The sequence below is a fragment of the Nonomuraea typhae genome (genome assembly GCF_009760925.1).
GTDB classification, from domain to species: Bacteria; Actinomycetota; Actinomycetes; order Streptosporangiales; family Streptosporangiaceae; genus Nonomuraea; species Nonomuraea typhae.
This window is the reverse complement of record NZ_VRLV01000006.1, coordinates 112,523-225,585: the sequence shown is the minus strand read 5'-3', so window position 1 is coordinate 225,585 and position 113,063 is coordinate 112,523. Positions and strand designations below refer to the sequence as shown.

At 70.5% G+C, this 113,063-nt stretch carries 105 protein-coding genes, 1 tRNA gene and 1 pseudogene (2 of these 107 running past the window's edge); 61 read left to right on the top strand and 46 right to left on the bottom strand.

The annotated features are described in order from the left end of the window. Both glp and galU read right to left on the bottom strand, forming a co-directional pair. On the bottom strand, window positions 1–101 hold the 5' portion of the coding sequence (gene glp, locus FVE25_RS23825; protein WP_157249259.1) for a molybdotransferase-like divisome protein Glp. 1,087 nt of this gene lie to the left of the window's left edge; only the first 101 of its 1,188 coding nucleotides appear in the window; it begins with the start codon at window positions 99–101; the stop codon falls past the left edge of the window. Next, entirely contained in the window at window positions 88–990 is a 903-nt protein-coding gene (gene galU, locus FVE25_RS23820) for a UTP--glucose-1-phosphate uridylyltransferase GalU (RefSeq protein ID WP_157249258.1), read from the bottom strand. The genes glp and galU overlap by 14 nt, the downstream gene beginning before the upstream one ends. A gap of 33 nt (window positions 991–1,023) precedes the next feature. On the opposite strand from galU, the gene FVE25_RS23815 reads away from it, so the two are divergent. From FVE25_RS23815 to FVE25_RS23805, 3 genes are all read left to right on the top strand, one after another. Then, entirely contained in the window at window positions 1,024–1,584 is a 561-nt protein-coding gene (locus FVE25_RS23815) for a 5-formyltetrahydrofolate cyclo-ligase (protein WP_157249635.1), read from the top strand. A gap of 22 nt (window positions 1,585–1,606) precedes the next feature. Further along, window positions 1,607–3,109 (top strand): potassium/proton antiporter, encoded by a 1,503-nt coding sequence (locus FVE25_RS23810; RefSeq protein ID WP_157249257.1) that lies wholly within the window; start codon window positions 1,607–1,609, stop codon window positions 3,107–3,109. A 68-nt stretch (window positions 3,110–3,177) separates the two neighbouring features. Next, window positions 3,178–3,471: an FmdB family zinc ribbon protein gene (locus FVE25_RS23805; RefSeq protein WP_157249256.1), complete on the top strand. Its 294-nt coding sequence runs from the start codon at window positions 3,178–3,180 to the stop codon at window positions 3,469–3,471. Window position 3,472: 1 nt separating this feature from the next. On the opposite strand, the gene FVE25_RS23800 is transcribed toward FVE25_RS23805, so the two are convergent. Further along, a complete protein-coding gene (locus tag FVE25_RS23800; RefSeq protein WP_157249255.1) occupies window positions 3,473–5,440 on the bottom strand; it encodes an MFS transporter in 1,968 nt (655 codons plus the stop codon). Window positions 5,441–5,569: 129 nt separating this feature from the next. Here FVE25_RS23800 and FVE25_RS23795 point away from each other — a divergent pair, with 129 nt between their 5' ends. From FVE25_RS23795 to mscL, 3 genes are read left to right on the top strand one after another with little or no spacing between them, the layout of a single operon-like run. Next, on the top strand, window positions 5,570–6,370 hold the full coding sequence (locus FVE25_RS23795) for an S-methyl-5'-thioadenosine phosphorylase (protein WP_157249254.1): 801 nt from the start codon (window positions 5,570–5,572) through the stop codon (window positions 6,368–6,370). Further along, the gene (locus FVE25_RS23790) at window positions 6,367–6,909 is read left to right on the top strand and encodes an SAF domain-containing protein (RefSeq protein WP_157249253.1); all 543 of its coding nucleotides are present in this window, start codon (window positions 6,367–6,369) and stop codon (window positions 6,907–6,909) included. The genes FVE25_RS23795 and FVE25_RS23790 overlap by 4 nt, the downstream gene beginning before the upstream one ends. Before the next feature lie 23 nt (window positions 6,910–6,932). Next, window positions 6,933–7,331: a large conductance mechanosensitive channel protein MscL gene (gene mscL, locus FVE25_RS23785; RefSeq protein ID WP_157249252.1), complete on the top strand. Its 399-nt coding sequence runs from the start codon at window positions 6,933–6,935 to the stop codon at window positions 7,329–7,331. Here the strand turns inward: mscL and FVE25_RS23780 are convergent. Continuing rightward, the gene (locus FVE25_RS23780; protein WP_157249251.1) at window positions 7,328–8,365 is read right to left on the bottom strand and encodes a M15 family metallopeptidase; all 1,038 of its coding nucleotides are present in this window, start codon (window positions 8,363–8,365) and stop codon (window positions 7,328–7,330) included. The genes mscL and FVE25_RS23780 overlap by 4 nt on opposite strands. A gap of 281 nt (window positions 8,366–8,646) precedes the next feature. Further along, a complete protein-coding gene (locus tag FVE25_RS23775) occupies window positions 8,647–9,063 on the bottom strand; it encodes a hypothetical protein (RefSeq protein WP_157249250.1) in 417 nt (138 codons plus the stop codon). A gap of 152 nt (window positions 9,064–9,215) precedes the next feature. Between FVE25_RS23775 and FVE25_RS23770 the strand changes: the two genes are divergently transcribed. Continuing rightward, window positions 9,216–9,288, top strand: a tRNA-Arg gene (locus tag FVE25_RS23770). Window positions 9,289–9,766: 478 nt separating this feature from the next. Next, window positions 9,767–10,186, top strand: coding sequence for a restriction system modified-DNA reader domain-containing protein (locus FVE25_RS23765; RefSeq protein WP_157249249.1), 420 nt, complete (start codon window positions 9,767–9,769; stop codon window positions 10,184–10,186). Window positions 10,187–10,633: 447 nt separating this feature from the next. Here FVE25_RS23765 and FVE25_RS23760 read toward each other — a convergent pair whose 3' ends face one another. Beyond that, window positions 10,634–11,407, bottom strand: a complete 774-nt coding sequence (locus FVE25_RS23760; protein ID WP_157249248.1) for a transposase family protein — start codon at window positions 11,405–11,407, stop codon at window positions 10,634–10,636. 232 nt (window positions 11,408–11,639) lie between these two features. Continuing rightward, window positions 11,640–11,996, bottom strand: a complete 357-nt coding sequence (locus FVE25_RS23755; protein ID WP_157249247.1) for a hypothetical protein — start codon at window positions 11,994–11,996, stop codon at window positions 11,640–11,642. 390 nt (window positions 11,997–12,386) lie between these two features. On the opposite strand from FVE25_RS23755, the gene FVE25_RS23750 reads away from it, so the two are divergent. Continuing rightward, a complete protein-coding gene (locus tag FVE25_RS23750) occupies window positions 12,387–14,288 on the top strand; it encodes a hypothetical protein (RefSeq protein ID WP_157249246.1) in 1,902 nt (633 codons plus the stop codon). Here the strand turns inward: FVE25_RS23750 and FVE25_RS23745 are convergent. From FVE25_RS23745 to FVE25_RS23725, 5 genes are all read right to left on the bottom strand, one after another. Further along, on the bottom strand, window positions 14,262–15,941 hold the full coding sequence (locus FVE25_RS23745) for a hypothetical protein (protein WP_157249245.1): 1,680 nt from the start codon (window positions 15,939–15,941) through the stop codon (window positions 14,262–14,264). The genes FVE25_RS23750 and FVE25_RS23745 overlap by 27 nt on opposite strands. A gap of 107 nt (window positions 15,942–16,048) precedes the next feature. Continuing rightward, window positions 16,049–16,264: a hypothetical protein gene (locus tag FVE25_RS23740; protein WP_157249244.1), complete on the bottom strand. Its 216-nt coding sequence runs from the start codon at window positions 16,262–16,264 to the stop codon at window positions 16,049–16,051. A 25-nt stretch (window positions 16,265–16,289) separates the two neighbouring features. Further along, window positions 16,290–17,114 (bottom strand): hypothetical protein, encoded by an 825-nt coding sequence (locus FVE25_RS23735; RefSeq protein ID WP_157249243.1) that lies wholly within the window; start codon window positions 17,112–17,114, stop codon window positions 16,290–16,292. A 16-nt stretch (window positions 17,115–17,130) separates the two neighbouring features. Then, window positions 17,131–17,535, bottom strand: a complete 405-nt coding sequence (locus tag FVE25_RS23730; RefSeq protein WP_157249242.1) for an RDD family protein — start codon at window positions 17,533–17,535, stop codon at window positions 17,131–17,133. Window positions 17,536–17,565: 30 nt separating this feature from the next. Then, window positions 17,566–18,513, bottom strand: a complete 948-nt coding sequence (locus FVE25_RS23725; RefSeq protein ID WP_157249241.1) for a hypothetical protein — start codon at window positions 18,511–18,513, stop codon at window positions 17,566–17,568. Between the two features lie 451 nt (window positions 18,514–18,964). Between FVE25_RS23725 and FVE25_RS23720 the strand changes: the two genes are divergently transcribed. The 3 genes from FVE25_RS23720 (at window position 18,965) to FVE25_RS23710 (ending at window position 20,159) form a co-directional block, all read left to right on the top strand. Continuing rightward, window positions 18,965–19,264 (top strand): nucleoside triphosphate pyrophosphohydrolase, encoded by a 300-nt coding sequence (locus tag FVE25_RS23720; RefSeq protein WP_157249240.1) that lies wholly within the window; start codon window positions 18,965–18,967, stop codon window positions 19,262–19,264. 16 nt (window positions 19,265–19,280) lie between these two features. Further along, window positions 19,281–19,568 (top strand): hypothetical protein, encoded by a 288-nt coding sequence (locus FVE25_RS23715; RefSeq protein ID WP_157249239.1) that lies wholly within the window; start codon window positions 19,281–19,283, stop codon window positions 19,566–19,568. Window positions 19,569–19,637: 69 nt separating this feature from the next. Then, window positions 19,638–20,159 carry a DinB family protein gene (locus FVE25_RS23710; RefSeq protein ID WP_157249238.1) on the top strand — a complete coding sequence of 174 codons (522 nt, stop codon included), beginning with the start codon at window positions 19,638–19,640 and terminating at the stop codon, window positions 20,157–20,159. A gap of 18 nt (window positions 20,160–20,177) precedes the next feature. Here the strand turns inward: FVE25_RS23710 and FVE25_RS23705 are convergent, their stop codons facing one another. Further along, window positions 20,178–20,903, bottom strand: a complete 726-nt coding sequence (locus tag FVE25_RS23705; protein ID WP_157249237.1) for a TetR/AcrR family transcriptional regulator — start codon at window positions 20,901–20,903, stop codon at window positions 20,178–20,180. 50 nt (window positions 20,904–20,953) lie between these two features. Here FVE25_RS23705 and FVE25_RS23700 point away from each other — a divergent pair, with 50 nt between their 5' ends. Together FVE25_RS23700 and FVE25_RS23695 are read left to right on the top strand one after the other, a co-directional pair. After that, the gene (locus FVE25_RS23700) at window positions 20,954–21,895 is read left to right on the top strand and encodes an ATP-binding cassette domain-containing protein (RefSeq protein ID WP_157249236.1); all 942 of its coding nucleotides are present in this window, start codon (window positions 20,954–20,956) and stop codon (window positions 21,893–21,895) included. Continuing rightward, window positions 21,892–22,710 (top strand): ABC transporter permease, encoded by an 819-nt coding sequence (locus FVE25_RS23695; RefSeq protein WP_246267343.1) that lies wholly within the window; start codon window positions 21,892–21,894, stop codon window positions 22,708–22,710. Before FVE25_RS23700 ends, FVE25_RS23695 begins: the two co-directional genes overlap by 4 nt. Here FVE25_RS23695 and FVE25_RS23690 read toward each other — a convergent pair. Both FVE25_RS23690 and FVE25_RS23685 read right to left on the bottom strand, forming a co-directional pair. Then, entirely contained in the window at window positions 22,705–23,421 is a 717-nt protein-coding gene (locus FVE25_RS23690) for a class I SAM-dependent methyltransferase (protein ID WP_157249235.1), read from the bottom strand. The genes FVE25_RS23695 and FVE25_RS23690 overlap by 6 nt on opposite strands. Before the next feature lie 69 nt (window positions 23,422–23,490). Further along, window positions 23,491–24,060, bottom strand: coding sequence for a nucleotidyltransferase domain-containing protein (locus tag FVE25_RS23685; protein ID WP_157249234.1), 570 nt, complete (start codon window positions 24,058–24,060; stop codon window positions 23,491–23,493). 160 nt (window positions 24,061–24,220) lie between these two features. On the opposite strand from FVE25_RS23685, the gene FVE25_RS23680 reads away from it, so the two are divergent. After that, window positions 24,221–24,910, top strand: coding sequence for an NUDIX hydrolase (locus FVE25_RS23680; protein WP_246267340.1), 690 nt, complete (start codon window positions 24,221–24,223; stop codon window positions 24,908–24,910). A gap of 71 nt (window positions 24,911–24,981) precedes the next feature. Here FVE25_RS23680 and FVE25_RS23675 read toward each other — a convergent pair whose 3' ends face one another. Continuing rightward, window positions 24,982–25,509 (bottom strand): hypothetical protein, encoded by a 528-nt coding sequence (locus FVE25_RS23675; protein WP_157249233.1) that lies wholly within the window; start codon window positions 25,507–25,509, stop codon window positions 24,982–24,984. 63 nt (window positions 25,510–25,572) lie between these two features. Beyond that, window positions 25,573–28,176, bottom strand: coding sequence for an ATP-binding protein (locus FVE25_RS23670; RefSeq protein WP_157249232.1), 2,604 nt, complete (start codon window positions 28,174–28,176; stop codon window positions 25,573–25,575). 304 nt (window positions 28,177–28,480) lie between these two features. Between FVE25_RS23670 and FVE25_RS23665 the strand changes: the two genes are divergently transcribed. From FVE25_RS23665 to FVE25_RS23650, 4 genes are all read left to right on the top strand, one after another. Then, window positions 28,481–28,942, top strand: a complete 462-nt coding sequence (locus FVE25_RS23665) for a hypothetical protein (protein WP_157249231.1) — start codon at window positions 28,481–28,483, stop codon at window positions 28,940–28,942. A gap of 76 nt (window positions 28,943–29,018) precedes the next feature. Next, the gene (locus FVE25_RS23660) at window positions 29,019–29,870 is read left to right on the top strand and encodes a S8 family peptidase (RefSeq protein ID WP_157249230.1); all 852 of its coding nucleotides are present in this window, start codon (window positions 29,019–29,021) and stop codon (window positions 29,868–29,870) included. An 11-nt stretch (window positions 29,871–29,881) separates the two neighbouring features. Then, on the top strand, window positions 29,882–30,100 hold the full coding sequence (locus tag FVE25_RS23655; RefSeq protein WP_157249229.1) for a hypothetical protein: 219 nt from the start codon (window positions 29,882–29,884) through the stop codon (window positions 30,098–30,100). A 45-nt stretch (window positions 30,101–30,145) separates the two neighbouring features. Then, window positions 30,146–31,045, top strand: coding sequence for a cyanobactin maturation protease PatG family protein (locus FVE25_RS23650; RefSeq protein ID WP_219825619.1), 900 nt, complete (start codon window positions 30,146–30,148; stop codon window positions 31,043–31,045). 824 nt (window positions 31,046–31,869) lie between these two features. Here the strand turns inward: FVE25_RS23650 and FVE25_RS23645 are convergent. Further along, window positions 31,870–33,111 carry an MFS transporter gene (locus tag FVE25_RS23645; protein ID WP_281367879.1) on the bottom strand — a complete coding sequence of 414 codons (1,242 nt, stop codon included), beginning with the start codon at window positions 33,109–33,111 and terminating at the stop codon, window positions 31,870–31,872. Window positions 33,112–33,210: 99 nt separating this feature from the next. On the opposite strand from FVE25_RS23645, the gene FVE25_RS23640 reads away from it, so the two are divergent. Then, window positions 33,211–34,311 (top strand): epoxide hydrolase family protein, encoded by a 1,101-nt coding sequence (locus FVE25_RS23640; protein WP_157249227.1) that lies wholly within the window; start codon window positions 33,211–33,213, stop codon window positions 34,309–34,311. Here FVE25_RS23640 and FVE25_RS23635 read toward each other — a convergent pair. After that, window positions 34,308–36,104 carry an APC family permease gene (locus FVE25_RS23635; RefSeq protein ID WP_181019687.1) on the bottom strand — a complete coding sequence of 599 codons (1,797 nt, stop codon included), beginning with the start codon at window positions 36,102–36,104 and terminating at the stop codon, window positions 34,308–34,310. The genes FVE25_RS23640 and FVE25_RS23635 overlap by 4 nt on opposite strands. Window positions 36,105–36,358: 254 nt before the next feature. On the opposite strand from FVE25_RS23635, the gene FVE25_RS23630 reads away from it, so the two are divergent. Both FVE25_RS23630 and lysA read left to right on the top strand, forming a co-directional pair. Further along, window positions 36,359–36,619: an SAV_915 family protein gene (locus tag FVE25_RS23630; RefSeq protein WP_157249225.1), complete on the top strand. Its 261-nt coding sequence runs from the start codon at window positions 36,359–36,361 to the stop codon at window positions 36,617–36,619. Further along, on the top strand, window positions 36,619–37,950 hold the full coding sequence (lysA, locus tag FVE25_RS23625; protein ID WP_157249224.1) for a diaminopimelate decarboxylase: 1,332 nt from the start codon (window positions 36,619–36,621) through the stop codon (window positions 37,948–37,950). The genes FVE25_RS23630 and lysA overlap by 1 nt, the downstream gene beginning before the upstream one ends. 400 nt (window positions 37,951–38,350) lie before the next feature. Here lysA and FVE25_RS23620 read toward each other — a convergent pair whose 3' ends face one another. From FVE25_RS23620 to kdpF, 6 genes are read right to left on the bottom strand one after another with little or no spacing between them, the layout of a single operon-like run. After that, on the bottom strand, window positions 38,351–39,019 hold the full coding sequence (locus tag FVE25_RS23620) for a response regulator (RefSeq protein ID WP_157249223.1): 669 nt from the start codon (window positions 39,017–39,019) through the stop codon (window positions 38,351–38,353). Beyond that, a complete protein-coding gene (locus FVE25_RS23615) occupies window positions 39,016–41,553 on the bottom strand; it encodes a sensor histidine kinase (RefSeq protein WP_157249222.1) in 2,538 nt (845 codons plus the stop codon). The genes FVE25_RS23620 and FVE25_RS23615 overlap by 4 nt, the downstream gene beginning before the upstream one ends. A 3-nt stretch (window positions 41,554–41,556) precedes the next feature. After that, window positions 41,557–42,426: a potassium-transporting ATPase subunit C gene (locus tag FVE25_RS23610; protein WP_157249221.1), complete on the bottom strand. Its 870-nt coding sequence runs from the start codon at window positions 42,424–42,426 to the stop codon at window positions 41,557–41,559. Next, entirely contained in the window at window positions 42,427–44,466 is a 2,040-nt protein-coding gene (kdpB, locus tag FVE25_RS23605) for a potassium-transporting ATPase subunit KdpB (protein WP_157249220.1), read from the bottom strand. It abuts the gene before it with no gap. Further along, on the bottom strand, window positions 44,463–46,109 hold the full coding sequence (kdpA, locus tag FVE25_RS23600) for a potassium-transporting ATPase subunit KdpA (RefSeq protein ID WP_157249219.1): 1,647 nt from the start codon (window positions 46,107–46,109) through the stop codon (window positions 44,463–44,465). The genes kdpB and kdpA overlap by 4 nt, the downstream gene beginning before the upstream one ends. Then, window positions 46,110–46,199: a K(+)-transporting ATPase subunit F gene (gene kdpF, locus FVE25_RS23595; RefSeq protein ID WP_157249218.1), complete on the bottom strand. Its 90-nt coding sequence runs from the start codon at window positions 46,197–46,199 to the stop codon at window positions 46,110–46,112. A gap of 255 nt (window positions 46,200–46,454) precedes the next feature. Here kdpF and FVE25_RS23590 point away from each other — a divergent pair, with 255 nt between their 5' ends. Then, a complete protein-coding gene (locus FVE25_RS23590) occupies window positions 46,455–47,036 on the top strand; it encodes a class I SAM-dependent methyltransferase (protein WP_157249217.1) in 582 nt (193 codons plus the stop codon). A gap of 69 nt (window positions 47,037–47,105) precedes the next feature. Continuing rightward, window positions 47,106–48,623 carry a Na+/H+ antiporter gene (locus FVE25_RS23585; RefSeq protein WP_157249216.1) on the top strand — a complete coding sequence of 506 codons (1,518 nt, stop codon included), beginning with the start codon at window positions 47,106–47,108 and terminating at the stop codon, window positions 48,621–48,623. 98 nt (window positions 48,624–48,721) lie between these two features. On the opposite strand, the gene FVE25_RS23580 is transcribed toward FVE25_RS23585, so the two are convergent. After that, window positions 48,722–49,642 (bottom strand): slipin family protein, encoded by a 921-nt coding sequence (locus tag FVE25_RS23580; protein WP_157249215.1) that lies wholly within the window; start codon window positions 49,640–49,642, stop codon window positions 48,722–48,724. Between the two features lie 107 nt (window positions 49,643–49,749). Here FVE25_RS23580 and FVE25_RS23575 point away from each other — a divergent pair, with 107 nt between their 5' ends. Continuing rightward, window positions 49,750–50,676 carry an endonuclease/exonuclease/phosphatase family protein gene (locus FVE25_RS23575; protein ID WP_157249214.1) on the top strand — a complete coding sequence of 309 codons (927 nt, stop codon included), beginning with the start codon at window positions 49,750–49,752 and terminating at the stop codon, window positions 50,674–50,676. Here the strand turns inward: FVE25_RS23575 and FVE25_RS23570 are convergent. Continuing rightward, window positions 50,640–51,554: a GNAT family N-acetyltransferase gene (locus FVE25_RS23570; protein ID WP_157249213.1), complete on the bottom strand. Its 915-nt coding sequence runs from the start codon at window positions 51,552–51,554 to the stop codon at window positions 50,640–50,642. The two genes, FVE25_RS23575 and FVE25_RS23570, sit on opposite strands and share 37 nt — an antisense overlap. A 43-nt stretch (window positions 51,555–51,597) precedes the next feature. Between FVE25_RS23570 and FVE25_RS23565 the strand changes: the two genes are divergently transcribed. From FVE25_RS23565 to FVE25_RS23550, 4 genes are all read left to right on the top strand, one after another. Continuing rightward, window positions 51,598–52,752, top strand: a complete 1,155-nt coding sequence (locus FVE25_RS23565; RefSeq protein WP_157249212.1) for a DUF4437 domain-containing protein — start codon at window positions 51,598–51,600, stop codon at window positions 52,750–52,752. Between the two features lie 9 nt (window positions 52,753–52,761). Next, a complete protein-coding gene (locus FVE25_RS23560; protein WP_157249211.1) occupies window positions 52,762–53,376 on the top strand; it encodes a bifunctional 4-hydroxy-2-oxoglutarate aldolase/2-dehydro-3-deoxy-phosphogluconate aldolase in 615 nt (204 codons plus the stop codon). After that, entirely contained in the window at window positions 53,373–54,137 is a 765-nt protein-coding gene (locus FVE25_RS23555; RefSeq protein WP_157249210.1) for an SDR family oxidoreductase, read from the top strand. The genes FVE25_RS23560 and FVE25_RS23555 overlap by 4 nt, the downstream gene beginning before the upstream one ends. 256 nt (window positions 54,138–54,393) lie before the next feature. After that, the gene (locus FVE25_RS23550) at window positions 54,394–55,911 is read left to right on the top strand and encodes a M28 family metallopeptidase (RefSeq protein WP_157249209.1); all 1,518 of its coding nucleotides are present in this window, start codon (window positions 54,394–54,396) and stop codon (window positions 55,909–55,911) included. Between the two features lies 1 nt (window position 55,912). Here FVE25_RS23550 and FVE25_RS23545 read toward each other — a convergent pair whose 3' ends face one another. Beyond that, on the bottom strand, window positions 55,913–56,689 hold the full coding sequence (locus tag FVE25_RS23545; protein WP_157249208.1) for an alpha/beta fold hydrolase: 777 nt from the start codon (window positions 56,687–56,689) through the stop codon (window positions 55,913–55,915). A gap of 57 nt (window positions 56,690–56,746) precedes the next feature. Here FVE25_RS23545 and FVE25_RS23540 point away from each other — a divergent pair, with 57 nt between their 5' ends. The 3 genes from FVE25_RS23540 to FVE25_RS23530 all read left to right on the top strand — a co-directional run bounded on the left by FVE25_RS23540 (window position 56,747) and on the right by FVE25_RS23530 (window position 58,185). Next, the gene (locus FVE25_RS23540) at window positions 56,747–57,181 is read left to right on the top strand and encodes a MarR family winged helix-turn-helix transcriptional regulator (RefSeq protein WP_157249207.1); all 435 of its coding nucleotides are present in this window, start codon (window positions 56,747–56,749) and stop codon (window positions 57,179–57,181) included. A gap of 135 nt (window positions 57,182–57,316) precedes the next feature. Continuing rightward, window positions 57,317–57,889 carry a hypothetical protein gene (locus FVE25_RS23535; RefSeq protein WP_157249206.1) on the top strand — a complete coding sequence of 191 codons (573 nt, stop codon included), beginning with the start codon at window positions 57,317–57,319 and terminating at the stop codon, window positions 57,887–57,889. A gap of 86 nt (window positions 57,890–57,975) precedes the next feature. Next, window positions 57,976–58,185, top strand: a complete 210-nt coding sequence (locus FVE25_RS23530) for a hypothetical protein (protein WP_157249205.1) — start codon at window positions 57,976–57,978, stop codon at window positions 58,183–58,185. Here FVE25_RS23530 and FVE25_RS23525 read toward each other — a convergent pair. Then, complete coding sequence (locus FVE25_RS23525; protein WP_219825618.1) at window positions 58,178–58,768, bottom strand: TetR/AcrR family transcriptional regulator; 591 nt, start codon at window positions 58,766–58,768, stop codon at window positions 58,178–58,180. The two genes, FVE25_RS23530 and FVE25_RS23525, sit on opposite strands and share 8 nt — an antisense overlap. Window positions 58,769–58,833: 65 nt before the next feature. On the opposite strand from FVE25_RS23525, the gene FVE25_RS23520 reads away from it, so the two are divergent. Genes FVE25_RS23520 through FVE25_RS53930 form a run of 3 tightly spaced genes read left to right on the top strand, consistent with a single transcriptional unit; the run spans window position 58,834 to window position 64,111 of the window. Continuing rightward, entirely contained in the window at window positions 58,834–60,090 is a 1,257-nt protein-coding gene (locus FVE25_RS23520) for an FAD-dependent oxidoreductase (protein ID WP_219825617.1), read from the top strand. Window positions 60,091–60,139: 49 nt separating this feature from the next. Next, complete coding sequence (locus tag FVE25_RS23515; protein WP_157249203.1) at window positions 60,140–61,267, top strand: amidohydrolase family protein; 1,128 nt, start codon at window positions 60,140–60,142, stop codon at window positions 61,265–61,267. A 27-nt stretch (window positions 61,268–61,294) separates the two neighbouring features. Then, complete coding sequence (locus FVE25_RS53930) at window positions 61,295–64,111, top strand: ATP-binding protein (RefSeq protein ID WP_181019686.1); 2,817 nt, start codon at window positions 61,295–61,297, stop codon at window positions 64,109–64,111. Here FVE25_RS53930 and FVE25_RS23505 read toward each other — a convergent pair. Further along, on the bottom strand, window positions 64,036–65,322 hold the full coding sequence (locus FVE25_RS23505) for an FAD-dependent monooxygenase (protein WP_157249202.1): 1,287 nt from the start codon (window positions 65,320–65,322) through the stop codon (window positions 64,036–64,038). The genes FVE25_RS53930 and FVE25_RS23505 overlap by 76 nt on opposite strands. Window positions 65,323–65,421: 99 nt before the next feature. Between FVE25_RS23505 and FVE25_RS23500 the strand changes: the two genes are divergently transcribed. From FVE25_RS23500 to FVE25_RS23485, 4 genes are all read left to right on the top strand, one after another. Next, complete coding sequence (locus tag FVE25_RS23500) at window positions 65,422–66,588, top strand: low temperature requirement protein A (protein WP_219825616.1); 1,167 nt, start codon at window positions 65,422–65,424, stop codon at window positions 66,586–66,588. A 541-nt stretch (window positions 66,589–67,129) separates the two neighbouring features. After that, the gene (locus FVE25_RS55330) at window positions 67,130–67,378 is read left to right on the top strand and encodes a hypothetical protein (RefSeq protein ID WP_246267339.1); all 249 of its coding nucleotides are present in this window, start codon (window positions 67,130–67,132) and stop codon (window positions 67,376–67,378) included. 49 nt (window positions 67,379–67,427) lie between these two features. Further along, on the top strand, window positions 67,428–67,901 hold the full coding sequence (locus FVE25_RS23490) for a MarR family transcriptional regulator (protein WP_219825615.1): 474 nt from the start codon (window positions 67,428–67,430) through the stop codon (window positions 67,899–67,901). Between the two features lie 37 nt (window positions 67,902–67,938). Continuing rightward, window positions 67,939–68,970 carry a fatty acid desaturase family protein gene (locus FVE25_RS23485; RefSeq protein ID WP_157249201.1) on the top strand — a complete coding sequence of 344 codons (1,032 nt, stop codon included), beginning with the start codon at window positions 67,939–67,941 and terminating at the stop codon, window positions 68,968–68,970. On the opposite strand, the gene FVE25_RS23480 is transcribed toward FVE25_RS23485, so the two are convergent. Further along, entirely contained in the window at window positions 68,967–69,191 is a 225-nt protein-coding gene (locus FVE25_RS23480) for a hypothetical protein (RefSeq protein WP_157249200.1), read from the bottom strand. The genes FVE25_RS23485 and FVE25_RS23480 overlap by 4 nt on opposite strands. Window positions 69,192–69,237: 46 nt before the next feature. On the opposite strand from FVE25_RS23480, the gene FVE25_RS23475 reads away from it, so the two are divergent. The 5 genes from FVE25_RS23475 (at window position 69,238) to FVE25_RS23455 (ending at window position 73,581) form a co-directional block, all read left to right on the top strand. Beyond that, a complete protein-coding gene (locus FVE25_RS23475; protein WP_157249199.1) occupies window positions 69,238–70,419 on the top strand; it encodes a sensor histidine kinase in 1,182 nt (393 codons plus the stop codon). Beyond that, complete coding sequence (locus FVE25_RS23470) at window positions 70,416–71,084, top strand: response regulator (protein ID WP_157249198.1); 669 nt, start codon at window positions 70,416–70,418, stop codon at window positions 71,082–71,084. Before FVE25_RS23475 ends, FVE25_RS23470 begins: the two co-directional genes overlap by 4 nt. Window positions 71,085–71,182: 98 nt before the next feature. Next, window positions 71,183–72,439 carry a cytochrome ubiquinol oxidase subunit I gene (locus FVE25_RS23465; RefSeq protein ID WP_157249197.1) on the top strand — a complete coding sequence of 419 codons (1,257 nt, stop codon included), beginning with the start codon at window positions 71,183–71,185 and terminating at the stop codon, window positions 72,437–72,439. A 14-nt stretch (window positions 72,440–72,453) separates the two neighbouring features. Next, window positions 72,454–73,188 (top strand): cytochrome d ubiquinol oxidase subunit II, encoded by a 735-nt coding sequence (locus tag FVE25_RS23460; protein WP_157249196.1) that lies wholly within the window; start codon window positions 72,454–72,456, stop codon window positions 73,186–73,188. A 3-nt stretch (window positions 73,189–73,191) separates the two neighbouring features. After that, window positions 73,192–73,581 (top strand): VOC family protein, encoded by a 390-nt coding sequence (locus FVE25_RS23455; protein ID WP_157249195.1) that lies wholly within the window; start codon window positions 73,192–73,194, stop codon window positions 73,579–73,581. Between the two features lie 48 nt (window positions 73,582–73,629). Here FVE25_RS23455 and FVE25_RS23450 read toward each other — a convergent pair whose 3' ends face one another. Together FVE25_RS23450 and FVE25_RS23445 are read right to left on the bottom strand one after the other, a co-directional pair. Beyond that, on the bottom strand, window positions 73,630–74,130 hold the full coding sequence (locus tag FVE25_RS23450; RefSeq protein ID WP_157249194.1) for a hypothetical protein: 501 nt from the start codon (window positions 74,128–74,130) through the stop codon (window positions 73,630–73,632). Window positions 74,131–74,327: 197 nt separating this feature from the next. After that, a complete protein-coding gene (locus FVE25_RS23445) occupies window positions 74,328–75,053 on the bottom strand; it encodes an SDR family NAD(P)-dependent oxidoreductase (RefSeq protein WP_246267337.1) in 726 nt (241 codons plus the stop codon). A 68-nt stretch (window positions 75,054–75,121) separates the two neighbouring features. Between FVE25_RS23445 and FVE25_RS23440 the strand changes: the two genes are divergently transcribed. The 3 genes from FVE25_RS23440 to secD all read left to right on the top strand — a co-directional run bounded on the left by FVE25_RS23440 (window position 75,122) and on the right by secD (window position 78,390). Further along, on the top strand, window positions 75,122–75,727 hold the full coding sequence (locus tag FVE25_RS23440; protein WP_157249192.1) for a TetR/AcrR family transcriptional regulator: 606 nt from the start codon (window positions 75,122–75,124) through the stop codon (window positions 75,725–75,727). A 5-nt stretch (window positions 75,728–75,732) separates the two neighbouring features. After that, the gene (locus tag FVE25_RS23435) at window positions 75,733–76,074 is read left to right on the top strand and encodes a hypothetical protein (protein ID WP_157249191.1); all 342 of its coding nucleotides are present in this window, start codon (window positions 75,733–75,735) and stop codon (window positions 76,072–76,074) included. A 63-nt stretch (window positions 76,075–76,137) separates the two neighbouring features. Then, window positions 76,138–78,390 carry a protein translocase subunit SecD gene (gene secD / locus FVE25_RS23430; protein WP_157249190.1) on the top strand — a complete coding sequence of 751 codons (2,253 nt, stop codon included), beginning with the start codon at window positions 76,138–76,140 and terminating at the stop codon, window positions 78,388–78,390. Here secD and FVE25_RS23425 read toward each other — a convergent pair. After that, window positions 78,387–79,532, bottom strand: coding sequence for a PucR family transcriptional regulator (locus tag FVE25_RS23425; protein WP_157249189.1), 1,146 nt, complete (start codon window positions 79,530–79,532; stop codon window positions 78,387–78,389). The genes secD and FVE25_RS23425 overlap by 4 nt on opposite strands. Window positions 79,533–79,592: 60 nt before the next feature. Here FVE25_RS23425 and FVE25_RS23420 point away from each other — a divergent pair, with 60 nt between their 5' ends. Together FVE25_RS23420 and FVE25_RS23415 are read left to right on the top strand one after the other, a co-directional pair. Continuing rightward, window positions 79,593–80,933 (top strand): MFS transporter, encoded by a 1,341-nt coding sequence (locus FVE25_RS23420; protein WP_157249188.1) that lies wholly within the window; start codon window positions 79,593–79,595, stop codon window positions 80,931–80,933. Then, window positions 80,914–83,139: an alpha-L-rhamnosidase-related protein gene (locus FVE25_RS23415; RefSeq protein WP_157249187.1), complete on the top strand. Its 2,226-nt coding sequence runs from the start codon at window positions 80,914–80,916 to the stop codon at window positions 83,137–83,139. The genes FVE25_RS23420 and FVE25_RS23415 overlap by 20 nt, the downstream gene beginning before the upstream one ends. A gap of 39 nt (window positions 83,140–83,178) precedes the next feature. Here the strand turns inward: FVE25_RS23415 and FVE25_RS23410 are convergent, their stop codons facing one another. Together FVE25_RS23410 and FVE25_RS23405 are read right to left on the bottom strand one after the other, a co-directional pair. Next, window positions 83,179–83,949, bottom strand: coding sequence for a tyrosine-protein phosphatase (locus FVE25_RS23410; protein ID WP_157249186.1), 771 nt, complete (start codon window positions 83,947–83,949; stop codon window positions 83,179–83,181). A gap of 63 nt (window positions 83,950–84,012) precedes the next feature. After that, window positions 84,013–84,348, bottom strand: a pseudogene (locus tag FVE25_RS23405) (aldo/keto reductase); the annotation flags it as partial. A 115-nt stretch (window positions 84,349–84,463) separates the two neighbouring features. Between FVE25_RS23405 and FVE25_RS23400 the strand changes: the two are divergent. The 3 genes from FVE25_RS23400 to FVE25_RS23390 all read left to right on the top strand — a co-directional run bounded on the left by FVE25_RS23400 (window position 84,464) and on the right by FVE25_RS23390 (window position 86,786). Further along, a complete protein-coding gene (locus FVE25_RS23400; RefSeq protein WP_157249185.1) occupies window positions 84,464–85,324 on the top strand; it encodes a LysR family transcriptional regulator in 861 nt (286 codons plus the stop codon). A 38-nt stretch (window positions 85,325–85,362) separates the two neighbouring features. Next, window positions 85,363–85,563 (top strand): EF-hand domain-containing protein, encoded by a 201-nt coding sequence (locus FVE25_RS23395; RefSeq protein ID WP_157249184.1) that lies wholly within the window; start codon window positions 85,363–85,365, stop codon window positions 85,561–85,563. 62 nt (window positions 85,564–85,625) lie between these two features. After that, on the top strand, window positions 85,626–86,786 hold the full coding sequence (locus FVE25_RS23390) for a PucR-like N-terminal domain-containing protein (RefSeq protein ID WP_157249183.1): 1,161 nt from the start codon (window positions 85,626–85,628) through the stop codon (window positions 86,784–86,786). Here the strand turns inward: FVE25_RS23390 and ccrA are convergent. Both ccrA and FVE25_RS23380 read right to left on the bottom strand, forming a co-directional pair. Beyond that, entirely contained in the window at window positions 86,758–88,077 is a 1,320-nt protein-coding gene (gene ccrA / locus FVE25_RS23385; protein WP_157249182.1) for a crotonyl-CoA carboxylase/reductase, read from the bottom strand. The two genes, FVE25_RS23390 and ccrA, sit on opposite strands and share 29 nt — an antisense overlap. Further along, the gene (locus FVE25_RS23380; RefSeq protein WP_157249181.1) at window positions 88,074–93,656 is read right to left on the bottom strand and encodes a type I polyketide synthase; all 5,583 of its coding nucleotides are present in this window, start codon (window positions 93,654–93,656) and stop codon (window positions 88,074–88,076) included. Before FVE25_RS23380 ends, ccrA begins: the two co-directional genes overlap by 4 nt. Window positions 93,657–93,879: 223 nt before the next feature. On the opposite strand from FVE25_RS23380, the gene FVE25_RS23375 reads away from it, so the two are divergent. Next, window positions 93,880–95,019, top strand: coding sequence for an alpha/beta hydrolase (locus FVE25_RS23375; RefSeq protein ID WP_157249180.1), 1,140 nt, complete (start codon window positions 93,880–93,882; stop codon window positions 95,017–95,019). A gap of 70 nt (window positions 95,020–95,089) precedes the next feature. Here the strand turns inward: FVE25_RS23375 and FVE25_RS23370 are convergent, their stop codons facing one another. The 6 genes from FVE25_RS23370 to FVE25_RS23345 all read right to left on the bottom strand — a co-directional run bounded on the left by FVE25_RS23370 (window position 95,090) and on the right by FVE25_RS23345 (window position 103,884). Continuing rightward, window positions 95,090–95,887: a hypothetical protein gene (locus FVE25_RS23370; protein ID WP_246267335.1), complete on the bottom strand. Its 798-nt coding sequence runs from the start codon at window positions 95,885–95,887 to the stop codon at window positions 95,090–95,092. 213 nt (window positions 95,888–96,100) lie between these two features. Beyond that, window positions 96,101–97,387: a hypothetical protein gene (locus FVE25_RS23365; protein ID WP_157249178.1), complete on the bottom strand. Its 1,287-nt coding sequence runs from the start codon at window positions 97,385–97,387 to the stop codon at window positions 96,101–96,103. 51 nt (window positions 97,388–97,438) lie between these two features. Continuing rightward, window positions 97,439–98,644, bottom strand: coding sequence for a glycosyltransferase (locus FVE25_RS23360; RefSeq protein ID WP_157249177.1), 1,206 nt, complete (start codon window positions 98,642–98,644; stop codon window positions 97,439–97,441). After that, window positions 98,641–99,957: an MFS transporter gene (locus tag FVE25_RS23355; protein ID WP_246267334.1), complete on the bottom strand. Its 1,317-nt coding sequence runs from the start codon at window positions 99,955–99,957 to the stop codon at window positions 98,641–98,643. Before FVE25_RS23355 ends, FVE25_RS23360 begins: the two co-directional genes overlap by 4 nt. After that, window positions 99,954–102,269 carry an MMPL family transporter gene (locus FVE25_RS23350; RefSeq protein WP_157249175.1) on the bottom strand — a complete coding sequence of 772 codons (2,316 nt, stop codon included), beginning with the start codon at window positions 102,267–102,269 and terminating at the stop codon, window positions 99,954–99,956. Before FVE25_RS23350 ends, FVE25_RS23355 begins: the two co-directional genes overlap by 4 nt. Further along, window positions 102,262–103,884, bottom strand: a complete 1,623-nt coding sequence (locus FVE25_RS23345) for a fatty acyl-AMP ligase (protein WP_343046154.1) — start codon at window positions 103,882–103,884, stop codon at window positions 102,262–102,264. Before FVE25_RS23345 ends, FVE25_RS23350 begins: the two co-directional genes overlap by 8 nt. A gap of 117 nt (window positions 103,885–104,001) precedes the next feature. Between FVE25_RS23345 and FVE25_RS23340 the strand changes: the two genes are divergently transcribed. Next, window positions 104,002–105,240, top strand: a complete 1,239-nt coding sequence (locus tag FVE25_RS23340) for an MFS transporter (RefSeq protein ID WP_425489497.1) — start codon at window positions 104,002–104,004, stop codon at window positions 105,238–105,240. 497 nt (window positions 105,241–105,737) lie between these two features. Here FVE25_RS23340 and FVE25_RS23335 read toward each other — a convergent pair whose 3' ends face one another. Beyond that, window positions 105,738–106,844: an NAD(P)/FAD-dependent oxidoreductase gene (locus FVE25_RS23335; RefSeq protein ID WP_157249173.1), complete on the bottom strand. Its 1,107-nt coding sequence runs from the start codon at window positions 106,842–106,844 to the stop codon at window positions 105,738–105,740. A gap of 41 nt (window positions 106,845–106,885) precedes the next feature. Continuing rightward, window positions 106,886–107,404, bottom strand: a complete 519-nt coding sequence (locus FVE25_RS23330) for a hypothetical protein (protein WP_157249172.1) — start codon at window positions 107,402–107,404, stop codon at window positions 106,886–106,888. Window positions 107,405–107,604: 200 nt separating this feature from the next. Between FVE25_RS23330 and FVE25_RS23325 the strand changes: the two genes are divergently transcribed. The 7 genes from FVE25_RS23325 to FVE25_RS23295 all read left to right on the top strand — a co-directional run. Then, window positions 107,605–108,234, top strand: a complete 630-nt coding sequence (locus tag FVE25_RS23325; RefSeq protein WP_157249171.1) for an IclR family transcriptional regulator — start codon at window positions 107,605–107,607, stop codon at window positions 108,232–108,234. Between the two features lie 83 nt (window positions 108,235–108,317). Further along, complete coding sequence (locus FVE25_RS23320) at window positions 108,318–109,478, top strand: homogentisate 1,2-dioxygenase (RefSeq protein ID WP_157249170.1); 1,161 nt, start codon at window positions 108,318–108,320, stop codon at window positions 109,476–109,478. Next, window positions 109,475–110,203, top strand: a complete 729-nt coding sequence (locus FVE25_RS23315; protein WP_181019685.1) for a hypothetical protein — start codon at window positions 109,475–109,477, stop codon at window positions 110,201–110,203. Before FVE25_RS23320 ends, FVE25_RS23315 begins: the two co-directional genes overlap by 4 nt. Further along, on the top strand, window positions 110,200–111,297 hold the full coding sequence (gene fahA, locus FVE25_RS23310) for a fumarylacetoacetase (RefSeq protein WP_157249169.1): 1,098 nt from the start codon (window positions 110,200–110,202) through the stop codon (window positions 111,295–111,297). The genes FVE25_RS23315 and fahA overlap by 4 nt, the downstream gene beginning before the upstream one ends. 71 nt (window positions 111,298–111,368) lie before the next feature. Continuing rightward, entirely contained in the window at window positions 111,369–112,562 is a 1,194-nt protein-coding gene (locus FVE25_RS23305) for a L,D-transpeptidase (RefSeq protein ID WP_157249168.1), read from the top strand. A 53-nt stretch (window positions 112,563–112,615) separates the two neighbouring features. Further along, window positions 112,616–113,047, top strand: coding sequence for an NfeD family protein (locus tag FVE25_RS23300; protein ID WP_157249167.1), 432 nt, complete (start codon window positions 112,616–112,618; stop codon window positions 113,045–113,047). A 4-nt stretch (window positions 113,048–113,051) separates the two neighbouring features. Further along, window positions 113,052–113,063, top strand: the start of a protein-coding gene (locus FVE25_RS23295) for an SPFH domain-containing protein (protein WP_157249166.1). The gene runs 1,062 nt beyond the window's last position; 12 of the gene's 1,074 nt are visible here — the first part of the coding sequence; it begins with the start codon at window positions 113,052–113,054; its stop codon lies off the right edge, out of view.

Sequence of the window (113,063 nt, the reverse complement as noted above, 5' to 3'; positions counted from 1 at the left end):
GCCAGCGTGGTGCCCAGCGACCGCTCGAGCTCGAGCTCGAGCGGCGCCAGGGTGCGTACCGTGGCCAGGATCTCGGCCAGGTGCGCGTCAACCGATTTCACGGAGGAACTCCCGCAACCACGGAACGAACTCTGGGGCAAGATCGGGGCGGTCCGCGGCGAACTTGACCACCGTGCGCAGATAGTCGAGTTTGTCACCGGTGTCGTAGCGGCGCCCGCGGAACAGCACCCCGTGCACCGGCCCGCCCTCCGCCGTGGAGCGGCCGGCCAGCGTGCGGAGCGCGTCGGTCAGCTGGATCTCGCCGCCGCGGCCGGGCGGGGTGTTCTCCAGCACCTCGAAGACGGCCGGGTCGATGACGTATCGCCCGATGATGGCCCAGTTGGAGGGCGCCTCGGCGACCGGCGGCTTCTCCACCAGGTCGGTCACCCGGACCACGTCGTCCTCGTCGGTGGCCTGGATGGTGGCCACGCCGTACAGGGAGACCTGCTCCTCGGGGACCTCCATGAGCGCGATCACGCTGCCGCCGTAGGCGCCGCGGACCTCGATCATGCGCTTGAGCAGCTCGTCGCGGTAGTCGATGAGGTCGTCGCCGAGCAGGCAGGCGAACGGGTGGTCGCCGACGTGCTGCTTGGCGCAGAGCACCGCGTGGCCGAGGCCCTTCGGCTCGCCCTGCCGTACGTAGTGCAGGGTCGCCAGCGAGGCCGGCTCGCGGACCTGGGACAACCGATGCTCGTCGCCCTTGGCTTCGAGCACCTCCTCCAGCTCGAACGCGCGGTCGAAGTGGTCCTCGATCGACCGTTTGTTCTTGCCCGTGACCATGAGGACGTCGAGCAGCCCGGCGGAGGCGGCCTCCTCGACGACATACTGGATCGCGGGCTTGTCGACGATGGGCAACATCTCCTTGGGTGTCGCCTTGGTCGCCGGGAGGAACCGGGTGCCCAGACCCGCGGCGGGCACGACGGCTTTCGTCACAGGGTCGAAGTCAGCCATGAGTAGACCCTAGTGGAGGTACCTGTGGACAAGATGAAGCTGCGCCGCACTCTGATCCGGGCGCGCACGTCCCTTTCTCCCGAGCAACGCCGGGCAAACGCGACAAGCATTCGGGAAACCCTCCTTGATCAGCCGTGGGTGCAGATGGCCGGGCTGGTGGCGTGCTACTGGTCTACCGGTTCCGAGCCCGAGACGCATGGCCTTGTCTTCGCTCTGTGGAAACACGGCGCCACAGTGATCTTGCCTGTGCACAAAGCCGACGACGACCTGGACTGGGCGGTTTACGACGGACCGGATACCCTCACACCCGGACGTTCTGGGATCATGGAGCCCATAGACACCAAACGCGGCGTGGACGCGATCCGCACCGCCGCGCTGGTGATCGTTCCCGCGCTCGCCGTGGACGCCAGGACCGGCGTACGGCTGGGCCGCGGCGGCGGTTCCTACGACCGCGCCCTGGCCAGGGTGGGACCGAACGTCCCCATCGTGGCCCTGCTGCACGACGGCGAGCTGATCGACGGCGTACCCGCCGAAGCCCACGACCAGCGCGTCCGTTATGCAGTGACTCCTGCGGGACTCACTAGGCTTATGTGACTACAAACAGGGAGGGGGCCAGATGACCGTTGAGTTCTGGCTCCTTCTCGGTGGCGCCGTCTTCATCGCCGCCATCGCCTCCGTCCGCATCGCCCACCGCAGCGGCCTGCCGAGCCTTCTGCTCTTCCTCGGCCTCGGCCTGGTGCTGGGCGAGGGCGGCATCGGCATCCAGTTCGAGGACCCGATGCTGGCCAAGCACATCGGGCTCACCGCGCTGGCCGTCATCCTGGCCGAAGGCGGCCTGACCACGAACTGGAACCACGTTCGCCGGGCCGTACCCCTCGCGCTCATCCTGGCCACGGTCGGCGTGGCCGTCAGCATCATCGTGGTCGCGCTGGCCGTCACCGGGCTGCTCGGCATCGACTGGCGCACCGCGCTCATCGTGGGCGCGGTGCTGGCCTCGACCGACGCGGCTGCCGTCTTCTCCGTTCTGCGCCGATTGCCGCTGCCGTCGCGCCTCGGGGGCATCCTGGAGGCCGAGTCCGGGTTCAACGACGCGCCCACGGTCATCGCGGTGGTGCTGCTCAGCCAGTTCAGCAAGCCGGTGCCCGGTATCGGGGAGTTCATCCTGCAGACCGGCATCGAACTGCTCATCGGCGCCGCCGTCGCCCTGGCCGTCGGCCCCATCGGGGCGTTCGCGCTGCGCCACGTGGCCCTGGCCGCCTCCGGTCTCTATCCGCTCGCGGTGCTGTCGCTGGCCTTCCTGGCGTACGGCGGGGCCGTACAACTGCATGGTTCCGGCTTCCTGGCCGTCTACATGACGGCGTTGATCCTGGGCAACGCGCAACTGCCGCACCGGGCGGCGACCAGGGGGTTCGCCGAAGGGGCCGCCTGGCTGGCGCAGATCCTGCTGTTCGTCATGCTCGGGATGCTGGCCAGCCCCAACGAGCTGCCGGCGGCGATCGTGCCCGGCCTCATCGCGGGCACCGTCCTGGTGCTCCTGGCCAGGCCCGTCTCGGTCATGGTCTCGGCGGCGCTGGCCTGGGCGGCGCGGCTGGGCCGTACAGGATGGCGGGAGCAGGCGTTCCTGTCGTGGGCGGGGTTGCGCGGCGCGGTGCCGATCGTGCTGGCCACGATCCCCTGGGCGGCCTCGCCGGACTCCAAGGGCATCTTCAACATGGTCTTCGTCGTGGTGATCGTGTTCACCGTGGTCCAGGGGCCGACGCTGCCGTTCGTGGCGCGGGTGCTGGGCGTCGGGGCGCCGGGCGAGGTGCACGACCTTCAGGTGGAGTCGGCGCCTTTGGAGGAGCTCAACGCCGACCTTCTGCAGGTCAAGGTGCCTCCCGGCTCCCAGTTGCACGGTGTGGAGATCTTCGAGCTGCGGTTGCCGGCCGGGGCGGCGATCACGCTCGTCGTGCGTGAGGGCCGCTCGTTCGTGCCCGCCGGCACCACGAGGGTCCGGGCCGAGGACCAGCTGCTGGTCGTGACCACCGCGAGCTGCCGCGAGGAGGTCGAGCGCCGCCTGCGCGCGGTCAGCCGCCGGGGCAAGCTGGCCGGTTGGTACGGCGAGCGGGGTCTGGAATGAAAGTTTGCCCCCATCGGTTACCATTAGCAGTCGCCACGGTCGAGTGCCAATCGCAAGAGGAGGAACGCGTGCCCACCTACCAGTACGTCTGCAACGACTGCGGGCAGCCTCTCGAAGTCGTTCAGAAGTTCTCCGATGACGCTCTGACCGTCTGCCCCACCTGCGAGGGCAGCCTGCGGAAGATCTTCTCGGCCGCTGCCATCGTGTTCAAGGGGTCGGGCTTCTACAAGACGGACAACCGGTCGTCGTCCACGTCCGCCACCACGACCTCCTCCACCGAGAAGAGCTCCACCTCTTCCGAGAAGTCGTCTTCCACCTCTTCCGAGAAGAGCGCCGCCGCTCCCGCGGCAGCTTCCAGCTGAATCACGCCGGCCGGTCGGCGTCCGCGCCGAGCAGCTCGGGCGCGATCCGCTCACACAGCTGCCGCAACTGCGGACTCGGCCCCCAGTCGGCGACCAAGCTCTCCAAACCGGCCCTGGCCTGCTCCAGCAGGCGCTCCGCGGCTTGATCGCCCGTCTCGGTCAGCCGCAGGGAGTCGCCGTCGGGCGAGCGCGTGACCAGACCGCGCTCGGTCAGCCTGTCCACGTACGGCCGGCCTTCCCGCCTGGTGACGTTCGCCCGTTCTGCCAGGTCTGCCGCCTTGACCCAGCCCTCGCCGCCCAGCCTGGCGATGACCCAGACGCTCTGGGGAGGGAGGCCGTCCAGGCCGGTCAGCCAGGCCAGCCGTACGTAGTAGTCCTTGCGCAGGTCGGCGTCGGCCAGCCGGACCAGGCCCCTTTCCACCTCCGCGAGCGAGGAGCGCTCGGCGGAGGTCGCGCCCATGCCCTCGCCCAGGTCCACGGCCTTGGTGGTCTCGCGCAGGCGGTGTTCCGGGATGAACCAGGACAGCAGGAACGCCACGAACAGGATGGGCGTGCCGACCAGGAAGACGTGGGCGATGGCGTCGGCGTAGACGTGCAGGAACTCCTGGGCCAGGGGGGCGGGGAGCTTCTGGATCAGGGTGGGATCCTTCTGGACGTCTGCCGGGTTGACGCCGGGTGGGAGCTTGGTCGTGGCGATTAGTGCGGATATATCAGCATTGAGGCTGGTGGTGAAGACCGAGCCGAGTACGGCGACGCCGAATGAGCCGCCGATCGAGCGGAAGAACGTGGCGCCGGAGGTGGCCACGCCCAGGTCGTCGAAGTCGACGGCGTTCTGCACCACGATGACCAGGACCTGCATGGTCAGGCCCAGGCCGATGCCCAGGACGAGCAGGTCGACGCTCATGGCCAGGGTGCTGCTGGTTTCGGTCAGGCCGGAGAGCATGAGCATGCCGATGGTGGCGATGAAGGTGCCAGCGATCGGGAAATATCGGTACTTGCCGGTGCGGGAGATGATTTGTCCGCTGATGATGGACATTGTCAGCATGCCGAGCATCATCGGGAGCAGGTGCACTCCGGACAGCGTCGCGCTTACGCCGTGAACCGTCTGGAGGTAGAGGGGCAGGTATGTCAGGGCGCCGAACATGCCGAAACCCACCACGAAGCCGACGAGGGACGACATCGTGTAGGCGCGGAGCTTGAAGAGCTTGAGGGGCATGATGGGCTCGGCCGCCCGCTTTTCCGCGAAATATGCGGCGATGAGGAGGGCGAGGGCTGCGGCGGCTAGTCCCGAAATTTCGGGACTCAGCCACTCGTAGGTGGTTCCGCCCCAGGTCGCGATGAGGACCAGGCAGCTCGTGGCGCCGCCGATCAGCACCACACCCGCGTAATCGATCTTGTGCTTGGTCTTGGTGGCATGGCCGGGCAGCACGGCGGCGATCACGAACAACGCCACGGCGCCGATCGGCAAGTTGATATAGAAGACCCAGTGCCAGGACAGGTGGTCGACGAACAGGCCGCCGAGCAGGGGCCCGACGATGCTGGAGACGGCGAAGACCGCGCCGAAGAACCCCTGGTACCTGCCGCGCTCCCGGGCCGGCACCACGTCGCCCACGATCGCCTGGGCCAGCACCATCAGCCCGCCGCCGCCCAGCCCCTGCAGGGAACGGAACAGGATGAGCTGCATCATGTTCTGACTGAGCCCGCACAGCGCGGATCCGATGAGAAAGATGATGATCGCGCCGAGGAACAGCCCCTTGCGGCCGTACTGATCACCCAGCTTGCCCCACAGAGGCGTGGAAACCGTGCTGGCCAGCATGTAACCCGTGACCACCCACGACAGCTGCTCCAGGCCGCCGAGGTCGCTCACGATCGTCGGCAGGGCCGTGGAGACGATCGTCTGGTCGAGCGCCGCCAGCAGCATGCCGAGCATGAGCGCGACGATGATGAATCCCAGGCCCTTGTGCCGCATACCCGAGATCGTACTGTGCGTAGTCGTTTGACCACCTTCCGGAGTGGCGCTATCCACAGCCGCACCGTTGTCCACAGAACCGCGCTCTGCCTCATCCGCACCCCGATCTCTCCCGCTAATGTCTGCGGCATGCGTGCAGACATCGGCGTCATCGGCGGTTCAGGCTTCTACTCCCTGCTCGACGATGCGGAGGAGGTCTCCCTCACCACGCCCTACGGCCCACCCAGCGACGTCGTCACGGTCGGCCGCATCGGCGAGCGTTCCGTGGCGTTCATCCCGAGACATGGACGCGACCATCGCTTCCCGCCCCACCGCATCCCCTACCGCGCCAACCTGTGGGCGCTGCGCTCGCTGGGCGTCCGCCAGGTCCTGGCCCCCAGCGCCGTGGGCTCCCTGCGCACCGAGCACGGCCCCGGCACGATCGTGATCCCCGACCAGATCGTCGACCGCACCTCCGGCCGCGTGCAGACGTACTACGACGCGGGCGGCGCCGTCCACGTGTCCTTCGCCGACCCCTACTGCCCGTCCGGCCGCGCGGTCGCCGTGACCGCCGCCCGCGCCACCGAGTGGAACGTCGTGGACGGCGGCACCCTCGTCGTCATCGAAGGCCCGCGCTTCTCCTCCCGGGCCGAGTCGCGGTGGTTCGCCGGCAACGGCTGGACGATCGTCGGCATGACCGGCTTCCCCGAATCCATCCTCGCCCGCGAACTCGCCCTCTGCTACACGACCCTGTCCCTGGTCACCGACCTCGACGCGGGCGTGGAGGCCGGCGAGGGCGTCACCCACGACGAGGTCATGGCCTTCTTCGCGCAAAACGTCGTCCGCATGCGCACCCTGGTCGCCGACACCGTGCAGGCCCTGCCCGAGGAGCGCACCTGCGCCTGCGGCTCCGTCCTCGACGGCATCAAGCTCCCCTTCGACCTGCCGTGAAGCGCCGCCTGCTGGCCGCGGTCCTGGCCGCGGTCGCCACCTTGACCGCCCTGCTCGCACTGCGCCCGCCGGCAGGCACCGAGATCCTGGTCGCCGCGCGAGACCTGTCCCCCGGCACGCTGCGCCCCGGCGACCTGCGTCCGGCCCGGGTCAACGCACCACCCGACGGCGCCCTGCGCGCCCACCCCGCGGGCGCCGTCCTGGCCGTCCCGATGCGCCGCGGCGAGCCCCTGACCGACGTACGCCTCCTCCATCCGGTACGGCTACCGCCCGGCCTGGTCGCCACGCCGGTGCGCATCGCCGACCCCGATGCCGCCGCGCTGATCGCACCCGGCTCCTCGATCGGCGTCCTGGCGGCCTGGGAGGGCCAGTCGGCCCAGTTGGTGGCCGACGACGTGAAGGTGCTGTCCATCCCCAGAGCCACAACCGACCACGGCGCCCTCGTCGTCCTGGCCACGACCCCCACGCAGGCCGGCCAGCTGGCCGCCGCCCAGACAGGCGGGCGGCTCAGCATCATCCTGAAACCTGACTCTGCGTGATCTTTCGATTACGATCTCTCGGCATGAGTGGATTCAAGAAGTTCCTGCTGCAAGGGAACGTGATCGACCTGGCCATCGCGGTGGTCATCGGCGCCGCCTTCACCGCCATCGTCAACTCGTTCGTGGCCGACCTGCTGACGCCGCTGATCTCCGCCTTCGGCGGCCTGCCCGACTTCTCCTCGCTGAAGTTCACCATCGGCCGCTCCAGCTTCAACTACGGCAACTTCGTCAACGCGCTGGTCTCGTTCCTGATGGTCGCCGGGGTGGTGTACTTCCTGATCGTCCGGCCCTACACGTCCTACAAGGACCGCAGGGCCGCGGCCGAGGAGGCGACCCACCGAGCCTGCCCCGAATGCCTCACGGAGATCCCGAAGGCCGCGAAGCGCTGCCCCGCCTGCACCTCGGAGCTGACCTCCGTCTAGATCAGCGGGTCGATCTTCGGGTCGTACTCCCAATGCCAGGGTTCAAACGGGCTGCTGTACGCCCAGTCCGGGTGAAACCACCCATACCGCTTGCCGTTTTTCTCAAGCCAGTTGAACTCGGCCGAGCGGAACCTCTCCACCCCTCCACACAAGTCCACGGCCAGCCCGAACCCATGATTGCTCCGCCCCGGCACCGCCGCGAACCCCGGCCGCCGGTAGTAAACGGACTGCTGCTCGGCCAGGCTCCGATAAGCGTCGGTCACGCACATCTGCCGCCCGAACTGCTTGCGGAACGCCTCGTTGAGGCTGACGAACGCGATGGCCGCATCGGCCCGCAGCAGATGCCCCTTCTGCTGCAGCGGGCAGAGGAACGTCCGCGGAATGAGCCCATTGGGATAGTCGGTGGCCGTGGTGATCCGCAGCGGGTTGCACGCCAGCGCAGCCCGCCCGACCTTGTCAATCTTGATGCCCATCTTCACGAGCGCCGTGGTCAGCGACTTCACGATCTTGTCCGACCGCGCCCGCAACGTCTCGATCTCGGCCGCCATCTGCGCCTCGGCCAGCAGGTTCCCCGCCCTGAGCTCCTGGGCGTCGGCCGCCAGCCGCTCGGTCTCCTGATAGAGCCGGCTGGTCTGCTCCACGGCCATCTGCCGAACCGCGACGATCTGGCTGGCATCACTCATCGCCCGAAGCGTCCCGACCCCGGCCTCCCCCGACAAGAACGGCACGATCCCGTCCCCGCCGATGGGCTGCTGATAAAAGAGCTCGGCCAGCCGCGAGACCGGCTCCCGCATCTCACCAAGCTGCCGCTCCGCCGCCTCAAGCGCCCGCAGCTTCGCCTTGAGCTCCTTCTCCGCCTTGACGAAGCCCGTCCGCCGCTGCTCCAGCACCTTGGTGGCGTCCTCAAGCTCCTTGGCCGACTTCTCAGCCTCCTGCCGAAGCTCGGTGAGATTGGTCGGATCCTTAACCTGCCCCACAACGACAGGAGGAGCCGCGACCTCCGCCCGTACCGGGGGTGCGAACAGTGAAGTCATCGCCACGACGACCGCGATCAGACCCGCTGATCGAGGAGATGGCACGTTCGACCCCTCCGTTTGCACACTCGTTACCTAGGTCAGGCACGCACGTTACTACAGCCCCCTGAGTGCCCGGACCCAACTCCGGAGAGCGGCTATATCCCGTTTGCGGGTTTTAACCCACATCCCCGCCACGCTCCCCACAGTTCACTAGGCGTCCACCACGCCCTCAACCGCTTTGACCCAAAGTTGGACGCGCCGCCCGCCGTACCTGGTGTGCAGTTATCCCTTTCCTCCGCTCAGGCAGGCCCCCGCTCGTGCTCCCGGCACAACTCCCACAGCCAGGTCTCCTCCCACTCCCCCGGACACGCCGCCTCCGCCACCCGCCGCACCGGCGGCCGCGCCTCCCGCCGAACCACCACCTCAGGCTCCCGCACCACCGGTTTGGCCGCCTTGGCAACGACCTCCGGCGCCCTGACCCGCCGCGCAGGCACGTTCCCCTCATAGGTAAGGTCAGCCCGAGCCGGCGCCGGCACATAAACCGGCTCAAACGCCAGCCCCGCCGCCTCCGCCTCCACAGAAGCACCCCCCGGCACCACCTCCGCAGCCTCGTACCCCGTCCGCTCCCCCACCAGCAGCCCCCCGGCCAGGATCGCCGGCGCCAGCATCGCCACCACCAGAACGGTGGGCCTTTGTTTACGTCCCCTGTTCGTCACGCGGGAGACGCTATCCACGCACCATGATCGACCAGGCGATCGCTTGCGATCCCTTTACTCCACCCCGTCCCACCCCTGACCCACCGGCCGGGCAACTCACCCGCGGGGCTGTGGCCCATGCGGTCCCAGACTTCGCTAGGCTTGTCGCGTCCGCCTCCGTAGCTCAGGGGATAGAGCACCGCTCTCCTAAAGCGGGTGCCGCAGGTTCGAATCCTGCCGGGGGCACTCTTCCGATCAGGCATTTCGGCCTCTGACCTGCGGTTTTCCTGCCGCAGGTCTTTTGCTTTCCAGACACCAGATAGGTCGCCAAGCGCACCCATGTGCAGCCATAGGACCTTGATCACGGGATATCATCGGGATGATCTTGACCGCGTTTTCCCATGTCGACACCCTTATGGGCCTTCAGCGCACATGCGGAGATGCCGCCGCTAGCCAGATCACACCGATTTGCTCATGAACCCCGTTGGCGAACCAATCGGGCCACCGGGCCTACCCCACCAGGCCGGTCATCTTGCTGCGCCGCCCGCATCAATCGTCGATGTGTGTGCCGCGACCCTCTGAGAACACTTACGAGGCATCAGCTACTCACAGTATTCAGCCCAGCACCTCCGTTCCAACATTGCATTGCAGCCCATTGCCTCCAAAACTGTAAAACTGATACATTTCAAGTCTCCAAGTTTGCCAGCTGAAACAGGAGGCGGCATTGCCGAAGATCGACATCGACAACGAGGTCTACAAGGCCCTCCAGGACGAAGCCGAGCCCTTCGTGGAGACAACTCCCAACGACGTGCTTCGGCGCATCCTGCTGGGCGTCCGCAGCAAGAACGTCGACAAGATCGACATGGACCCTGATGAGAACCGTCCCGGAGTGCTGCGACGCCTTATTGATCAAGACCTTCTCGCGGCCGGGGACAGGCTCGTATGGAACCGCCCGCGGATCGGCGAGACTCACTACGCGATCGTGCTTGCGGGCGGCTGCATCCGCATTAGTACGGGCGAGGTGTTCACGAAGCCCTCTCCGGCCTGCAAGAGCCTCATCGGCCAAGAGACCGACGGCTGGTCGGCGTGGCATCGCGAAAGCGACAATCGCTCCCTAAAGGATCTTCGTAGCGATCTGAGGTAATTCCCTCGACGAGACAGCGTCATCGACAGATGCGATGGCGATCGTGTACATCGGTACTGGTCACAGGTGCCTTTTGCAATCGGCGCGCTTAGGAAGGAACCATGGATACGCAACCCCCTGCTGGCCCAGACACCGCCCGGCCCTTGTGGCTGGCGGTCGCCGTGCTGTTCTCTCTGGTAATCGCCCTAATCGCGGGCATATTGAAGAGCCAGACTGGATCCGGACTCGCAGAATCAGCCCTAGTAAGCAGCGGCGCATTCGCCGCTGCGATGGGTCTGTGCCTGGCTGTCCTGGCGGCGGTACAGAGACCGCGATGACGACCCCGGTAGACGGCATTCGGTCCACCGGGTGGCGACGAGGTCGGAATCATGACGGGGACTACATGGCAACCCATCAATCACGCGTGGTTGTGATGACCCCGGCAACGTAGATCGACCCTTTTCATCCTCAGGCGGCCTGGGCAACGCGGTGGTTCTGAAGGACGGCGATGGCCTTGCACAGGTGGCCGGCCTTGGATGGGCTGCAGCGTAGCTTTCGAAGGATCTTCCAGCTCTTCAGCTGGGCATTCGCTCGTTCGCCGGGTCCGCGGAGCTTGGCGTGGGAGCGGTTGGCCTGCTTCTGGGACTCGGGCTTGTTCTTGCCCTTGTACGGGGTGCGGACCGGGCCCTCGGCTCCCTGAGACGCCTTGTCGGCCAGGGCAATGATCCCTGCTGTCTCCAGCGCGCGCAGGATGCCCCAGATCCGGGCGGCACTCAGATCGTGGGCCTTGCCGGGCAGCGCTCCGGAGGTCCACAGGATCGTCCCGTCCGGTGAGGCGATGACCTGCACGTTCATCCCGCGCACGCGGTGCTTGCCGGAGAAGTACGGCCGGTCGGCCTTAACTCGATCGGTGTGGATCAGCGTGCCGTCCAGCACCAGGTAGTACAGCCCGTCCCGCTTCGCCTTGCGCAGCGCCTGGCCGAGCTTGGGCGAGCGGGCTGACAGCAGCGCGACCGTCTCTTCCACATATCGCCACGCGGTCGCCGTCGACACCCTGAACCCGGCGCCGAGCTCGGTGAACGTCTCGCCCTTGCGCAGGTATACCAGCACCGGCAATGCCTGCTGCCCCGCGTTGAGCAGCCGCCAGGCCGACCCGATCGCCTTGCGGTGCCGGCGGATCACCTCGGCAACATAGTTCAGTGTTGAACGCGACAAATCAACGGCAGCACGATAGAACAGCATCCGAAGCCCCTGGTTGTGACGGATCTGGTTGTGGTGATCAATCCATCTACCAGGGGTTTCTTACGTCGTCAGGCGAACATCAAGCTCGCGATCATGCTGTGACCAGCACCTCGCCACCACGGGATGAAAAAGCTTCACTGTGCCGGATTGACCATCGAAGACGTTGATGCGGGCACTCAGGAGTCCTCATCTTGACCCAGAATGCGGCGCACTACCAGCGCTCTCAATCGTATTAGTTGAGCGTAATGGAACCGATGTGGCCTGCTTGGATGGCGTTTCCGTGAATGGTGGCGTTGCCGCCGATGATGTTGGTCGTCGAGGTGAGGTGAAGCGTCTGCCGCGTCTGGGTCGCCCATGACGACAGCTCGCCGGCGAACTCGGCGTCTTCTGCGGCCTTTTGCTGAAGGACGGTGACGACGTGCTGAGTATCGGCGGCCTCAGCACTCTCCAGTGCGGCGACCGCGTCCTCGTCACCCCCGAAGCGTCGCTTCGCGAGTGCGGTCAACGACGCCCACGCGCTCTTGCCCGCCTCGCCGGCGGCACCGGCGAGAAGTGCGGCGACAACTTCGGTGACCAAAACCGCGTCCACGCCTTTTCCTCCAGCGGTAGGGTGATTCCGATTATGAATCGTTCGCCCGGCGGGTGTGCGACCTTTTGCTCGATGGACCATAATGATCTTTCGGTGGATGGGCGTCGAGGGAGCTGTCTCGTGACGGGTCAGGCGAACGGCGAGAGCGGACACCAGACAAGAAACGACATGTCTGGGTACGTCGGGGAGTCACTGATACAAGTTGGCTCGGCGCAGCAATTTCACGTACACCTTCCCCGCGCCGACGGGGAACGAGCGACTCAGCAACTGCCTGCCGCAAGTTCCTCATTCATTAATCGGCAGACCGAAATAGGTCTCCTGGACGAGGTTCTTTCCCGGCCGCACACACAACCGCGTCCACGGCTGGTACTGATCTGGGGCGTCGGCGGCATGGGCAAGACCGCGCTGGGCGTTCATTGGGCGCATCTTGCCGCGACGCAGTTCGTGGACGGCTGCCTGTATGTCGACTTCTCCCAGGAGGCCCAGGGCGAAGCGGTCACGGTCGCCGGTGTCCTCGGCCGTCTGCTGCGCGGGCTCGGCGTGGCTCCCGAGGCGGTTCCCGCCACCTTCGGAGACCGGCTGGCGCTCTACCGCAGCAGGACTTCCAGGCGACGGCTGCTGCTCATGTTCGACAACTATCCGCGGGTGCTCGACCCCGAACTCCTTCTGCCCGCTTCCCGTGACAGCCTCGTGGCCGTGATCAGCCGTCAGCGCCTCGCGCGCGTGGTGAACGCCGGTGCGGTCGAGGTCAAGCTGGAGCCGTTCGACGACGCCGCGGGAGTGGACCTGCTGCGCGAGGTTCTCGGCAGCGCCCGGCTGGAGGGTCAGGGACAGGCCGCGCTGGAGCTGACGAGGCTGTGCGCGGGAGTCCCGCTCGCCTTGCGGGTCTCGGCCAACCGGGTGCGCCTTCGACGCTCGACGAGCGTGGCGACGGCCGCCGCGCGCCTCAGCGCCAGTGAGCGGCGGCTGGCCTTGCTCTCCGACGAGCACGAGGGACGCGCCATGTCCGAGGTGCTGGATGCCAGCTACGCAGATCTTTCCGAGGTCGCGGCGCGGGTCCTCCGCTGTATGGGGCTGGTGGAGGGGACGGAGTTCGAGCCCGGGGCGGTGGGCGCCATGGCGGGCCTGGCCGATCACGAGACCGAGGATGCCCTGGAGTCCCTCGCCGATCACGCCCTGGTGGACATCGCCGACGACGGCCGCGCGCGTGTGCACGACCTGATCCACCTGTATGCCCGCGAACAGGCCGAACGCGTGGACACCCCGCGCGAGCGCGCCCACGCGATCAGCGCGTTCATCTCCTGGTATCGCTCCGGCGCCGGCCTGGCCGACCACGCGGTCCGGCCCGACCGCCTGCGCCTGGCCGACCACACAGAACTGCTGAGCGGTACGGCGCAGCCCTTCACGACCAAAACCCAGGCGCTGGATTGGCTGGAGCGTGAACTTCCCAACCTGATGCTGGCCGTACGGCTGGCGGCCAAACACGGGCGGGATCACGACACCGTGATGTTGTGTGATGCCCTGTGGGCGTTGTTCTTGCACCGTAAGCATTACGCGGCCTGGATCGAATCGCACGACGAAGGCGTTGCCGCCGCGGTCCGGCTCGCGGACCCGCGCGCGGAGGGACGTCTGCGCTGCCAGTTGGGGCGGGCCCACCTGGAGCGTGGCGAATACGCTCTGGCCGCGGAGCAATACGCGCAGGCGGAACGGGCCGCGCAGCGGTCGGATTGGGATCGTCTGATCGCCTCGGCGGTTGAATTCACGGGGCGGTTGTATCTGGAGCAGGCCGATTACGAGCGCGCGGTCGTCACCTTCACGCGCTCGTGGGAGCTACATCACGCGCTACGCGATGCCGAGGGCAAGCCCGACGTCCGGGGCAGCGCCCTGCAACGCCATCACCTGGGACAGGCGCTGATCGGCGCCGGCCACCTGGACGCCGCCCTGCGCGAACTGGACGCTGCCCTGGACGGAATGATCCAGGCGGCAGATGAATACAACCAAGCTCGCGTGCGGATGAGCTTGGGTAAGGCATATCACCGCCTGGGGCACAATACCGAGGCGGAAAGCCAACTTCAGCGTGCGCTGCACGAGATGGAGGAATCGAAAGCGCACGCGCAGATCGCCACGATCAGAATGTCCCTTGCGGACCTGGCCATGGCGGCGGGCGACCCCGCTGCCTGCGAACATCACCTGCAGATGGCGCTGGAGGCGGCCCGCGTGACCGCGGGTCCGGAGCTTGAGCGCATCCAGAAGAGACTGGACGATCTACGGCCTGGCCCCGAAAACCCGTAGCGATATCGAGCCGGCGTGGACGTTCACCCCATCCTTGAGGCCCTCGATGGCGCCACCCGCATCCAGCCAGGCGTAGACGGCCGATCCCACCATCATGAGATCCGCCGACATCGGCTCATAGTCACAGACGGCCGAGAGACGCGAGCCCATAACCAGGCACCGCCCGGGACCGACTGGACTGATCGCCAGACGCGCGGCGGGATAATCCTGCAAAGTGCGCTCAGCCCATATGGCGGCGTCTGCGACGCCTTCCTCGCCGGGGCGCACCATGACCGCGGCGGACTCCAGGACATGCAGATCGGGCTCGGCCGTCGTGGCAGCGATATGCGCCGCCCCCTCCATCGCGACATCGGCCACCGAAAGCCGCGCCGGAAACCGCACCAGCTCGACCGTCGCCTGCCCGGAATCCGCTTCGGCGAAGACGACGGCTGACGAAGTGCCACGCGTGTTGACGACGGGACCCGGTACGGCGCTCGGCGATGCGGTGGCTGACGGCGGCGGCAGAGCCATAAGGCGATAGAACAGGCTCGTCAGCCTGTTGTAGCTCTCCATCGGATGGCCGAGCACCCGGTCGGTGATCGCGGTGATTCGCCGCGCATCATGTGCGGCGAGGATCGCCTCGAGCTGGGGTTTCACGGGCCGCTCAGGGATCAGGCCGGGCAGAATTCTGCCCAGCTCAGCAGTCGGGCAGCTTGGGTCAAGATCCTCGTGAGCGAACGCGCCGAGAGCCACGGGCCGGCCGAGGGCGGCGCCATAGACGGTCACCGAGCCGTGATCCCCGATGATGAGATCGCCGGCAATCAGCGCCGCCCGCCACCCTTCTTCGGGCGGAACAAGCATCAGCCCCGCACGCTCTGCCTTCGCCAGCCACGAACGGACTTGCCAGGGGCCATGGCCGTGCCAGACGTTGGGGTGGAGGACGGCGGCGAGTCGGTAGTCATCCATCGGGAGTTCGGCTAAGAGCTGCTCCGCGATATCCGGACGCCGGCCCAGCAGCGAACCGGGGCCCCAGGTCGAGGTCAGCACCAGCAGACGTTGGCCGGGCTGGACCCCGAACTCCTGACGGAAGAATTCCCGGCGCCGGGCGCTGACGAGCAGGCGGTCATAACACGGGTCACCGACGACCTCGGCTACCGCCAGCGCCTCGGGGCAGCTGTGCGCCAGCTGTTCACGCTGCTCTTCATGTGACAGGGCGACCGTAGCGAGATAGACGCGGCCCTGGTGAGTGAGCTGCTCCCGCCCCAACCCGAACACGGACTTTGTACTTTGTACTTTGTACTTTGTGAATTTAGTATATCCGGCACCATGCGGGAGTGCAATAAGTGGCGCATTAATTCTGTGCAGATCGCCGCCGAAACTCGCCGTGATGGCCAGGTCGAATTCAATCGAAAGTGCGTCATCCCAGGAGATGAAAGGCATTTCACGGGCACGCAGGGCGTCGGCTACCCCGGCATGGAAAGTGGATGTGGCAGGGGTGGTGAAAAGAATCTGAACACGCCGGTCGCCGGCGAGGACGGGCAGCAGGTCCAGAATTCGCGTCAGCGCCGTGACGGTGTGGACGACAATGAGTATGCGCCGCTGGATGCCGAACGTGGACCACTGGCCGGCGTCCGATCGCGCCGCAACGGGGATACGACCCACCTCATTCGCCACATCCGTATCATATCGTCGATGCAGGAGCTATATCGTCCCGGCCGCCCGTTCGCAACGTGATAGCTCGTGGCCTGCCCTGAGTGTAGCGCCCAAGGCAACTACCTGGCCTATTGTTGCTGCGCTTCGCGCTTCACCCTGGCGGTAATGGTCTCATTCTGAGCTCTGACATCATCGAGAGCGGTTCGGATGGCCGCGCGGTGCATCGCCCACTCGCCTCGGAAGCGATCACCGGCAGGTCCCGCCCAAATACTGCTTTCGCACGTGGCGTCCACCGCTTCCAGAGTCCGCTCGATGTCGTCGGCGGCTTGGGCGATGACGCGCATGTCCGCTAGCCACTCGTTCAATCGGTCAGGCATGGCCCGCCCTCGGGCTTCCGGCGGTCAGCATCCCAGTGATGTGACGTGCTAACGTCACGGCGCTCACCTGCCTGGCTGCTATTCCGCTCGGCGCGTGCGGCATGTTCACGATCACTGCCCAGATCGCGCTGTCCGTGGCATACGTCGTCATCATGGGCCCCGGTGGATCGCTCAGAAGAACCAGTTCACCAACGACGTGAGCATTGTCGATCACTGCTGCGAGCGGGCCCACGTGCTCTTGGTCCAGAACTGAGGGATCCAAGGAAATGCTTTCGCCATCCCTGTCGGCCACCCCATAGGGGTCAAGAAGCGGCTGGATGAGATCCACCGCGTCCTGCACGCTGCCGGCCAGCGTGAACAGATGCATCCCACCGGCTGTGATGCGTTCTACCAGCAACAGGCTGGCGGCGTGTATGTGCACGTAACCGAAGGCTGAGCCGGCGGCGCTCTCCTGCTTGACCGCAAGCGCACGATCCGCGGTACGGCGGAGAGTAAGGGCGAGATCGATCTCCATCCGAATATGCATGTCGATCTGAGCCTTAGGTCCGCCGTGCAGAATAGCGTCCAGTTCCTCAATATTACGGATCTCCACGGCCTCGCGAGAGACCAGTGAGCGGAGCGCGGCGGCCAATACCCATTCGCGTTGCGGAGAGTCCATAGAGGCTAGATGAGGCTTGGGGATAAACGTCTCCTCCGGATCGAGGACGGCCAACTCCTCATCAGTTAATCGGATCAGCGTCGATGTCCTGCCCTTCGCCAATGCCTTACTTATCAGGGAACGAAATTCAGCTAGTTCCACGTCCAGGCGCGTTTCCACAACCGATCAGCTCCCGTCAGTGAAGGTCTATCTTTCGGACTATCCGCAACCCTGCTATGTCAAGGTGATCCACATCACTGCCCGATAGAAACAGCACCGGGGAGATCACGATGTAGAAGAAGCCCCAGAGCCAACGGCGGATCGCCTGCCCGAAGCCGGGCTTGCCAAGGTCGGCCGTGCGGATGATCCGGAGTCCGCTAATGAGCTTGCCGATGCTTCCGCCAGCCAAGACCGACAGGATAACGTGATTACACAAGGACGCGACCAGCAGCGCGCCAACAACGGCTGCCCAATAGTTGATGGTCCGGCCGAACAATTCGCCGCCTACGATACCGGCGCCGATGGCAAGCAGGCCATCTGTCCAGATGGGCACGATGCGCCGGTTACTACTCGCCAGGGGCGGAACCTTCGTGGACGCCATGATGCCTCCGCACCTCAATGACCGGGTGGCTCACCAGAACTTGAGCTTCTCAACAACGCCTTTCGCGCCTTCCCAGGCATTGCCCGCTCCTGCCTTGATGTCGTTGCCCCAGGTGTCCCACGCCCAGCTCCCCACAAAATAGGCACCGGTCACAGCAAGCGCGGCCCATCCGACCACGGGGACCGCCGCTGCCACGGCGGCTGAGGCGCCGAGGGCGGTGGCTATCCCCGCGCCACCTAAAACCGCGACAGCGCCGCCTGCTTGAACCGCACCCATGCCCCGGTCCACCCAACCCTGAGCACCATCGTGGGTAGGCACAACAGTCTCTTTGACACCGCCGACGACGGCCAACGGCAGAGTGACACGAGCGAATAACCCGGCGCCAGGAGGATTCTTGACCAGGAGGTGCGCACCGGGGATACGCAACCGCTGCATGGCAGCGGAGACCGATTGCTGCCATTTCCACGGCTGTTTGTAAAGGTCTTGGATCTTTCGTGCCTTGAGCATCTCGGCGATCAAATCATTGAGTTTGCGACCGCCGGGAAGAGCCCCCATATAGCGCCGGATGTCGTAGACAGCGCGAGCCGCCGCGACGTTCCTGCCCTGTGCCCACCGTTTCTGCAGTTGGATCGCGGCCTCCACACCACTCATGATCGAGAACACCTTGAGTGGAGTGGTCGCAGATCTGACGTTCTCTTTGTGCTTCTCCCAGAGATCCAGGACGCCTGTCATGCTGGCGAACAACACGACACCTTCTGGGTCCTTCTCCAAGATCTCCGCACGACGCCGGATGTCTTTGGCTTGATCCCCCGCCCACGAGGCGCGCGCCGGAAAGGAAGCGAGACGGCTTGAGTCTCCGTTCCAGCGATCCAGCAGCTGCCGGATCCGCGATCCTTGCACGGCGAGCGATCCGCCCGCCACCTCAGCAGCTGCCGCGAGGTTACGAGCTTGATCTGGCTTCATCCCGACAAGACTCATTGCGTTGATCGTAGAGCCACAGCCAACGCGACGCATCAATCCGATTGACTGCGATGTGCCCGGCAGTAGATTCACGCCGTTGGTGAACGGCTGATGATCCTCGCTTCTGGCTCGTCTACCTGGAGCCTTGACCCTGCGGTGCCCTGGAGGCGTACGAGCAGCGAGGGATACCTGTGCCGATTTGATATATCAGTCCACATCTTGCTGATCGCGGGAGTAACGCGATCGACAAAAGAGGCTGGGATCTGCCCTGTGACGACCACGGCTCCTGATGCCGACAAGGACGATCTCGCGGTCAGGGTCGCAGGAGGCACGCCGGTGCGGCCCTCGGTGGCGGCCGGCAGGAGTAGAAGCCTCCAATCATCCACCTATGCCCAGCCTTATTGGGACGTGAACGATTCAGGGTAGTTCGAAGGCTTGCCAGCGATCAGGTGATGGAGGCCGCGAAGACATGGGCAAACTTGTACGAGACCGGATTCCGGCCGTCATCCGCCGAAGTGGCCACGAGCCGGTTGTCCGAGTTCTCGGTGCCGGTGAATACCGTGGGGCGCTGGTGGACAAGTTGTTCGAAGAGGCGGCCGAAGTTCGCGAAGCCGTACCGGCGAAGGTGATTGAGGAGATCGCCGACGTCTACGAGGTTCTTCGTGCGCTGGCCGAGGCCGAGGGGCATGATTGGACGACGGTGGAGAAAGCGGCGGCTGCCAAACGTGCAGAGCGCGGCGCCTTTCGTGACCGTCTCTACCTGGAGTAATCAAGGGTGCCGGCTGATGGCGACACAGGAACAGATCGAGGCCGCTCGGCGCACGGTTGAGCAGTTGCGCGACCAGCATGCCGGCGACGTGCGCAAGCTCATTGACCTGCTCGAAAGCGGCGCGATGAAGGGCGCGGCCGCGGAAAGGCTCGTCAGGGACTGCCAGGCGTGGGAGGCGGCCTACAAGAGCGTCTTCCAGCGTGCGCTCGCCCTCATCGAGTCCACGCCCGCGCAGCCTCCTGAGCTTCAGGATCCGCTTGGATATCGGCCGCCGTTCCTGCGCCCTGGAGGGGGCGGCCGGTGACTGATCGTCGATGTCCCTCTCGTCCGGGCGGTTCTTCTCGGTGAGCGATGATCCGTAGGATCCCTGATCATGACGACGAAACGAGCGCAACTCCTGGTTCATCAGCTTGACATCACCTGGGCGTTGTTCGAATACCACCTGAAGGATCTGGACGACGACCTCACCCTGTGGCAGCCGGCCGAACACACCTGGACCGTCCGCCCGGTCAACGGAACCTGGGTGGCCGATTGGGCCGACGCCGAGCCGGATCCCGTGCCGGCGATGTCGATCGGGTGGCTTACCTGGCACATCGGGTTCTGGTGGACGACCACGCTCCGGCACTGTTTCGGGGGTGGGGCGCCGGCCAGGGAGGAGATCGGGTGGCCGGGTGGGATCGAGGCGGCGGGTGCGTGGCTTCGGCAGCTCAAAGATGAATGGCGGGCCGAGTTGCTCGCGTTGACCGATGAGGAGCTGGATTCCACCGCGCGTACGGCCGGGTTGCCCTGGGGTGAGGGGCAGACGCTGGGTGAGGTCGCGGGCTGGCTCAATGTCGAGCTGACGAAGAATGTCGCGGAGATCGGGCTGGTGCACATTCTCCGGGCGCAGAATTAACATTCTCCGGGCGCAGAATTAGCCGGCTCGTCTGGCGATCAGTTGTTCGATGCCGTCCAGGAGCAGGTTGAGGCCGAAGCGGAAGTCGGCGTCGTCCACCCAGCCTATGGCCCCGGTCAGGGCGCCGTTTCCGATGGCCGAGGACAGTGCCGGGTAGGTGGCGGGGTCCAGGACTTCGGCTAGGGCTTCGCCGTAGTCCTGGGCGCCGGTGATGCCGGCCTTGTCGTATTCGGGGCTGCCGGCGCCGTGGGTCAGGGCGGCGTCCGTCAGGGCGTAGCCGGTCAGCGCGCTCGCGACGTTGATTTTTTCGCCGTCCTCCAGGCCGGTGCCGTCCAGGGCGGCCAGGGCGCGGTCGAGCCACAGCAGCCGTCGCGGGCCCAGCGGCGGGACGAGCTGGGTGATCGACAGCAGCCAGCTGTGCTGGAGCAGGAAGTCGCGCTGGGTGCGGGTCCATTCGGACAGGTAGTCGCGCCAGTGGCCGGCGGGCGGTGGCGGGTCGGGGGCCGCGGCGTCGGCCATGGCTATGAGCAGGTCTTCCTTGCTGTCGATGTACCTGTAGAGCGCGGTGGTGGCCACTCCCACGCGCGCGGCGACGCCGGCCATGGAGACGCCGGTCAGGCCCTCGGCGTCGGCGATCTCGATGGCGGCCGTGGTGATCGCCGCCAGGTCGAGGCGGGGGCGCGGGCCGCGGCGGGGCATGGGTTCGCGTCCCCACATGCGGATGATCACTGGCGGCAGCGCCATCTGAAGTTCCTCCTTGACTCGCTCCTAGGATTCTGCATTACCTTAAAACTATGAACGTCATACACAGTACGTCATTCACAGATGCCATCGTGGCACGGGGGCTGGCCAAGTCGTTCGGTGACACGCGGGTGCTGAACGGGATCGACCTGAGCGTCCCCACCGGCTCGCTGCTGGCGCTGCTGGGCCCCAACGGCTCGGGGAAGACGACGACGGTGCGCATCCTGACCACGCTTCTGGCTCCGGACAGCGGCAGCGCCTCCGTGGGCGGCCACGACGTCGTGCGCGAGGGCGTCGCGGTACGGCGGGCCATCGGGCTGACCGCGCAGCAGGCCACCGTGGACGACCTGCTGACCGGGCGCGAGAACCTCGAACTGTTCGCCGGGCTCTACCACCTGGGCCGCAGAAGGGCCAGGAAGCGGGCACAGGAGCTGCTGGAGCGCTTCGACCTGGCGAAGGCCGCCGGCCGCCAGGTCGGGACGTACTCGGGTGGCATGCGCAGAAGGCTCGACCTCGCGGCCAGCATGGTGTCGGAGCCGCGCATCCTGTTCCTCGACGAGCCCACCACCGGGCTCGACCCGCGCAGCCGGGCCGAGTTGTGGGCGGTGATCCGGGAGCTGCTCGGCACGGGCACGACGATCCTCCTGACCACGCAGTACCTGGAGGAGGCCGACCAGCTCGCCGACCGCGTCGCGGTGATCAACGGCGGCCGGGTCGTGGCCGACGACTCCCCCGCCGCGCTGAAGCGCCAGGTCGGCTCGGAGCGTCTCGTGCTGCGTCTCGTCCATGCCGGGGACACCCCGCGAGCGCTCTCCGCCATCGGCGACGCGGTCGAAACGGCCCGGCAGGAGATCACCATCGCCGTCCAGGACCCGGACCACCTCAGGCACGCGCTGGAACGGCTGCACCGGGCCGGGGTCGAGGTCGAACGCGTGGAGCTGCGCGCCCCCACCCTCGACGACGTCTTCTTCACGCTCACGGCGGCCGCCGCGTGAACGCCGTGACCAACCCGCCCCGCGTGAACGCCGTAGCCGGCCCGCGCCGCATGAACGCCGTAGCCGACCTGCGCCGCCTGGCCGTCCGTGACCTGCGCCGCGAGCTGCGCATCCCCGACAGCCTGATCGTGAACACCGCACTACCCGTGATCATCATGGTGTTGTTCGTGTACGTGTTCGGCGGCGCGATCAGCACCGGCTCCAGCGGCCTGCCGTACATCGACTTCGTCGTTCCCGCTGTCCTGCTGATGTCGGGCGGGTACGGCGCGGCCCTCACGGCCGTGAACATCGCCGACGACATGACCGGCGGCATGATCGACCGCTTCCGCACGCTGCCGATCAGCGGCTGGGTGGTTCCGGCCGGGCACGTGGTGGCCTCGATGGTGCGGAACGTGGCGGCCTGCGCGATCGCGCTGGCCGCCGCGCTGGTGATGGGTTTCCGGCCGACCGCCTCGCCGGTCGAGTGGTTGCTGGTGCTGGCCTTGATAGCCGGATACATCCTGGCGATGTCGTCACTCGCGGTGTTGTGGGGGCTGCTGGTGAAGTCCACGCAGGCGGCGGGGGCGTTCAGCTTCGTGGTGCTGTTCCTGCCGTATCTGTCGGACGGCGTCGTCCCGGCGGAGACGATGCCGGCGATTCTGCGGGGGTTCGCCGAGCATCAGCCCGTCACCCCGGTCGTGGCGACGCTGCGGTCGTTGCTGCTCGATCAGCCGATGGGCGCGTCCGGTGTCCTGGCAGCGCTCTGGCTCGGGGGCGCGCTGCTGGTGAGCATTCCGGTCGCGGCCCTGCTGTTCCGCAGGCGGACCTCCTCATGAGGGCGCTTCGGCCGTCCAGCCGAGCGTCGTGTACGGCACCTCGATCGTGCCGACGCCGTGCCGCAGGACGAGGTCCTCGATCTCGAAGACCACCTCGTAGAACCGCGCTCCCGCCTGCCGCTGAAGGCCGGCGTGGGAACGCCAGGAGGCCAGCCAGTCGAGCACCGGCACCCGGTGCACGATCGGCTCCTCGAAGCGGACGGCCTTGCCGAACAGCCCGGAGGCGTCGATGGCCGCGGCCTGGCAGGTGGGGCGGGCGCCGATGTAGCCGGGGACCCGGCTGCGGATGAGGGCTTCGATCTCGGCCTGCAGCGGATCGTCCAGGCGCCGCCGGTTGCGTACGCAGGCCACCCGCCCGTGCCCGCCGAGCAACCGGCACGCCTCGTAGAAGGCCCGGAGGCCGGCGGAGCAGCCGAACGTCACCAGCCCGAAGCGGGCTCCCGGCAGGCCGGCCGTACCGGAGTGCCAGTGGGCGCGCGGCGAGTCGACGGTGCGTTCGCGGCCGATGTCGCGCAGGGCCGAGTCCTGTTCGACGGCGTCCACCTCGCAGCCGCGCGCGAGGAGTTCGAGGGCCAGGTGGCCGGTGCCGGCGCCGATGACGGCGGCCCGGCACGGGCCGACGGCGGTCAGCAGGCGGTCCATGGCGGCGGGTGCGTACGGCGGGCGGGTCGTGGGGGCGGCGAGGCGGGTGTAGTCCCAGGCGTTGGTCATGGTCGGTCACACCTCCGGGTGATGTGGCGATGTGCGGACCCTTCCCGCCTTTGGCCGGGTCATGCCTGGTCAGGCCAGTAGTCGCGGCCGCCAGGGGTGGGAGTCGTGCGCGGTGCGCAGGGCTTCGGCCAGCCAGGCGCGCTGCGTCGCGTCCAGGATCGGCAGAACCTGCGTGAAGTCGGTTTCGTCCTTGGGGCGGGGATCGCGGGATTTGTAGAGGAGCTGGATCTCGGGGGCGATGCGGTGGCCGGGGGCGACCGTGGAGAGGGGGCGGCGGATGCGGGGGTCGCGGCGGTAGACCCACTCCTCCCCCTCGGCCTCGTCGAGCATGAGCTGGAAGCGCCATGGGCCGCCGGGGTGCTCGCGCACCCAGATGTCGTGGGCGCGTTCGGGGAGCACCTCGTCCGGCGGCCACGGCCGCAGTGAACCGGGTGGGTCCGCGACGTGCGGGTCCCATCCGGCCAGCAGCCGGCGGGCGGCGAGCTGGTCCCGGCGCAGCACGGAGATGTCGACGTCGCCGTGCTCTCGGTACGCCTGTCCCACGGCCAGCTCGAGCGCGTGTCCGCCGCTGAGCCACCACGGTGCCGCCAGGTTCCGGAAGAGGCCGAGGACGTGTTCCAGCGGTGCCGGTTCCCACATGGGGCCAGGGTGTCAGCCCCAGCCGACGCCGCGCATGTCCTTTTCCGCCTGACGGATGGTAATGGTCATACCCTTCCCTGAAATATCGGCAGTTCTAGTCACTGTGACCATAGCAACGGCGAGCTCTTTTGGTCAACCTGACCTTAGGTAGTCTGTATGGGTGTCCAAGTACGACGGGACGGCACCGGTCGCGGTGACGGTCGATCTGGTGATCTTCACCCTGCGCCATTCCGCCCTGCACGTCCTGCTCATCGAGCGGGGCAAGGGCCCCTTCCTGGGCGAACTCGCCCTCCCCGGCGGCTTCGTCCGCGACGACGAGGACCTGCGCCAGGCCGCACTCCGCGAGCTGGGCGAGGAGACCGGCGTCGACGGCACCCGGCTCCACCTGGAGCAGCTGCGCACCTTCGGCACCCCCGGCCGCGATCCCCGGGTCCGCACGTTCACCGTCGCCTACCTGGCCCTCGGCCCCGACCTGCCCAGCCCCGTCGCCGGCACCGACGCCGCCCATGCCCGCTGGATGCCGGTGCAGGACGCCCTGACCTGCGGGCTGGCCTTCGACCACGCCGCCATCCTCGGGGAGGGGCTGCACCGGGCCCGGGCCAAGCTGGAGTACACCACCGTGGCCGCCGCCTTCTGCCAGGAGCCCTTCACGCTGGCCGACCTGCGCCACGTGTACGAGGTGGTGTGGGACCTCGACCTCGACCCGAGCAACTTCCGGCGCAAGGTGCTGAAGGCCGACGACTTCGTCATCCCCACGGGCGAGTACCGCGCCCCGGAGGTGGGGCGGCCCGCCGAACTGTATCGGCGCGGCCGGGCCGAGGTGCTCTTCCCGCCGATGGTGCGGGCCTGACAGGCGCGAAGTGGGGCAGCCGCCCGCCCCCGGCCCCCCGGGGCGGGCGACTGCCGCTCATGGGAGGGCCGTCACGCCTGCCCGCTGACGGCGTTCCGCAAGAAGTGCGAGGCCAGGACCAGCGTCCCGGCGGTCTCGGCCGCGATGACGGCCATCATGGCCAGCGAATGGGGCGTCGCGCTCCAGGCCACCGCCACGGCGATCAGCGGCGGGGCGCAGAACAGGCCGAGGTCCACGACGAGCTGGACGGACTTGCGCCGGGCCCGCCGCGGGTCGGCGCGATGACGGTGCTCCCAGGTGAACACCCCGCCGGCCGGGTGGCCCTGCCGTACCAGCTCTGGCGTGATCGCGTCCTTGATGTGCAGGCCGATCGCGGTGATGCGGTCGTCGTTCACGAGGTAGGTCCAGCCGAGGATCATGCAGACCGGCGGCAGCAGGGTGAGCATGGCCGGCGCGCCCGTCTCGATGGCTCCCGCGATCACCAGGGCGAACGCGGCGAGTGAGGTGTAGACGAGGTTGTCACGAGTGGAGATGCGCAGCCGCTGCTCCTCTTTGAGGTGCTCGTACTCCAGGAGCAGCAGGCTCGTGTGGGCTCGCATGAGACCCCCTGTTTAGGTCATCTTGACTATAAATGGTGGTAAGCGTCCGGGTCAAGGTGGCCTTTAAAGGTCGGACAATGCCGCGAGCTCGGTGCGCGAGCTGACGCCGAGCTTGGGGAATGCCTTGTACAGGTGCTGGGCCACGGTCCGCGGGCTCAGGAACAGGCGCGCCGCGATCTCCCTGTTGGCCAGGCCCCGCCCGGCCAGCTGCACGATCTGGCGTTCCTGCGGGGTCAGCGCGGCCAGCGGATCGCAGGCGCCGGAGCGCGGCGTGGCCCAGCCCGCCGCGTCCAGCTCCGCCCGCGCCCGGGCCGACCACGGATGCGCGCCGAGCCGCTCGAACGTCTGCAGCGCGGAGCTGAGCGGCTTCCTGGCGTCCACGCGGCGGCGGGCCCGGCGCAGCCACTCGCCGTACAGCACCTGGGTGCGGGCCTTCTCGAACGGCTGCGTGTGCAGCGCCAGCGCGGTGGTGAAGTGCTCCTCGGCCGGCTCGATCAGCGCCCGGCAGCGGTGCGCGAGCGCGTGCGCCCACGACTGATCCAGGATCGCCGCCCACTCGGTGAACCTGGCCAGCGGCTCCACCGCCCGCGCGGCCCTGCCGCACCGCACCGCCGCCTCCACCAGGTCGGGGACCACCCGCATGGCGGACATCTGGTCGCGTGCCCTGCCGTACACGAGGTCCTCGAAAGCCAGCAGCGCCGCCTCGGTACGGCCCAGCCCCAGCTCGAGCAGGGCCTGCGCGTCCCCGAAGCCTTCACAGGCGGCCTCGTCGCCCTCGATCGCCCCCAGCCGCGCCAGCAGCCAGCGGGCCCGCTCCGCCCACTGCGGCTGGGCGGTGTCCACCGCGATGCGGACCGCCTCGCCGGCGTGCGCGCGGGCGTCCGCGTGCCAGCCGAGCGCGAACTGGGTCCCGGCCAGATACGACAGCGCCTGCGGCAGCAGGCCCACCCGGCTTTCCTCCCTGATCGCGGAGGTGAACCGGGTGACCAGGTCATGGACCTGCCGGCCGGGCTCGGCCAGGCCCAGCCCCGCCACCAGCAGCAGGCCGCGCCGGTCCAGCGAGGCCATCTCCTGCGCGGCGGCGATCACCTCGGGCAACGGCGGCAGCCCCTCGACCGGCCGCCCCAGCGCGAGCGCCGCGAACCACCGGCACAGCTGGTACACCGGCCTGGCCGGATCGTCCTCCGGCACGCGCAGCCCGGCCAACTGGCGCGCGGTCGTGACGGCCATGTCCCGGTCGCCGTCCAGCCAGACGAGCGAGGAGGCGTCGAGCAGCAGCCAGGCCGCGGCCTGCGGATCGGACTCGGCGACATGGTCCACACCCGCCGACAGCAGCGCATGGGCACTCGGCAGCAGCCCCATGCCGTAATACGAACACGCCCGCACGCGCATGAGCCGGGAGTGCAGATCCGGCTCGACGGACGGCCCGCACGCGTGCTCGGCGATGGCCCGCGCCTGGTCGAAGCGCCCGCCGTACTCGGCCGCCTCCGCGGCCAGCGTGAGCCGCCTGGCCCGATCCTCCTCCTCCACGCTGAGCTCCGCGGCCCGCTGGTAGGCGGCCGACGCGGACGCGCCCCCTCCCCGCTCGGCCGCGCGCCTGGCCGTGCCCTCCAGCTCCTCGGCCAGCTCCTCGTCGGGCGCGGTCGCCGCCGCCGCACGATGCCAGGCCCGCCGGTCGGCGTCCCGCGGGTCGCGCAGCGCGCCGGCCAACGCGGCGTGTACGGCCAGCCGTACCTCCTCACCGGCGGCGTTCTGAACGGCGGCCCGCACGAGCGGGTGCCGGAACTGCAGGCGGCGCCCCTCGACGGCGACCAGCCCGCTGGCCCGGATGGTCTCCAGGCCGGCGGGGTTCGTGCCGAGTTCGGCGCCGGCGGCCAGGATCGTCTCCAGGTCGCCGGTGCCGTCGAGCGCGGCGACGGTCAGCAGGGTCCTGGCGGTGGCGGGCAGCGCGTTGGCGCGGTGTTCGAAGGCTTCCTGCAGGCGCCCGGACAAGGGGTGCTGCCCGAGGGACTTGGGCAGCTCGACGAGGGCGAGCGGGTTGCCGTCGGCCTCGGCCAGCACGCGGTGGCGCAGCCCGATGGGCAGGTCGCCCGCGGTGGCGTCCAGCAGTTGGGCGGCGTCGTCGGGCGGCAGCGCGCCGAGGCGGACCTCGGGCAGGCCCGGGGCGGGGAAGCCGGGGTCGCGGGCGGCGAAGACGAGCGCCACGCCGTCGGCGTCCAGGCGGCGGGCGGCGATGACGAGCGCGTCCGCGGAGGCGTGATCGAGCCAGTGAGCGTCGTCGACCAGGCAGAGCAGCCCGCCTTCCTCGGCCAGCTCCGACAGCAGCGACAGCACGCCGAGGCCGATCAGGAACCGGTCCGCGGCGGCCGGCCCCAGGCCGAACGCGCCGCGCAGGGCGTCGGCCTGCGGCTGGGGTAACCGGGCGAGCCGGTCGAGGAACGGGTGCAGCAGCAGGTGCAGGCCGGCGAAGGGCAGGTCGGCCTCGGCCTCGATGCCCGCGCCGCGCAGCACGCGCAGCCCCGTGGCGGCGGAGCCGGCGTAGCCGAGCAGGGACGTCTTGCCGATTCCCGGGTCACCGCGCAGGACCATGACGCCGCTGGAGCCCGCCCGGGCCTTCCCCAGCAGCCGGTCCACGGCAGCCTGCTCGCTCTCGCGCCCCCACAGCACAGCGCCACCCTATTACTCGTGCCGGGGGACGGGGGATCCGGTGCGCTTAGGCGAAATATTGAAGTCCCCTGGCGCGCACTTACTTGTGACCAGCACGTCACTTGTGGTCCGCTTGGTATTAGGAAAGCGTGCCGGAATTCAAGGGCCGCCTCCAGGTAATTACGGTGTGGTGTTCACACGACCTCGAGAGAATGCTTTCCGGCAATCGCTGTTGTCCCCGTGGGCCGCTGACGGCAGACGGGAAGTCGTGATGGCCTCTGTGTCTGTGCAGTCATGCGCACTAGGTGGAGAGGAGCCGATCCACATGGTAGAAATCCTCAGGTCCAACCCCAGTCCTCGGATAGAGGGAGGGGCGCACGAAGACGATCCCGATTACCACTTCTCGATCAAGTACTCGGCCTCGTTCGACCCCGGAGAGATGGGTGTGAGCTTCCGGGAGTTCGCGCGGCTCCGGGAGGAGGACGGCGGGACGACCTTCGGCGACGACTTCATCACCGCATCCAACCCGGGCGGGAACAACTTCACGCCCAGCCAGCTACCCGGCCGGCCGGACAACCGGCCAGGAGCGCAGGGCATGACCGTCGTCGACCGGGAAGTCAGATTCGACCTGCCGCGTGAGGTGGCGGACACAGAGGGATTTCCTCATGGCCACGAGGAAATCTACGGGGAAATCTGGCTGCGGTCCGCCATGAATTTGAGCAGCAGCGCACCTGAAGGGTCCGACAGCGGACTGGCCAAGACGAACGTCGGCGACTTCAACCCGTGATCCGCGAGGCATGAGCGGGGCGGTGCCGGGGCATGCGGGCCGCCGGCCCGCCCGGCCCGAGGTGGGTGGTGATCATATGACCGGCACGACCGCGCTCGGGCTGATCGCCCTGCCCCGTCTCATGGACCGGACCGCGGGCAGGCGCGCCACCAAGGTCGGGCTCATCGACGGCCCGGTGCCGGCCGATCACCCCGCGCTCGCCGATGCCCACCTCGACCATCTCGTCCCGGCTGATTCCGCACCGGGCGACGCCGCCTCCCACCATGCGACATCCGTGGCCGGCATTCTCGTCGCCCGGCGCGGGTCCGGCCCTCCCGCCATCTGTCCCAGCGTCACCCTGGTACTCCGGCCGATCTTCCCGTGCGCGTCCGCGCAGTGCGCCGGCACCGGTACGGCCGCGCCGGGCGCCCTCGCGTCGGCGATCGCCGACCTCGTCGACGCCGGGGCAAGGGTGCTCAATCTGAGCTTGGCGCTGACGCCGCAAAGTCCGCACGATCACGCGCTGCAAGGGGCGCTGGACTATGCCGCCCGGCACGGCAGGATCGTTGTGGCGGCCGCGGGCGATCATGCGGCGATCGGCGCCTCGGTCATCACGCGCCACCGTTGCGTCATCCCCGTCGTCGCCTACGACCTTCAGGGACGGCCCGCGCCCGCGTCGAATCTCGGACTGACGATCGGCCTGCGCGGCGTGGGCGCGCCCGGAACGGGGATCGTCAGCCTGGCGGCCGACGGCGGCCTTCGCCCGTTCGGAGGGACGAGCGCGGCGGCTGCCTTGATCACCGGAACCATCGCCCTGTTGTGGTCGGAGTTCCCCGACGCGGCGCCGGCCGAGGTCATGCGTGCGGTCACCCGCTCCACGCCCACGCGCACCTCTGTGGTTCCACCGCTGGTGAACGCCTGGGCGGCCTACGAAACACTGCACGCATAGGAGGCCATGAGATGGCCGACGAGATCGCGGAGACGTCCGGGCCGTCGTCCCGGGTGCGTCTTCCAGGATTCGTCAACGACGAGGACATCGGCTTGGGCGACGTCGTCAAGCGCGTCACCCGGGCGGCCGGCTTCCGGCCGTGCCGGGGCTGCGAAGAGCGTGCCGCGACGCTCAACCGCTGGCTCAGGTTCTCCGGCAGAACCCGCAGACCGCACCGAGGGGGGAGGTGACAGCCGAGCGCGTGACTCGACCGCCCACCAGGAAGGAGCAGCCTCATGGAAGACCACGAACCGGCCCCGCAGAACGCGACCGCGCCGCCCGCTCACGACGTGGCCGCCGGCTCCCTGTCGCCGGCGAGGGAAGTCCACTCCTGTTCGACATGCGGCCAAGGCGCCGGCGAGATGGTTCCGCCCTACGTGTACGCGCTGGGCCGGATCGAGCCACGGATGCCCAGCCTGGGAGTGGAGAAGGAGTTCGCCCAGGCGACCGGACGCGCCGAGACCACCGACGTGACCGACCGTCAGGCGCTGCATGCCGTCCTGACCGAACCGCAGAATCGTTACCTCGCCCGCCAGCTGTGTTACGTGCTCACCATTCAGGGGCTCGACACCTACCTGCTGCGCCCGCGCGACCCCGGAGACTTCGCCTTCCTTGTCGAAGCCCTTCACGACGCGCCGAGGTTGACGGATCTGCACATCGTGATCGGCCTGCGGGGGCCGTTGGCTCCCCCCGATCAGTGCAATGGGCTCATGTTGCCGGTCGTGGACTTCGATCAGATCTACGCCTTCAATGCCCGGTCACTCGTTCAGTCCCTGCCGAAACCCGACGACCTCGACGAGGAGAAGTTCCGCGCGACGGCCGAGGAACTGTTCGAAAGAGTGATCCAGATGGCCGACAACGCGGGCGCCGCCGACGAGCACCGCGCCGTGAACTATCTGGCGGTGCGCTATCCCGCCATCTACGCGAAGTGCGCGGAAGCCCACGCCTCCGGCGCGGCGCTGACCGCGATCGAAACCCGCCCGTCCCGCCTGAGCGGCGTGCGGAGAATCACGGATGTCATCTTCTCGTTCACGAACCGGAAGACCGACGTCACGGAGAAGTTCTTCGTCCGGGTCGACGTCGAAGAGGAGTTTCCGCACCTCACATCCAAACTGTCTCCCTACTACGACCGATAGCACGGCCGGGAGAGTGAGGCACGATGTTCGTGCCAGGCGTAACGGCGCACACCTCGCTGTATCGGACCAGGAAGCAGTACCGCGCGGCTTCCGGCCGGACCTTCGCCAAGGGCGGCGTGCGACTCGCGGATTGCATGGACGACTGCATGAGCGAATGCATGGCCGCCGGCGGGGAGTCCTACGAGTGCAAACCGATGTGCCACCAAACGTGCACCTCGCCGCCGCTACCACCCTGCGACTCGTTCTGGGTCGACGGCAAGGAGTACTGCTGCTTCAGGGGCACCGACCCGTGCATCGGCGAGGTGCGGCCGGACGGAGGGCGGAACGTCAGCTGTCTCCAGCGCGGAATGAGCTGCTGCAACGGGATCTCCTACTGGTCGGACATGTCCGTCTGCATCAACGGCGTCATCCAGAACTGCTGGCCAGGGCAGACCTGCTGGCCCTTCGGGTGTTGCAAGCCCGACGAAGCATGCACCGACGAGGGTTGCGTGCACCGTAGCCAGCTCTGCCCGGGATCAGGACGCCGCTGCAAGCCGCATGAGTCCTGCACCGAGGAAGGCTGCGTCCCTCGCAGTGAAATCTGCCCGGGATCGGGCCGCCGCTGCAAACCGGGAGAGGTCTGCACACAGCAGGGCGGATGCTGCCCGCAGGACAAGGCCACGCCTTCACGGTCACGCTGCTGCGGAGCCAAGCAGCCGTGCGGTGAAGACTGCTGCGATCAGTGCTGCGGGGGAAAGGTGTGCTGCCCCGGCCACGGACGTTGCGGGGAGCGTGTCCTCGCCAGAGGCCAGCCGGGCGTGCCTTGGTGCTTCGTCTGAGCCCGCCTACGCGGTGGGAACGGGGTCGTCCTTCAGGCTCCGCAGCGGGGAGAGCCAGAGCACCAGCGGCCCGAGGCCGACCGTCAACGCCGCCGCCAGCAGGGTCAGCCGGAGTCCGACGACCTCCGCCAGCGCGCCCGCCAGCAGGGCGCCGAGCGGGGCGGCGCCCCAGGCCAGCCATCTGGTGGTCGCCGCGAGGCGACCCTGAAGCTCGAGCGGGGTGATCAGCTGGCGGAAGCTGCGCTGGCTCACCTGGACGATCACGGCGCCGGCGAAGAGGATCGTCCAGGAGAGGGTGACGACGATCTGACCGGCCAGGCCCGGCGAGGCCAGGACGAGGGGCAGATCACCCACCGCGTACACCGTCGCGCTCCACACGATGGTCCGCGCGAGGCCGAACCTGCTGGTCAGCCGGTGGGCGATCATTCCGCCCGCGACGCCGCCGAGGCCGCTCACCCCGAGCGCCAGGCCGATGACCTGGGGTTGCCAGTGCAGCTCCTTGACCACGTAGACGATCCAGAGCGCGTGGGTGCCGGCCAGGGCGAAGGAGAAGACCGGCAGGGACAGCGCGATCGGGCGGATCAGCGGATGCCGGAAGACGTAGCGGAGCCCTTCGGCGACCTCGCTGCGCATGCGGGTGCCCTGGGGCGGTGAAGGCGGCGGCTCCGGTGCGCGAATCGCCCAGATGGCCAGGGCGGCCGCGAAGAAGGACAACGCGTCGGCGAGCATCGCCTTCACGGCCCCGGCCAGTCCCACGATGAAGCCGCCGGCGGAGGCGCCCAGCGTGGACGCCGCCGTCATGGCCAGGCTGAGCTTGGCATTGCCCTCGACCAGCCGCTCCCGGCCGAGCAGCACGAGGGGGTAGCTCTGGTAGACGGGGTTGAACACGGTCTCGCACAGTCCCGCGACCGCGGCCACCACGTAGAGCTGCGCCAAGGTCAGCGCCCCGAACACGGCCGCCACCGGGATCGAGAGCATCGCCAGTCCGGCGACCAGGTGGGTCGAGATCATGATCGGCCGCTTGCGCCACCTGTCGGCCAGCACGCCGGCCGGCAGCGAGGCGAACAGGACCGGGAGTTTGCGCGCCGCGGCGACCACACCCATCTCGAACGGCGAAGCGCCCAGCACCACACCGGCGACCAGCGGCAGCGCGAGCAGGGTGACCTCGCTGCCCAGCATGCTGGCGTTCTGGGCGCTCCACAGGAGCACGAAATCCCTGTCTCTCCACAATGATCTCTTTCCGGACATCTGATGCATGCTACGGGTGCGGGAGGGTTCGTGATCTGGCCGAGATTACTTATGAGATGACTCATTCGAGGGATTCGGCGGCTCTCTAATGTCCGAGTCATGACGCCTTTCACCATCGACATTCCCCAGGCCGACCTCGATGACCTGCGTGAACGCATTCTCCGCACCCGCTGGTCGCCCGAGTTGCCCGGCGCCGGATGGGACCGCGGTGTCCCGGTCGACTACCTCAAGGGCCTGGCCGACTACTGGGCCAACGGCTTCGACTGGCGCAAGGCCGAGGCCGAACTCAACCAGTGGCCGCAGTTCACGACCGAGATCGACGGTCAGACGGTGCACTTCCGGCACATCCGGGCCGAGCGTGAGGACGCGTTGCCGCTGCTGCTCATGCATGACAACCCGGGTGGCATCGTCGGCCTGCTCGACGTGCTGACCCCGCTGTCGCGCGACTTCCACATCGTCGCCCCCACCAACCCGGGGTTCGGTTTCTCCACGCCGGTCTCGAGCGCCGGGTGGACCGTCCCGCGGACCGCCGCGGTCTTCGCCGAGCTGATGTCCCGGCTCGGCTATGAGCGGTACGGCGCGCACGGCGGTGGCGGCGGCGCCAACCTGTCCATGGCGCTGGCCCGCCACGTGCCGGACCGGCTCGCCGGCATCCATCTCAACGCCTACGTCACGATCCCGATGGGCGACCTGCCAGAGCTCAACGAGGACGAGCAGCGCCGCCTGGGCCTCATCCAGCACTTCATGCAGGACGGCATGGGCTTCAACATCATCATGACCACCCGGCCGCAGACCATCGCCCACGGCCTGCACGACTCCCCTGTCGGCCAGGCCGCCTGGATCGTGGAGAAGTTCAAGGAGTGGACCGACGGCAGCGCCGAGCTGCCTGAGGACGCGTTCTCCCTGGACCGCATCCTGACCGAGGTGAGCACCCAGTGGTTCACCGGGACCCAGGGCTCGATCGCGCAGAGCTACCGCGACGTCTCCCAGGATCCGACCGCGTGGGCGCCGAAGCCGCCGGTCACGGTGCCGACCGGGTTCGCGGTGGCCTCCGCGGACGTGACCGTGCGCAGCCTGGCCGAGCAGGAGACGAACGTGGTGCGCTGGACCGAGTTCGACCGGGGCGGCGCCTATCTGGCGCTGGAGCAGCCGGACCTGCTCATCGCCGACGTGCGCGCCTTCTTCACCGGCCTCAGCTAGGCGACGAGCTCCGTCCTCTCCAGGGCGGTCATGCGGAAGCGCATCCGGCACACCACCGCGTCGGTGCGCATGCGCAGCGCCCTGGCCAGGACGGCGCCGCGCTGGTTCTGCAGCAGCCGCTGCCAGAAGTGCTCCGGCTCGACCTCGGCGATCAGCACGAACACGTGGCTCTCGGGGACCTGCTTCAGGTAGGTGACCAGCGGATCGTCCAGGCGGCGGCGGGGGTCGAACAGCTGCACCAGTTCGACGTCGGGGTGCCAGCGCTCCCAGTCCTCGACGAAGCGGCGGGCGGCGCCCTCGTCCTCCGGGTGGGTGATGTTGATGGCGACGACGCGGTCTCCGAGGGAGAGGGCGGCGGCCAGCGCGTCGCGGCTGAGGCGGTTGACCGCGTGGACCGGGACCACGACCAGCGAGCGCCGCGGGCGCGGCGGGGCCGGCGTGCGGCCGAGTTCGAGGCGTTCGCCGATGCGCGCGTAGGAGCGGTTGACCCAGGTCATGGCCACCACCATGAGCGGCAGGGCGACGACGATGAGCCAGCCGCCCTCGGTGAACTTGGAGACGGTCACCACGATCGCGGCCACGAACGTCAGCAGGGCGCCGAAGCCGTTCAGGGCCACGCGCCAGCGCCAGCCCGAGGGCCGGTCGGCCAGCCAGTGCCTGACCATGCCGGCCTGGGACAGGGTGAAGCCGACGAAGACGCCGATGGCGAACAACGGCACCAGAAGGTTCATGTCGCCCTGCGCGATGATCAGGAGGATCGCGCTGGTGAGGGTGAGGAAGGCGATGCCGTACCGGTGGACCTGACGGTCGGCGCGCAGCGCGAACAGGTGCGGCAGGTTGTTGTCGGCGGCGAGCAACTGGGCGAGCACGGGCAGGCCGCCGAAGGAGGTGTTGGCGGCCAGCGCGAGCAGGACGACCGTGGCGAACTGCACGAGGTAGAACAGCCAGCCGTCGCCGAGCGCGGCCTGCGTGACCTGGGCGAGCACGGTCACCCCTTCGACCGGGGCGATGGCGAACTTCTCGATCAGCGCCGCGATGCCGATGAGCATGACAGCCAGCAGGACGCCCAGCGCGACCTCGGCGTTCTGTGCGCGTTTGATCCGGGGCTGTTTGAAGGAGGGCACCGCGTTGGCGATGGCCTCGACGCCGGTGAGGGAGGCGCAGCCGTTGGCGAACGCCTTCAGCAGCAGCAGGACGCCGACGGTCTGCAGGCTCGTGGCGGTGTGCTCGGGGCCGGCGACGGCGGGCTCGCCGCGGATCAGGCCGGCGACGATCACCAGGACGATCGAGCCGACGTAGATCACCGTGGGGACGACGAAGGCGCGGGCGCTGTGGGCGATGCCCTTGAGGTTGATCGCGGTGATGAGCGCCAGCACGCCGAGGCACAACCACACCGTGTACGGCAGGAGCGCGGGCAGCGCCGAGGTCAGGGCGGCGACGCCGGCCGCCACGGAGACGGCGACGTTGAGCACGTAGTCGATGATGAGCGAGGCCCCGGCGACCAGGCTGGCGTGGCGGCCCAGGTAGGTCTTGGCCGCGCCGTACGCGCCGCCGCCCTCGGGGAAGGCGGCGATCACCTGGCGGTAGGAGAAGGTCAGTACGGCCAGCAGCGCCGCGATGGTGAGCGTGACCGGGATGGTGAATCCGAGGCCGGCGCCGCCGGCGAGGGCGAGAACGAGGACGATCGCCTCGGGACCATAGGCGACCGACGCCATCGCGTCGAGCGACAGGGCGGCCAGCCCGCCGGTGACGGTCAGCCGGTGCCGGTCGCCGGGGGCCTGTACTGCGGACATCGAAGTCCTCCAGAGAAGGGGATTACAGCCCCATAGTCGGGCTAAACCCGACATGCATCGGCGGATATATGCGCCTTCTTGATGCTTCTTCTCTGGATAGCTATGCAAAAGGTACGGGCCTGGTCAGAGGGGTGGGCGTCAACCACGCGTCATCGTTGTGGCGGATCGCGTCTGGATCGCGTAGCGAACGGTATTCGGGCGACATATCGGGCTTAGCGTCACGTTTGCATGACTTCTCCCAGGAGGACCCTCGAATGTCAGACGTGCCGCTCTTCGTCCCGGTCCATGAGGGCCGGTACAGCTCCTCACTGCGCCTGTTCCGCACGGCCGCGGGCAAGCGAACGGCGGTGGCCTTCACCTCCCCGCTGCGCCTGGCGCGCGTGCTCGGCAGCGAGCAGCACTGGGTACGGCTCAGCGAGCCCGCCCTGCGTGGCATGATCCGCGACCTCGACGTCGTCGGCATCGTGGTCGACCCCGCGGGAACCATGGCCCGCACGAACTCCGGAGCGGCCTGATGTGCGTCCTCGGCCAAGACCTGGCCCAGCCGGAAACCGACGCCGACCCCTGGCCCGCCTCGGCCCTCTTCCGGGAGGACGGCGACGCCACCGGCGCCGGCGTCTCCCTCATGGAGATCGCCCGCCTCTACGGCACCCCCGCCTACGTCGTGGACGAGGCGGACGTGCGGCAACGCTGCCGCGACTACCTCGACGCCCTGCCGGACGCGACCGTCGCCTACGCGGCCAAGGCGTTCCTGTGCCGGGCCATGGCCAGCTGGGTCCGCGAGGAAGGGCTCGGCCTCGACGTCTGCTCCGGCGGCGAACTGGCCATCGCGAGGTCCGTCGGCTTCCCGCCCGAGCGCATCATCTTCCACGGCAACGCCAAAACCCCCAGGGAACTGCGTGAGGCCGTGGAGATGGGCGTCGGTCGGATCGTCGTGGACAACCTCGCCGAGATCCACCGCATCGCCGCCCTGGTGCCCAACGGCCGCCGGCAGAAGATCCTCGTACGCGTCATCCCCGACATCGAGGCGGGCGCCCACCCCAAGATCCGCACCGGCGGCGAAGGGCAGAAGTTCGGCCTGTCCATCGCCACCGGCGAAGCGGGCGTGGCCGTCTCCCGCGTGCTCGAACAGTGCAACCTGGAGCTCGTGGGACTGCACTGCCACCTCGGCTCGCAGATCGGCAGCGCCGAGCCGTACGAGCAGGCGGTGAAAATCCTGGTCGAACAGCTCGCGCTCATCCGCGACGCCCACGGCGTCGCCCTGCCCGAGCTGGACCTCGGCGGCGGCCAGGGCATCGCCTACCTCGAAGGCGAGCACGGCCTGTCCCCCCGCGCCTTCGCCGCGGCGGTCACCACCGCGCTCACCGAGCGCTGCGCCGGGCTCGGCCTGCCGGCGCCCCGGCTGACCGTGGAGCCCGGGCGCTCGATCAGCGGCCCCGGCGGCATGACCCTCTACCGGGTCATCGCCGTCAAGCGCGGCGGCGGGCGCGTGTTCGTCGCGGTCGACGGCGGGATGAGCGACAACCCCCGGCCCTCCCTGTACGGCGCGCGGTACACGATGCGGATGATCGGCCGGCGCTCCCACGAGGCTCCCCGGCCGGTCACCGTGGTGGGACACCACTGCGAGAGCGGCGACGTGCTGGCCGAGGACGTCTTGCTCCCCGCGGACGTACGGCCCGGCGACCTGCTGGTCGTCGCGGCCACCGGGGCGTACCACCACTCCATGGCCTCCACCTACAACGCCACCGGGCGGCTGCCCGTCATCGCGGTGTCCGGCCGCCGCGCCCGGCTGGTGGTCCGGCGGGAGGAACCCGACGACCTTCTCGTGCGTGAGGTGGGGCTGTGACGGGCATACCGGACTATCTACCCACCCGAGTTGGAAGGAGCATGATGCGGACCCGTAAACCGCGGCCCGAAGCACTTGGACTCCTCGCCCTGATCGCCATCGTCGCCGCGATCACCCTGGTGTTCGAGATCCTTCCTTAACCACACATCAGCCGCGCCCCGGACTACCTGGGCGCGGCTTTCGTCTGTGTGACCCGGGGATCGGGCCAACCTTTAAGGACCACCACAACTACCCGGTTGGCCAGGAGAAGGGCCAGGTAGAGGGGGGTATGGGCGGCCGGAAGGGTGGTGGCCTTAAGGGCCCACGACCCGGCCAACCCACCCAACCGGCCAACCCCAGGCCAACCCACCCAACCGGCCGACTCACCAGACCGGCCCACCCCGGACCGGGGTCCCTGGGGTCAGGGTTGGAAGCGGTAGCCCATGCCGGGTTCGGTGATGAGGTGGGCCGGGTGGGCGGCGTCGGGTTCCAGTTTGCGGCGGAGCTGGGCCATGTACTGGCGTAGGTAGTGGGTTTCCTTCACGTACTTCACGCCCCACACCTCAGTCAGGATCTGCCGCTGGCTGACCAGTTTGCCGGGGTTGCGGAGGAGCAGTTCGAGGATGTGCCATTCCGTCGGCGTCAGCCGTACGTCGCCCGAGACCGTTTTGCTGGTCAGGTCCACCAGATGGTCGCCGACCTTCACGCGGGCCAGCTCCGACTCGTGCAAGGTGGTGCGGCGGGTGACGGCGCGGATGCGGGCCAGGAGCTCGTCTATGCCGAACGGCTTGGTGACGTAGTCGTCGGCCCCGGCGTCCAGGGCGTCTACCTTGTCCTGGTTTCCGGCGCGGCCGGACAGGACGATGATCGGGATGGTGGTCCAGCCGCGCAGCCCGTGGATGACGTCCACGCCGTCCAGGTCGGGCAGGCCGAGGTCGAGGATGACCAGGTCGGGGTGCCAGTCGGCGGCTTCGCGCAGGGCGGTGCCGCCGTCCTGGGCCACGGCCACCTCGTAGTGGCGGGCGACCAGGTTGATGCGTAGCGCGCGCAGGATCTGGGGCTCGTCGTCCACGACGAGGATCCTGGTCATGCCAGCTCCCTGATGGGCATCGTGAGGATCATGGTGAGACCTCCCCCTGGTGTCTCATCGGGTACCAGAGTGCCGCCCATGGCCTCCGCCAGCCCTCGGGAGAGGGCCAGGCCGAGGCCGACACCGGTGTGGTTGTCGCGGTCACCCAGGCGTTGGAAGGGCAGGAAAACGCGGTCGTGGGCATCGGGCGGGATGCCGGGGCCGCGGTCGATCACGCGGATCTCGACGCGGTCGCCGTGCCGGCTCGCGGTGAGGTGGATCTTCTCCGTGGGCGGGCTGTAGCGGACCGCGTTGGACATCAGGTTGACGAGCACGCGTTCCAGCAGGGCCGGGTCGGCGATGATCTCCGGGAGTTCGATGGAGATGTCGCCTTCGACGCGGTCGCGCATCGGGCCGAGGTCGTCGACCGCCCTGGGGACAACCTCTTCGAGCGCCACCGGCTCCAGGGAGACGCCGAGCACACCGGCCTGCAGGCGGCTCATGTCGAGCAGGTTCGCGACCAGCCGGTCCAGGCGGGCCAGCGACTCGTCGGCGGTGGCCAGCAGTTCCTCGCGGTCCTCGGGGCTCCAGTCGATCTCGTCGCTGCGCAGCGAATCGACCGCCGCCTTCGCCGAGGCGAGCGGGGTGCGCAGGTCGTGGCTGACGGCGGCCAGCAGCGCGGTGCGCATCTTGTCCGCCTCGGCCAGGGGTTTGGCCTGGCCGGCTTCTTCCTCCAGCCGCTGCTGGCGCAGCGCGACGGCGATCTCCGCGGCGAACGCCTCCAGCACCCGCCGGTCGGAGGCGTCCAGCAGGCCGCCGCGCGCGGCGAGCACGAGGTCCTCGTCGATGACGACGTCGGTGTCGCCGCCGCGTGGCGTGGTGCAGGGTGCGCCGCCGGTCGTGGCGACGATCTTCCAGGCGGCCGGGTCGGTGTGGTCGTCGGGCGCCTTGCCGGTGTCGGGCAGCCGTTCGAGCAGCGTGACCGAGGTCAGCCCGAACGTCTCCCGCACCCGCACCAGCAGCTCCGACACGGCCGCCTCACCGCGCAGCACGTGCCCGGCCAGCGTCGAGAGCACCTCCGCGTCCGCGCTGGCGCGCGCCGCTTCCCTGGTACGGCGGGCCGCCAGGTCCACGATCGTGGACACGGCCGCCGCCACCAGGACGAAGACGACGAGCGCGAAGAGGTTCTCCGGATCGTTGATCGTGAACTCGCCCACAGGCGGCGTGAAGTAGTAGTTGAGCAGCAGCGACCCGCCGACGGCCGCCGTGATGGCCGGCCACATGCCGCCGATGAGCGCCACGCCCACGGTCATGACCAGGAACAAGAGGATCTCGCTGGGCAGCGACAGGTCATCCCGGAACGGGATGAGCGCCGCCGTGAGCAGCGGCATGCCGGCCACCGCGCTGATCCAGCCGATCATCCGACGGGTCTTGGTGAGCGCGGCCCCGGTGCGTTCGGGGCGGCGGCGGCCCTTCTTCACCTCCTCGTGGGTGATCATGTGCACGTCGATGGAACCGGACAGGGCCGTGGTGTCCACGCCGACGCCACGGGAGAAGATCTGCGCGAAGCGGCCCCGGCGGGAGGCGCCGAGGACGAGCTGGGTGGCGTTGACGCCGCGAGCGAAGTCGAGCAGCGCCCGCGGGATGTCGTCGCCGACCACCTGGTGGTAGGTGCCGCCCATGCTCTCGGCCAGGGAACGCTGGCGGGCCAGGTTGGCGGGGTCGGCGCTGGACAGGCCGTCGGCCCTGGTCACGTGGACCGCGAGCAGGTCGGCGCCCTTGGTGCGGGCGGCGATCCGGGCGGCCCGCCGTACCAGAGTGTCGCCTTCTGGACCGCCGGTCAGGCAGACGACCACGCGCTCGCGCGCCTCCCACGTGCCTTTGATGCCGTGGTCGCTTCTGTAGCGGTCCAGTTGCTCATCGACTTTTCCCGCGACCCACAGCAGGGCCAGCTCGCGCAGCGCGGTGAGGTTGCCTTCGCGGAAGTAGTTGGACAAGGCGGCATCGACCTTCTCCGGGGCGTAGATGTTGCCGTGGGCCATGCGGCGGCGCAGCGCCTCCGGCGACATGTCGACCAGCTCGATCTGCGTGGCGCGGCGCACGACCTCATCGGGGACGGTCTCGCGCTGGGGGATGCCGGTGATCTGCTGGACGACGTCGTTGAGCGACTCCAGGTGCTGGACGTTGACGGTCGAGATGACGTTGATGCCGGCGTCGAGGATCTCCTCGATGTCCTGCCAGCGCTTGGCGTTGCGGGACCCGGGGACGTTCGTGTGCGCCAGCTCGTCGATGAGGGCGATCTTGGGTGCGCGCTCGAGGACGGCGTCCACGTCGAGTTCGGTGAAGGTGGCCCCCCGGTGGACCATCGTCTTGCGGGGGATCACCTCCATGCCCTCGAGGAGCTCCGCGGTGCAGGGGCGGTCGTGGGTCTCGACGAGACCCACGACCACGTCCCTGCCCCGCTCCAGTGCCCGGCGGCCTTCACCCAGCATCGCGAAGGTCTTTCCCACTCCTGGGGCGGCGCCCAGATAGACCCTCAGCCGGCCGCGTGGCATCTGCTACTCCTTGCCGAGTGCCAGGTTGAGCTCAAGCACGTTGACCGCCGGCTCGCCCATGAAGCCGAGCGCGCGCCCGGTCGTGTTGGCCGTGATCAGCTTCTTGACCTCGTCGAGGGAGACGTTGCGCGCCTTGGCCACACGCGGGGCCTGCAGCTCGGCGTAGGCCACCGAGATGTGCGGGTCCAGGCCGGAGCCGCTGGCGGTGACCGCGTCCGCGGGCACCTTCACGTCGGTGACGTTCCCGCGGATCGGCACGGTACGGCCGGCCGCGTAGTCCTCGCCGGGCTTGCCGCACTCGACCTTGACGCCCTGGTATTCGGCGACGAAGGGCTGGGCGGGGCACGCCTGGTTGACGCTGACCGCGCGGGTCACCGTACCGAGGGCCGGGAAGACCTTCAGCACGGCGCCGACGCCGTCGGGGGCGCAGAAGGGCCGGGCGCCGCTGACGCCCTCCAGCTCGCCGATCGCCTTGGACCGGGCGCAGACCTGGGTGAGCAGCGACTGCTTGCCCTCCTTGGCGGCGTCGTCGGCGCCGTCGGGGTCGGGCAGGACGTCCAGGACGTCTTCCGGGCCGAGGTTGCTGGCGGCGGTGGACAGCATGTCGTAGCCGTCACCGGCCGCCGACGGGCGGCTCTGGAAGAGCGTCTTGTCCGGGTTGCCGTCCTTGTCGAAGAAGTTCTGGCCGATGATCGAGCTGCCCACGACCTTGCCGTCCTTCTCGACGAGCGAGCCGTTGGCCTTGTTGGTGAACACGGCCTGCGCCACCCCGGTCACCACGAGCGGATAGACCGCACCGAGGACCAGGGTCATGACGATGACCGCGCGGATGGCCGCGACGTGCTGGCGGATCCAGCTGGGCAGACGTTCCATTTAAGACATCCCCGGAAGGAACTGGATGAGGAGATCAATGAGCTTGATCCCGATGAAGGGGGCGATGATGCCGCCCAGGCCGTAGACGTAGAGGTTGCGGCTGAGCAGCTTGGAGGCGCTGGAGGGCCGGTACCGCACGCCGCGCAGGGCCAGCGGGATCAGCGCCACGATGATGATCGCGTTGAAGACGACCGCCGACAGGATCGCCGACTGCGGGCTGGCCAGGCGCATGACGTTCAGCGCGTCCAGGCCCGGGTACACCGCGGCGAACATCGCGGGAATGATCGCGAAGTACTTGGCGATGTCGTTGGCGATCGAGAACGTGGTCAGCGCGCCGCGGGTGATGAGCAGCTGCTTGCCGATCTCGACGATCTCGATGAGCTTGGTCGGGTTGGAGTCGAGGTCGACCATGTTGCCGGCCTCCTTGGCGGCCGACGTGCCGGTGTTCATGGCCACGCCGACGTCCGACTGCGCGAGCGCGGGGGCGTCGTTGGTGCCGTCACCGGTCATCGCGACCAGCCGGCCGCCCTCCTGCTCCTTCTTGATCAGGGCGAGCTTGTCCTCGGGAGTGGCCTCCGCGAGGAAGTCGTCCACGCCAGCCTCGTCCGCGATCGCCTTGGCGGTCAGCGGGTTGTCGCCGGTGATCATGACGGTGCGGATGCCCATGCGGCGCATCTCGTCGAAACGCTCGCGCATGCCCTCCTTGACGACGTCCTTGAGATGGATGACGCCCAGGACACGGCCCTTCTCGGCCACGACCAGAGGGGTGCCGCCACTGGCCGAGATGCCGTCCACGATGGCGCCGAGCCCTTCGTCGTGGTCGCCCGCCCACCTCATGACGGCGCTCGCCGCGCCCTTGCGCACCTCGCGGCCGTCCAGATCGACACCCGACATGCGGGTCTGGGCGGTGAAGGGCACCCATTCGGCGTTGTGCACGTCGCGCTCGCGCAAGCCGTACCGCTCCTTGGCGAAGACCACGATGGAGCGGCCCTCGGGAGTCTCGTCGGCGAGGCTGGACAGCTGCGCCGCCTCGGCGAGCTCCTGCTCGGTGACGCCGGCGACCGGGACGAACTCCGACGCCTGCCGGTTGCCCAGCGTGATGGTGCCGGTCTTGTCCAGCAGCAGCGTGGAGACGTCGCCCGCGGCCTCGACCGCGCGGCCGGACATCGCCAGCACGTTGCGCTGGACCAGGCGGTCCATGCCGGCGATGCCGATGGCCGACAGCAGCGCGCCGATCGTGGTCGGGATCAGGCAGACGAGGAGCGAGGCCAGCACGATGCCGCTGACGCCGTCGCCGGTCAGGGCCAGGGAGTCGGGGATGCCGGGGTTCTGGCTCTTGGCCCAGATCGCCATCGGCTGCATGGTGACGGTCGCGGCCAGGAAGATGATCGTGAGCGCGGCCAGCAGGATGTTCAGCGCGATCTCGTTGGGCGTCTTCTGCCGGTTGGCGCCCTCGACCAGGGCGATCATCCGGTCGATGAAGCTCTCGCCGGGCTTCTGGGTGATCCGGACGACGATCCGGTCCGACAGCACCTTGGTGCCGCCGGTGACCGCCGAGCGGTCGCCGCCCGACTCGCGGATGACCGGAGCCGATTCGCCGGTGATGGCCGACTCGTCCACGCTGGCGATGCCCTCGATCACGTCGCCGTCGCCGGGGATGATCTCGCCGGCCTCGACGATCACGACGTCACCCTGCTGAAGCTGGGTGGCGGGGACCGTCTCGCCGGACTGCTTGCGGGCGATCGTGTCGGTCTTGGCCTTGCGCAGCGTGGCCGCCTGGGCCTTGCCGCGGCCTTCGGCGACCGCCTCGGCCAGGTTGGCGAAGACCACGGTCAGCCACAGCCACACCACGATCGCCCAGGCGAAGAACGACGGGTCCACGATCGCCAGGACCGTGGTGAAGACCGCGCCGATCTCCACGATCAGCATGACCGGGTTGCGCCACAGCGTGGCCGGGTTGAGCTTCTTGAACGCGTCGGGCAGGGACTTGACGAGCTGCTTCGGGTCGAGCAGGCCGCCCCCGACCTTCTGGGTGGTCATGACAGGAGTCCTTCTGCGAGCGGCCCCAGCGCGAGCGCCGGGAGGAAGGTCAGGGCGACGAGGATGATCGTCACGCCGACGACCATGCCGACGAACTGCGGCCGGTGCGTGGGCAGCGTGCCGACGCTCTCCGGAACCGGTTTCTGCTGCGCCAGCGAGCCCGCCAGCGCGAGCACGAAGATGATGGGCAGGAACCGGCCGAACAGCATGCACAGGCCGAGCGCGATGTCGTAGAACGGCGTGTTCACCGTGACACCGCCGAAGGCCGAGCCGTTGTTGTTCGAGGCGCTGGTGAAGGCGTAGAGGATCTCGGAGAAGCCGTGCGGCCCGCTGTTGAGCATGGCCGCCAGGCCCGCCTCGTTGCCCATCGCCACCGCGGTGCCGACGAGGACCAGGATCGGGGTGACCAGGAAGTACATCGAGGCCAGCTTGATCTCGCGGGCGCCGATCTTCTTGCCCAGATACTCCGGCGTGCGGCCGACCATGAGGCCCGCCACGAAGACGGTGATCACGGCCAGCACGAGCATGCCGTAGAGGCCCGCGCCGACGCCGCCGGGCGCGACCTCGCCGAGCATCATGTTGAACATCGTCATCATGCCGCCGAACGGCGTGTAGGAGTCGTGGAAGGAGTCCACGGCGCCGGTGCTCGTCAGCGTGGTCGCCGCGCCGAACGTGGCGGAGTTGGCGACGCCGAACCTGACGTCCTTGCCCTCCATCGCCGCGCCGATCGCCTGCGGGACGGTGGCGTTGCCGGCCAGCTCGAAGACGTTCGTCAGGACGACGCTGGCCAGCGCGATGACGCCCATGACGGCGAGGATCGCGTAGCCCTGGCGCACCTGCCCGACCATCTTGCCGAAGGTGCGGGGCAGCGCGAACGGGATGAGCAGGATCAGGAAGATCTCGAACCAGTTGGTCCAGCTCGTGGCGTTCTCGAAGGGGTGGGCGGAGTTCGTGTTGTAGAAGCCGCCGCCGTTGGTGCCGAGCTCCTTGATGACCTCCTGGCTGGCCACGGGGCCGCCGGTCATGTTCTGCGGGCCGGTCAGGCCGGCGATCTCGTGCGGTCCGGCGAAGTTCTGCACCAGGCCGCCGGCCACGAGGATCAGCGCGCCGACGAAGGCGATCGGCAGCAGGATGCGCAGCGTGCCGCGCACGAGGTCCACCCAGAAGTTGCCGAGCGTGTCGACGCCCCTGCGGGCGAAGCCGCGCACCAGCGCGACCGCGACGGCCATGCCGACCGCGGCGGAGACGAAGTTCTGTACGGCGAGGCCGGCCATCTGGACCAGGTGGCCCATCGTGGACTCACCGGAGTACGCCTGCCAGTTCGTGTTGGTGACGAAGCTGACCGCGGTGTTCCAGGCCACGTGGTCCGTGACCGGGTCGAAGCCCAGGCTCAGGAACAGGTGGTTCTGCAGGCGCTGCAGGCCGTACAGGAACAGGAGGGAGATGACCGAGAACGCGAGCAGGCTGCGCGCGTAGACGCCCCAGCGCTGCTCGGAGTCGGCCTGGACGCCGAGGAGCTTGTAGATGCCCCGCTCGACGACGTTGTGCTTCGCGCTGGTGTACACCCGGTACATGTAGTCGCCGAGTGGCTTGTGCGTGATGATCAGCGCGAGGATGAGGGACGCGATGAAGATCCAGCCCATTTAGAACCGCTCCGGGAAAAGCAGGGCCGCGACCATGAAGATCACCAGGCCGACGGCCACGATCAAGCCAGTGGCGTTGATGGCACTCACAGGCGCTCGACCGCCTTAACGACTAGCCCGAAGATCACGAACAACGCGATCGTCAGGACGACGAAGATGACGTCAGCCATCCCCACTCCTCAGTTCCGGAAGTTGCTTTCATGGCCAAGGAAAGCGGGTGATTTGACGGTTTTTGCCGTTCTTGACGGGTTCCATACGGCGTCGAGCCAGCTTTTGACACGATCCCTACATAGGGATGTCGTCAACGCCGGACGCCGCAGGTCAGCCATCGACAACACTCGACGAGTGCCCCCTGATATCGAGCAATTTCACCATCCCCGCTCCGCCCGGACGCCCGCACGTGAAGCGCTGCTCGCCGGACTGACCGGCGCCGTCGTCGAGATCGGCGCGGGCGACGGCGGCAAGTTCCGCCACTACCCCGCGACGGTCACCGAGATCACCGTGGTCGAGCCCGACGCCCTGCTGTGCCAGACCGCCCGCGAGGGCTGCGCCGGCTCCGCCGTACCGGTCAGGATCCAGACCGGCGGCCTCGACCGCCTTCCCCTTCCCGGCGGCAGCGCCGACGCGGTCGTCTGCTCCCTGGTCCTGTGCTGCGCCCCGCGCCTTTCCGTCACGCTCGGCGAGGTCATGCGGGTCCTGCGCCCCGGCGGTGAGCTGCGCTTCTACGAGCACGTCCGCTCCGCCAACCCGTTCGTCGCCTTCACCGAGCGGATCATCGGCCCCATCTGGGCGCAGGCGGCCGGAGGCTGCCATCCGGCCCGTGACACCGTACGCGCCATCCGCGAGGCCGGATTCGTGATCGACCAGGTGAAACGCCTGGACTTCGACCGCATATCGCATGTTCTGGGGATCGCACGCCGCCTCTGAGACCGATACCCTTTATGCCCAGGCGCGCCGGGAAGCCTGGTCGGCACTTCCTCTGGTCAAGGAGTCCCGGTGCAGAGCGTGCAGATCGTGTTGTCCCTCGTGGCCGTGGCGACGGTCGTGGCCACCTTCGCCGATCGCGTCAGCGTGCCCGCGCCGTCGTTGCTCGTGGTCGCCGGCATCCTGGTCGGCCTGCTGCCCGTCGCCGGGCACATCCAGGTCACCCCGGAGATCGTCAGCCTCGTCGTGCTGCCGCCCCTGCTCTACGCCGCCGGCGAGGAACTGTCCTGGCAGGAGCTCAAGAACCTGTGGCGCCCGGTCGCGCTGCTGGCCGTCGGGCTCGTGCTGGTCTCCGCCGCCGCCGTGGGGTACGTGAGCACGCTGCTCACCCCGATGCCGCTGCCCGTCGGCTTCGTCCTCGGCGCCGTCCTGGCCAGCACCGACCCGGTGGCCGTCACCGCCCTCGGGCGCAGGTTGTCGCTACCGCCCCGCCTGCAGACGCTGGTCCAGGCCGAGAGCCTGTTCAACGACGCCACCAGCCTGATCCTCTTCCGGATCGCCGTGGCCGCCGCCGTCGCGGGCGGCGTGGCGGGCTGGAGCGGGGTCGCCGCCGACTTCCTGCTGCTGGCCGGCGGGGGCGCGCTGGTCGGCACGCTGATGGCCGCGGTCATCTCCTTCGTACGGCGGCGCACCGAGGACCCCGTCCTCGAGAGCGTGATCGCACTCCTGACCCCGTACGTCACCTTCGTCCTGGCCGAGAACGTCCACGCCTCCGGCGTCACCGCCGTGATCGTCACCGGCGTGATCCTGGGCGTCAGGGCGCACCGGCTCACCAACTCCGGCATCCGCCTCCAGCTCACCGCCGTCTACGGGACGCTCATCTTCATCCTGGAGAGCGTGGTCTTCAGCCTCATCGGCATCCAGTTGCCCGGGCAGATCGAGGAACTGGCCGGGCAACCCTGGATCCCCGCCGCGCTGGTGATCGCGGTCGTGCTCGTCGCGGTCAGAGTGGCGTGGATGGTCCCGCTCTCGGCCGTCCAGCAGTGGCGCGGCGGCGGCCGCATCCGGCCCGCCTGGCAGGTGCCCGCCGTGGTGTCGTGGGCCGGTGCGCGGGGCGTGGTGCCGCTGGCCGCCGCCCTGTCCATCCCGGCCACGCTGCCGCACCGGCCGCTGCTGATGGTGCTGACCACGAGCGTGATCGTGATCTCCCTGGTCGTGCAGGGGTTCACGCTCGCGCCGCTGGTCAGGCTCTCGGGGCTGGCGGTGGCGCCGGACAACGCGCGGGCCGAGTACACACTGGCCAGGGCACACCTGTCGGAGATCGCGCTGACCTACGTGGACGAACTGGCCGACCTGGAGGCGGCCTCGCCGGTGGTGCTGCAGCACGTGCGCCGGTCGCTGGAGGCCCAGAACGAGCTGGAGCAGGCGCCGGACGAACTCGCCGAAGCCTACGGGCACCTGCGCCGCGACGTGCTGGCCGTACAGACGGCGGAGGTCGCCCGGCTGCACACGTCGGGGAAGATCAGCGAGGAGACGCGCCGCCGCCTCCAGCTCCACCTCGACCGCCAGGACCAGCGCTACCTCTCCTGACTTCGCGACCGTTCCCTTCACGGCGGGCCGCCTCTGTCCCCAGCCTTTACGGCAGGCCGCCGCCCCCGCCCCCCGCCGACGTGGGTCGCCGCCGATCGTCAGGCGCTTCTCACGTCGGACGTGGTTCTCTCCGTGACGAGGTCCCCTTGACCGGCCTCCGCGGACCGCGGCGGGCCGACCGCCCGGGGGGCGCCGGAATCCCCGAGCTCCCCCGGTTTCTCCTCAGGCTTTTCGTCCACGTCCACCCGGGTCTGTTCGGCGGTCTGGCTGGCCTTCTCGAAGAAGCGCAGGAGTTCGACCGGCAGCGGCATGATCAGGGTGGAGTTCTTCTCCGCCGCCACCTCCACCACGGTCTGCAGGAGGCGCAGCTGCAGGGCGCCCGGGGTCTGGGACATGACGGCCGAGGCGTCGGCCAGTTTCTGGGATGCCTGGAGTTCGCCGTCGGCGACGATGACCCGGGCGCGGCGTTCGCGTTCGGCTTCCGCCTGGCGCGACATCGAGCGTTTCATCGACTCCGGCAGCTGGACGTCCTTGATCTCCACGCGGTCGATGTGGATGCCCCAGCCGAGCGCCGGGCTGTCGATCATCAGGGCCAGGCCCTTGTGGAGCTCTTCCCGGTTGGACAGCAGGTCGTCCAGTTCGCTCTTGCCGATGATGTTGCGCAGCGAGGTCTGGGCCACCTGCTCGATGGCGAACAGGTAGTTCTGCACCTCGATCGAGGCCCGGAGCGGGTCCTGGACGCGGAAGTAGACGACGGCGTCCACGCGGACGGAGACGTTGTCGCGGGTGATGCCCTCCTGGGTGGGGATGGGCATGGTGACGATCTGCACGTTGACCTTGGTCATCTGGTCCACGAATGGGATGAGCAGCCTGAGGCCCGGCTGGCGGACCTGGGGCTGTGCCCGTCCGAGGCGGAAGACGACGCCTCGTTCCACCTGGTTGACGACCCGGACGCCGGTGACCAGGACCATGAGAACGAGGAAGGCGATGATGCCCAAAAGGACGATGGTGGTTTCCATGGCGGTGTCCCTTCCTCTTTCGAGGCTAGATCCGATGAGCTCGGTCACCAAGGTCAATGTGACCGGATTGTGCGCATGTCCGGGTTGGACCGCTTAAGGTTCACCCCATGCCGGACAGACGGCGCTGGGCGTCGTGGAGTGTGGCCGTGCTGCTCGCCGTCTGGGCGGTCGTCCGGCTGACCGGGTTCGAACTGGGCTGGTTTCTCACCCAGCTCATGACGCTGACCCCTTACGGGGCGGTGCTGGCGCTGTCGGCCGCCGTGCTCCTGGCCTTCCGCAACCGGCCCGCCGCGCTGGTCGCGCTGGGTGCGGCCGTGGCGATGCTGGCGACGGTTCTGCCGCGGGTGTTCGCCGGGTCGGCGCCGGAGGGCGGTGCGTCGTTGCGCGTGCTCACGCTCAATCTCTTCGGGCGGGCCGACCCCGCCGAGGTCGTCCGGCTGGTCGACCGGTACGACGCGGACGTGTTCACCGCCCTGGAGCTCACGCCCGGCCAGGTGAGCGCGTTGAAGGCGGCCGGGCTGGAGCGACGCCTGCCGTACCAGGTGCTGGAGGCGTCGGAGGGGCCGGTCGGCAGTGGCGTCTACGCGCGGTTTCCGCTGACCAGGATCGACGGGTTGTTCACGGTGATCGGGCACAACATGCCGGCGGCGCGGGTGGCGGCGCCGTCCGGGGCGGTCGAGGTGGTGGCGATTCATCCGAATCCGCCGCTGCCCCGGCTGTACGAGGAATGGAACGCGTCACTGGCGGCGCTGCCCGCGGCGCGGCCGGGCGTGCGGCGGATTCTGGCCGGTGACTTCAACGCCGGCCTCGACCATCGGGCCTTCCGTGACCTTCTGGGCAAGGGGTACCGCGACGCCGCCGCCCAGGCGGGCCAGGGGCTGACGCCGACCTGGCCCAGCGGGCGGGCGATCCCGCCGATCATCACGATCGACCACATTCTGGTCGATCGTTCGATCGGGGTGCGCCGGGTCGAGGTGAGCGACGTCCGGGGCACCGATCATCGGGCCGTGTTCGCCGACCTCCGGCTCGGGTGAACCCGGCTGTAGCCGTAGGTCTCGTGGGTTCTGACGAAGCCGAGGCCGGCGTACAGCGTTCTGGCCGGGATGTTCTCGGCGTTGTGGTTGACCGTGACGGTGGTCAGGCCGAGGGCGCGCATCTCGTGCATGGCGTGCAGCATGGTGGCTCTGGCCAGACCCTTGCGGTGAAAGCCGGCGTGGGTGCCGACCGGCTCGAAGTGGCCGACGGCGTTGCGCCGGTCCACCCAGTACACCAGGAAGGAGGCGATCCGGCCGTCGGGGGACTCGGCGACGATCTCGCGGCCGAGGTCGTAGCCGGGCTTGCGCATGACCTGGTCGCGGTACTGCTCGCCGGTCCAGTCGGCGTCGAAGGCGCTGTTGCGGGCGTCGGCGAGCCCGGCGGCGTCCTCGATCCGGGCGGGGCGGAGGGTGAATCCGTCCGGGACCTCCGGCGCGGGAAGGTGGGCCAGAGGCGCCTCGTTGACGTCGTCCCAGGTCCGGAAGCGGGTGAAGCCCAGGCGTTCCAGGATCTGGATCCTGGCGGCGTCGCAGTCGAAGACGTCGGTCAGGATCTCGTCCTGGTCCGCGCCGGTGGTCTCGGCGGCGGCCTCGATCATGCCGGCCTCGGCCGGGGAGCCGCGCAGCCAGGGGGCGGTGAAGACGTCGAAGGCGTTCTCGAAGCGGGTGTTGATCGCCAGACCGGCCAGGCGGCCGTCGTCCTCCCACACGTGGACGACCTCGCCGACGGGCCGGTGACCCCTGAGGTTCTCGTAGATGCGATGGGGCAGTTCGCCGATGTGGTCGTAGCCGCACCTGCCCGCCTCGGCGATCCACTCCGCGAACGTCTCCTGGAGCCACGGCAGGTCGCTGTCCGCATAAGGGCGCATGGTCAGCATCTGTCCATTGTCACGGACGCCGCCGGGCCGCAGGATCATCGCTATGCGCCCCCATGTCGAAGTGATCCACGAGGACGACTACATCTGGCACGCGGCCGAACTGCCCGAAGGCGAGGGACGGGCCGTCGAGCGGCGGTTGTCGGTGGACGAGGAGGACGGCTCGTCGTCGCTGCGCGTCGACTTCCGCACCGCCTGGGGCCGCGCGCCCGGCGTCCATCACGCCGACACCGAGTACTACGTGCTCGACGGCTCGATGACGTACGGCGGGCGGCGCCTCGGCCCGGGCGGTTACGTGCACGCGCCCAAAGGGGTGCCGGCCGAGGCAGTCGCCTTCTCCGCGGGCGCCAGAATCCTGCACTACCGCGAGTACGGCGACGCCGGGTTCGACCCCGGCGCCCGGCGGTGGGCCGACGCCCGGGAGAACGTCACCGTGATCGACTCCGGCACGATGGCGTGGGACGCGGTACCCAAGCCAGGCCCCATGCCCGGACTTTTCATCAAATATCTGCACGTGGATCCCATGACCGGCTTCTACACCAGGCTCGTGCACGCGGAGGAAGGCTGGGCCGACCACCGGCTCGAACACCACCCCTGCTACGAGGAGGCGTACACCCTCCAGGGGCACATGGAGTACAACTTCGGCACCCTCGACGCCGGCACGTACTTCTTCCGCCCGGCGCGGGTCAAACACGGTCACTTCACCTCGATGGAGGGCGGCGCCACCTGGCTGCTGCGCTCGGACGGGGAGTTGTTCAACTGGCACACGCGCGACGAGTGGGTGCGCTGGGGCGGCGAGGCCCTGAACTACGGTCCCCAGGGCCGCTGGTCGCAGTCGAGCCACGACCTGGGCAGTGGCGAGCGCCCCGAGAGGGAGCTGGCCATGTTACGCCGGTCGCTGGAGCACACCCGGCAGCAGGGCGACCACGTCCCGCACGGGCTCGGGCCCGACCCGAGCCTGTCGGCCATCGCCAAAGCCCTGGACACCGCCCTCCTGCAGACCGGCCACACCCACCCGGCCGCCGATTGGGGCGCTGACCCGGCCACGCTGGAGCACCCGGACGAGCGGACCGGCGCCGCCGCCCACAACCGGGGCGCGGGCCGCGCCTGGAAGCCCGGCGACCCGATCCCGGCCCCGATCATCTCCAGCCTGCCCGTGCGCTCACGCTCCCGCGGCCGCTGGGACGGCGACGGGATGTAGGGAAGAGATATGTACCGCTGGCAGATCATGAACAGAATCGCCGGACGCCGGATCATCGGCATCGTGCGCGCGGAGGACGCCGCCGCGGCCGTGCGTGCGGCGCTGGCCACCGTCGACGCCGGGCTGGACGTCGTCGAGGTCTCGCTCACCACCCCGGGCGCCCTGGAGGCCGTGGCCGAGATCGTGCGCGCCCGGCCCCATGCGGTCGTCGGCGCCGGCACCGTCCTGGACGAGACCAGCGCCCGCCTGGCCGCGCTCGCCGGCGCCCGCTTCCTCGTCGCGCCGTCCCTGAACGCCGGCGTGATCTCCACCGCCCACCGGTACGGCCTGGCCGCCCTGCCCGGCGCGGCCACGGCGACCGAGATCGTGGCCGCGCTGGAGGCGGGGGCGGACGCGGTGAAGCTCTTCCCCGCGGTGGCGTCCGCTCCCGGCGTGGTACGCAGCCTGCTGCAGGCCCTCCCCCAGGCCCCGCTGGTGCCGACCGGCGGCATCACGGCCGAGTCCGCGCCCGAGTGGATCGCCGCCGGCGCGGTGGCCTGCGGCGTCGGGGGCGCGATCACCTCGGGGGACGCGGGCACGGTGAAGGCCCTTCTCGACGCGGTCCAGGCGAGGGCGGGGGAATGAGCGGGCGGCCGGCGGGCGAGGGTGGGAGGACGAGCGGGCGGCTGGCGGGTGAGGTGGTGGTGGTCACCGGTGGCGCGCGGGGTATCGGCGCGGCCGTGGCCGGGGTGGCCGAGCGCGAGGGCGCCCGGGTTGCCGTGATCGACGTGTCGCCCGGTGGGCGCGGCTTCGCCGTACAGGCCGACATCACCGAGGCCGGGCAGGTGGAGGCGGCCGTGAGCGCGGTCGTGGCGGAGCTGGGCCCGGTCACGGTGCTGGTGAACAACGCGGGGCGGAACGCCTCCTTCGACCCGGTCGGGATGTCCGAGGCCGAGTGGGACGCGGTGTTCGCGATCGATCTGAAGGCCGCGTGGCTGATGGCGCGGGCCGTGCTGCCGGGGATGAAGGCGGCCGGCCGGGGTTCGATCGTGAACATCGCCTCGTTGCACGCCAGGATGACCAGCCGGGGCATGTTCCCGTATGCGGCGGCCAAGTCGGGGCTGGTCGGGCTGACCCGGAGCCTGGCGCTGGAGACGGGCCCGTTCGGGGTCCGGGTCAACGCTGTCAGCCCGGGCTGGACGGCCACGCGGCTGGTGGAGGAGTACCTGGCCGGGCATCCGGATCCGGGCGAGCGGGCCAGGATCGAGGGCCTACACCCTATGGGCAGGATCGGCACGCCGGACGAGGTCGCCGAGGTCGTGTGCTTTCTGGCCTCCGGCGCCGCCGCGTTCGTGACCGGGGCGGAGTGGGCGGTGGACGGGGGCATGAGCGCACGGTTCGCCTGAGGTGACCGAACGTTTCCTGACCGGAGGTTGACCCCAGAGAAAAGTGCCGATTTTGGACAAAGCCCAGAAAGTCTCGGTCTCCCATGTGATTTGACCGCAAAGTCCAAGTTCGTCATGGATATAGCGCGTCACACCACACCGCCATCCGACGCCCAAGGTGTCACAAAGCATGCCTAGGCGCGACGATCAAGACCTGTTACGTTCCAGAGGCGACGCGCACCATCGGGGAAATCTTCCGTCAACCAAGGAGTCCCGTATGCGTACCTCCCTGCGGAGAGGGATCACCGCGCTGGTCGCGGTGATCGCCCTTCCCGTGGCTCTTTCCTCGCCCGCCCAGGCGACGGGTGGAGGGCTCGACGACGTCTTCGCCAAGATCCTGGTGAAGCAGGTCAAGGGCACCAACGTCAAGAAGCACCTCGACGCCCTCCAGGCGATCGCGGACGCCAATGGCGGAACCCGTGCCACCGGCACGCCCGGCTACCCGGCCTCGCGTGACTACGTGGCGAACAAACTGCGCAAGGCCGGCTACAAGGTCACCCTTCAGCCGACCGATTACGTACAGAACTGGGTCGAGAACAATCCTCCGACGCTCAACCTGACTGCGCCGAACCAGAAGACATACGTGCCCAACGATGACTTCTTCACGTTCCGCCCGTCGCCTCCCGGTGACGTGACCGCGCAGGTCCAGGGCGTCGACCTGGTCCTTCCGCCCACGCCCACGCCCACCTCCACCAGCGGCTGCGAGGCGTCCGACTTCACCGGCTTCGTGCCCGGCCGCATCGCGCTCATCCAGCGCGGCACCTGCGCCTTCGCCCAGAAGATCCGCAACGCCGGCGCGGCAGGGGCCGCCGGCATCATCGTCTTCAACGAGGGCCAGCCGGGCCGCACCGACGCCTTCGCGCTGGACATCGGCGAGTGGCGCGGCGGCGTGCCGATGGTCTTCGCCGACTTCGCCGTGGGCAACGAGCTGGCCGCGACCTCCGGCGCGACCGTCCGCCTGAAGGTGGACGCCACGCTGACCCTCGGCAAGAGCGACAACGTCATCGCCGAGACCAAGGGCGGCGACCCCCGCAACGTCGTCATGGTCGGCGCCCACCTGGACGGCGTCCCCGCCGGCCCCGGCATCAACGACAACGGCTCCGGCAGCGCCGCCATCCTCGAGACCGCGCTGCAGATGGCGCACTTCCCGGTCAAGAACAAGGTCCGCTTCGCGTTCTGGACCAGCGAGGAGATCGGGCTGCTCGGCTCCGACCAGTACGTGGCCAAGCTGACCGAGCAGGAGCGCAAGCGCATCCGGCTCTACCTGAACTTCGACATGGTCGCCTCGCCCAACTTCGCCTACAAGCTCTACGACGGCGACGACTCCGACCAGGCCGGCTCGCCCGCCGGTCCCCCCGGAAGCGACCAGATCGAGAAGCAGCTCAACAAGTTCTTCCAGTCGCGCAACCTGGCCACCGTCGGCACCGACTTCGACGGCCGCTCCGACTACGGGCCGTTCATCGCGGTCGGCATCCCCTCGGGCGGCATCTTCACCGGCGCCGAGGGCATCAAGACCCCGGCCGAGCAGGCGTTGTTCGGCGGGCAGGCGGGTGTCGCCTACGACATCTGCTACCACCAGGCCTGCGACACCATCAACAACATCAACCTGACGGCACTGGACGTCAACTCCGACGCCATCGCCGACTCCACCATCCGCTACGCGTTCAACCTGCGGGACATCCCGCGGCACAACGTTGCGGCCGCCGCCAAGGTCGCTGCGACCACCGCCGAGTGACCTACAACGCCCGGAGGAACTCTTCAACGATCGTGTTGAAGACCTCCGGGCGTTCCATGTTCGGGTAGTGGGCGGTTCCGTCGATCGTGACGGCCTTGCCGTACCGCACGGAGCGCACGATCCGCTCGGCCATCTCGATGCAGTCCGGCGAGTCGATGCCGCCGTGGACGGCGAGCACCGGCACCTCGATCCCGGCCGCCCGCGCCCAGACGTCCTCGACCGGCCTCAGCAGGCTGGGCTCGCCCGCGCTGTGCCTGGACATCGTCCTCCTGCCCATCTCCCGCACCCTGCGCACGACACCGGGATCGACGTCGTCCAGGCTCCGGTACGGCCCGGCGACGAAGGCCATGAACCCCTCGATGGACCCTTCCAGGTCGCCCGCGGCCATCGCGGCGTTCCAGGTGGCCATCGCCTGAAGGGTCCAGGAATCGTGGTAGATGGGCGGGGTGCCCCCGGCCCCGCTGATGACCAGGCCGCTGACCAGTTCGGGGTGCTCCAGCGCGGTCTCGACGGCGGTGGCCGCCCCCATGGACACTCCGACCAGCACCGCCGGCCCGGTCTCCAGCTCACGCAGCAGCGCCGCGACGTCGTCGGCCAGCCGGTACGGCACGGCGGAGATGCCCGATCGCCCATGGCCGCGGGCATCGGGGGCGATGACCCGGTAACCGGAGGCGAGCACGGGAATCTGGTCGAGCCACATCTCGTGGTCCACGAAGCCGCCGTGCAGGAGAACGACGGGCCGGCCGGTGCCGGTGTCCAACAGGAAGATATCTCTCATGACACCTAGGTTGTCATTAGTGCATCAGAATGACAACCTAGGTGTCATGATTGGACGATGAGACAGAACGAAGACCGGCTCATCGAGGTCTTCGACCTCGTGGGCCCGCTCTACCGGCGCGCCCAGCGCAAGGTCGAGCGGGACATCCCCCTCGAAGTCGGCATCCGGGCGATCCTCACCATGCTGCGCCACGGGCCCATGACCGTGCCCCAGATGGGCCGCGCCCAGGCGCTGAGCCGCCAGTTCGTGCAGCGGATGACCAACGACGCGGCCGCCCGCGGCCTGGTCGAGCCCATCCCGAACCCGGCGCACAAGAGGTCCTCCCTCATCCGGCTGACCGACGCGGGCCAGGCCGCGGTCAACCAGGTGGTCGAACTCGAACGCGCCATGTTGCGCGAGCCGGGCGGCGACCTGACCGAGGCCGACCTGGTCGCCTGCGTCCGCGTCCTCACCCGCCTGCTCCGCCACCTCGACGACGTGGACGTGGACTGACCCGCGCCTTCCACTCTCCCAGCTCGAGACCGGTCGGTTCCGCCCGCCGGTCTTCGGCATCCCCCGAGCGAGGGAATGCGGAGATCGCTCGCACCGGCGATCCTTTTCCGGGCGTGGATTCGCAGGATTGGGGTCATGAATCTGCGCACTGTTTATCTCGCCGCCCCGGTCTTCGTCTTCGCCTACGGGGTGATCCGCATCCTCGACGGGCTGGACGGCTCACGTGGGCCGGGGGTGGCCTGGACGACGGGGCATCTCGCCTTCCTGGTCGCCCTCACCCTCTTTGTCCCGATATTTGCGGACATGAGGCGGAGGCTTGGCGGCGGCGTCCTGGCCACGGCCAGCGCGGTCGTCGGGTTCGCCGGCCTCGCCTGTCTCGGCGCCCAGTTTGTCATCGACATCGTTGCCGGGTTCGTGGCCGCCGACAAAGCGGGCATGAGCCAGGTGTTCGACGCGGTCCAGGCGGTGCCCGGCGTGGAGCTCCTCGTCTACCAGGCCGGGCCCGCCCTGTTCTACCTCGCCCAGGTCGCCCTCGTCACCCAGCTCGCCGTCGCCCGCAAGGCGAAGTTCTGGACGCCGATCCTGGTCACGCTCGACTTCGTGCTGCCCCTGGTCAACAAGGACCTCATCCCGCTGGCCGCGCTCTGCCTGCTGGTGTCCTTCGCGAGCCTGTCGAGGGAGGATCGCGTGCCCGCTTACGCCACCTGATGCCGGGAATTCCCCGAAGGGTGGATTCACCTCCACCTCAGATGATGCAATGGGCCCCTCTGCCGCCACCACGCCGAGGAGATCCGTTGAAAGACAACCTCGACCTCGCCGCCAGTGCCCAGGAGCTCGCCGACGGCGCCCCCGCCGGGTCGGTGCGCCGGGCGGCGGCGTCGTCCGTGGCCATCACGCTGGCCACCACCCGCGACGCCGACCACGCGCGGACCACGCTCGACGGCCTCTCCCCCGACGAGGTACGGCGGGCCGCCCTCGACCTCTTCGACGACCTGACTAAGTAGCCAGGTGGCCGATCAGGCGGCTGACCTGGTCGGCGTAGTGGTCCCCGAACTCGGGTGAGGCGGGGTCCAGTCCGGTGGCGGCCCGGACGAGCTGGGGGAAGGACACCCCGGCAGCCGCCATCGCGAACATCGCCACCATGACCGATCCCGGATCCAGGTCGTCGGGGAACTCCCCTTCCTGCTGCCGCCTGCGCAGCGCGGCCACGTTGTCGCGGATGCCGGCGACGAAGGCGGGGTCGGCGGGGCCGTCCTCGGTGAGCCCCTCCCAGACCATGAGCCGCCCGAAGTCGCGGTTGGCGGAGGTGGCCCGCACGTATCCGGCCACCAGCTCGCCCAGCCTCGCCGACCGGTCGGCGAAGGCGTTCTCCTCGCTCTGCCAGCGCACCGTGAGCTCGCGGTAGAGCCCTTCCTTGCCGCCGAAGTAGTACGAGATCAGCTGCTTGTTGACCCCTGCCCGGGCGGCGATCTCGCTCACTCTCGCCCCCGCGAAGCCCTTCGCGCCGAATTCGGCCACGGCCGCCTCGAGAATGCGCGCTTTGGTGCGCTCCGGGTCGCGCTGCTTCTCTTCTGGCGCTCGTCTCATGCGTCCCACTTTATCATCCATCCGGATGGTTGACAGAATCATCCATATGGTTGATAGTTGACCGCATGACGACGAACAAGCACGTGGCGATCATCGGCGGCGGCATCGGCGGGCTCTGCCTGGCCCAGGGCCTCCACAAGGCCGGCGTCAAAGTCACCGTCTACGAACGCGACCGCACGCCCTCCGCCCGGCTGCAGGGCTACCGGGTCCACATCGACCCCAACGGCGCCCGCGCCCTGCGCGACTGCCTGCCCCCGCACCTCTGGCAGTCCTTCCTCGACACCACCGGCACCGGCGGCCAGGACTTCGGCTTCCTCACCGAGCAACTGGAGCTGCTGGCGATGATCGAGACCCCCAAGGCCGCCGACCCGGCCGACGACCACCACTCGGTCAGCCGCATCACGCTCCGGCAGGTCCTGCTGTCCGGCCTGGAGGACGTGGTCCGGTTCGGCAAGACCTACGAGCGCTACGAACGCCAGGCCGACGGCCGGATCCGCCTGCACTTCGCCGACGGCTCCAGCGCGGTGGCCGACATCCTGGTCGGCGCCGACGGCGGCACCTCACGCGTGCGCAGGCAGTACCTCCCGCACGCCGAACGCGTCGACACCGGCATCACCACGGCCGCGGGCAAGTTCCCGCTGACCGCCGAGACCCGGCGCCTGCTGGCCCGCCGCCTCACCGACGGCCCGAACAACGTCATCGCGCCCAAGGGCGTCGGCCTGTTCTGCGCCCCGCACGACCTCGGCGAGGCCGCCCCGCGCACGGGCATCGGCGCCACCGAGCACGAGGGCGCCCTCCTGGACAACACCTCCAGCTACATACTGTGGGCGGTCGGCGCCGCCGAAGGCCGCTTCCCCGCCGACCTGGCCGAGCTGACCGGCCCCCAGCTCCAGGCCGCCGTCGCCGGCCTGATCAGCACCTGGCACCCCGACCTGCGCACGCTGATCGAGCGCTCCCACCCCGACACCGTCACCCTGCTGCCGATCCGCACGTCCATCCCGATCGCCGCCTGGGAGCCGACCACCGTCACCCTGCTCGGCGACGCCATCCACAGCATGACCCCCATGCGCGGCATCGGCGCCAACACCGCGCTGCGCGACGCCCGCCTGCTCACCCTCGCCCTGACCGGCGGCGGCGACGAACTCGCGGCCATCGCCCGCTACGAGGAGCAGATGCGCGAGTACGGCTTCGCCGCCGTGCGTGACTCGTTGCGCTCGGCCCACCAGTTCGTCGGCGACAACCGGCTGGCCAGGATGGGCTTCAAGACCTTCCTGCGGACCGTCCAGCGCTTCCCCTCGCTCAAGGCCAAGGTCTTCTCCTGAGCACGGGTCTACTCAGGCCATCCGGCGCCGCCCCTGCGATGGTGGAGCCATGTTCACCCTGCGGGCACGCCGCCTGTTCGACGGCCACGAACTCTACGAGGACCGGGTGGTGACCATCGACGGCGACCGGATCGCCGCGGTCTCCGGCCCCGGCCGCGCGGACCTGGACCTGGGCGCGGCCACGCTCCTGCCCGGCCTCATCGACTGCCACGTCCACCTGGCCTTCGACGCCGGCCCCGACCCGGTCGCCCAGCTCGACCGGCCCGGCCTGGCCACCCGCATGCGCCAGGCCGCCAAGCAGCACCTCCTGGCCGGCGTCACCACCGTCCGCGACCTCGGCGACCGCGACTACATGGCGCTCGGCCTGGGACTCGGCCCCGCCGAAGGACCCGAGATCCTCGCCGCGGGCCCGCCCATCACCACCTCCGGCGGGCACTGCTGGTGGCTCGGCGGCCAGGCCGACGGGGAGTCCGCCGTCCGCGCCGCCGTACGCGAACGGGCCGGGAAGGGCGTGCACGTCATCAAGGTGATGGTCACCGGCGGCCAGATGACCGAAGGCTCGCACCCCCACCGGCTGCAGTACGGCCCCGCCGAATTGACCGCAGCCGTGGCCGAGGCGCACGCCGCCGGCCTGCCCGCCGCCGCCCACGCCCACAGCCCCCAGGGCATCGCCCACGCCCTCCGGGCCGGCTTCGACACGATCGAGCACTGCGCCTTCTGGACCGAGAACTCCGTCGAGCCCGACCCGCGCACCATCGCCGCCCTGGCCGACTCCCCGGTCGTCGTCTCGATGACCGCGGGCATCGTGCCCGTGCCCGGCCTGGAGGTTCCGGCGGAGATCCGGGCGCGCTGGCCGAAGACCGCGGGGGTGCTGCGGGAGTTGTACGCGGCCGGGGTGACGTTCGTGATCGGGAGCGACGCGGGCATCGCCCCCATCAAGCCGCACGGGCTGATGCCCCACGCCGTCCGGCACCTGGTGGACCTGGGGTTCCAGCCGCTGGACGTGCTGCGCGCGAGCACCTCGGTGGCGGCCGGGGCCTGCCGGGTGGGTGCCAGGAAAGGGCGCATCGCGCCGGGTTTCGACGCCGACCTGCTGGCGGTGGCGGGTGATCCGCTGGCCGACGTGACCTCCCTGCTCAGGCCGCTGGCCGTGTACCGGATGGGGCAGAAGGTGTGAACCCCTCCGATCGCTAGAGTGAGCGGCGTGCGGATCGCCCTCCTCGGGCCGCTGCTCGTGTCGGGAGCCGAGATCGGCGGGGCCCGGGTGCGGTCGCTGATCGTCAGGCTGGCGCTCGACCCCGGCCGGGTCGTGCCCGCCGACCGGCTCGCCGGCGATCTCTGGCCCGACGCGGCGCCCGCGCACCCGCAGGCCGCGCTGCAGTCCCTCGTCTCCCGGGCTCGCCGCGAAGCCCCGGGGCTGATCGCCTCCCACCCCTCCGGGTACCGGCTCGACGTGCCCGCCGCCGACGTGGACACCTGGGCGTTCGAACGCCTGGTCCGCGCCGGCGACGCGCACGCGGCCCTCGCCCTCTGGCGGGGTCCGGCGCTGGCCGGGGCGGACGGCCTGCCGTTCACCGTGGCGCCCGCCGCCCGGCTCGAAGAGCTCCGCCTGCAGGCCCTGGCCACCCGCATCGCCGCCGACCTGGCCACCGGCGCCGACGTGCTGGCCGAGCTGGAGGGTCTCATCGCGGCCCACCCCCTGCGGGAGCCCTTCCACGCGCTGCTGGTCCGGGCGCTGGCCGCGAACGGCCGCCCCGCCGAGGCGCTGGCCGCCTACGAGCGGATCCGCGCCGAACTGGACGACCAGCTCGGTGCCGCCCCCGGCCAGGAACTGCGCGCCGCCCACGCCGCCGCCCTGCGCACCGACACCTCTCCGGCGGTTCCTCCCGGCCTGCCCGCCCGCCTGACCAGCTTCGTCGGCCGCGCCGCCGACCTGAGCCGCCTGCGGGCCCTGCTCGGCGGCGCGGACAGGCTGGTGACGCTGACCGGTCCCGGCGGCGTCGGCAAGACCAGGCTGGCGGTCGAGGCGGCGTCCGGGTTCGAGCGGGTCTGGCTGGTGGAGCTGGCCGGCATACCCGGGCGGCAGGAGGACGGGCAGGGCGGCGGGGTGCGGGCGGCTGTGGGGGCGGTGTTGCGGACCGGCGATCCGGTGTCCGCGCTCCGGGGCTCCGGCGCCCTCCTGGTGCTGGACAACTGCGAGCACGTGGTCGAGGACGCCGCCCGGGTCGCCCACTGGCTGCTCGCCGAGGTTCCCGACCTGCGCATCCTCGCCACCAGCCGGGAGCCCCTGGACATCCCCGGCGAGCGCCTCCACCCGCTCCGCCCCCTGGACGAGGCGTCGGCCGTCGCCCTGTTCACCGACCGCGCCGACGCCGCCCGGCCGGGCGCCGACCAGACGGCCGCGGCCAGGGTCTGCGCCGAGCTCGACGGCATCCCGCTGGCCATCGAGCTGACCGCCGCGCGGCTGCGGACCATGCCGCTGCCCGTCCTGATGGACCAGCTGGGCGACCGCCTGAGCTTCCGCGGCAGCCGTACGGCAGAGCCACGGCACCGGACGCTGAGAGCGGTGCTCGACTGGAGCTGGAACCTGCTCGGCGACCGGGAGCGGACCCTGCTGCGCGGGCTGTCGGTGTTCGCCGGCGGCGCGACGGCGGAGGCGGTCACGACGGTGTGCGGGGCGGACCTGGAGACGCTGTCGTCGCTGGTGGACAAGTCCCTGGCCCAGATCTCCGGCGACAGGTACGTGGTGCTGGAGACGATCAGGCAGTACGCCCGGGAGACCGGCGAACTCCCGTACGCGGCCCACGCCCGCTACTACACCGAACTGGCGGAGAAGGCGGAGCCGTACCTCAGGACCGGCGGCCAGCTCGACGCGCTGGCCGTGCTGGACGCCGAGCAGGCCAACCTCGACGCCGCCCTGGAGCACACGGACGAGCCGCTGCGGCTGTTCCTGGCCAGGGTCTGGCCGTGGGTGATGCGCGGGCGGCGGCGGGCGGCGCGGGCGTGGGCGGCGGCGGTGCTGCGGCGGAGCACGCCCCAGGACGGGGAGCTGGCCTACGGGCTGGCCCGGGTGATCGGCGGAGCGGCTCCGGACGAGGTGGTCCGGGAGTCCGGGCATCCGGCGGCGCTGGCGGCCTGGGCGCTGGCCGACCGGCTCGGGCCGCCGGGCGGGGTGATCGAGCTGGCCGAGGAGGGCGTGGCGCGGTTCGGCGAGCATCCGGACGCGTGGATGCGGGCGGCGGTGCGGCTGATGGCGGGCATCGCCCGGTTCGAGTACGGCGAGCCGGGACGGGCGGAAGAACTGCTGCTGCCCGCCCTGGACGGGTTCCGCGCCGTGGGCGACCGGTGGGGGCTGGCGTTCGTTCTGTACTGGCTGTCGCTGGCGGCCGAGAACCGGGGCGACTTCGCGGCCGCGCTGGCCTACGCCGAGCGCTCCGAGCGGCCCGCCGCCGAGATCGGCGGTCTGGAGGCGCTGCCGGGCCCGCTCATGTTCCTGGTACGGCTGGCCCAGCTCCGAGCCCGCTCCGGCGACCTGACCGGGGCCGCCGCGGTCGTGGACCGGGCCTGGCAGGCGGCGCTGAAGGCCGACGACCCGCTCGGCACGGTCAGGGTCCTGCACGCCAAGGGCGAGCTGACCAGGTTGTCCGGCGACCCGGCGACCGCCGCGGCCCTGCTGCGCGAGGCCCTGGCGGTCGCCGCCACGGCCGTGGTCCCGGCGCAGCTGGAGGCGCTGATCAACGTGGAGCTGGCCAAGGTGGCCGACCCCGGCCCGCCGCTTCGCCGCGCGCTGGAACTCATGGAGGGCGGCGAGGACAGAACCGTGCGGGCCACGGTCCTGGAAGCCGCCGCCCACGTGATGGCGGCGCCCGAGGCAGCGGCCCGCCTGCTGGGCGCGGCGGCCAGGCTCCGCGGGGTCCCCGCGTCAGGCGAGGTGGCGGAGCGGTTTCACGGGGAACTGGCGGCGGGGGCGGCGATGCCGAACCCGGAGAGATACGCCATCAGCCCGCTCTCCTCCCCCTGATACCCGACATATCCATCGGGCCGCACCAGGATCACCCCTTCCTGCCCGGGCAGCGGCGGATGCACGCGGACGGCTTCGCCGTACCTCTGGGACGTGTCGGCGAGCAGCAGGAAGTGCGGCCCGCGCTGCGCCTCGAACAGCGCCCCGAACCGTTCGCCGCCCCGCGGCCCGGCCGACAGCGGCGAGTCGAGGTAGGCGAGGTTGAGCTGCTGGGTTTCCTCGTCCCGCTTGAGGTCGCCTTCGCGCAGGAGCCGGGTGCTGAGCCCGAGGACGTGCTCGGCCACGGCCATGCGCTCGCTCTCGTAGGTGGCCAGCAGTTCCTCGGTGTCGGCGGCCAGCTTCCAGCCGAGGTTGTAGGCGTCCTGGACGCCGGTGTTGAGTCCCTGCCCGCCCGCGGGCGCGTGCACGTGCGCGGCGTCCCCGGCCAGGAAGACCCGGCCGGCTCGGAACCGCTCGGCCATCCTGATGTTGACCCGGTACTCGGAGCGCCACACCACCTCCTCGACGATCTCGGGAAAGCCCTCCGCGTCCGGCGCGGTGAACTGGAAGACGTCGGTCCCGGGGATCGGGCACAGGCTGTGGCGCAGGGTTCTGGTCGCCATGTCCCCCCAGACGTGCCAGTAGGACCGGTCGAGCCCGGAAGCCCGCACGTCGGCCACCAGCATGCGCTCGCTGTCGAACGTCTCCCCCGCGAAGCCGACGCCCAGGCGCCTGCGCACGAGACTCCGGCCGCCGTCGGCCCCGACCAGGTAGGCGAACCGCTCCCGCCCGCCGTCCCCGAACACGGCGGTGACGCCGTCGGCGTCCTGCTCGAAGCCGGTCAGCTCGACGCCGAGCTCCACCTCATGCCCCAGGGCGGCCAGCCGGTCGCGCAGGATCCGCTCGGTGCGCCACTGCGGCTGCATGATCAGGTTCGGGTACGGCACCGCCGCCGAGGGCTCCTTGATCTCGCTCATCCGCCCCTCCCAGACCACCTCCCCCTCGGCCCAGCTGCGGATGGGCGGATAGGTGGAGCCGGTGGCCAGGATCTCGTCGATGACGCCGAGGTCGTCGAAGACCTCCAGGGTGCGCGGCTGCAGGCCCTTGCCGCGCACGCCGGTCGGGTGGGCGGGCGAGCGGTCGATGACGCGGAAGGGGACGCCGCGCCTGGCCAGGTCGACGGCGAGGGTGAGTCCGGTCGGGCCGGCGCCCGCGATCAGCACGTTTTTCATGGCTGACACCCTGACGTGGCCTTCTGCCAAATCTCTGTTATCTGCTGTCACTAGGGTGTTCCGCATGTTGCCGCAGTTCGCCGCCGCGGAGGCCGTCCGTTGACGGTCATCCGCGTCCATGGTGTCAAGGGGCCGACGGTCGCCCCCTTCGAGCTCTTCTTCGACCTCGTCTACGTCTTCGCCGTCACCCAGCTCTCCCATCTGCTGCTCTCCCACCCGTCCCTGAGCGGCGCCGCGCAGGCGCTGTTCCTCACGCTGGCCGTGTGGTGGGCCTGGATGTACACCTCCTGGACCACCAACTGGTGCAGCCCCGACCACCCGGTCATCCGGATCCTGCTCGGCTTCCTGATGGCGTGCAGCCTGGTGATGGCGGCGGCGATCCCGGAGGCGTTCGGGGAGCGCGCCCTGTGGTTCGCGCTGGCCTACGTGGCGATCCAGTGCATCAGGACGGCGGTGGTCACCTGGGCCACCGCCGGGCACGCGGTGCAGCGCGTGTTCATCCGGGTGGGCTTCTGGTTCGTCCTCTCGGCGGTCTTCTGGATCGCCGGCGCCCTCGTGGACGACGTCACCCTGCGGGCGGTGTTGTGGATCGTCGCGCTCCTGCTCGACTACGGCGCCCCGATGATCGGCTTCCCCACGCCGGTGCTGGGCCGCTCGTCGACCACCGACTGGCAGATCAACGGCGCCCACATGGCCGAGCGCTGCCAGCTGTTCATCATCATCGCCCTCGGCGAGTCGATCCTGATGACCGGCGCCACGCTGGCCGGGGGCCAACCGAGCGCGGGCACGCTGGCCGCGTTCACCATCTGCCTGATGGGCAGCGTCGCCATGTGGTGGGTGTACTTCGACGTGACGGCCGACCTGGCCGCCGAGCACATCGAGAACTCCGACGACCCCGGGCGGCTGGGCCGTGACGCCTACACCTACGCGCACATCCCGATGGTGCTCGGCATCATCGTCTCGGCCGTCGGCGACGAGCTGGTCATCGCCCACCCGGGCGGCCACTCCACACCGTGGACCGTGCTGATGGCGCTGGGCGGGCCGGCGTTGTACCTGGCCGGGCACACGCTGTTCAAGCGCCTGGTCTTCGGCAGGCTCTCGCCCAGCCGCCTGACGGCCATCGGCCTGCTCTGCGCGGCCGGGATCGTGGCCATCCTGGTGCCCGCGATCCCGCCGGTGGCGCTGAGCTCGATCGCGCTGGCGATCCTGGTCATGGTGGCCGTGTGGGACACCCGCTCCTACCGGAGGCTGCCGGCCGCCGGATAAATCTCCGGCTTCGACCTGCTGGAGTGCACCGATCTGGACGAGGCGCTGATCCGCGTCACCGGCGACTGGAGCCTCGCCGAGGACTGCGCGCAGGAGGCGCTGGCGACGGCGCCGGCACGCTGGCCCGGCGAGGGCGTGCCGGGCAATCCCGGCGGCCGGCTGATGACCGTGGCCCGCAACCGCGCGCTGGACGTGCTGCGGCGGGCCACGATCGAGCGGCGGAAGTTGCGGGAGCTGGCGGTGCCGGCGCTGGGCGCGGTGCCGAGGCCGGGATCCCCTACCGGGTGCCCGCGGGGGCGGCGCTGGACGAGCGGCTGCCCGGTGTGCTGGCCGTGCTCTACCTGCTGTTCACCCAGGGGTACAACCCCGACGGGGAGCCGGCCTTCGCCAAGGAGGCGATCCGGCTGGCCAGGTTGCCGGCCCGTACGCGCTGCAGGCCCGGATCGCCGCCTGTCATGCCACGGCGCCTTCGGTCGAGGGGACCGACTGGCGGCGGATCGCGGGGTGTTACGACGAGCTTCTGCGCGTCCTGCCGAGTCCGGTGGTCGAGCTGAACCGGGCGGTGGCGCACGGGTACGCGTTCGGGCCGCGGGCCGGGCTGGCGCTGCTGGCCGGGTTGCGCGCGGGCGGGGCGTTGAAGGACTACCCGCTGCTGGTGGCGGCCGAGGCCGACCTGACCGCCTGCGCGGGTGACCGGGAGCGCGCCGCCGTACTCTTCCGTGAGGCCGCGGCGCGCACGGACGGCGAGGCCGAGCGCCGCGCGCTCCTGGAGCGGGCCGCCGAGCTGTAAAGATCTCTCGACTACCGCGTATCTTGGGAGTCGAGAGAGGGAGGCCGGCGTGGACCTGCGGCGGGAGCTGAGCGAGGAAGTCCAGGCGAACCAGACGGCGGTGGACGCCTTCGACGAGGCGGCCGCCGCCTACATGGGCGTCAACCGCACCGACCTGCGCTGCCTCGACCTGCTGGGCAGGACGGACGCGATGACGCCGACCCGGCTCGGCACCGCCCTGGGGCTGACCACGGGCAGCGTCACCGCGATGCTCGACCGGCTGGAGAAGCTCGGCTACCTGACCCGCTCCCCCGACCCGGGCGACCGGCGGAAGGTGATCGTGCGGGCCACCCCGATGGCGGCGGAGAAGTCACAGGTCGTCTACGGCCCGGTCGCCGAGGAGGGCGCCCGGTTCCTGGCCGGGTACACCGACGAGCAGGTCGCGCTGCTGCTCGGCTTCACCCGGCGCGCCCGGGAGATGTACGACCGGCAGCTCGCTCGCGTAACGGCGCTAGCTGCGGAAAAGCGACCGGCCAAGCGCTGATCTTCCGTAAGCGTCCGCGATACGCCAGTGTTGGGGCGTGACGACTGAGACCAGAGGCAGCGACTTCGCGCGCCTAGCTCGCAGAATCACGGACGCCGGCCTGCTGGACCGGCGTCCCGTGTATTACGCCGTACGGCTGAGCCTGGCGACCATCGCGTTCCTCGGCGGCTGGGCGCTGTTCCTGTGGGTGGGCGACTCGTGGTGGCAGATGGCGGTCGCCGTCCTGCTCGCGGTCGTCTTCACCCAGTTCGGCTTCCTCGCCCACGACCTGGGACACCGGCAGGTCTTCCGCACCCGGCGGCCGAGCGAGATCGCCGGACGGCTGGTGGGCAACCTCGGCGTCGGGCTCGGCTGGGGCTGGTGGACCGACAAGCACAACCGCCACCACGCCAACCCCAACCACGAGGATCACGACCCGGACGTCTCCCCGGCGGTCATCGTCTGGTCGACGGAGCAGGTCGAGCGGAGTCGCGGCCTGCCGCGCTTCATCGCGAAATATCAGGCGTTCTGGTTCTTTCCGCTGCTCACCCTCGAAGCCTGGCACCTTCACGTCGCCAGCTTCAAATCGCTGCTGAAACCCAGCATGCGCAACCGGGGCCTGGAGGCGACCCTGCTCCTCGCCCACTGCGCCTGGTACTTCGGCCTGGTCTTCACCGTGCTGCCCTTCGGCAAGGCCCTGCTCTTCCTGGTCATCCACCAGGGCGTCTTCGGCGTCTACCTGGGCTGCACGTTCGCCCCCAACCACAAGGGCATGCCCATCCTGAGCGGCGACGACAAGCTCGACTTCCTGCGCAAGCAGGTGCTGACCTCGCGCAACGTCCACGGCGGCTGGTTCACCGACATCGCGCTGGGCCAGCTCAACTACCAGATCGAGCACCACCTCTTCCCCCACATGCCCGCGCCCAACCTGCGCCGCGCCCAGCCGATCGTGGAGCAGTACTGCGCCGAACTCCGCGTGGACTACCTGGCCACCGGCCTCGTCGACTCCTACGGCCAGGCCCTGCGCCACCTGCACGAGGTCGGCGCCGCGCTCCGCCGTCCCCCGGCGGAGCGCGCGTCCCTCCCCTAGCCGCGTCCCTCTTCCTCTTGAAGCCGGCGCAGCAATCCGTCGCGCCGCGCCTCCAGCTCGGCGATGATCTGATCCTGGTCGTCGGCCAGTTCCAGCATTTGGGAGCGCTCGACCAGGTCGGTCGCTCCCATGTCCCCGATCTGCTCCCGCAGTTCCCTCGTCGACTGGCGCAACCTGGCCAGATCGTCCTCGACGTGCCGGAGCTCCTCCTTGATGGTCATGAACCTGACTTACCCATCCAGCAGCGCGGCCGTACACAATGGGCGCATGCGCAGGCTCCAGTCGAGTACATGGGTGTCGATCGCCGTGATCGTGGTCCTGGTGACAGGGACGCTGCTCACCGCCCTGTTCAAGCCTGAGCTCCAGCCGAACGGCCTCGACATCCTGCTTCCCGCGCTCTCCAGCGTCGCGCTGGTGCTCCGCCGGCGCTTCCCCGTGGCCGCGCTGCTGGTCATCGCGGTCTGCACGGCCATCTACTACCCCTACGCCACGCTGGACGGGCCCATGCTGGTCGTCTTCCTCGTGGCCTTGTACAGCGCCGGCGACCAGGGCCACGTGATCCCGGCGGTCGCGACCGGCGCCGCCCTGCTGCTCGCGATGGGCCTCGGCGAGACGGGCGAGGTGCGGCACGTGGACGACACCCAGTTCGCGATGATCGGCGGCTGGGTCGTGGCCGCCGTCGCCTTCGGCGGCGTGACCATGAACCGGCGCGCCTACCAGCGCGAGGCCGAGCAGCGCGCCCTCGACGCCGAGCACACCAAGGAGGAGGAGGCCAGGCGGCGCGAGACCGAGGAGCGGCTGCGCATCGCCCGTGAGCTCCACGACGTCCTGGGTCACAACATCTCCATGATCAACGTGCAGGCCGGGGCGGCGCTGCACGGGCTGAAGAAGCGGCCGGAGGACGCCGAGGCGGCGCTGCGCGCGATCAAGGAGACGAGCAAGGAGACGCTGCGGCAGCTCAGGACCACGCTCGGAGTGCTGCGGCAGGTGGACGAGGCGGCGCCGACCGCCCCCGCCGACAGCCTGAGCCGCCTCGACGAGCTGGTGCAACGGTCGGGGCTGCGGGTGAACCTGCTGGTGGAGGGCACGCCCGCCGAGCTGCCCGCGCAGGTGGACCTGGCCGCCGCCCGGATCATCCAGGAGTCGCTGACGAACGTCTCCCGGCACTCAGGGACCGACCAGGCAACAGTCGCCGTCACCCACGAGTCCGGAAATATCGTGATCAGGGTGGAGGATGACGGCCCGGGCGCCGCCTACTCCGAGGGCAGCGGCTTCGGCGTCCAGGGCATGCGCGAACGAGCCACCGCCCTCGGCGGCACGCTGGAAGCCGGCCCCCGTCCGCAAGGCGGGTTCTCCGTCGAGGCCAACCTGCCGCTGGCCGTACCGCAAGCACACCCCGAGCACGGGTCCGGCCGGGCCGTACCCGAACCACAGGATGGAAAGCGATGATTCGCGCACTGCTCGCCGACGACCAGACCCTGGTCAGGGCCGGATTCCGGTCGATTCTCACCGACGAGGACGACATCGAGGTGGTCGGCGAGGCCGCCAACGGCGTGCAGGCCGTCGCGCAGGCCCGCGAGCTGCGCCCCGACGTCGTGCTCATGGACATCCGCATGCCCGAGCTCGACGGGCTGGAGGCCACCAACCAGATCGTCACCGACGCCCGGATGGACGGCGTCCGGGTGATCATCCTGACCACGTTCGACCTGGACGACTACGTGTACGGCGCGCTCAAGGCGGGCGCCAGCGGCTTCCTGGTCAAGGACACGGAACCGGCCGAGCTGATCCACGCCGTGCGCGTCGTGGCCAGGGGCGACGCGCTGATCGCGCCGTCGGTCACCCGCCGGCTGATCGCCGAGTTCGCCGGCCGGGTCAAACGCCCCGAGCCGGGCCCCGAGCTCAACGCGCTGACCGAACGCGAGCGCGAGGTGATGGTGCTGGTGGCCGCGGGCCTGTCCAACGACGAGATCGCCGAACGCCTGGTGCTCAGCCCCGCCACGGTGAAGACGCACGTCAGCCGCATCATGACCAAGCTGCGCATGCGCGACCGGGCCCAGCTCGTCGTGCTCGCGTATGAGGCGGGCATGATCACCCCGGGGTGGCTTACTCCCTGAGATGTACGGCAGGCGGCGGGCCGACCGCCAAAGTTGTACGACCGGTGCCCGCCGCGGACTGACGCCCCGGACCCAGGTGTACCGGGACTCTCTACGGTATGGAAACGGTAGAGCTCGCCCGGTTGCAGTTCGCGTTCACCGCGGGAGCGCATTTTCTGTTCGTCTCCCTGACACTGGGCCTGGTCACGCTGGTGGCGATCATCCAGACCTGGGCGACGGTACGGCGCAGCCCGGTGCACATGCGGATGACGCGCTTCTGGGGGCAGCTCTACATCATCAACTACGCGATGGGCATCGTCACCGGCATCGTGATGGAGTTCCAGTTCGGCTTGTCGTGGAGCGGGCTGACGGACTTCGCGGGCAACGCCTTCGGCGCCTCGCTGGCGATCGAGACGCTGGTCGCCTTCTTCATCGAGTCGACGTTCCTCGGCTTGTGGATCTTCGGCTGGAACCGACTGAACCGCTGGGCGCACCTGGCGGCGATCTGGATCGTCGCGCTGACCGCGTACGCCTCGGCGTTCTGGATCCTGATCTCCAACGGTTTCCTGCAGAACCCGGTCGGCCACAAGATGACGAACGGCAAGCTCGAGCTGATCGACTTCGGCGCGATGGTGGCCAACCCGTTCGCGCAGGTCGCCTTCGGGCACGTGATGAGCGCGGCGATGATCGTGGGCGGCCTCTTCATGGCCGGGGTGAGCGCCTACCACCTGCGCAGGCGCACCGTCGACCAGGACGTCTTCCGCAAGTCGCTGCGGATCGGGATCACGCTGGCGCTGCCGGCGACGATGATCACCGCGGCGTACGGCTCGATGAGCATCGACATGCTGCAGCCCGCCAAGGACGCCGTCTGGCTGAACTCGGCGGAGAAGATGGCGCAGGTGCAGGCCGAGATGGTGGCGCGGTTCGGCCCGGGTGACTATCTGCCGCCCGCCGGGTGGGTGCAGGTCTCGGGCGTCCTGATGCTGGCGCTGCTCGCGGTGATGTTGTTCTTCTCGGCGGTGAGCTTCCTGATCATGTGGTTCCGGCCGGTGGTGACCGGGTTCCGGCTCTGGCACTGGCTGCTGATGCTCATGATTCCGGTGCCGTTCGTCACGATGATCGCGGGGTGGATCTTCCGGGAGGTGGGCCGGCAGCCGTGGGTCGTCTACGGGCTGCTGAAGACCTCCGACGCGATCTCGCCCGTCAGCGAGGGGCAGATGCGCCTGTCGTTGATCATCTTCACCGCCGTCTTCAGCGCGCTGATCGTGGTCAACTACTGGCTCATGGCCCGCCAGGCCCGCCGCGGCCCGGACGAGGCCGCGCTCGGCGCCGCCGAACAACCCTCCGTGCCCCAGCAGCCTGCCCTGAGCCTCTGAGAGGAGAGCCGATCATGGAATTCGTCATTCTGGGCTTCTTCGCCGTCGGCTACCTGATCCTGGCCGGAGCCGACATCGGGATCGGGATGCTGCTGCCCTACCTCGGGCGGACCCCGGCGGAGCGCCGCGAGGTGATCGCCGCGATCGCCCCCTTCTTCCTGGGCAACGAGGTGTGGCTGGTCTCGACGGCCGGCGTGCTGGCCGGGCTGTTCCCGCACGTGGAGGGCACGCTGATGGGCGGGCCCAACTTCCTGGCGGTGGTGGGTCTGGTGACCGCCTGGATCGTGCGGGACATGGGGCTGTGGCTGCGCGGGCGGCTGCCCGGGGCCCGCTGGCAGGCGTTCTGGGACGGCGCGATCGTCGCGGGAAGCTGGGGGCTGGCGCTGGCGTGGGGCACGCTGCTCAGCTCCATCCTGATCGGGGCCTCCTGGCCGCTCGCGATCCTGCCGGCGGCGGCGGTGGCGGCGCTGTTCGCCATGCACGGGCTGGCCTTCGCCTCGCTGCGGCTGACGGGTGAGCTGCGGGCCAGGGCCAGGGTGCTGTCGCCGGGCGCGGAGTGGCACACGTACCTGCTGACCGCGGGGGTGCTGACGGCGGTCGGCATCCTGGCGGGCTTCCGGCTGCCGCTGGAACCGGTCAACGCCTGGCTGGTGCCGGTGATCCTGATCATCATCCCGTTCCTGGTGGCGTCACAGGCGTGGGTCTGGTGGGTCTTCCGCCACCGGGTGACCGGTCCGTCCTACCTTTAACCCATGAAGGTAAGAGAACTGCGACTTGTCGTCACCGCTGAGGACTACGAGGCGGCCGTCCGCTTCTATCGTGACTCGCTCGGCCTGCCCGAGCGCGAGGCATACAACTCCCCCGACGGGAGGGTGACCATCTTGGAGGCGGGCCGGGCCACGCTGGAGATCGCCGATCCGAACCAGGCCGACTTCATCGACGAGGTGGAGGTGGGCCGGCGGGTGGCCGGTCACATCAGAGTGGCCTTCGAGGTCGGCGACTCGGCCGCCGTCACCAGGGAGCTGACCGATGCGGGCGCCACCCTGATCGCCGAGCCCGTCCGGACCCCGTGGAACTCCCTGAACTCCCGCCTGGAAGGCCCGGCGGGACTCCAGCTGACCTTGTTCGAGGAACTGGGCTGACCACCCCCGGGGCCGGGCGGCCCCCTCCAACCGCCCGGCCCATCCTCGTCAGACCGGCAGGTGGACATGCACGCAGATGTCGATGTCGGTCGTGGCGAACGCCACCAGCTCCTGGGCCATGGCAGTGACCCGCTCGGCGAGCTCGGGGGCGTCCGCGGCCAGCTCGTCACTGACCCACTGGTAGGTGATCGCGGCATCGGCGTAGTCGGCCGGGACGAGGACCATCTTCTTCATCTCGATCGGCAGCGGCCCGACGGTCGGCAGGCCGAGCACCGGCCACGGGATCGGCGGGAACTTGATCCGCGGCGGCGTGCCGCACCAGTCGTCGGCGATCTCGCGCACGTACGCGGCGACCTCGGCCTCGGCTTCCTTGGGGTCCTCCGCGAAGCGGATCCGGTTGAGGAGGTAGGCGGCGTTGGCCTCGGTGACCAGCGCGGCGAGGTTGGGGCTGGGCTCGGGGCCGAACGCCTCCGCGATCATCTTGCGGGCCGGCGCCGCCTGGCCGCGGCGGCGCAGCAGGCGCAGGAACTCTTTGCTCACGGTCGTCATCTTCTTCTCCATGCCTGGAGCCTGCGCCCGTGACCGCGCCCGCGCATGAGTAGCCCCTACTCAGTCCGCCAGGAAGTCGCGGATGAGCGGGAGCGGGTCGCGGATGTCGGTGCGCAGGTCCAGGGCGATCTGGCGGCGCGTGCTCGGCGGGGGCCTGCCCGCACGCTCGTACTCGGCGCCGTTCCGGGTGAAGGCCGTCAGAGGTTCCCTCCGCCGGTCGCGTCGAGCGTGGTGCCGGTGATGAAGGCGGCGTCGGGCGAGGCGGCGAAGGCGACCACGCCGGCGATGTCGTCCACCTGGCCGATCCTGCCGACGGCGTGGCGGCCGGCCGCATACGCCTCCATGTCCGGGTTGCCGCGCAGCCAGCCGGCGTTCATGTCGGTGTCGATGATCCCCGGGGCGACGTTGTTGACCGTGATGCCGCGCGGGCCGAGCTCCTTGGCCAGGGCGAGGGTGAACACCTGGACCGCGCCCTTGGTCATCGAGTAGGCGATGCTCTCCGGGAAGGCGATCCGGGTGACGCCGGAGGTGATGTTGACGATCCGCCCGCCGTCCGGGATGAGCGGCAGGAGGCGCTGGGTCAGGAAGAACAGGTCGCGCACGTTGACCGCGAAGACCCGGTCGAAGCCGTCGAGTGACTCTTCGGCGAGGGACTTGCCGGTGCCGATGCCGGCGTTGTTGACCAGGACGTCGAGGGTGGGTGTGGCCTGCCGTACCTGCTCGGCGAGGAACTCGACCGCGCCGGGTGTGCCGAGGGTGGCCTGGACGGCGAAGGCGCCGTTGCCGGCCTGCTCGACGACCTCGCGGGCGGCGTCGGCGTCCTGGCTGTAGTGCACGGCCACGCGATAGCCCTCCTTGGCCAGCCGCAGCGCGCTCGCGCGGCCGATTCCCCTGCTCGCCCCGGTGACGAGGGCAGTCTTCATGGCGTCCAACCTTTCTTTAGCGATCGATACAAAAACCATAACATAGCGATCGCTATAGAATGTCGGCCATGGCGAGACAACGAGCCTTCGACCGGGACGCGGCCCTCGACAGCGCCCTGCGCGCCTTCTGGCGCCACGGCTACGAGGCCACCTCCGTGGCCGAACTGACCCAGGTCATGGGCATCCGCCCCCCGAGCCTGTACGCGGCCTTCGGCGACAAGCGGCGGCTGTTCGAGGAGGTGGTCCACCGCTTCCGTGACGTCTACGGCGCCTTCACCGGCCGCGCCCTGACCGAGGAGCCCACCGGCAGGCAGGCCATCGAACGCGTCCTGCGGGAGACCGCCGTGGCCTACACCGACCCCGCGCACCCGCCCGGCTGCCTGATCATCACCGCCGCGACCAACTGCGGACCGGAATCGGCCGAGGTCGAAGAGCTCCTTCGCGGCTTCCGCACGGCGGCCAAGGCGGCGTTCGAAGCCCGCATCCGCGACGACGTGAACGCCGGGATCCTTCCCGCGGACACCGACACCGCCGCGCTGGCCACCTTCTACGCCGCGGTGATCCAGGGCATGTCCACCCAGTCCCGCGACGGCGCTACCAGGGAACACCTGGTCAAGGTCGCCGAACTGGCGATGACGGCCTGGCCCGCACCCGAGGTGACCACGGTACGGTGAACGGCATGAGGAGCCGGCTGTCCACCGCGTTCCTCCTCGTGCTGTCCTCGATCTTCCTGGCCGGCGGGCTGCCCGCGCAGCACGTCCTGGCGATCTCCGCCCAGGTGGCCATCGCACCGGCCGAGCCCGGCGGGCACCGGCAGGCCGCGCCCCAGCCGGTCAAGCCGAAGGCCGCGGCCGACACCGGCACACACCACGGCTTCGGCGGCCTCGCCGTACCTCCCGCACGCGCGCACGAGGTACGCCTGGCCCGCGGCACGGCGCGGACCCTCCGCGAGCACCGCGCGCCGAAGACCGGGCCGCGCACGGCGCACCCGGCCCGCGCGCCACCCCTCCACAGGGTTTGACGTCCCTTTTTCCCGACCGAGGCGCCCATGAGGCGCCTCGGTGTCAAGCCTGTGGAGGCTCCCATGAAACGTGCGCCCTTGTGGCGTGCGGTGGCGGCGCTGGCCGTCATCGCGACCTCGTTGTTCCTGGCTTTCACCATGTCGCCGCGGCTGGGGCTGGACCTGCGCGGCGGCACCCAGCTCGTGTTCGAGGCGGGCGACACGCCCACCGTCAAGGCGGACGCCGCCGCCACCGACCGGGCGGTGCAGGTGCTGCAGCGCCGCGCCGACGCGCTCGGCGTCGTCGATCCCACCCTGGTCCGCTCCGGCGAGAAGCGGATCATCGTCGAGCTGCCCGGCGTGCTCGACTCGCGCAAGGCCGTCGACGTGATCGGGCGGACCGCGCAGCTGTCGTTCCACGCCGTCGAGGGCGTGGACACCACCGGCAAGGGCCTGCCGGACGAGCAGGGGCAGCGGCTCGCGCTCGGGCCCGCCGTCATCAGCGGCGACGGCGTCACCGACGCCGGGGCCCGCACCGACCCGCAGCAGGGCCCCGGATGGTTCGTCACGGTCGACTTCCGCGAACCCGCCGCCTGGCAGAAACTGACCGGCGAGGCCGCCTGCCAGCCGATGGGCGATCCCAAGCGGCGCGTGGCGATCGTGCTCGACAACAAGATCATCTCCTCGCCCGGGGTGGTCCAGGAGACGCCGTGCCGGGCCGGCCAGAGCGGCGGCCGTACCACGATCACCGGCGACTTCACCGCGCAGGAGGCCACCGACCTGTCCGTGCTGATCAAGGGCGGGTCGCTGCCGGTGCCGCTGACCGTCGTCGAGCAGCGCACGGTCGGCCCCACGCTGGGCGCCGACGCCATCACCGCCAGCGCCAAGGCCGCCGTCGTCGGCGTGGCGCTCACCGCAGTGTTCATCATCGTGATCTACCGGCTGGTCGGCCTGCTCGCCGCCGTCGCGCTGGCCGTTTACGCGCTCATCTCGTACGCCGCGCTCGTGGCGCTGGGCGCCACGCTCACGCTGCCCGGCCTGGCCGGTTTCGTGCTGGCCATCGGCATGGCCGTGGACGCCAACGTGCTGGTCTTCGAGCGAGCCCGGGAGGAGTACGGCGCCGCCGGCGCGATCCGCGCCAAGGGTCCCAAGGCGGCCGGGCTCGGCCAGGCCCTCAACCGGGGCTTCAAGCACGCCTGGAGCGCCATCGCCGACTCCAACGTCACCACTCTGATCGCCGCCGGGCTGCTGTTCTGGCTGGCGTCCGGGCCGGTCAAGGGCTTCGGCGTGACGCTCTCGATCGGCGTGCTGGCCTCGCTGGTCTCCGCCCTGCTGATCACCCGCGTGCTGGCGCAATGGATCATCGACCGGGTGCCGCCGAAGGTCTCCGGCCTCGGCTCGGTGGGCCGGATCCGGATCTGGCTCACCGCGCGCAACCCGGACCTGATGGGCCGGCGCCGCCTCTGGTCGGCGGTGGCCGTGGGCCTGCTGGCCGTGGCCTTCGCCGGGCTGGCCGTCAAGGGGCTGAACTTCGGCGTCGAGTTCACCGGCGGGCGCATCGTGGAGTTCGCCACCAGCAGGCCGGTCACGGCCGACGCGGCCAGGAAGCTCGTCGCCGAGGCGGGCTTCCCCAACGCGGTCGTGCAGTCGGCCGGCAACGCCATCTCGGTGCGGACCGGGCAGATCAGCGGCGACGACGTGGCGAGGATCCAGCAGGCGCTGGGCGACGGGGTCACCAAGCAGCGCGAGGAGCTGATCGGCCCGTCCCTCGGCGAGGAACTGCGGCGCAACGCCCTGATCGCGCTCGCGGTGGCGCTGGCCATGCAGCTCGGCTACCTGGCCGTGCGCTTCCGGTGGACGTTCGGCGTGGCGGCGGTGGCCGCCCTGTTCGTGGACGCCGCCGTGGTACTGGGTGCCTTCGCCTGGATGGGCAAGCCGATCGACGGGGTGTTCCTGGCGGCCATGCTCACGATCGTGGGGTACTCGATGAACGACAAGGTGGTGGTGTTCGACCGGGTGCGGGAGATGTGGACGGCCCAGCGCGCGGCGCCGTTCGCGCAGGTGGTGAACGGGGCGATCCTGCAGACCGTGCCGCGGACCGTCAACACCGGGCTCGGCGCGCTGTTCATCCTGGCCGCGCTGGCGTTCTTCGGCGGCGACTCGCTGCGGGACTTCGCGATCGCGCTGCTCATCGGCATCGTCGTGGGCACGCTGTCGTCGTCGTTCGTCGCCGGGCCCGCGGCTATCGAGCTGGAGCGGCGCAGCAAGAAGGCGCCGCCGGAGCCGCCCAAGCCGCGTGCCCGCCGTACCAGGGAGGGGTCGGGGGCCGTGGTTTAGCGGCTCATCCTGGCGGCCAGGGCCGCGCCGACGCGCTGGACGTGGGCGTCGTCGGCGGGGTCCAGGCCGGTCAGGGCGGCGACCCTCCTGAGGCGGTAATCCACGGTGTTCGGGTGCAGGTGCAGCGCCCGCGCGGTGGCCCGGCGGGAGCGGCCGCAGCGCAGGTGGGCCGCCAGCGTGGCCAGCAGCTCCGGGTGGGCGTCCAGCGGGTCCAGGAGGGCGGCCAGCTCGCGGGAGGCGGCGGTCGGGCGGGTGAGCTGGTACTCCAGCAGCACGTCCGACAACCGGTACAGGCCCGGGCCGCGGCCGAACCAGCCGGCCACCTCCAGCACCTCGCGGGTCTGGCGCAGCCGCTCCGGCACCTCCGCGGGCACGGCGAGCGCGGCGGCGGCCGTCACCGGGCTCCTGGCCGCCTCCGCCAGCCGTACGACGAGGTGTTCCAGGCGCTCCCACGGGCCGGACCACGGCAGGAGCGCGGCGCCCGCCGGGCGGTCGAAGAGCGTGCCCGGCGCGAACGCCTCGAGTTCGCGTTCGATGCGGTGCAGCTTGCGCCGCGTGGCCAGGGCGCCGCCGTCGCCCGCCGTCAGGCAGACGACCGTGTAGGCGGGGGCCAGGCCCTCCACATGCTGGCCGTTGAGCAGCGCGGACAGCAGCCGGTGCCGCTCGTCGCGCTCCTCGGCCGACACCCTGCCGCGTTCGTCGAAGTAGGCGGCGGTCACCACCTCGGTGACCCGGCGCGTGTAGGCGAGGATCAGCTCGGTGCAGGCCAGCACGTCGGGCAGGTCCTCGGGCCGGGCGTGGGCGGTCAGCGCCCGCCAGGTCTCGGCGAAGGCCAGGTGGTAGGCGGCGACGAGGGCGCCGGGCGGCATGCCCTGCTGGGCGCCTCTGATCGCGGTCTCGGTCACCCGCCCGCCGGGGTCGGCGGGGACCGCGCGGTCGCGCAGGGCCCGTGCCAGTGCCAGAAGGTTCTCCTCGACGACCATGACGAGGTCGTGGGCCAGTTCCCCGGCCGGCAGCTCGCGGTACTGCTCGACCTCGGCCGTCAGCCGGGCCACGAGCACCCCGGCCAGCCGGGCCCGCTCGCGCGCCAGCCGGCGGTGCACCGGCTCGCCGCCGATCGTCAGCTCGTTGTCACCGGTCACAATGAACTCTGCGTATCGCTCCAATGGATTCCACGGTCCGGCCATTCAACTATGTAACGCATGACAACGGCCAGGGTAGGGCTGGTGGAGAAGGCGAGCTTCTTCGCCGGCAATGTGGGCAACATCGTGTTCAGCACGACGATCAACGCGTTCCTGCTGATCTATCTGACGGACGAGATCGGCCTGGCCGCCGCCGCGGTGGGCACGCTCTTCCTCGTCGCGCGCATCGTCGACGGCGTCAGCGACCCCGTGATGGGCTACGTGGTCGACCATCTTCCGGTCACCCGGTGGGGCCGCTTCCGCACCTATCTGCTGGTCGGCGGTGGCATCGGGGCGGTCAGCTTCGTCGCGCTCTTCCTGGCCCCGGCGTGGTCGCCCGCGCCGCTGGCCGCGATCTGGATCGCGTACCTGCTGTGGGGCTTCGCCTTCGACCTCATGGACATCCCGCTCAACTCGCTCATCCCGGCCATGGCCACCGACCCTGCCGACCGCCGCCTGCTGTCGGGCATCAAGGCGTTCGCCTACCTGTTCGGCGGCGCCGTCCTCACCGCGGTGGCCCTGCCGCTGGCCGACCGCCTCGGCTGGCCGGCGTTCGTGATCGGCGTCGCCGCCGTCTCCCTGCTGTTCACCGCGCTCGCCGCGGCCAAGGTGCGCGAGCGGGTCACGCCGCTGCGCGAGGAGCGGTACGGCTGGCGGGACCTGGCCAGGATGCTCGGGGCCAACCGGGCGGTGCTCGTCCTGCTCGGCACCGTCGTGGCGCTGACCGCGGCCGGAGGGGCGCGCAGCGCGGGCATGGCCTACTACTTCACCTACTTCGTCGGCGACCGGAGCCTGATCGGCGTGGCCGCGCTGGCCACGGTGATCCCGACCGCCCTCGGCACGATCGTCTTCCCCTGGCTGGCGCGCTTCTTCGGCTACAAGGCCACGTTCATCGGCGCCCTCGTGCTGGAGGCGGCGGCCATCGGCACGATCCTGGTCATCCCCGCCACCGGCTGGCCGATGGCCCTGGCGGCGCTCGGCCTGACCGCGTTCGGCGGCGGCGGCGCGCTCACCATGATCTACGTGGTCGTGGCCGAGCTCGTGGACTACGTCGAATGGCGGCACGGCTACCGCGTCGAAGGCGCGATGGCCTCGCTCGGCTCGTTCGCCGCCAAGGCCGGCGGCGGGATCGGCGCGGCGCTGACCGGCTACACGCTCGCGCTCACCGGCTACCTGGCCGGCCAGGAGCAGACCGCCGGCGGCCTGCACGGCATCGTGCTGGCCCAGTCGCTGCTGCCCGGCGCGCTGGCGCTGCTGGCCGCGCTGGTCTTCGCCCTGTACCCCATCTCCCGGCAATTGGCCACGCGGGTGGCCGGCGAGCTGGCACTCAGGAGGGAGTCCGATGCCCTTTCCGCCCGGTAGGTGGCGTGGCCGGTGGATCTGGTCACCCCGCCCGGCGATCCACCCGGCCGCGCGCGGCGCGCTGCTGCCGGAGGCGTACGACCGGCGGGTGATGTTCCGGCGCAGCTTCACCCTCCCGGCCGTCCCGGAGAGCGCGCCGTTCCGGGTGACGGCCGACTCCCGCTACGTCCTCTACGTCAACGGCGCCGAGCTGGCCCGCGGCCCCGTGCGGCACGGCCCGCGCACCCTGTACTACGACCACGGCGACGCCGCCCCCGCCCTGCGCCCTGGCCGCAACACCGTGGCCGTCCTGGCCCGCTTCTACGGCCACGCCACCCCGTGGTGGGAACCGTCGCCGCCGACGTTCACCCTCGGCGGCGGCTGCCTGGTCGCCGAACTGCTGCTGGGCCCAGAATGGCTGGCCACCGACGCCACCTGGCTCTGCCACGACTCCCCCGCCTGGACCCCGGCCGCGCCCCGGCACCACCTGCTCTCCCAGCTTCCGGAGATCTTCGACGCCCGCGCGTTCGATCCGTCGTGGACGCTGCCCGGCCACGACGACAGCGCCTGGCAGCCCGCCCGCGTCCTCGAGGCACGGGCCGTGGTCGGCGGCGAACCCGACTCCCGCCCGCCCTCCGACCCGTTCGGCCCGCTCCTGGCCCGGCCGCTGCCCCCGCCGACGGCCGAGGTACGGCAGGCCGTCGTGGGGGCCGGCCTGGTGGCCGACTTCGGGCGGGTGGTGAGCGGGACGCTGCGGCTGGCCGTACAGGGGCCGGAGGGTTCGACCGTCAGCGGCGCTCTCGCGGAGGTCGTCACCCCTGCCGGGCTGGAGATCGCCACCCGGTTCAGCTACACGCTGCGCGGCACGGACGACGTCTTCGAGATGGGCGACCCGGCGGGCGGCCGCTACGCCGTGCTGGAGGTGTCCGGCGGCGCCTCGGTGACCTCCGTCTCGGTCGTCGAACGGCTCCGGCCCCGCCCGGCCGGGCCGTACTTCACCTGCTCCGACCCCACGCTCGACGCCGTCTTCCAGGCGGGCCTGCGCACCGTGGACCTGACCGCGCACGACGCCTACATCGACTGCCCCACCCGCGAGCAGCGCGCCTGGACCGGCGACTCCGTCGTCCACCAATCCGTCGACCTGGTCACCAACCCCGACTGGAGCCTGGCCCGCCACCACCCGGTCCTCGCCGCGCAGCCCAGACCGGACGGCATGCTGCCCATGGTGGCCGCCGGGGACTTCGCCGACCCCGGCCTGCCCACGATCCCCGACTGGTCGCTGCACTGGATCAGGTCCGTGCACAACCTCTATCGGTACACCGGCGATCGTTCGCTGGTCGGCTCGCTCATGGGGGTGGCGGAAGGGGTGCTGCGGTGGTTCCTGCCCTTCCGCGGCGCCGACGGGCTGGTGCACGAGGTGACCGGATGGGTGCTGATCGACTGGTCGCCGGTGCAGGTGCGCGGGACCAGTGCCGCCTTGAATGCGCTGTGGGGGCGGGCTCTGGCCGACTTCGCGGAGATGGCGGAGTGGCTCGGCGACCTCGGGCGGGCGTTGTGGGCGCGCGACCTGCACGCCGCTCTGGCGCGCGGGTTCGAGGTCTTCTGGGACGTACGGCGTGGCGCCTACCGTGACCACCTGCTGACCGGGGCGGTCAGCGAACACACGGCCGCCGCGGCGGTGTGCGCCGGGCTGGTGCCCTTGGCGCGGTATCCGGTTCTTCGCTCGTTTCTGCTGGATCGGGCCGCGATGTTCACCCGGAGTCCGATGGGGGCCCGGGGGGCGGATCGGGACGGGCCCATCTCCACCGATCCGGTCAGCGCGCGGGCGTTGCCGGACTGGGATGTCTCGTCACAGGTGGTGGGGGCGCAGCCGTTCTTCCGGTATGTGGTTCACGATGCTCTGGCCCTGTTGGGAGCCTCTGGGGCGATTGCCGGGTTGTGCAGGGAGTGGACTGGGTTGATGAGCGCCGGGACCTTCCGTGAGTGCTGGGAAGGGGGGTCGTACTGTCACGGGTGGTCGGCCACGCCGGCGCGTGACCTGCTTGTCCACACCTTGGGGATCACGCCGGGGGAGCCCGGGTACGCGAAGGTGCGGGTGGCGCCTCGGCTGGGGGATCTGGCGTGGGCGCGCGGTGCGGTGCCCACGCCGTACGGGCTGGTCGAGGTGCGGGTGGAAGGGGCGGAGATCGAGGTGGACGCGCCGGTGCCGGTGGAGATCGTGCGATGAGCGCATCCCCGGCTCGGCCCCGGTCAGTGCAGGTACCGGTCAGTGCAGGTAAAGGTCGCGGAGAGCCTGGACGTCGGGTTCCGTGAGCTGGAGGGCCTGCCGCACATAGGTGGAAAAATCGCCGAATGTGGTGTTGACCTGGTCGAAGGCGGCGTTGAGGTAGACCTCGCGGACCTCCATGAGCGGGCGGACCAGTTCGCGGTCGATGCCGTGCTGGGCGGCCAGGTCGTAGACCACGTCGGCCATCGCCGCCAGGTGGTCGTTGCTGGCCAGGTAGTCGGCCATGACGTTCTCCCGGTCCACGCCCAGCAGGGTGAGCAGGAGGGCGGCGCCCCAGCCGGTGCGGTCCTTGCCCGCGGTGCAGTGGAACAGGGTGCCGGGCCTGGCCAGGGCGCGCATCAGGTCGCCGTACGCCTCGTGGGCGTCCTGGGTGGTGATGAAGGCGCGGTAGACCTTCACCAGGAAGGTTTCCGCGGCCGCCGGCGAGCGCAGGGCCTCCGCGGCGGCCGGAGAGGTGAACAGGGCGGCGATGTCGGCGCCGTGACCGCCGCTGCGCTGGACGTCCAGGACCAGGTAGGTGGTGTCGTCGGCCAGGCGGTCGGGCTGTTCGGCGCGTTCCGTGGCGGTGCGCATGTCGCAGACCGTGCGGATCCCGGCCTCGTACAGTCTGCGGCTCTCGTGCTCGTCCAGGCGGTCGAGGGCTCCGGAGCGGAAGGCGAGAGCGGTGCGGACCTTACGGCCGTCGGCGGTGGCCAGGCCGCCGATGTCCCGCAGGTTGGGCACGGATCGAATGTCGAGTGATTCCCCCATGCGGCCAGACGATATCGGGAAATTTCCGGTTTTATGCGGAAGATTCCCCCAGTGTTCTCCCGGTCAGCGCAGCGGGCGGCCCTCGACGTGCCGGATCAGCCCGTCCTTCACCAGGCCGGCCATCGCCCCGGCGGTCTCCTCGATCGGCACCCCGGGGTCGGGGTAGTGCAGGTAGTACAGGTCGATCACGTCGGTGCCCAGGTTGCGCAGGCTGCGCTCGGCGTAGCGGCGCACCATCCGGGGCTCGGCGTTGACCTGCAACTCCCCGAACTTGAACCCGACCGGGAAGGGCCGCCGTGCCTCCCCGTCCGGGATCGCCGGCCCGAACCTGGTGGCCACGACCACCTCGTCCCGCCGATCCTTGATCACCCGGCCGATCAGCCGCTCGTTGTGCCCGTCCGCGCCGTAGGCGTCGCGGGCACCTGCAGTGGTCCGAGTTCACGGGTCTTCATAGCGACCACCCTGCCGAACCGCCGTGGCCCCCGTCCAAGACCCGCTGCTATAACCATCGGTTATGGACGTTCACCTGCGCGATCTTCGCTACTTCCTGACCACCGCCGAGGAACTGAACGTCTCGCGCGCCGCCGAACGCCTCTACGTCTCCCAGCCCGCCCTGTCGAAACAGCTCAGGGCGCTGGAGCGGCAGCTCGGCTGCACGTTGTTCGACCGGGTGCACGGCGGCGTGGCGCTCACCCGGCAGGGCGAGGCGCTGCTGCCGGTCGCCCGCGACCTGGTGGAGCGCTGGAGCGCGGGCCTGGAGACGGTCCGGGCGGCGGCGCCCACGGGCACGCTCGTCATCGGCCTCCAGACGGCCGTCGGCCGGGGCCTGCAGCAGCGGGCCATGCGCGCGTTCCGCGAGCGGATGCCGGGATGGGAGATCTCGCTGCGCCTGGTCGCCTGGGAGGACGCCAGCGCCGGGCTCGAGGACGGCAGCTCCGACGTGGCCTTCCTCTGGCTCCCGGCCCCCGAGAGCCTGAGCACGCTGGTGCTGGCCACCGAGCCGAGGGGCGTGATGCTCCCGGAGGGCCACCCGCTGGCGGCGCTGGCGGAGATCCCCTTCCCGAGCCTGTACGGCGAGCCGTTCATCGCCCTCCCGGCCTCGGCAGGAGCCCGCCGCGACTTCTGGCTCGGCATGGACGTGCGCCCCGGCGCCCCGGTCGTGAGCCTGACGGCAAGCACCGCCGAGGAGGCGTTCGAGGGGGTGATCTCCGGGGTAGGCGTGGTGCTGGTGTCGGAGGGAAACGCGATGCTCTACAAACGGCCGGGCGCGGTGTACCGCCCGGTGACGGGCTTGCCGCCCAGTGAGCTGGCGATCGCGTGGCGTGCCGGCGACAAACGCCCGCAAGTCACGGCATTCGTCGGCTCGCTGCGGTGATTCGGCACTAAGGTCTGACCCGACACAGGAGGAACACCATGAACGACTACGCAGCCACCTTCGAGCTGATCGACGCCGACAAGGACGGGCTCATCTCCCCCGAGGAGCTGGTCCGGCTGATGGAGATCCTCGGCCAGCCCATCACGGTCGAGCGCGCGGCGGAGGCGGTCAAGCAGCTCGACCTGGACGGTGACGGGCTGATCAACGTGCAGGAGCTCGGCAACTTTCTCGATTGGTGATAAAACCAAGCACTTGCTCCCACGCTTCTGTCGCATAAGTCACAATGACGGCAGGAGGGACCATGGCCATCAGGAGCGACACCAGCACGCCCGCGGACATCGTGACCACACTCCGGCAAGGCATCGGCCGGGTCTCCACCGAGGTCATCGAGGAGATCCAGACCCGCATCCCGGAGTACGACCGACCCGAGGACGAGCTCTACATCAAGGTCATCCGGATGGCCGTGGAACAAGCCATCTACGGCTTCCTCGACCGGATCGAAAGCCCCGACGCCCCCTGGGACCCCGAGCCGTTCCGCATGATCGGCCGGGGTGAGGCCGCGGAGGGCCGCAACCTCGAACCCCTGCAGACCGCCCTGCGCCTCGGCGCCAGGGTGGGCTGGCGGCGCCTCACCGAGATCGCCGAACCCCTGGGCCTTTCCCCGCACTCGCTGTACGACCTGGGCGAGGCCATCTTCGTCTACCTCGACCAGCTCGCCGACGCCGCCGCGGAGGGCTTCGACGAGGCCAGGGCCCGCGCCGCCGGGGAAATGGAACGCCGCCGGGCCCGCCTGCTCGACCTGCTGCTCACCCAGCCGCCTCCCGCGCACGAGGCCATCGCCGACCTCGCCAAGGCCGCCGCCTGGCGCCTGCCCAAGACGGTCGCCTGCGTCGCCCTGGACGACCCGCACGGCGCCTGCCGCCGCCCCGCGCTCCCGCCCGACGTCCTCGCCGGGCTCGACCGGGCCCGCCCGTGCCTGCTCGTCCCCGACCCCCGCGGCCAGGGTCAGACGCTGGAGATCGCGCTGCGGGGCGCCAAGGCGGCGTTCGGCCCCGCCGTACCTCTGGCCGGAGCGGCGACGTCGCTGCGGTGGGCGGAGGAGGCGCTGGAGCTGTCCGCGCGCGGGGTGCTGCCGCGGGGGGTGGTCAGGTGCGCCGACCACATGTCCACGCTGCTGGTGTTCAAGGACGAGGAGCTGGTCAGCGCGCTGGCGGCGACCCGGCTGGCGCCGCTGGCGCACCTGCGGCCCACGCAGCAGGACCGGCTGGCCGAGACGCTGCTGGCCTGGCTGCGGTACGGCAGAGGCGCCGGCGAGGTGGCCGCCCGGCTCCACGTGCACCCGCAGACGGTCCGCTACCGCCTGCGGCAGCTCGAGGAGCTGTACGGCGACCAGCTGGCCGACCCCGACATCCGCTTCGAGCTGGAGATCGTCCTCAGAGCCCGGCAGGCGCTCCGGACGTGAACCCGCGGAACATCCTGAGCCGCTCCTCGCCGATCCGCTCGCGCAGCGCGTAGTCTTCCACGCCGAGATCCTCGGCCGGGGCGAGCGCGAGCACCCCGACCTTGCCGACGTGCCGGTTGGTCTGTACGGCCCGCGCCGCGTCGGCCGTGCGCTCCAACGGGTAGACCCGCGACAGCGCCGGATGCACCATCCCCAGCGAGATCAGCCGGTTGACCTCGTGACACTCCTGGTAGTTGGCCCCATGCGAGCCGATGACGCGCTTGAGCTTCATCCACAGGTGCCGGTTGTCGTACTCGTGCGCGTACCCGCTCGACGACCCGCACGTCACCACCGCCCCGCCCCGCGCCGCCACGTACACCGAGGCCCCGAACGTCTCGCGCCCCGTGTGCTCGAAGACGATCCGCGGATCCTCGCCCACCAGCCTGCGCACCTCCGCGCCCAGCCGCCGCCACGCCTTCTCATCGCCCAGATCGTCGAACCCGGACCGGTCGATCACGTGCTCGCACCCCATCCGCCGCAGCAGCTCCCCCTTCTCCGCCGTGCTCACCACCCCGACCGGTATCCCGCCGCCGTTCTTCACCAGCTGCACGCCGTACGCACCGAGCCCGCCCGTCGCCCCCCACAGCAGCACCACGTCCCCCTGCCGCATGCGGGCACCGCGCTCCCCCACGAGCATCCGGTAGGCGGTGGCCGCGCACAACATGTTGCAGGCCGCCTCCTCCCAGCTCAGATGCCGCGGCTTGGCCAGCAGCTGAGTCGCCTTGACCACGGCGAAGTCGGCCAGCCCGCCGAAGTTCGTCTCGAACCCCCACGCCCGCAGGTCGGCCGCGAGCATCCCGTCGTGCTGGGCGATCGGATCCTCGCCGTCGATGTAGGCGGGGCTGGTCACCACCCTGTCGCCGACCTTCCACCTCCGTACGGCGGCGCCCGTCCGCACCACCACCCCGGCCGCGTCCGACCCGAGCACGTGCGCCGCCCGATCGTGGCGCGGGTCGGTACGGCCCAGCCGTTCCAGAAAGGCGAAGGTCGGGATCGGCTCGAACATGGCCGACCACACGGTGTTGAAGTTGATCGCGCTGGCCATGACCGCGACCAGCACCTCGTCCGGGGCCAGCTCCGGCATCGGGACCTGGCCCACGTGCAGCGACAGCCGTACGTCCTTGTCGGCGGCGCCGTCGAACATGCCGACCTCGTCCTTGCGGAGGTGGGCGCCACGGTAGGCCGCGGGGACCTCCAGCCGGGCCAGCTCCTCGGGCCCGGCGCCCGCGACCACGGCCTGTGCAAGCGTCACAGCAGCTCCTTCAGGTGGGCGGCGACTGTCTCCACGTGCGGGGGGTCGAGCAGGTTGAGATGGTGCGAACCCGGCACCTCGACGACTTCCAAGGCCGGGCTGAAGGGGGCGAAGCCGCGGGCCGGGTCGTCGCCGTGCAGGTACCGGGCGTCCTCGACGGCCCACGGGGTCGGCTCGGTGCTCCGGTAGAGGACGACCCGCCCCGGATGCGGTCCCGGCTGGTAGCGCTCGATGGCCCGGGTGTCCTCGTGGGAGGTGATCTGGTGACGCAGGACCGCCGGGCTCAGCATGCCCAGCACCCCGGATTCGGCGATCCGGGCCTCGGTCAGGGCGAGCTGGCGGGGTTCGTCGAGGTTGAGCAGGTCGTCGAGGCCGAGCCGTACCCGGACTCCATAGGTTTCCCCGAGATACCCGGCGAAGTCCGCATATCTCCGGGCATGGATCTCCCGGCGGGCCTCCTCCGACACAGCCTCCGGAAGCCCGGAGTCGATCATGACCGCCAGCTCGCAGGCGTCTCCGAGCAGCCGGGCGATCTCGAACGCCACGATGCCGCCGAACGACCACCCGCCCACCCGGTACGGCCCGGGGCCGGTCGCACGAATCTCGTCCGCGTACCGCCGCGCCCGTTCCGGGATGCCCGGATCCGGGTCGTCGATCCGCTCCAGGCCGATGACCGGCGTGGTGAGCCGGGCGGCCAGCAGGGTGTACACGCCGGTGGTGCCGCCGGCCGGATGCACCAGGAAGAGCGGCCTGCCGTACCGGCGGGAGGTGTTGAGGGGGCGCAGCAGGCCGCGCCGCACCTCGGCCTCGTCCGCCGCGCGGATCAGGTCGGCCAGGTCGCCGACCCTCACCACGGGGTCACGGACAGGTCCCATCCGGCTGCCCACCTCCCGTTCCAGCAGGTCGAGCACGACGGGCAGCACGTCCGGCGGCACCGGATCGGTGACCGAGGGGGCCTGCCCGCGCAGCCCGGCCAGCACCCTGACCACTTGCCGCTCCGCCGCGTCCCTGGGGCCGACCATCGGCTCGGGCGGCGACAGCCTGAGCGCCGCCTCCACGGTTTCGACCAGTTCGCCCAGCGTCCCCCCGGTCAGCAGCGGCGCGACCTGGACCGTCACGCCGAGGTCGTAGTCGAGCATCCCCCGCAACCGCGTCGCCGCCAGCGAGTCGAACCCCAGCTCGGTCAGCACGTCGGCGTCGTCCAGCCGCCCGGGGTCCGCCCCCAGGACGGCCGCCACCCGCTCCCTGACCCGCCCCGGCACATCGTCCTCCGCCGGCCCGCGCCCGCCCGCCTCCCCGGCGACCTCCGAGAAGTACGGCACCCGCGCGATCCCCGGAAACAGCGCCGACGCCCGCCCGGGATCCAGCTTGACCACGCCTCCCGTCCTGCCGTGCCGCAGCAGGGCTTCCAGCGCCTCGACCCCTTCCTCCGGAGTCAGCGGGTCGGCCGCGGGCAGGCCGGGAGCGCCCGCCCACGGTCCCCAGTTCACGGAGATCGCCGCGCCGCGCTTCTGGCAGAGCGCGTCCAGCCAGGCGTTGGCCGCGGCGTAGGCGGCCTGACCGGGAGAGCCGAGCAGCGCGGCGGCGGAGGAGAAGCCCACCCACCACCCGGCCTCCCGGGTGGCCTCGTCCAGTTTGCTCGCGCCGAGCACTTTGCCGGCCCACACCCGGCGGAGACTGCCGGCGTCCAGGTCCCGGGCCAGGCGGTCGTCCAGGACCCCGGCCGCGTGCACCACCCCGCGCAACTCCAACCCGCCCGCGGTCGCCACCCGCACCAGCCGTTCCGCCGTGCCGTCCGCGGCCAGATCACCGGCGACCACCTCGACCGGCAACCCGGCGAAGGCGCCCTCCGGCGGGGCGGTCCGCCCGTTGACCACCACCCGCGTGGCCCCGCGCGCCACCAGCCAGCGCACCACGATCCTCCCGAGGCGCCCGCAACCACCGGTCACCACATAGGCGCCGGGCCCGAGCTCATGGGGGTGGCCCCCATCAGGTAGTGCCATGCGGCGCAGGCGTGCCGCATACCGCCTGCCGTCCCGCCAGGCCACCTCGTCCTCGGCGTCGTCGCAGGCCAGTTCCCGCTCCAGGACGGCCAGGTCGTCCACGTCCGCCAGCGTGACGCGGGCCTCGGGGTGCTCGAAGGCCAGCACCCTGACCAGCCCGCGCAGCGAGGCCGGGCCCGGATCCGGCACCTCGCCCTCCAGGACGGCCTGGGCCCGCTCGGTCACGATCGTCAGCCGTCTGCCCTCGGCCGCCTGCCGGGCGAGGCGCAGGATGATCTCCTGAGTGCCCTCCGGATCCAGGCCCGGGGGCACCACGACCACATCCCGGGCACCCGCCCCGGTCCCGCTCCCGGAGGCAGGCACCCACACCCGCTCCACCAGCTTGTCCTCCAGGCGGGCCGGCACCTCCCCAGCGGTCACCTCCCCGGCCGTGACGCCCTCGAAGGTCCCGTCCACCGCCACCCGCTGGATCCGCTCCAGCCCGGCCTCATCCCCGGCAGGCCGCAGACCGGCGGTGCCGTACAGCTTCCAGACGCCGGCCGCGTCCTTGGCGCTGACGCGCACGACCCCGCCGACCAGGGTGACCGTGACTCCGGCGGGCAGGGGCAGCCAGGCGAGCAGCGTGACCGAGAACAGTTCGGACGGGCCGTACACCTCGCGCACCGCGGCCTGGGCCAGCCGGGCGAGCACCGTGACCGGGAGCACCGGCCGCCCGTGCCGGTGCCAGGCGGAGGGCTCCAGCCGCCACGGGAGGCCGGACAGGTCGTCGAGGGTGGTGCTCCACGCGTGCCCGGACGGTGTCTCGACGTGCGGGCCGAGCAGGTGGTGTCCGTGGGTACGGCGGCGCGTGGCCACCCAGTGCCGCCGGTGCCGCCAGGGAGGCGGGGGGACGTCGGCGATCCGGCCCGCGGTCTCGGGCGGGACGGCGGCGGCGACCGCGGCCAGGCGCGTGGCGAACTCCCCGGAGGCGGCGCGTCGCATCGAGTGGGTGATCAGGCAGGTGGCGGGCAGCGTCTCGTGGAGGGCGGAGGTCAGCAGGGGGTGCGGTCCGATTTCGAGGAACACGGTGTGGCCGTCCTCGGCGGCCGCGTGTACGGCTTGCGCCAGCCGTACCGGACGGCGCGCCCCCGCGGCCCAGTACGCCGCGTCGAAGACCGGTGTCTCCCGCGGATCATCCAGAACCGTTGAATAGTGGGGAATGGCAGGCTTGCCGGGTGAGATCCCGGCCAGTTCCTCCCTGATCAGCGGCAGCAGCGGCGTGACCTGCGGCGAGTGCCCGGCGCCTTCGGCGGTCAGCGTCCTGGCCGGCAGCCCGGCGGCGGCGAGCCGGTCGGCGTAGGCGGCCACCCGGGACGGCTCGCCGGTCACCACGCACTGACGCGGCGAGGAGTGGACGGCCACGTGCAGGCCGGCGGGCACCTCCTCGGCCGGCACCCCGACCACGGCCATCGCGCCTCCGCCGCCGAGCGTGCCGAGCAGTCTGGCCCGGCGGCAGATCACCCGGACCGCGTCGTCCGGCCTCAGCGCGCCGGCGACGACGGCGGCGGCCACCTCGCCCATCGAGTGCCCGATCACCGCCGCCGGTCGCAGGCCGTGCGCCTGCCAGAGTCGGGCGAGGGCGAGCTGGGTGGCGAAGATCAGCGGCTGTGCCCTGGCCACGCCGTCGGGCGGATCCCAGAGGCCGATGCCGGCCTCGGCGCGCAGCAGCGGGGCGAGCTCGTCCAGGGCCTGCCGGTAGGCGGGCTCGCTCTCGTAGAGGTCGCGGCCCATGCCGGGCCACTGCCCGCCGTACCCGCTGAAGACCCACACGGGACCTCGGGCCGGACGCGGGACCCGCACCGGGCGCAGCGTGAGCAGGCCCTCGGCCAGTTCGGCGGCGCTGCCTGCCACCACGGCTCCGGCGAACGGCCCGCGACCGGTACGGCGGGCCAGCGTGTGGGCCACGTCCCCGAGCGGGACGCCGGCGGAGGAGACCCACGCGGCCAGCCGGACCGCCTGCGCTTCCACCCGGTCGGCCGAGATGTCGTCGATCACGAAGACGCGGCCGGCGCCCTCGGGAGCCGCAGGGGGCGGGGCGGCGGTGAGGGCGACGTGGGCGTTGGTGCCGCCGAAGCCGAACGACGACACCCCCGCGCGGGGGAAGGGCCATGGGACCGGCGACGTGGGGACGGATAGGCGATGCCAGGAAATATGGGGGTTCGGGTGGGTGAAGTGGATGCTGGGCGGGATGACCCCGTGATGCAGGGCCAGCACGGTCTTGATCAGCCCGGTCACCCCGGCCGCCGCCTCGAGGTGGCCGACGTTCGACTTGGCCGATCCGATGAGCACGCGCGCGTCGGGGAAGGCGGCGGCGATGGCGCCGGCCTCGATGGGGTCGCCCAGATAGGTGCCGGTGCCGTGGGCCTCGATGTAGGCGGGCGGTTCCGCGTGCACCTGCCGGAGCAGCGCCTCCTGCGCCTCGGGGCTGGGGGCGACCAGGCCGTTGGAGCGGCCGTCCTGGTTCACCCCGGTGGCGGTGACGACGGCCAGGATCCGGTCGCCGTCGCGCAGCGCGTCAGGCAGGCGCTTCAGGACCACCACCCCGCAGCCTTCCGCGCGGACCATTCCGTCCGCGGCGGCGTCGAACGCCCGGCACCGGCCGGTCGGCGAGGTGCCGCCGCCCTGGTCGAAGGCGATGGTCACGGCCGGTGACAGCAGCAGGTTGACCCCGGCCGCCAGCGCCAGGTCGCTCTCGCCCGCCCGCAGGCTGCGCACCGCCAGATGCGTGGCCACGAGCGACGACGAGCAGGCGGTGTCCACCGCGAGCGCGGGCCCGCGCAGGTCGAGCAGGTACGACAGGCGGTTGGCGGCGATGCTGAGCGCCGCCCCGGTGGCGGTCCACGCGTCGATGCGCGCCGGGTCCGCGGTGGTCAGGTAGGCGTACTCGTTGCCGGAGATGCCGGTGAAGACTCCGGTACGGCTGCCGCGCAGGCTCCCCGGCGCGATCCCGGCATGCTCCAGCGCCTCCCAGGCGGTCTCCAGCAACAGCCGGTGCTGGGGATCCATGGCGGCCGCCTCGCCCGGGGCGATGCCGAAGAACTCGGCGTCGAACCCGGCGACGTCGGCCAGGAAGCCGCCGTGGCGGGTGGTGCCGGCCAGCACGTGCGCGGTCGTGGCCGAGCCGTCGTCGAACGCCTCCCACCGGCCCTCCGGCACCGTCCCCACGGCGTCGTGCCCGGCCATGAGCAGCCGCCAGAACTCCTCCGGCCCGTGCGCCCCCGGAACCCGGCACCCGACACCGACCACCGCGATCGGCACGTCCTCCGATACGCCCGAAGCATCCGAGCCGTCCGCCGGCCGATCACGCCCGGCCAGCGCACCCGCCAGCCGGTTGACCGTCGGGTGCGCCCACACCAGGGTGGGGCTCAGGTCCCTGCCCAGCAGCTCGCCCAGTTCGCCGGCGATGCCCACGGCGTCCCTGGACGACAGCCCGTACTCCTCCAGCGGCCGGTCCGGATCGACGTCCGTGCCGGGGAGCCGTGCGCCGATCCGCTCGATGAGGAAACCACGGATCTCCGCTTCGCCGGGTACATCCACGTGTGCTCCCTGTAGCCGGGTGGTCGGCCAACCTACCCAGGAGCGCGGCCCGGGGGCAGGCTCGCACCGAACATTCCTCCGGAGGGATTTATCACCCGGGTGACAACTCTGGATTTTGTCCGGCGGAGCGCATCCGCCCCCGCCGTTTCGTTGCCCGGGCGCATAGCCGCCCGGCGGGCGGGCGGCCTACCCTCGCTCCACCCTCACGGCGGAGGACTCCACCATGCGCTCCCGCGGTCTGCCGGCCCTGGCCATCACGCTCGTCCTCGTCGCCGGCGCCACCCCCGCGCTGGCCGACCCGGACTGGGCGATCGTCCCCGAGGGCCGGCAGCCGCCGCGGGCGGAGCCCTCCGCCACCAAAAAGGACCCCGGGAACACGGCCTATGCGCCCGGGCAGAAGGCGTTGCCCGGCAGCGCCCGGGTCGTGCGCGAACGCCGGCTCGGCCCCCGCACCCTCGACATCCTCATCTCCTCGCCCTCGATCGGCCGCATGACGCCGGTCCGCCTCCTGCTCCCCAAAGGCTGGTCCAAGCGGGCCGGCCGGACCTGGCCCGTGCTGTACCTGCTGCACGGCGGCGCCGACAACTACACCTCGTGGACCCGGATGACCGACATCGCGGCGTTCACCGAGAACGTCCAGGCGATCGTGGTCATGCCCGAGGCGGGCCGGGCGGGCAACTACTCCGACTGGTACAACGGCGGCCGGGGCGGCACCCCCAAGTGGGCCGGGTTCCACACCGACGAGGTACGCCGCCTGCTGGAGATCGGCTACCGCGCGGGCACCAGAAGGGCGGTGGCCGGTCTGTCCATGGGCGCCTACGGCGCGGTGAAGTATGCAGCCATAAATCCGGGCATGTTTAGGTTCGCCGGCGCCTACAGCGGCATCATGGCCACCCAGCTCCCCGGCATCCCCGAGATCATCATGAACGCCCAGGCCAGCGAGAAGCAGAACCCGAAGGCACTCTGGGGCGACCCCGTCAGGGACAAGCGGATCTGGGCGAAGAACGACCCGCTCGCGCTGGCCGGCAACCTCAGGGGCACCAGCCTGTACCTGTCCAGCGGCACGACCAGCTTCCTCGGCCCGCTGGACCCGCCCGGCTCCCCCTGGCACCCGGCCCACCTGGGCGAGCCGATCTCGGCGTACACCGCCAAGGCGCTGTCCGGCCGGCTCAACGGCCTGGGCATCCGGCACACGCTGCACCTGTACGCCAACGGCTCGCACACCTGGCCGTACTGGACGCGGGAGTTCAAGGCGTCGTTCCCGATGATTCTGGCGGCGCTCGGCCTGCCTGGGGGCGGCCCCGCCGTACTGCCGGAAAAGGAGAAGGGCGGGGCCACGGACGACTGGAAACTGGACCAGTAACCGTCCATGACCCCGCCGGACGCCGGGTCAGCCCGGGCCGTCGCCGCTCGGCGTCATCTCCCTCCAGGCGTCACCCGGGCGGGATGTTGCCGTTCTTCGCCACCGGCGCCGCGAGCTGGCTGCGGCCGGTCAGCGTCGCGGTCTCGCCGGGCAGGTGGCCGAGGACCGGGTTGAGGTGGCGCAGGTTCAGCGTGATCGGCGACATCGCGGGGCCGGTGACGTCGTACTTCTCCAGGTCGAGCCAGCGCACGATGTTGATCACGGCCGCCGGCGGGTTGTCACCGGCCTTGAACACCGGCACGCAGAGCTGGCGTGCGTAGAGCACCTGGACGTTGACCGGCGGGATGTTGCCCAGCACCGGGTTGAGCTGCCTGAGGTTCAGGACCCGGTTCATGGGCGGGTTGGGCGTGAAGCCGTAGCACTTGAGGTCGATGTGGCGGACCAGGGACAGCACCTCGGCCGGTGGGATCACGCCGTTCTTGGCCACGGGCACGCACAACTGCTGGGGCTGGTTGAGCGTGATCTGCTTGCGGCCCAGGTCCTGGAGGACCGGATTCAGGTGGTGGATGACCAGCGGCTGGTTCACCGTGATGCCGGTGATCCGGTAACAGGACAGGTCGACGTACCGGATGAAATTCAGGACCTCGGGCGGCGGCAATACATTGTTCTTGGCGACCGGGACGCACAATTGCTCGCGGACGCCGAGGGTGACCTGTTCCGTGGGCAGGTTGCCGAGGACCGGATTCAGGTGCCTGAGGGTTAGCTGGGTCGCGGGCGGCTGATATGGGTTCGTTTTGAAGCAGTCGAGATCGAGGTTCGAGACGAACGCCCTGGGCGTGGGCAGGGCCAGGGCGGTGGCGGGTGGCACAACGAGAAAGGCCGTCGCGCACATGGCGAATGCGACGGATAACCAGCGGCGGAGCATTGGGGGTACCTCCTCGTTCGCGTGCCGTTCTGACATTTTGACTTTCTGTCAGCACTGGCACCCGAGCAAGGCCGGTGTCCGCTTTTTGTCAGGCGCCGGAATTATCACCCGAGAAAAGAAAAGGCGCCCGGGCCGGCCGGGCGCCTTTCACGAAGATCAGGAAGCGCGTACGTACACGGTCGAGAAGACCTCGGACAGCTTCTTCAGGTCGCTGGCGGCGTCCACCTCCGGCGTGGCCGGGTCGTAGATCGTGGCCAGGCGGGCCTTGATGGCACTGAGCTTCTTGAGCTGCTCCCAGGCGGGGCTGTCGGCCAGTTTGTCGCCGAGCACGCGGTTGACCGCGCCCTTGCCGTCCTGCCAGCGGGTCCAGAGGATGACGCTCTCGGCGGCGTCGGCCTGCAGCGGCTGGGCGATGCGCTCGGTGATGGCCTTGGTGGCCTGCTCGGCGGTCAGCGGGGAGGAGCCGGGGCCGGTGAAGCCGGCGTCCTCGGCGGCCACGTGCGCCCAGGCGTCCCAGGCGCGGGCGCGGACCTGGATCCACTGGTTGCGCTGGGCGTCGGCGGCGCCGATCTTCCAGGTGGCGTACTCGGTGGACAAGTGGCCGTTGTCCAGGCCGAGCTGGTCGACCAGGCCCTTCTCCAGCCAGGCGCCGATCTTGTCGGGGTCGAGCAGCGGGTACTTCTTGCCGACCGCGGCCTTGCACTCCTCGTTGGCGCCGCAGCCGAGCACCGGGACGACGGTGTGGAGGGCGAGCTTCCTGCCGGGCACGGCCTGGCGCAGCGCGTGGGATGCCTCGGTGACGAACTTGTCGATCTCCTCGGCGCTCTGCAGCACGTTGTTGTAGCCGACCTGCGAGCTGAAGCGCACGCCCACGACGCCCGGGGCGGCGGCCAGGGCGGCGACCTTCTTGGCGGCCTCGGCCAGCTTGCCGGCCTTCCAGTCGTCGGCCAGCTCGGCGTCGATCCACACCCGCATGCCGTCCTCGCGGGCGGTCTTGGCGCTCTGGCCGGACGTGGTCTTCTCCGCGGCGGCGGCCTCGGCCTGGGAGACCTCGTCGGGGTCGACGTGGCACTTGGTGCCGTCGGGGCAGTTGTCCGGGGTGCCGCCGTCCTCGGCGCCGTCGACGTCGGGGTCGCCGACGTCGTGCATCTGGCCGTCGCCCTCGAGGCTCGGGTCGCAGGCGTTCTCGGCCTCACTGCAGTCGATCTCGACCGCGCTGTTGGGCCCGGCGTTCTTCATGTTCTCGCCGTCGTTGGCCAGCCAGAACGCGGCGATGTCGGCCGCTTCCTCCGGGGTGGCGAGCCATGTGCACATGACGTAGGCGGGAGAGTCGCTCGACAGCAGCTCGTTACAGGTCCTCGGATCGTCCGCCGACCAGGCGGGGATGCCGATACCCAGCATCGACAACGCGAGTCCGATGACGATGAGCGGGCGAAGTCGCATGGCACCTACTCTGGGAGGATCAAGGGGGCATGTTGCACACTACTGGGACGATCAGCTCTCTTCAATGAGATCGACAGCGTTCTTCACCCCGTTTTCGGCTCGCAGTAACCGGCCGATGTACTGGGATTTTTCCTGATAAATCGGTACGGCTCGCAGCCGCGCCGCCAGTTCCCCAGCGGTCAGCCGCTTGATCGGCAACGGCGGCGGCCCGGCCCCCAGCGCCGCCACCCTCCGCCCCCAGAACGGCTGGTCGGCGAAGAACGGGCACACCACGCCGGGCACCCCAGCCCGAAGCGCCGCCGCCGTCGTCCCCGCCCCGCCGTGGTGCACCACCGCCGCCATCCTGGGGAACAACGCCGCGTGCTCGCTCTCGAAGACCGGGAACACGCGGGCCGACCCGTTGACCGGCAGCCCCTGCACCACCGCGCGTACCCCGGCCAGCCGTACCGCCTCCTCGACCCGCTCGGCCACCAGCAGCGGATCGGCCGCGATCATGCTGCCGAACCCGACGTACACCGGCGGTGGGCCGTCCTCCACGAACGCCGCCAGTTCCTCGTCCAGCCCCTGCCCGGGCAGCGTCCAGTACCCGGTCAGCCGCACGTGCTCAGGCCAGTCCTCCGGCCGGGGCACGACGTGCGGGCTGACCCCGCACAACACCGGCACCCGCGCCCGCCGGTCGGCCGCGAACGGGCTCCCCCGCATCCTGCCCAGTCCGAGCACCCGGGCCCGCAACCGGTTCACCATGCGCCCGAGCACCAGCCAGCTCAGCCGCTCGACCGCCGCGTAGCTGGCCACGTTCCCGAGACGCCCGAGGGTGGCCGCCGGGACCAGCGGATTCGGGAAGACCCCCGTGGGGTGGCTCGGCTGGAAGTGCAGGATCCGGTACGGCATGCCGTACCGCTCGTGCAGGTGCCGGCCGAGCGCGCCGAGCGCGGGGGCGAGCACCAGGTCGGCCTTGGCGCAGGCCGCGTCCACCTCGGCCACGAGCCGCTCGGCCAGCGGCTCCACCACGGCGCGGAACCCGCGCACGAACCCGAGCGGCCCGCTGGCCAGCCACGCCCGCCCCGCCGGGCTGTCGGCCACGGCCGCCGGGTCCACGCTGAGCGGCACGTGCAGGACTCCGGCGCCGACCAGGTGCGCGTAGCGGCGGGCGGCGACGACCAGCACCTCGTGCCCGCGTGCTGCCAGCCCCTGGGCCAGCGCCACGCACGGCTGCGTGTCCCCGCGGGATCCGAGCGCCAGAACCGCCACCTTCATGACACGCTCACCACGCTGACCAGCGCCCCGGACAGGACGAGCACGGCGGCGGCGAGCAGCCCCGCGGTGTACCCGGCGGCGAACGTCCCGGCCGCGTGCACGATCCCACCGATCCCCGCAATGCCAAACAATCCGGATACCTCCCTGCTCACGCTGAACACCCCGCCCGCTACCCCGGCTCTGGACTCCGGAACCGCGCCGAGCACCGCCGAGCCGAGCGGCGTGGTCAGCGCCGACCCCACGCCGATCGCGCAGACGGCCGGCAGGAGCTCGGCCCAGCCGTCCCCGGGCCGGAGCAGGGCCGCCACGACCATCCCGCCCGCGACCAGCACCAGCCCGGCGGCGACGGTCCGCCCGGCGCCGTACCTGCGCTCCAGGTACGGCACGGCCGGGGTCACCGCCACGACCAGCACCGCCAGCGGCACGAACGCCGCCCCCGAGGCCGCGGGCGTGAACCCGAGCACGTCCTGAAGGAAGATCGCGGTGTAGAAGAACACCCCGTTGGCCCCGAGCCCCCACGTCACCTGGGCCAGCACCCCGCCGGTGAAGCTCCGGGCCCGGAACAACGTCAGGTCCGCCATGGGCTCGGCGCCACGCCGTTCCACCGACAGGAAGCCGAGCAGCGCCACCAGGCTCACGACCGCACCCAGCAGCACCTCGGGCCGGGCCCAGCCGTGCTCGGCCCCGTGGATCAGCACGAACGTCCCCGAGGCCAGGAAGACCACGGACGTCACGATCCCCGGCACGTCCAGCCGCGCCCGCGCCCGCGCGACCGGCGGCAGCGTCACCAGGGCCAGCCCGATCACCAGCGCCGCGAGCGGCACGTTGAGGAGGAACACCCACCCCCAATGCGCGTGCTGGCTCAGCCACCCGCCCACCACCGGCCCGAGCGCCAGCGCCGCGGCCCCGGAGGCCATCCACACCGCCACCCCGGCCGGCCGCCGCTCTCCCGCCCCGGCCAGCACCGCCAGCGTGGCGGGCAGCACCAGCGCCGCCCCCGCCCCCTGCACGACCCGGGCGGCCACGAGCACCTGCACACTCGTCGCCAGCCCCGCCACCAGCGAGGCCGCGCCGAACACCGCCATCCCGCCCGCCAGCACCCGCCGGTGCCCCCACACATCGGCCAGCCGCCCACCGGCCAGCATCAACCCGGCGAACGTGATGACATACCCCGTCGCCACCCATTCCAGCGCCGCCAGCCGTACCCCGAGCTCACGCCGGATCGTCGGCAGCGCGACCGTGACGACGGTGTTGTCCAGCGTCGTCACGAACCCGGCCAGCCCGACGATCGCGAACAGCCCCCGCGCGCTCACGGGTCCTCCTCCGCCCAGGCCCACCCGCCGTCCGGGGCGGCCTTCACCACTCTGGTACGGCTGGCGGTGACCTTCACCCATCCGGTGCTCCGGGCCCTGGCCGGCTTCCTGACCGGCGGCCGGGGAGGCGCGGGCGGCCGGGAGACGGGGGCGTGGGCGGGCAGGCGGCGGTGGACTCCCCGCAGCCACCCGGGCAGCCACCAGTTGGCCCCGCCCAGCAGCCGCATCGTCGCCGGCACCAGCAGCGCCCGCACCAGCGTGGCGTCGACCACGATGGCGGCGAACATGCCTGCCCCGAGCAGCTTCACGATCGTGATGCCGGCGGTGGAGAACGCCCCGATGACCACGAGCAGCAGCAGTGCCGCGCTGGTGATGACGCCTCCGGTCCGTTCCAGCCCGGCGGCGACGGCGGCGGTGTTGTCCCCGGTCCTGAGCCATTCGGCCCGCACCCGCGACAGCAGGAACAGCTCGTAGTCCATGGACAGCCCGAACACCACGGCGAGGATGAGCACGGTCACGGTCGCCTCGACGGTCCCGGTCGGCGTGAACCCGAGGAACCCGGCCAGGTGCCCGTCCTGGAACGCCCAGACGATCACCCCGAACGAGGCGCCGATCGACAGCACGTTCATCAGCAGCGCCTTGACCGGCAGCACGAGCGAGCCGAACGCGGCGAACAGCAGCACGAACGTCACCCCGCCCACCACGAGCGTCATCCACGGCAGCACGGCAGCGAGGCTGGCCATGAGGTCCATCTGCGCGGCCGTGGACCCGCCGACCACGGCCGCGCGCATGTTGGGTTCGAGGGGCATGGCCCGGATCCGGGTCACGATCTGCTGGGCGGCAGCGGACATGGGGTCGGCGTCGTAGCGCACCGACAGCCGGATCGCCCCGTTGGCCCGGGAGACCCCGGTCACCTCCACTCCGGTGACGCCGGGCAGCGCGTCGATGCGGTCGGCGAAGGGCCGGGCGTCGAGCGGGCTGACCGGCGTGACGGCCGAGACGGGGCGATGCCCCGCGGGCGGGCCGGGTTCGCCGGCGAGGTCACGCTCGATGAGGACGTGCACGTCGACGGCGGCCATGGAGTTGCGGGCGAAGTCCCGGTCGACGGCCTCGGCCACCAGGCGGCTCTCGGTACCGGCGGGCAGCACCCGGTGGTCGACGTTGCCGAACCGCACGTGGGCGAACGGCAGTGCCAGCGCGACCAGCACGGCCGTCACGCCGAGGAGATAGAGGACGGGCCGCCGCATGACGCTGATCGCGACCCGGTGCCAGAACCCGCCGCCCCCGCCCAGGTCGGGGACGAGCCGGACGGCGTCCACCCGCCGCCCCAGCACGCCCAGCAGGGCAGGCAGGACCACCAGCGCCGCCAGCATGGCCACCAGCACGACCGCCGCCGCCCCGAGCCCGATCGAGCGCAGGAACATCTGCGGGAACAACAGCAGCCCCAGCAGCGCCGTGGCCACGGTGAGCCCGGAGAACGCCACGGTCCGCCCGGCGGTGGCCATCGTGCGCACGACCGCCTCCTCGTTGGTGGCGCCCCGCCGTACCTCCTCGCGGAAGGCGCCGAGCACGAAGAGCGAGTAGTCGATCGCCAGCCCCAGCCCGAGCATGGTGACGACGTTGAGCGAGAAGACGGACACCTCGGTGACCTCGGTCAGCAGGCGCAGCAGGACGAGCGCGCCGAGCACCGACAGCAGCCCGACGACCAGCGGCAGCCCGGCCGCCACGAGGCTGCCGAAGACGATCACCAGCAGCACGAGCAGCACCGGGAGCGAGATGGCCTCGGCGCGGGCCAGGTCGCGGGCGGTCTGGTCGTTGAGCTGCGCGAGCAGCGGCACCGCGCCGCCCACGCGCACCTGGAGGTTCTCGACGGCCAGCCGGTCCTCGATCCCGGCGTAGTGCCGCTGTTTGGTCTGGGGGCCGCCGCGCAGGGTGATCAGCGCGTAGGTGGCGTGCTTGTCGGCGGAGACCATCGTGGGCGCCGCCGTCGTCCAGTAGGTGGCCAGCCTGCGCACGTGGGAGGCGGGCAGGCGGCGCAGCGAGTCGTGCACGGCCTTCTTGAAGCGCGGGTCGGCGACCTTCACCCGGGGGTGCCGGTAGAGCACGACGACGTCGGGGGCGTTGCCGCCGTACCACTCGTCGTTCCAGCGCGCGGCCGTGGTCGAGTCGGCCTTCGGGTCGGCGAAGCCGCCGTCGCTCATCCGCCCGAACACCTCCAGCCCGAACGGCGCCGCCAGCACGGCCAGGGCGAGGCTCAGCACCAGCAGCGTCCATCTGCCGCGGTAGACGATCCGCCCGGCCGACTCAAACAAAGGCGTCCTCCAGATAGGCCGCCAGGCAGGCCCGCCGCGCGATCTTCCCGCTGGAGGTCCTGGGTACGGCTCCCGCCTCGGCCAGCACGACGTCGTGGACGGTCAGGTCGTGTTTCCCGGCCACGGCGGCGCGCACCAGCCTGGCCACCTCCACCGGGTCGGCGTCCTGCCCGCGCCGCGAGCGCTCGGCGACCACGACCAGCCGTTCGCCCTCACCGCTGGGCACGGCGAAGGCGGCCACGTGATCGCGCCGCACCGCCTCGCACGCCTCCTGGACGGTGACCTCGATGTCCTGGGGGTAGTGGTTGCGCCCGTCCACGATGATCAGGTCCTTGATCCGCCCGGTCACGTAGAGCTCGCCGTCGTGGATCACCCCGAGGTCGCCGGTGCGCAACCAGCCGGACCCGAACACCTCGGCGCTGCGCTCGGGGTCGCGCCAGTAGGCGCGGGCGACGTTCGGCCCCTGCACGAGGATCTCGCCCACGTGCCCGTCTGGCGCGTCCACCCGCACCCGCTGCCCGGTCGGCCGCCCGCACGAGACCAGCGTGGTCTTGTTCCCCGAGCCGTACGGCACCGCCCGCCCTCGCCCGAGTTCGTCCCGGTCGAAGTCGGTGACTTGGGGACGCTGGTCACGCCCGGCGGCCGCGACGAAGACGGTCGCCTCGGCCAGGCCGTACGCGGGGGTGTGGGCCTCCGGCCGCAGCCCGCACGAGGCGAAGGCGGCCTGGAAGGCGGCGATCGTGGCGGGCCGGACGGGTTCGGCGCCGTTGAGCATGACCCGCACGCCGGACAGGTCGAGCCCCTCCTTGTCGGCCTCGCTGACCCGGGCGGCGGTGTAGTCGTAGGCGAAGTTGGGCCCGCCGGTGTAGACGTCGGGGAACTCGCTGAGCAGCCGCAGCCAGCGCACGGGCCGCATGACGAAGGCGACCGGGTCCATGAAGGCCACCTGGTTGCCGCCGACCATGGGCAGCGCGATGGTGGCGATCAGGCCCATGTCGTGGAAGAGCGGCAGCCAGAGCGCGGCGACGGAGGTGCGCGGGGTGGCGGCGAACGCCTCCCAGAGCTGCAGGGCGTTGGCCTCGATGTTGCCGTGGGTGATCTCGACGCCGGTGGGCCGGCGGGTGGAGCCGGAGGTGTACTGCAGGTAGGCCAGGTCGCCGGGGGCGATCGGCTCCTCCTCCCACTCGTCGGCGAGCAGGCTGGAGACGGCGTCCACGGCGAGGGCGGGCAGGTCCGCGGCGAACTCGTGCACGCCGGGCAGCGCGGCCGTGGTGGTGAGGGCCAGGGCGGGCCCGGCGTCGGCGTGCGCGCCGGCCAGGCGCTCGGCGTGACCGGGCAGGCCGGGCGCGAACAGCGGGACGGCGACGGTCCGCGCGTAGAGCGCGCCGATCACGGCGACCACGTAGTCGAGGCCCTGGGGCGCGAGGATGGCGACCCGGTCGCCCGGTGCGGTCAGCTCACGCAGCCGTACGGCCAACGCTCTGGCTCTTCTGTCGGCCTGTTTCCAGGTGAGCGTGTGCCGTACGCCGCCGCCCAGGTAGTCCACGAAGGTGTAGGCGGGCGAGTCCGGGATCTCCCCGGCCCATTGGGCGACTCGCTGTATCAGCACGCTCACGATCCAGCAAATTACGGCAGAGACCACCGCGTTTCTTGCCTGTCATCAGCAACATTCCAGGGCCGGACTTGTTACCCGCTGACAGAAATGCCAGAGCAGGGCGGGACAATGGGCCAGGTGCAAAGCTATATCCGGGATCTCGGCCTCCTCCGGGACACCCGATTCACCCTCCTCCTCACGGCCAGAACCATCTCCGTCCTCGGCAGCGCGTTCGCCCCCGTGGCACTGGCGTTCGGCGTCCTCGGGCTGCCCGGCGCCACCGCCTCCACGCTGTCGGTGGTGCTGACCGCCGAGTCGCTGCCCATGGTGTTGTTCATGCTGGTCGGCGGCGTGGTCGCCGACCGGTTCCCGCGGCAGCGGGTGATGATGGCCGGCGAACTGGTCAACTCCGTCGCCTTCTTCGCGCTGGCCGCCATGATGTTCACCGGATGGACGCCGCTGTGGGCCATGGCCACGGCCGCGGCGCTCAGCGGCATCGCGATGGCCGTGCTCTTCCCCGCCCTGACCGGGATCATCCCGGAGGTCGTGCCCGCCGACCGGCTGCAGACCGGCAACGCCCTGCTCGGCCTCGGCGCCAACACCTCCCGCGTGGCCGGAGCGGTGCTCAGCGGCATCGTCGTGACGCTGGTCGGCGGCGCCTGGGCGCTGGCGGTGAGCGGGCTGATGTTCGGCCTCGCCGGAGCGCTGATCGCGATGTTGCGCCTGCCGCCGCATCAGCAGGAGTCCGGTGAGCGGCACTCCGTCCTGCGCGATCTGAAGGAGGGCTGGAAGGAGTTCAGCTCCCGCCAATGGCTCTGGGTGGTGGTGGCCCAGTTCTCCGTCATGATCATGGCGCTGCAGGCGGCCCACGGGGTGCTCGGCCCGCTGGTGGCCAAGGAGCATCTCGGCGGCCCCGGCGCCTGGTCGATGGTACTGGCCGGGGAGGCGGTCGGCACGCTGGTCGGGGTGTTCGTGGCACTGCGCTTCCGGCCCAGGCGCCCGATCCTGGCCGCGACCTTGCTGTGTTTCCCCTCGGCGCTGCCGTACCTGCTGCTGGGGGTGAGCGCACCGCTGTGGATGGTCATCGCGGGGGCCTTCGTGCTCGGGGTCTGCTTCGACGTGTTCGGGGTGTTGTGGCAGACCACGCTGCAGCGGGAGGTGCCGCCGGAGGCGCTGTCGCGGGTGAGCTCCTACGACGCGCTCGGGTCGTTGATGTTCGGGCCGCTCGGGCTCTTGCTGGCCGGGCGGCTGGCGGTCCTGGTGGACGCCAGGTCGGCGATGGTGGTCTGTGCGGCCGTGGTCCTGGTCTCGACGGCGGCGGCGCTGCTGTCGCCCGGCGTGCGCAACCTGCGCGCCCCGACGTTCCCGGCGAAGTAGTCGTTCGACGCCTTCTGGTACATCAGGATCATCGCGCCGAGCACCGCGGCCAGGTGGACCACCCGGCTCAGGCCGAAGGCCCAGCTCGCCATGTCGGCCTCGGCGAGCGCCCGGCCGACGTCGCCGCCGTCCAGGAGGAACTGGACCGGGCCGATGACCAGGGAGAGCGTGCCGAACACGCCGAGCAGCACGGTCAGGCCGAGCCTGGCCCAGTTGCGGCCCTGGCGCAGGTTGGCGACCATGGCGACGGCGGCGGCGAAGACGACCAGCCGCAGGCCGAGACCGAAGGCGAGGTCACCCGGGGTCGCGGTGCCGTTGACGAGCATGCCGCCGACGGCCAGCGCGGTTTCGAGGGCGCCCATGCCGACGGCCAGCAGCCACAGTCCGGCCGCGGCGCCGACGGAGCGGGGAGCGTGTGCGTTCATACCACTCATTCTGAGTCTCTGACCTGCTCCGACGCCGCCCCGCCCGCCCCCGGAGCGGCAGTAGGGCAGGCCCTACTTGTGCACTCCGCTGGTCCGCAGCCCGCGGACCGGGACCCGCTCGTGCAGGCCGAACCTGGCCTCCGGCGCGTGCTCGCCCGCCAGCACCCCGGCCACGTACTCGGCCAGCACCGGCGCGTGCTTGAACCCGTGGCCGGAGTCCCCGCCCATGAGCCAGACGCCCGGCTCGGTCTCGGCGATGATCCACTCGCCGTCGGGCGTGAGCGCGTACGGGCAGACCTGGCTGAACAACACCGGCGCTTGGGCCAGCGACGGAAACCGCCGGGCGAGGTACTCCCTGGAGCGCTCCTCGCTGCGCCGCTCCACCACGCGGGAGCCGTTCTCCGGCTCGTACGGCTCGCCGTCGGCGTCGGAGGTGGCCTTCATCCCGACCCCGTCCACGTCGCCGTGCCCGTAGGCCGATGCCTCGTAGTCCACCCAGGCCGGGGTACCGGGCACGGTCCACTCCGGCGGCACCGCGAAGTTCAGGGTGTCCTGCTTGGTGACGGTCACGGGCACGTCGAACACCTCGGGCAGCCACGCCCCGGCCGCCCAGACGACGCGGTCGGCCGTCCGCACGACGCCGTCGATCGCGACCCCGCCCGCCGCCGGCACCGCCCGCCCGCGCACCAGCTCCGCCCCCGCCTGTACGGCCAGCCGCGCCGTCACCTGCGTGGCCCGGCGCGCCCTGATCACCCCGGCGTTCGGCTCCCACAGCAGGAAGCTGAGCCCGTCGCCGCGGAAGTCGGGGAAGAACCTGCCGCCTTCGTCCGGCTCGAGGATCTCGCAGGGGATGCCGAGGTCCTTCATGGTCTGGGCGCTGGCGTGCTCCCAGCCGTCCGGGGTCTGAGCGAACCACATCATCCCGGCCTCGAGGTAGAGCTCCTCCCCGGCCTTCTCCTCCAGCCGCCGCCACCCGTCGCGGGCCTGCCAGGCGAGCTGGGTGTACCAGGCGTCGCCGCCGTGGGCGGTGCGCAGGAGCCGGGTCTCACCGGCGCTGGACTGCCGCAGGTGCCCGGGTTTGTGCTGCTCGACCAGCGTCACCTGCCAGCCTGTTTCGGCCAGCCGCAACGCGAGCGACGCTCCCCAAATACCGGCTCCAACCACAATGACCGATTTCATGGCATCCACCGTGGCCGGTGATCCCCGCCCGCCGCAAGACCTCAGACCACGATCAGCTTCACCACGACGCCCGCGCAGTTGCCCGCCACGCAGATGCGCACCGGGATCTCGTACAGCCCCGCGGCGGCCGGGACGCCGCCGACGTGGCCGTCCGGGCCGATGCTCACGCCCTTGGGCAGCTTGTCGTAGTCGGTCACGCTGAACGTGGGCAGGACGCCGGTCGGCCCGCCGTTCACCGCGATGTCCCCGCTCAGCGGGGTGCCGACCTTGCCGGGGAAGGCCAGGTTGACCGGCTCCCATGGAACGTTCCGGAACACCACGAGCGTGACCACCTGCTCGACGCAGTCCGTCCCCCGGCACAGCTTGACGGCGTGGGCGAAGGTGCCGGGCCGCTGGGGCTTGCCGGACAGGCGTCCGGTGACGCCGAGGCTGACGCCGGGCGCGAGTTCGACGGGGCGGATGTCGGTGTCCGGCTCGAACGGCATGATCCGCTCGTCCACCTCGATGCCTTCGGTGGCGTAGAAGGTGCTCTCGACGAGCTGGGCCGGCCGAGTCGGCATGGGCGGGGTGATCGTGCTGTCGCGGACGAGATTGCCGGCCTGGTCCCCTACCGAAGGGAGGGCGGGGATCAATGCGCAGATAGCCAAACCGCCAATCAGGACAAGCCACCTTTGCCGCATATTTACCCCCCGGTCCGCCTAACCGGGTACCTACCCGTTCTGTGCGGAGCGTCACACCAGCACCACGCATAATCAACTGCATGGCCGCTGAATCTGCCCAGACCTTGGAGCGGGGGCTCCGCCTGCTCCGGCTGCTCGCCGACGGCCACGGGGGCCGCACGCCCACCGAGCTCGCGACCTCGCTGGGGCTGAGCAGGCCCGTGGTGTACCGGCTGGTCACGACGCTCATGAACGAGGGCTTCGCGCGCCGGGACGCCGACGGCCGGGTGCACCTCGGGTTCGGGGTGCTGGTGCTGGCGCAAGCCGTACAACCGCTGCTGCGTGCGGCGGCGCTGCCCACGCTGCGGCGGCTGGCCGAGGAGGTGGGCGCCACCGCGCACCTGACCGTGGCCGAGGGCGACGACGGGCTGGCCGTGGCGGTGGTCGAACCGTCCTGGACCGACCTGCACGTGGCCTACCGCGAGGGCTCCCGCCACCCGCTGGCCAAGGGCGCCGCGGGGAAGGCGATCCTGGCCATGCGCGGCGGCCACACCGGCTACCAGGTGAGCGAGGGCCAGCTCCAGGAGGGCGCCAAGGGCGTGGCCGCGCCGGTGACCGGGCTGCCCTGGCTGGAGGCGTCGGTCGGCGTGGTGACGTTCGGCGGCCTGGCCGAGGGCACCGGGCCCCGGGTGGTGGCGGCGGCGAGCGAACTCGCCACGGCGCTGGCGTGAGCCCGGTTGACAGCACACACGCAGATGAAGGACGGTAGTTACACATAGAGGACGTAAGTGTCCGATAAGCGGACGGAGTTGAGATGCCTTACTACCGGCTCGTGGGCGAGGTGCCCAGGAAGCGCCACGTGCAGTTCCGGCGGCCCGACGGCGGCCTGTACGCCGAGGAGCTCATGGGCGAGGAGGGCTTCTCATCCGACTCCTCGCTGCTCTACCACCGCTATCTCCCCACCGCGATCGTCAAGGCCGAGGCCGTCGAGCCCTTCCAGGCCGCCGCCCTCAGCCCGAACCTGCCGCTCTCCCCGCGCCACTTCCGCACCCAGGACCTCACGAGCGCCGGCGACCTGGTCACCGGCCGCCTGCTCCTGGCCGGGAACGGCGACGTCCGATTGTCGTACGCCACCGCCGACCGGCCCAGCGAGCTCTACCGCAACTCCATGGGCGACGAATGCGTCTACATCCAGAGCGGCAGCGTGCGCTTCGAGTCCACCTACGGCGTCATCGAGGCCGGAGAAGGCGACTACATCGTCATCCCGACCGGCACCATCCACCGCTGGGTGCCGTCCGGGCAGGTCAACATCCTGGCCATCGAGGCCGCCGGGCACATCAGGCCGCCCAAGCGCTACCTGTCGCAGTACGGCCAGTTCCTGGAGCACGCCCCCTACTGCGAGCGCGACCTGCGCACCCCGCAGGAGCCCTTCACCGTCGAGGGCGAGGAGGTGCCGGTCCTCGTCCGCACCCGCGGCGGCCTGACCCGGCTCGTCTACCGCAACCACCCCTTCGACGTGGTCGGCTGGGACGGCTACCTCTACCCGTACGCCTTCAACATCAACGACTTCGAGCCGATCGTGAAGAAGACGCACGCGCCGCCGCCCGTGCACCAGACCTTCGAGGGCCCCGGCTTCGTGGTCTGCTCGTTCATGCCCAGGCCGCTGGACTTCCACCCCGAAGCCGTGCCGATCCCCTACAACCACCACAACGTGGACTCCGACGAGTTCATGTTCTACGTGGGCGGCGACTACTCCGCCCGCGCCGGCTCCGGCATCGACGTCGGCTCGATCTCCCTGCACCCGGCCGGCTTCACCCACGGCCCGCAGCCCGGCGCCGTCGAAGCCGTCATCGCCGCGGGCGCCACGCACACCAGCGAGATGGCCGTCATGGTCGACACCTTCCGCCCGCTCGACCTCGGCCAGGGCGCCCTGTCCTGCGAAGACCCCGGCTACGCCTGGACCTGGGTCAGATGAGCACGCTGTTCGGCGCCCTCGTCGACGACGCGGGACTGTTCCCCCCGACCTCCCTGCACATGGACGAGGCACTGGCCCGCCACCAGCGCGACCTCGACGAGGGCAACCCGGTGCTCACCCACCGCTTCCTGTGCCCGGCCTCCCGCCTGGACACGCTGCGCCGCGCCAAGCCCCGCCCCAACCGGATGGGCCTCATCCTCGACACCGACACGCTGCCCGCCTTCGACGACCTGCCCGTCGACTTCGTCGAGGTACGCCGGCGGCCCGTCGAGGCCCCGCCCGGCGTGCGCGTCTTCGTCGAAGTGCCCGCCGGCACGTCGCCGGCCCTCCCGCCCGAGGGCGCCGGGCTCAAGGTACGCTGCGGCGGGCTGAGCGCGGACGCCTTCCCGACGGTTCACCACCTGGGAGGCTTCATCCAGTTCTGCGTGGAGAACGCCATCCCGTTCAAGGCCACCGCCGGGCTCCACCACGCCGTACGCCACTTCGACCCCGCCCTCGGCGTGGACCGGCACGGCTTCCTCAACCTCGTCCTCGCCGTCTGCGAGGCCGTGGAGCGCCGCGATCCGGTGCCCGTCCTGCGCTCCACCGACGTGGGACAGCTCGTACGGCTGGCGCTGGCCGTACCGGAGCAGACCGCCAAGCGCGCCCGCGAACTGCTGGTCAGCTACGGCTCGTGCAGCACGAGCGCGCCCATCGACGACCTGACCACCCTAGGAGTGATATGAGCTGGGGGATCGACAACCTGCCTTATGGGGTTTTCTCCCGTGGCGGCGAATCCCCGCGGGTGGGGGTGCGGTACGAGGACCGCGTGCTCGACCTCGCCGCCGCCCTGCACGACGAGGTGTTCGCCACCGGCAGCCTCAACGCCTTCATGGCCCGGGGCCACCGCGCCTGGCGCGACACCCGCGCGGTCATCCGGGAGAAGCTGGCCGACTCGCTGGCCGAGCCGTACCTCATCCCGCTCGACCAGGTCACGCTGCACCTGCCCATCGAGGTCGCCGACTACGTCGACTTCTACGCCTCGCTCGACCACGCCACCAACATGGGGCGCATGTTCCGGCCCAACGCCGAGGCGCTGCTGCCCAACTGGCGCCACCTGCCGGTCGGCTACCACGGGCGCTCCGGGACCGTCGTGGTGTCCGGGACGCCGATCACCCGGCCGAGCGGGCAACTGCGGGCCGGGGAGTTCGGGCCGTGCGCCAAGCTCGACATCGAGGCCGAACTGGGCTTCGTCGTGGGCGTGCCGTCGCCGATGGGCTCGGCGGCCGGGGCGTTCGAGGAGCACGTGTTCGGGGTGACGCTGCTCAACGATTGGAGCGCCCGCGACATCCAGGGGTGGGAGGCGCAGCCGCTGGGCCCCTTCCTGGGCAAGTCGTTCGCCACGTCGATCTCGCCGTGGGTCACGCCGCTCGAGGCGCTGCCCCGGGTGCCCGGGCGGGAGCAGGATCCGGCGCCGCTGGAGTACCTGCGCCGGCAGGGCGACTGGGGGCTCGACCTCGAGCTGGAGATCCGGCTCAACGGGTCCGTGGTGTCGCGCCCGCCGTACCGGAGCATGTACTGGACGCCGGACCAGATGCTCGCGCACATGACCGTGAACGGCGCCTCCCTGCGGACCGGCGACCTCTACGGCAGCGGGACGATCTCCGGCCCCGAACCCGGGCAGCGCGGCTCGCTCATGGAACTGAGCTGGAACGGCACCGAGCCGATCAAGCTGTCCGACGGGTCTACACGGACGTTCCTGGAGGAAGGCGACACCGTCACGATCGCGGCCACGGCGGGCGGCCTCAGCTTGGGGGAGGTATCCGGAACTATCCGATAGCTAACTTGGCGTGACCGAACCGTGACTCCCCGCTACTCTTGGAGACCCCGTCCCCGGAGAGCAGGAGTGAGATGCGGCGTGCCGCGGCGTTCTGCCTCGTTGCCCTGCTCATGGTCACGGGATGCTCCTCGGTCACGGCCGAGTCCCCCGCGCCCGCGCCACCGGTCATCACGACCTTCCCGGCCTTCGACGCCGACCGGGCCAGACCCGACCGCGGGCTCGTGGTCAAGGCCGCCGGAGGCACGCTCAGCAAGGTCCTGGTCTACGCCAAGGGCCGGCCGGTGGCCGGCGCCCTCGAGCCCGGGGGCACCGCCTGGCGTTCGGCCTGGCCGCTGACCCCCGGCACCGAGTACACCGTGACCGCGACCGCCGCCGCCCCGAGCGGGCCGACGACCGTGACCATGGGCCGCTTCCGCACCCGCCAGGGCACCCGCCCCTTCTCGATCGCCTCGGTCAGCCCGCTGCCCGGCGAAACGGTCGGCGTCGGCATGCCCATCATCGTCACCTTCGACGGCCCCGTCCGCGACAAGGCCGCCGTCGAGCGCGCCCTGATCGTCGCCGCCACCAAACCGGTCGAAGGCGCCTGGCGCTGGACCAGTGACACCCAGGCCGTCTACCGCACCGCCCGCTACTGGTCACCCCGCCAGAAGATCACCTTCACCGCGCACCTGTCCGGCGTGCGTCCCTCCCCCGGCGTGTACGGCACCGCCGACCACACCCTCACCTTCGCCGTCGGCCGCAAGCAGACCAGCACCGTCGACACCCGGACCCACCGGATGGTCGTCCGGCGCGACGGCAAGGTCGCGCAGAACATGGCCATCAGCGCCGGCATGGCCACCACCCGCGAATACACCACGACCAGCGGCCTCCATCTCACGATGGAAAAGGGAAACCCGGTGCGCATGGTGTCCCCGGGCCGCAAGAAAGGCGATCCCGGCTTCTACGACGTGATGATCGACCACGCCGTGCGCATCTCCAATTCCGGCGAATACGTGCACGCCAAGAACAACGTCTGGGCGCAGGGCCGGGTCAACGTCAGCCACGGCTGCATCAACGCCCGCCCCGACCAGGCCGCCTGGTTCTTCGCCACCTCCCTGCGCGGCGACCCCGTCAGCATCACCGGCACCGACCGGCCTCTTGAATGGAACAACGGCTGGGGGTATTGGCAACTGACGTGGGAGAAATGGCAGCTCGGCAGCGCGCTCCACGATCCCGCGCCGGCGGGCGGATGGGTGCAACAAGCGCCCCCTCCAGGTTTACCGTAGGAAGGGGAACCAGTTGCAGTCCCAGGCCCGTTTAGCCGTCAGGAGGGCCGGATATGGAAGAATGGGTCATCTGGATCATCCTCGCCGTCGTGCTCGGCGTGGCCGAGATCTTCACCCTCACCGCCTCGCTGGGACTCCTCGGCGCGGCCGCTCTCTTGACCGCCGCCACCGCGGCCCTGGGCCTGCCCATTCCTCTCCAACTGCTCGTCTTCACCCTGTCGTCGGCGGCCGGCCTCCTCGTGATCCGGCCCGTCGCCATGCGCCACATCCGCCAGCCCCAGCTCCAGCGCTTCGGCGTGGAGGCGCTGGTCGGCAAATCCGCCTACGTGATCTCCGAGGTCACCGGACGCGACGGCAGGGTGCGCATCGGGGGCGAGGAGTGGTCCGCACGCGCCTATGACGAAACGCTGGTCATCCCGACCGGGGCGACCGTGGACGTCATCGAGATCGAGGGCGCCACCGCCCTCGTCTATCCCCGGGAGTGATCATATGGAGCTGCTG

Coding starts and splice junctions, on each gene's coding strand:
- FVE25_RS23715 (WP_157249239.1), top strand. CDS start 19,281: ATGGCGACACAGGAACAGATCGAGGCCGCTCGGCGCACGGTTGAGCAG.
- FVE25_RS23740 (WP_157249244.1), bottom strand. CDS start 16,264: ATGCGCGTCATCGCCCAAGCCGCCGACGACATCGAGCGGACTCTGGAA.
- FVE25_RS23540 (WP_157249207.1), top strand. CDS start 56,747: ATGAGACAGAACGAAGACCGGCTCATCGAGGTCTTCGACCTCGTGGGC.
- FVE25_RS23705 (WP_157249237.1), bottom strand. CDS start 20,903: ATGGCGCTGCCGCCAGTGATCATCCGCATGTGGGGACGCGAACCCATG.
- fahA (WP_157249169.1), top strand. CDS start 110,200: ATGAGCTGGGGGATCGACAACCTGCCTTATGGGGTTTTCTCCCGTGGC.
- FVE25_RS23570 (WP_157249213.1), bottom strand. CDS start 51,554: ATGCTGACCATGCGCCCTTATGCGGACAGCGACCTGCCGTGGCTCCAG.
- FVE25_RS23335 (WP_157249173.1), bottom strand. CDS start 106,844: ATGAAATCGGTCATTGTGGTTGGAGCCGGTATTTGGGGAGCGTCGCTC.
- FVE25_RS23315 (WP_181019685.1), top strand. CDS start 109,475: ATGAGCACGCTGTTCGGCGCCCTCGTCGACGACGCGGGACTGTTCCCC.
- FVE25_RS23535 (WP_157249206.1), top strand. CDS start 57,317: ATGAATCTGCGCACTGTTTATCTCGCCGCCCCGGTCTTCGTCTTCGCC.
- FVE25_RS23435 (WP_157249191.1), top strand. CDS start 75,733: ATGAGGAGCCGGCTGTCCACCGCGTTCCTCCTCGTGCTGTCCTCGATC.
- FVE25_RS23550 (WP_157249209.1), top strand. CDS start 54,394: ATGCGTACCTCCCTGCGGAGAGGGATCACCGCGCTGGTCGCGGTGATC.
- FVE25_RS23635 (WP_181019687.1), bottom strand. CDS start 36,104: ATGTCCGCAGTACAGGCCCCCGGCGACCGGCACCGGCTGACCGTCACC.
- mscL (WP_157249252.1), top strand. CDS start 6,933: ATGAGTGGATTCAAGAAGTTCCTGCTGCAAGGGAACGTGATCGACCTG.
- FVE25_RS23610 (WP_157249221.1), bottom strand. CDS start 42,426: ATGGAACGTCTGCCCAGCTGGATCCGCCAGCACGTCGCGGCCATCCGC.
- FVE25_RS23630 (WP_157249225.1), top strand. CDS start 36,359: ATGTCAGACGTGCCGCTCTTCGTCCCGGTCCATGAGGGCCGGTACAGC.
- FVE25_RS23795 (WP_157249254.1), top strand. CDS start 5,570: ATGCGTGCAGACATCGGCGTCATCGGCGGTTCAGGCTTCTACTCCCTG.
- FVE25_RS23420 (WP_157249188.1), top strand. CDS start 79,593: ATGACAACGGCCAGGGTAGGGCTGGTGGAGAAGGCGAGCTTCTTCGCC.
- FVE25_RS23400 (WP_157249185.1), top strand. CDS start 84,464: ATGGACGTTCACCTGCGCGATCTTCGCTACTTCCTGACCACCGCCGAG.
- FVE25_RS23700 (WP_157249236.1), top strand. CDS start 20,954: ATGAACGTCATACACAGTACGTCATTCACAGATGCCATCGTGGCACGG.
- FVE25_RS23395 (WP_157249184.1), top strand. CDS start 85,363: ATGAACGACTACGCAGCCACCTTCGAGCTGATCGACGCCGACAAGGAC.
- FVE25_RS23720 (WP_157249240.1), top strand. CDS start 18,965: ATGGGCAAACTTGTACGAGACCGGATTCCGGCCGTCATCCGCCGAAGT.
- FVE25_RS23470 (WP_157249198.1), top strand. CDS start 70,416: ATGATTCGCGCACTGCTCGCCGACGACCAGACCCTGGTCAGGGCCGGA.
- FVE25_RS23360 (WP_157249177.1), bottom strand. CDS start 98,644: ATGAAGGTGGCGGTTCTGGCGCTCGGATCCCGCGGGGACACGCAGCCG.
- galU (WP_157249258.1), bottom strand. CDS start 990: ATGGCTGACTTCGACCCTGTGACGAAAGCCGTCGTGCCCGCCGCGGGT.
- FVE25_RS23520 (WP_219825617.1), top strand. CDS start 58,834: ATGACGACGAACAAGCACGTGGCGATCATCGGCGGCGGCATCGGCGGG.
- FVE25_RS23475 (WP_157249199.1), top strand. CDS start 69,238: ATGCGCAGGCTCCAGTCGAGTACATGGGTGTCGATCGCCGTGATCGTG.
- FVE25_RS23800 (WP_157249255.1), bottom strand. CDS start 5,440: ATGCGGCACAAGGGCCTGGGATTCATCATCGTCGCGCTCATGCTCGGC.
- FVE25_RS23410 (WP_157249186.1), bottom strand. CDS start 83,949: ATGGGGGAATCACTCGACATTCGATCCGTGCCCAACCTGCGGGACATC.
- FVE25_RS23525 (WP_219825618.1), bottom strand. CDS start 58,768: ATGAGACGAGCGCCAGAAGAGAAGCAGCGCGACCCGGAGCGCACCAAA.
- FVE25_RS23460 (WP_157249196.1), top strand. CDS start 72,454: ATGGAATTCGTCATTCTGGGCTTCTTCGCCGTCGGCTACCTGATCCTG.
- FVE25_RS23455 (WP_157249195.1), top strand. CDS start 73,192: ATGAAGGTAAGAGAACTGCGACTTGTCGTCACCGCTGAGGACTACGAG.
- FVE25_RS23725 (WP_157249241.1), bottom strand. CDS start 18,513: ATGAGTCTTGTCGGGATGAAGCCAGATCAAGCTCGTAACCTCGCGGCA.
- kdpB (WP_157249220.1), bottom strand. CDS start 44,466: ATGACCACCCAGAAGGTCGGGGGCGGCCTGCTCGACCCGAAGCAGCTC.
- FVE25_RS23330 (WP_157249172.1), bottom strand. CDS start 107,404: ATGCCGACTCGGCCGGCCCAGCTCGTCGAGAGCACCTTCTACGCCACC.
- FVE25_RS23650 (WP_219825619.1), top strand. CDS start 30,146: ATGGAAGACCACGAACCGGCCCCGCAGAACGCGACCGCGCCGCCCGCT.
- FVE25_RS23660 (WP_157249230.1), top strand. CDS start 29,019: ATGACCGGCACGACCGCGCTCGGGCTGATCGCCCTGCCCCGTCTCATG.
- FVE25_RS23690 (WP_157249235.1), bottom strand. CDS start 23,421: ATGACCAACGCCTGGGACTACACCCGCCTCGCCGCCCCCACGACCCGC.
- FVE25_RS23445 (WP_246267337.1), bottom strand. CDS start 75,053: ATGAAGACTGCCCTCGTCACCGGGGCGAGCAGGGGAATCGGCCGCGCG.
- FVE25_RS23810 (WP_157249257.1), top strand. CDS start 1,607: ATGACCGTTGAGTTCTGGCTCCTTCTCGGTGGCGCCGTCTTCATCGCC.
- FVE25_RS23325 (WP_157249171.1), top strand. CDS start 107,605: ATGGCCGCTGAATCTGCCCAGACCTTGGAGCGGGGGCTCCGCCTGCTC.
- secD (WP_157249190.1), top strand. CDS start 76,138: ATGAAACGTGCGCCCTTGTGGCGTGCGGTGGCGGCGCTGGCCGTCATC.
- FVE25_RS23565 (WP_157249212.1), top strand. CDS start 51,598: ATGCGCCCCCATGTCGAAGTGATCCACGAGGACGACTACATCTGGCAC.
- lysA (WP_157249224.1), top strand. CDS start 36,619: ATGTGCGTCCTCGGCCAAGACCTGGCCCAGCCGGAAACCGACGCCGAC.
- FVE25_RS23760 (WP_157249248.1), bottom strand. CDS start 11,407: ATGCTGTTCTATCGTGCTGCCGTTGATTTGTCGCGTTCAACACTGAAC.
- FVE25_RS23675 (WP_157249233.1), bottom strand. CDS start 25,509: ATGCGAGCCCACACGAGCCTGCTGCTCCTGGAGTACGAGCACCTCAAA.
- FVE25_RS23620 (WP_157249223.1), bottom strand. CDS start 39,019: ATGACCAGGATCCTCGTCGTGGACGACGAGCCCCAGATCCTGCGCGCG.
- FVE25_RS23555 (WP_157249210.1), top strand. CDS start 53,373: ATGAGCGGGCGGCCGGCGGGCGAGGGTGGGAGGACGAGCGGGCGGCTG.
- FVE25_RS23615 (WP_157249222.1), bottom strand. CDS start 41,553: ATGCCACGCGGCCGGCTGAGGGTCTATCTGGGCGCCGCCCCAGGAGTG.
- FVE25_RS23450 (WP_157249194.1), bottom strand. CDS start 74,130: ATGACGACCGTGAGCAAAGAGTTCCTGCGCCTGCTGCGCCGCCGCGGC.
- FVE25_RS23300 (WP_157249167.1), top strand. CDS start 112,616: ATGGAAGAATGGGTCATCTGGATCATCCTCGCCGTCGTGCTCGGCGTG.
- FVE25_RS23440 (WP_157249192.1), top strand. CDS start 75,122: ATGGCGAGACAACGAGCCTTCGACCGGGACGCGGCCCTCGACAGCGCC.
- FVE25_RS23365 (WP_157249178.1), bottom strand. CDS start 97,387: ATGCGACTTCGCCCGCTCATCGTCATCGGACTCGCGTTGTCGATGCTG.
- FVE25_RS23685 (WP_157249234.1), bottom strand. CDS start 24,060: ATGTGGGAACCGGCACCGCTGGAACACGTCCTCGGCCTCTTCCGGAAC.
- FVE25_RS23575 (WP_157249214.1), top strand. CDS start 49,750: ATGCCGGACAGACGGCGCTGGGCGTCGTGGAGTGTGGCCGTGCTGCTC.
- FVE25_RS23465 (WP_157249197.1), top strand. CDS start 71,183: ATGGAAACGGTAGAGCTCGCCCGGTTGCAGTTCGCGTTCACCGCGGGA.
- FVE25_RS23320 (WP_157249170.1), top strand. CDS start 108,318: ATGCCTTACTACCGGCTCGTGGGCGAGGTGCCCAGGAAGCGCCACGTG.
- FVE25_RS23580 (WP_157249215.1), bottom strand. CDS start 49,642: ATGGAAACCACCATCGTCCTTTTGGGCATCATCGCCTTCCTCGTTCTC.
- FVE25_RS23655 (WP_157249229.1), top strand. CDS start 29,882: ATGGCCGACGAGATCGCGGAGACGTCCGGGCCGTCGTCCCGGGTGCGT.
- FVE25_RS23545 (WP_157249208.1), bottom strand. CDS start 56,689: ATGAGAGATATCTTCCTGTTGGACACCGGCACCGGCCGGCCCGTCGTT.
- FVE25_RS23515 (WP_157249203.1), top strand. CDS start 60,140: ATGTTCACCCTGCGGGCACGCCGCCTGTTCGACGGCCACGAACTCTAC.
- FVE25_RS23390 (WP_157249183.1), top strand. CDS start 85,626: ATGGCCATCAGGAGCGACACCAGCACGCCCGCGGACATCGTGACCACA.
- FVE25_RS23305 (WP_157249168.1), top strand. CDS start 111,369: ATGCGGCGTGCCGCGGCGTTCTGCCTCGTTGCCCTGCTCATGGTCACG.
- FVE25_RS23560 (WP_157249211.1), top strand. CDS start 52,762: ATGTACCGCTGGCAGATCATGAACAGAATCGCCGGACGCCGGATCATC.
- FVE25_RS23415 (WP_157249187.1), top strand. CDS start 80,914: ATGCCCTTTCCGCCCGGTAGGTGGCGTGGCCGGTGGATCTGGTCACCC.
- FVE25_RS23780 (WP_157249251.1), bottom strand. CDS start 8,365: ATGACTTCACTGTTCGCACCCCCGGTACGGGCGGAGGTCGCGGCTCCT.
- FVE25_RS23730 (WP_157249242.1), bottom strand. CDS start 17,535: ATGGCGTCCACGAAGGTTCCGCCCCTGGCGAGTAGTAACCGGCGCATC.
- FVE25_RS23505 (WP_157249202.1), bottom strand. CDS start 65,322: ATGAAAAACGTGCTGATCGCGGGCGCCGGCCCGACCGGACTCACCCTC.
- FVE25_RS23480 (WP_157249200.1), bottom strand. CDS start 69,191: ATGACCATCAAGGAGGAGCTCCGGCACGTCGAGGACGATCTGGCCAGG.
- FVE25_RS23375 (WP_157249180.1), top strand. CDS start 93,880: ATGCGCTCCCGCGGTCTGCCGGCCCTGGCCATCACGCTCGTCCTCGTC.
- FVE25_RS23665 (WP_157249231.1), top strand. CDS start 28,481: ATGGTAGAAATCCTCAGGTCCAACCCCAGTCCTCGGATAGAGGGAGGG.
- FVE25_RS23645 (WP_281367879.1), bottom strand. CDS start 33,111: ATGTCCGGAAAGAGATCATTGTGGAGAGACAGGGATTTCGTGCTCCTG.
- FVE25_RS23750 (WP_157249246.1), top strand. CDS start 12,387: ATGGGCAAGACCGCGCTGGGCGTTCATTGGGCGCATCTTGCCGCGACG.
- FVE25_RS23710 (WP_157249238.1), top strand. CDS start 19,638: ATGACGACGAAACGAGCGCAACTCCTGGTTCATCAGCTTGACATCACC.
- FVE25_RS23815 (WP_157249635.1), top strand. CDS start 1,024: ATGAAGCTGCGCCGCACTCTGATCCGGGCGCGCACGTCCCTTTCTCCC.
- FVE25_RS23640 (WP_157249227.1), top strand. CDS start 33,211: ATGACGCCTTTCACCATCGACATTCCCCAGGCCGACCTCGATGACCTG.
- kdpA (WP_157249219.1), bottom strand. CDS start 46,109: ATGGGCTGGATCTTCATCGCGTCCCTCATCCTCGCGCTGATCATCACG.